Source organism: Clostridium senegalense JC122 (assembly GCF_000285575.1).
Classification (GTDB): Bacteria; Bacillota; Clostridia; order Clostridiales; family Clostridiaceae; genus Clostridium_J; species Clostridium_J senegalense.
This window is the reverse complement of sequence record NZ_HE611050.1, coordinates 842,230-957,572: the sequence shown is the minus strand read 5'-3', so window position 1 is coordinate 957,572 and position 115,343 is coordinate 842,230. Positions and strand designations below refer to the sequence as shown.

Annotated in this window: 97 protein-coding genes, 11 tRNA genes, 3 pseudogenes, 1 riboswitch and 4 other annotated features (1 of these 116 running past the window's edge); of the genes and pseudogenes, 88 read left to right on the top strand and 23 right to left on the bottom strand. The window is 26.9% G+C overall.

The window, feature by feature from the left end; all coding sequences use genetic code 11:
- The 17 genes and pseudogenes from CSGHG_RS22515 to CSGHG_RS19925 form a co-directional block, all read left to right on the top strand.
- Positions 1–22, top strand: a pseudogene (locus CSGHG_RS22515) (GTP pyrophosphokinase); its annotated part reaches 168 nt to the left of the window's first position; the annotation flags it as partial.
- Complete coding sequence (locus CSGHG_RS05105) at positions 19–783, top strand: hypothetical protein (RefSeq protein WP_026022235.1); 765 nt, start codon at positions 19–21, stop codon at positions 781–783. The pseudogene CSGHG_RS22515 and the gene CSGHG_RS05105, both read left to right, overlap by 4 nt.
- Before the next feature lie 220 nt (positions 784–1,003).
- Positions 1,004–1,744, top strand: coding sequence for a Bax inhibitor-1/YccA family protein (locus CSGHG_RS05100; RefSeq protein WP_010293214.1), 741 nt, complete (start codon positions 1,004–1,006; stop codon positions 1,742–1,744).
- A gap of 468 nt (positions 1,745–2,212) precedes the next feature.
- A complete protein-coding gene (locus CSGHG_RS21760; RefSeq protein WP_010293212.1) occupies positions 2,213–2,449 on the top strand; it encodes a MarR family winged helix-turn-helix transcriptional regulator in 237 nt (78 codons plus the stop codon).
- Between the two features lie 888 nt (positions 2,450–3,337).
- Positions 3,338–3,904, top strand: coding sequence for a TetR/AcrR family transcriptional regulator (locus tag CSGHG_RS21755; RefSeq protein WP_010293209.1), 567 nt, complete (start codon positions 3,338–3,340; stop codon positions 3,902–3,904).
- 222 nt (positions 3,905–4,126) lie between these two features.
- Positions 4,127–4,279: a hypothetical protein gene (locus tag CSGHG_RS23050; protein ID WP_010293208.1), complete on the top strand. Its 153-nt coding sequence runs from the start codon at positions 4,127–4,129 to the stop codon at positions 4,277–4,279.
- A 250-nt stretch (positions 4,280–4,529) separates the two neighbouring features.
- Positions 4,530–5,003 carry an FUSC family protein gene (locus tag CSGHG_RS05080; RefSeq protein WP_010293206.1) on the top strand — a complete coding sequence of 158 codons (474 nt, stop codon included), beginning with the start codon at positions 4,530–4,532 and terminating at the stop codon, positions 5,001–5,003.
- 509 nt (positions 5,004–5,512) lie between these two features.
- A complete protein-coding gene (locus CSGHG_RS05075) occupies positions 5,513–6,079 on the top strand; it encodes a helix-turn-helix domain-containing protein (protein WP_010293205.1) in 567 nt (188 codons plus the stop codon).
- A 323-nt stretch (positions 6,080–6,402) separates the two neighbouring features.
- The gene (proC, locus tag CSGHG_RS05070) at positions 6,403–7,212 is read left to right on the top strand and encodes a pyrroline-5-carboxylate reductase (RefSeq protein ID WP_010293204.1); all 810 of its coding nucleotides are present in this window, start codon (positions 6,403–6,405) and stop codon (positions 7,210–7,212) included.
- Between the two features lie 305 nt (positions 7,213–7,517).
- A tRNA-Arg gene (locus CSGHG_RS05065) sits at positions 7,518–7,594 on the top strand.
- A gap of 6 nt (positions 7,595–7,600) precedes the next feature.
- Positions 7,601–7,676 (top strand) — tRNA-His (locus CSGHG_RS05060).
- A 5-nt stretch (positions 7,677–7,681) separates the two neighbouring features.
- Positions 7,682–7,756: transfer RNA gene (locus tag CSGHG_RS05055), tRNA-Gly, on the top strand.
- A gap of 4 nt (positions 7,757–7,760) precedes the next feature.
- Positions 7,761–7,834, top strand: a tRNA-Gly gene (locus CSGHG_RS05050).
- Between the two features lie 65 nt (positions 7,835–7,899).
- A tRNA-Pro gene (locus CSGHG_RS05045) sits at positions 7,900–7,975 on the top strand.
- 16 nt (positions 7,976–7,991) lie between these two features.
- Positions 7,992–8,065: transfer RNA gene (locus tag CSGHG_RS05040), tRNA-Gly, on the top strand.
- Positions 8,066–8,229: 164 nt separating this feature from the next.
- Complete coding sequence (locus CSGHG_RS21750) at positions 8,230–8,562, top strand: YhgE/Pip domain-containing protein (RefSeq protein WP_052314782.1); 333 nt, start codon at positions 8,230–8,232, stop codon at positions 8,560–8,562.
- Between the two features lie 35 nt (positions 8,563–8,597).
- Positions 8,598–10,382, top strand: coding sequence for a YhgE/Pip family protein (locus CSGHG_RS19925; protein WP_052314781.1), 1,785 nt, complete (start codon positions 8,598–8,600; stop codon positions 10,380–10,382).
- Between the two features lie 40 nt (positions 10,383–10,422).
- On the opposite strand, the gene CSGHG_RS05030 is transcribed toward CSGHG_RS19925, so the two are convergent.
- The 4 genes from CSGHG_RS05030 to cysK all read right to left on the bottom strand — a co-directional run bounded on the left by CSGHG_RS05030 (position 10,423) and on the right by cysK (position 14,912).
- A complete protein-coding gene (locus tag CSGHG_RS05030) occupies positions 10,423–12,174 on the bottom strand; it encodes an ATP-dependent metallopeptidase FtsH/Yme1/Tma family protein (protein ID WP_010293203.1) in 1,752 nt (583 codons plus the stop codon).
- A 333-nt stretch (positions 12,175–12,507) separates the two neighbouring features.
- On the bottom strand, positions 12,508–13,080 hold the full coding sequence (locus CSGHG_RS05025; RefSeq protein ID WP_010293202.1) for a xanthine phosphoribosyltransferase: 573 nt from the start codon (positions 13,078–13,080) through the stop codon (positions 12,508–12,510).
- Between the two features lie 127 nt (positions 13,081–13,207).
- A riboswitch (purine riboswitch) is annotated at positions 13,208–13,321 on the bottom strand.
- 111 nt (positions 13,322–13,432) lie between these two features.
- The gene (gene epsC, locus CSGHG_RS05020) at positions 13,433–13,975 is read right to left on the bottom strand and encodes a serine O-acetyltransferase EpsC (RefSeq protein ID WP_010293201.1); all 543 of its coding nucleotides are present in this window, start codon (positions 13,973–13,975) and stop codon (positions 13,433–13,435) included.
- A gap of 25 nt (positions 13,976–14,000) precedes the next feature.
- Positions 14,001–14,912 carry a cysteine synthase A gene (gene cysK / locus CSGHG_RS05015; RefSeq protein WP_010293200.1) on the bottom strand — a complete coding sequence of 304 codons (912 nt, stop codon included), beginning with the start codon at positions 14,910–14,912 and terminating at the stop codon, positions 14,001–14,003.
- Positions 14,913–15,807: 895 nt separating this feature from the next.
- On the opposite strand from cysK, the gene fliS reads away from it, so the two are divergent.
- Positions 15,808–17,496, top strand: a complete 1,689-nt coding sequence (fliS, locus tag CSGHG_RS05010) for a flagellar export chaperone FliS (protein WP_010293199.1) — start codon at positions 15,808–15,810, stop codon at positions 17,494–17,496.
- Positions 17,472–18,584 carry a hypothetical protein gene (locus CSGHG_RS05005; RefSeq protein ID WP_010293195.1) on the top strand — a complete coding sequence of 371 codons (1,113 nt, stop codon included), beginning with the start codon at positions 17,472–17,474 and terminating at the stop codon, positions 18,582–18,584. Before fliS ends, CSGHG_RS05005 begins: the two co-directional genes overlap by 25 nt.
- 51 nt (positions 18,585–18,635) lie before the next feature.
- On the opposite strand, the gene CSGHG_RS23045 is transcribed toward CSGHG_RS05005, so the two are convergent.
- A complete protein-coding gene (locus CSGHG_RS23045; protein WP_010293194.1) occupies positions 18,636–18,905 on the bottom strand; it encodes a hypothetical protein in 270 nt (89 codons plus the stop codon).
- Positions 18,906–18,961: 56 nt separating this feature from the next.
- Complete coding sequence (locus CSGHG_RS05000) at positions 18,962–19,183, bottom strand: TetR/AcrR family transcriptional regulator (RefSeq protein WP_010293193.1); 222 nt, start codon at positions 19,181–19,183, stop codon at positions 18,962–18,964.
- A 190-nt stretch (positions 19,184–19,373) separates the two neighbouring features.
- Here CSGHG_RS05000 and CSGHG_RS04995 point away from each other — a divergent pair, with 190 nt between their 5' ends.
- Positions 19,374–19,622, top strand: a complete 249-nt coding sequence (locus CSGHG_RS04995; protein ID WP_010293192.1) for a DUF3892 domain-containing protein — start codon at positions 19,374–19,376, stop codon at positions 19,620–19,622.
- Between the two features lie 105 nt (positions 19,623–19,727).
- On the opposite strand, the gene CSGHG_RS04990 is transcribed toward CSGHG_RS04995, so the two are convergent.
- Positions 19,728–20,756 carry an FAD:protein FMN transferase gene (locus tag CSGHG_RS04990; RefSeq protein ID WP_010293191.1) on the bottom strand — a complete coding sequence of 343 codons (1,029 nt, stop codon included), beginning with the start codon at positions 20,754–20,756 and terminating at the stop codon, positions 19,728–19,730.
- Positions 20,757–20,868: 112 nt separating this feature from the next.
- On the bottom strand, positions 20,869–21,324 hold the full coding sequence (locus CSGHG_RS04985; protein ID WP_010293190.1) for an FMN-binding protein: 456 nt from the start codon (positions 21,322–21,324) through the stop codon (positions 20,869–20,871).
- Between the two features lie 564 nt (positions 21,325–21,888).
- On the opposite strand from CSGHG_RS04985, the gene CSGHG_RS19920 reads away from it, so the two are divergent.
- The 9 genes from CSGHG_RS19920 to CSGHG_RS04930 all read left to right on the top strand — a co-directional run bounded on the left by CSGHG_RS19920 (position 21,889) and on the right by CSGHG_RS04930 (position 32,972).
- Positions 21,889–22,218 (top strand): NusG domain II-containing protein, encoded by a 330-nt coding sequence (locus CSGHG_RS19920; protein WP_010293187.1) that lies wholly within the window; start codon positions 21,889–21,891, stop codon positions 22,216–22,218.
- A 9-nt stretch (positions 22,219–22,227) separates the two neighbouring features.
- Positions 22,228–22,752 carry a Gx transporter family protein gene (locus tag CSGHG_RS04975; RefSeq protein WP_010293186.1) on the top strand — a complete coding sequence of 175 codons (525 nt, stop codon included), beginning with the start codon at positions 22,228–22,230 and terminating at the stop codon, positions 22,750–22,752.
- Positions 22,753–23,871: 1,119 nt separating this feature from the next.
- Positions 23,872–25,050 carry an acetyl-CoA C-acetyltransferase gene (locus CSGHG_RS04970; protein ID WP_010293185.1) on the top strand — a complete coding sequence of 393 codons (1,179 nt, stop codon included), beginning with the start codon at positions 23,872–23,874 and terminating at the stop codon, positions 25,048–25,050.
- 408 nt (positions 25,051–25,458) lie between these two features.
- Positions 25,459–25,944 carry an RNA polymerase sigma factor SigX gene (locus CSGHG_RS04965; RefSeq protein WP_010293183.1) on the top strand — a complete coding sequence of 162 codons (486 nt, stop codon included), beginning with the start codon at positions 25,459–25,461 and terminating at the stop codon, positions 25,942–25,944.
- A gap of 4 nt (positions 25,945–25,948) precedes the next feature.
- Complete coding sequence (locus tag CSGHG_RS04960) at positions 25,949–26,869, top strand: zf-HC2 domain-containing protein (protein WP_010293182.1); 921 nt, start codon at positions 25,949–25,951, stop codon at positions 26,867–26,869.
- Between the two features lie 264 nt (positions 26,870–27,133).
- Positions 27,134–28,462, top strand: coding sequence for a VanW family protein (locus CSGHG_RS04955; protein ID WP_010293181.1), 1,329 nt, complete (start codon positions 27,134–27,136; stop codon positions 28,460–28,462).
- Positions 28,463–29,018: 556 nt separating this feature from the next.
- A complete protein-coding gene (locus CSGHG_RS19915; RefSeq protein ID WP_010293180.1) occupies positions 29,019–30,491 on the top strand; it encodes a VanW family protein in 1,473 nt (490 codons plus the stop codon).
- A 785-nt stretch (positions 30,492–31,276) separates the two neighbouring features.
- Positions 31,277–31,915, top strand: a complete 639-nt coding sequence (locus CSGHG_RS04935) for an HD domain-containing protein (RefSeq protein WP_010293177.1) — start codon at positions 31,277–31,279, stop codon at positions 31,913–31,915.
- Between the two features lie 70 nt (positions 31,916–31,985).
- On the top strand, positions 31,986–32,972 hold the full coding sequence (locus CSGHG_RS04930; RefSeq protein WP_010293175.1) for a biotin--[acetyl-CoA-carboxylase] ligase: 987 nt from the start codon (positions 31,986–31,988) through the stop codon (positions 32,970–32,972).
- Between the two features lie 91 nt (positions 32,973–33,063).
- On the opposite strand, the gene CSGHG_RS04925 is transcribed toward CSGHG_RS04930, so the two are convergent.
- Positions 33,064–33,558, bottom strand: a complete 495-nt coding sequence (locus CSGHG_RS04925) for a metallophosphoesterase family protein (protein ID WP_010293174.1) — start codon at positions 33,556–33,558, stop codon at positions 33,064–33,066.
- A gap of 313 nt (positions 33,559–33,871) precedes the next feature.
- Here CSGHG_RS04925 and CSGHG_RS04920 point away from each other — a divergent pair, with 313 nt between their 5' ends.
- From CSGHG_RS04920 to CSGHG_RS04880, 9 genes and pseudogenes are all read left to right on the top strand, one after another.
- The gene (locus CSGHG_RS04920; RefSeq protein WP_010293172.1) at positions 33,872–34,129 is read left to right on the top strand and encodes a hypothetical protein; all 258 of its coding nucleotides are present in this window, start codon (positions 33,872–33,874) and stop codon (positions 34,127–34,129) included.
- Positions 34,130–34,204: 75 nt separating this feature from the next.
- Complete coding sequence (locus tag CSGHG_RS04915; protein ID WP_010293171.1) at positions 34,205–34,882, top strand: helix-turn-helix domain-containing protein; 678 nt, start codon at positions 34,205–34,207, stop codon at positions 34,880–34,882.
- Between the two features lie 334 nt (positions 34,883–35,216).
- Positions 35,217–36,719: a YjjI family glycine radical enzyme gene (locus tag CSGHG_RS04910; protein WP_010293170.1), complete on the top strand. Its 1,503-nt coding sequence runs from the start codon at positions 35,217–35,219 to the stop codon at positions 36,717–36,719.
- Positions 36,709–37,551, top strand: a complete 843-nt coding sequence (locus CSGHG_RS04905; RefSeq protein ID WP_010293169.1) for a YjjW family glycine radical enzyme activase — start codon at positions 36,709–36,711, stop codon at positions 37,549–37,551. Before CSGHG_RS04910 ends, CSGHG_RS04905 begins: the two co-directional genes overlap by 11 nt.
- A gap of 187 nt (positions 37,552–37,738) precedes the next feature.
- Positions 37,739–37,988, top strand: a binding site (T-box leader).
- Positions 37,989–38,111: 123 nt separating this feature from the next.
- Positions 38,112–39,503, top strand: a complete 1,392-nt coding sequence (gene asnS / locus CSGHG_RS04900; RefSeq protein WP_010293167.1) for an asparagine--tRNA ligase — start codon at positions 38,112–38,114, stop codon at positions 39,501–39,503.
- Positions 39,504–39,722: 219 nt separating this feature from the next.
- A pseudogene (locus CSGHG_RS19910) lies at positions 39,723–40,885 on the top strand (class I SAM-dependent methyltransferase).
- Between the two features lie 247 nt (positions 40,886–41,132).
- Complete coding sequence (locus tag CSGHG_RS19905) at positions 41,133–41,537, top strand: YtxH domain-containing protein (protein WP_010293165.1); 405 nt, start codon at positions 41,133–41,135, stop codon at positions 41,535–41,537.
- A gap of 193 nt (positions 41,538–41,730) precedes the next feature.
- Positions 41,731–42,078 carry a hypothetical protein gene (locus CSGHG_RS04885; protein WP_010293163.1) on the top strand — a complete coding sequence of 116 codons (348 nt, stop codon included), beginning with the start codon at positions 41,731–41,733 and terminating at the stop codon, positions 42,076–42,078.
- Between the two features lie 248 nt (positions 42,079–42,326).
- Positions 42,327–43,178, top strand: coding sequence for a YitT family protein (locus CSGHG_RS04880; protein WP_042315848.1), 852 nt, complete (start codon positions 42,327–42,329; stop codon positions 43,176–43,178).
- 112 nt (positions 43,179–43,290) lie between these two features.
- Here CSGHG_RS04880 and CSGHG_RS04875 read toward each other — a convergent pair whose 3' ends face one another.
- On the bottom strand, positions 43,291–43,461 hold the full coding sequence (locus CSGHG_RS04875) for a DUF362 domain-containing protein (protein WP_010293161.1): 171 nt from the start codon (positions 43,459–43,461) through the stop codon (positions 43,291–43,293).
- Between the two features lie 396 nt (positions 43,462–43,857).
- Here CSGHG_RS04875 and ymfI point away from each other — a divergent pair, with 396 nt between their 5' ends.
- From ymfI to CSGHG_RS04850, 5 genes are all read left to right on the top strand, one after another.
- The gene (ymfI, locus tag CSGHG_RS04870) at positions 43,858–44,598 is read left to right on the top strand and encodes an elongation factor P 5-aminopentanone reductase (protein ID WP_010293160.1); all 741 of its coding nucleotides are present in this window, start codon (positions 43,858–43,860) and stop codon (positions 44,596–44,598) included.
- 117 nt (positions 44,599–44,715) lie between these two features.
- Positions 44,716–45,033 (top strand): hypothetical protein, encoded by a 318-nt coding sequence (locus tag CSGHG_RS04865; RefSeq protein ID WP_010293159.1) that lies wholly within the window; start codon positions 44,716–44,718, stop codon positions 45,031–45,033.
- A gap of 158 nt (positions 45,034–45,191) precedes the next feature.
- Positions 45,192–45,881: a response regulator transcription factor gene (locus tag CSGHG_RS04860; protein ID WP_010293156.1), complete on the top strand. Its 690-nt coding sequence runs from the start codon at positions 45,192–45,194 to the stop codon at positions 45,879–45,881.
- A gap of 4 nt (positions 45,882–45,885) precedes the next feature.
- A complete protein-coding gene (locus CSGHG_RS04855) occupies positions 45,886–47,274 on the top strand; it encodes a sensor histidine kinase (protein WP_010293155.1) in 1,389 nt (462 codons plus the stop codon).
- Between the two features lie 40 nt (positions 47,275–47,314).
- Positions 47,315–48,841, top strand: a complete 1,527-nt coding sequence (locus CSGHG_RS04850; protein ID WP_010293153.1) for a hypothetical protein — start codon at positions 47,315–47,317, stop codon at positions 48,839–48,841.
- 56 nt (positions 48,842–48,897) lie between these two features.
- Here the strand turns inward: CSGHG_RS04850 and CSGHG_RS19900 are convergent, their stop codons facing one another.
- Positions 48,898–51,792: a vitamin B12-dependent ribonucleotide reductase gene (locus CSGHG_RS19900; protein WP_412766361.1), complete on the bottom strand. Its 2,895-nt coding sequence runs from the start codon at positions 51,790–51,792 to the stop codon at positions 48,898–48,900.
- A 639-nt stretch (positions 51,793–52,431) separates the two neighbouring features.
- Here CSGHG_RS19900 and CSGHG_RS04840 point away from each other — a divergent pair.
- Positions 52,432–52,938, top strand: a complete 507-nt coding sequence (locus CSGHG_RS04840; RefSeq protein WP_010293151.1) for a gamma carbonic anhydrase family protein — start codon at positions 52,432–52,434, stop codon at positions 52,936–52,938.
- A gap of 135 nt (positions 52,939–53,073) precedes the next feature.
- Positions 53,074–53,913 carry a CvfB family protein gene (locus tag CSGHG_RS04835; RefSeq protein ID WP_010293150.1) on the top strand — a complete coding sequence of 280 codons (840 nt, stop codon included), beginning with the start codon at positions 53,074–53,076 and terminating at the stop codon, positions 53,911–53,913.
- Between the two features lie 30 nt (positions 53,914–53,943).
- Here CSGHG_RS04835 and CSGHG_RS04830 read toward each other — a convergent pair whose 3' ends face one another.
- A complete protein-coding gene (locus CSGHG_RS04830) occupies positions 53,944–56,607 on the bottom strand; it encodes a cation-translocating P-type ATPase (RefSeq protein ID WP_010293149.1) in 2,664 nt (887 codons plus the stop codon).
- Positions 56,608–57,381: 774 nt separating this feature from the next.
- Between CSGHG_RS04830 and CSGHG_RS04825 the strand changes: the two genes are divergently transcribed.
- Positions 57,382–58,719, top strand: coding sequence for an MFS transporter (locus tag CSGHG_RS04825; protein ID WP_010293148.1), 1,338 nt, complete (start codon positions 57,382–57,384; stop codon positions 58,717–58,719).
- Between the two features lie 58 nt (positions 58,720–58,777).
- On the opposite strand, the gene CSGHG_RS04820 is transcribed toward CSGHG_RS04825, so the two are convergent.
- Complete coding sequence (locus CSGHG_RS04820) at positions 58,778–59,200, bottom strand: YaaR family protein (protein ID WP_010293147.1); 423 nt, start codon at positions 59,198–59,200, stop codon at positions 58,778–58,780.
- A gap of 118 nt (positions 59,201–59,318) precedes the next feature.
- Between CSGHG_RS04820 and CSGHG_RS04815 the strand changes: the two genes are divergently transcribed.
- Both CSGHG_RS04815 and CSGHG_RS04810 read left to right on the top strand, forming a co-directional pair.
- On the top strand, positions 59,319–59,855 hold the full coding sequence (locus CSGHG_RS04815; protein WP_010293146.1) for a chromate transporter: 537 nt from the start codon (positions 59,319–59,321) through the stop codon (positions 59,853–59,855).
- A 3-nt stretch (positions 59,856–59,858) separates the two neighbouring features.
- Positions 59,859–60,377, top strand: a complete 519-nt coding sequence (locus CSGHG_RS04810) for a chromate transporter (RefSeq protein ID WP_010293144.1) — start codon at positions 59,859–59,861, stop codon at positions 60,375–60,377.
- A gap of 72 nt (positions 60,378–60,449) precedes the next feature.
- Here CSGHG_RS04810 and CSGHG_RS04805 read toward each other — a convergent pair whose 3' ends face one another.
- Positions 60,450–62,357 (bottom strand): NAD(+) synthase, encoded by a 1,908-nt coding sequence (locus CSGHG_RS04805; RefSeq protein ID WP_026022232.1) that lies wholly within the window; start codon positions 62,355–62,357, stop codon positions 60,450–60,452.
- Between the two features lie 392 nt (positions 62,358–62,749).
- Positions 62,750–63,367 carry a flavin reductase family protein gene (locus CSGHG_RS04800; RefSeq protein ID WP_010293138.1) on the bottom strand — a complete coding sequence of 206 codons (618 nt, stop codon included), beginning with the start codon at positions 63,365–63,367 and terminating at the stop codon, positions 62,750–62,752.
- Positions 63,368–63,664: 297 nt separating this feature from the next.
- Between CSGHG_RS04800 and CSGHG_RS04795 the strand changes: the two genes are divergently transcribed.
- Complete coding sequence (locus tag CSGHG_RS04795; protein ID WP_010293137.1) at positions 63,665–64,402, top strand: AIR synthase related protein; 738 nt, start codon at positions 63,665–63,667, stop codon at positions 64,400–64,402.
- 273 nt (positions 64,403–64,675) lie between these two features.
- Here the strand turns inward: CSGHG_RS04795 and CSGHG_RS04785 are convergent, their stop codons facing one another.
- A complete protein-coding gene (locus CSGHG_RS04785; RefSeq protein WP_010293136.1) occupies positions 64,676–66,316 on the bottom strand; it encodes a DEAD/DEAH box helicase in 1,641 nt (546 codons plus the stop codon).
- A 511-nt stretch (positions 66,317–66,827) separates the two neighbouring features.
- Between CSGHG_RS04785 and CSGHG_RS04780 the strand changes: the two genes are divergently transcribed.
- The 3 genes from CSGHG_RS04780 to CSGHG_RS04770 all read left to right on the top strand — a co-directional run bounded on the left by CSGHG_RS04780 (position 66,828) and on the right by CSGHG_RS04770 (position 70,437).
- Positions 66,828–68,060, top strand: a complete 1,233-nt coding sequence (locus CSGHG_RS04780) for a M16 family metallopeptidase (protein WP_026022231.1) — start codon at positions 66,828–66,830, stop codon at positions 68,058–68,060.
- A gap of 184 nt (positions 68,061–68,244) precedes the next feature.
- A complete protein-coding gene (gene recX, locus CSGHG_RS04775) occupies positions 68,245–69,066 on the top strand; it encodes a recombination regulator RecX (protein ID WP_026022230.1) in 822 nt (273 codons plus the stop codon).
- Between the two features lie 198 nt (positions 69,067–69,264).
- Positions 69,265–70,437 carry a transglutaminase domain-containing protein gene (locus tag CSGHG_RS04770; protein WP_010293132.1) on the top strand — a complete coding sequence of 391 codons (1,173 nt, stop codon included), beginning with the start codon at positions 69,265–69,267 and terminating at the stop codon, positions 70,435–70,437.
- Positions 70,438–70,605: 168 nt separating this feature from the next.
- Here the strand turns inward: CSGHG_RS04770 and CSGHG_RS04765 are convergent, their stop codons facing one another.
- Positions 70,606–70,968: a tetratricopeptide repeat protein gene (locus CSGHG_RS04765; RefSeq protein WP_010293130.1), complete on the bottom strand. Its 363-nt coding sequence runs from the start codon at positions 70,966–70,968 to the stop codon at positions 70,606–70,608.
- Between the two features lie 275 nt (positions 70,969–71,243).
- Positions 71,244–71,455: a binding site (T-box leader), on the top strand.
- Between the two features lie 100 nt (positions 71,456–71,555).
- Here CSGHG_RS04765 and CSGHG_RS04760 point away from each other — a divergent pair.
- From CSGHG_RS04760 to CSGHG_RS21740, 6 genes are all read left to right on the top strand, one after another.
- Entirely contained in the window at positions 71,556–74,201 is a 2,646-nt protein-coding gene (locus tag CSGHG_RS04760) for a valine--tRNA ligase (RefSeq protein WP_010293127.1), read from the top strand.
- A 274-nt stretch (positions 74,202–74,475) separates the two neighbouring features.
- On the top strand, positions 74,476–74,904 hold the full coding sequence (locus CSGHG_RS19895; protein ID WP_010293124.1) for an integrase core domain-containing protein: 429 nt from the start codon (positions 74,476–74,478) through the stop codon (positions 74,902–74,904).
- A gap of 28 nt (positions 74,905–74,932) precedes the next feature.
- Positions 74,933–75,064, top strand: coding sequence for a hypothetical protein (locus tag CSGHG_RS24565; RefSeq protein WP_268869836.1), 132 nt, complete (start codon positions 74,933–74,935; stop codon positions 75,062–75,064).
- Between the two features lie 913 nt (positions 75,065–75,977).
- Positions 75,978–77,282, top strand: a complete 1,305-nt coding sequence (locus CSGHG_RS04745) for a bifunctional folylpolyglutamate synthase/dihydrofolate synthase (RefSeq protein WP_010293122.1) — start codon at positions 75,978–75,980, stop codon at positions 77,280–77,282.
- 194 nt (positions 77,283–77,476) lie between these two features.
- The gene (locus tag CSGHG_RS21745) at positions 77,477–77,923 is read left to right on the top strand and encodes a YncE family protein (protein WP_026022228.1); all 447 of its coding nucleotides are present in this window, start codon (positions 77,477–77,479) and stop codon (positions 77,921–77,923) included.
- Between the two features lie 5 nt (positions 77,924–77,928).
- Positions 77,929–78,345: a YncE family protein gene (locus CSGHG_RS21740; protein WP_026022227.1), complete on the top strand. Its 417-nt coding sequence runs from the start codon at positions 77,929–77,931 to the stop codon at positions 78,343–78,345.
- Positions 78,346–78,347: 2 nt separating this feature from the next.
- Here CSGHG_RS21740 and CSGHG_RS04730 read toward each other — a convergent pair whose 3' ends face one another.
- Positions 78,348–78,878, bottom strand: a complete 531-nt coding sequence (locus tag CSGHG_RS04730) for a DUF4364 family protein (protein WP_010293119.1) — start codon at positions 78,876–78,878, stop codon at positions 78,348–78,350.
- A gap of 540 nt (positions 78,879–79,418) precedes the next feature.
- Between CSGHG_RS04730 and CSGHG_RS04725 the strand changes: the two genes are divergently transcribed.
- Together CSGHG_RS04725 and CSGHG_RS04720 are read left to right on the top strand one after the other, a co-directional pair.
- Positions 79,419–80,186 carry a polysaccharide deacetylase family protein gene (locus CSGHG_RS04725; RefSeq protein WP_010293116.1) on the top strand — a complete coding sequence of 256 codons (768 nt, stop codon included), beginning with the start codon at positions 79,419–79,421 and terminating at the stop codon, positions 80,184–80,186.
- A 161-nt stretch (positions 80,187–80,347) separates the two neighbouring features.
- Positions 80,348–81,073, top strand: a complete 726-nt coding sequence (locus CSGHG_RS04720; protein ID WP_010293114.1) for a single-stranded DNA-binding protein — start codon at positions 80,348–80,350, stop codon at positions 81,071–81,073.
- 29 nt (positions 81,074–81,102) lie between these two features.
- On the opposite strand, the gene dapD is transcribed toward CSGHG_RS04720, so the two are convergent.
- Complete coding sequence (gene dapD / locus CSGHG_RS04715; protein ID WP_010293113.1) at positions 81,103–81,813, bottom strand: 2,3,4,5-tetrahydropyridine-2,6-dicarboxylate N-acetyltransferase; 711 nt, start codon at positions 81,811–81,813, stop codon at positions 81,103–81,105.
- A 294-nt stretch (positions 81,814–82,107) separates the two neighbouring features.
- Here dapD and CSGHG_RS04710 point away from each other — a divergent pair, with 294 nt between their 5' ends.
- Both CSGHG_RS04710 and CSGHG_RS04705 read left to right on the top strand, forming a co-directional pair.
- Positions 82,108–82,647, top strand: coding sequence for a cob(I)yrinic acid a,c-diamide adenosyltransferase (locus CSGHG_RS04710; protein WP_010293111.1), 540 nt, complete (start codon positions 82,108–82,110; stop codon positions 82,645–82,647).
- Positions 82,648–82,669: 22 nt separating this feature from the next.
- Positions 82,670–83,815, top strand: coding sequence for a pyridoxal phosphate-dependent aminotransferase (locus CSGHG_RS04705; protein ID WP_010293110.1), 1,146 nt, complete (start codon positions 82,670–82,672; stop codon positions 83,813–83,815).
- Between the two features lie 26 nt (positions 83,816–83,841).
- Here the strand turns inward: CSGHG_RS04705 and dapB are convergent, their stop codons facing one another.
- From dapB to CSGHG_RS04690, 3 genes are all read right to left on the bottom strand, one after another.
- Positions 83,842–84,600 carry a 4-hydroxy-tetrahydrodipicolinate reductase gene (gene dapB, locus CSGHG_RS04700; protein WP_010293109.1) on the bottom strand — a complete coding sequence of 253 codons (759 nt, stop codon included), beginning with the start codon at positions 84,598–84,600 and terminating at the stop codon, positions 83,842–83,844.
- Between the two features lie 73 nt (positions 84,601–84,673).
- Entirely contained in the window at positions 84,674–85,552 is an 879-nt protein-coding gene (gene dapA, locus CSGHG_RS04695; protein ID WP_010293108.1) for a 4-hydroxy-tetrahydrodipicolinate synthase, read from the bottom strand.
- Between the two features lie 46 nt (positions 85,553–85,598).
- Positions 85,599–86,597 carry an aspartate-semialdehyde dehydrogenase gene (locus tag CSGHG_RS04690; RefSeq protein ID WP_010293107.1) on the bottom strand — a complete coding sequence of 333 codons (999 nt, stop codon included), beginning with the start codon at positions 86,595–86,597 and terminating at the stop codon, positions 85,599–85,601.
- 1,327 nt (positions 86,598–87,924) lie between these two features.
- On the opposite strand from CSGHG_RS04690, the gene CSGHG_RS04685 reads away from it, so the two are divergent.
- The 17 genes and pseudogenes from CSGHG_RS04685 (at position 87,925) to CSGHG_RS04605 (ending at position 104,809) form a co-directional block, all read left to right on the top strand.
- Positions 87,925–89,607: a peptide ABC transporter substrate-binding protein gene (locus CSGHG_RS04685; protein ID WP_010293104.1), complete on the top strand. Its 1,683-nt coding sequence runs from the start codon at positions 87,925–87,927 to the stop codon at positions 89,605–89,607.
- Between the two features lie 79 nt (positions 89,608–89,686).
- A complete protein-coding gene (locus CSGHG_RS04680) occupies positions 89,687–90,634 on the top strand; it encodes an ABC transporter permease (RefSeq protein WP_010293103.1) in 948 nt (315 codons plus the stop codon).
- A 12-nt stretch (positions 90,635–90,646) separates the two neighbouring features.
- Positions 90,647–91,576: an ABC transporter permease gene (locus CSGHG_RS04675; RefSeq protein WP_010293102.1), complete on the top strand. Its 930-nt coding sequence runs from the start codon at positions 90,647–90,649 to the stop codon at positions 91,574–91,576.
- 15 nt (positions 91,577–91,591) lie between these two features.
- The gene (locus CSGHG_RS04670; RefSeq protein WP_010293100.1) at positions 91,592–92,617 is read left to right on the top strand and encodes an ABC transporter ATP-binding protein; all 1,026 of its coding nucleotides are present in this window, start codon (positions 91,592–91,594) and stop codon (positions 92,615–92,617) included.
- Positions 92,617–93,597 carry an ABC transporter ATP-binding protein gene (locus tag CSGHG_RS04665; RefSeq protein ID WP_010293098.1) on the top strand — a complete coding sequence of 327 codons (981 nt, stop codon included), beginning with the start codon at positions 92,617–92,619 and terminating at the stop codon, positions 93,595–93,597. Before CSGHG_RS04670 ends, CSGHG_RS04665 begins: the two co-directional genes overlap by 1 nt.
- A gap of 561 nt (positions 93,598–94,158) precedes the next feature.
- On the top strand, positions 94,159–95,862 hold the full coding sequence (locus tag CSGHG_RS04660; RefSeq protein WP_010293096.1) for a peptide ABC transporter substrate-binding protein: 1,704 nt from the start codon (positions 94,159–94,161) through the stop codon (positions 95,860–95,862).
- Between the two features lie 228 nt (positions 95,863–96,090).
- Positions 96,091–97,788, top strand: coding sequence for a peptide ABC transporter substrate-binding protein (locus tag CSGHG_RS04655; protein ID WP_010293093.1), 1,698 nt, complete (start codon positions 96,091–96,093; stop codon positions 97,786–97,788).
- A gap of 415 nt (positions 97,789–98,203) precedes the next feature.
- A pseudogene (locus tag CSGHG_RS19885) lies at positions 98,204–99,894 on the top strand (peptide ABC transporter substrate-binding protein).
- A gap of 387 nt (positions 99,895–100,281) precedes the next feature.
- Complete coding sequence (locus tag CSGHG_RS04645) at positions 100,282–101,946, top strand: peptide ABC transporter substrate-binding protein (RefSeq protein ID WP_010293091.1); 1,665 nt, start codon at positions 100,282–100,284, stop codon at positions 101,944–101,946.
- Between the two features lie 81 nt (positions 101,947–102,027).
- Positions 102,028–102,273 (top strand): small, acid-soluble spore protein, alpha/beta type, encoded by a 246-nt coding sequence (locus CSGHG_RS04640; protein ID WP_010293088.1) that lies wholly within the window; start codon positions 102,028–102,030, stop codon positions 102,271–102,273.
- A gap of 167 nt (positions 102,274–102,440) precedes the next feature.
- Positions 102,441–103,178 carry a class I SAM-dependent DNA methyltransferase gene (locus CSGHG_RS04635; RefSeq protein ID WP_010293085.1) on the top strand — a complete coding sequence of 246 codons (738 nt, stop codon included), beginning with the start codon at positions 102,441–102,443 and terminating at the stop codon, positions 103,176–103,178.
- Between the two features lie 38 nt (positions 103,179–103,216).
- Positions 103,217–104,098, top strand: a complete 882-nt coding sequence (hslO, locus tag CSGHG_RS04630) for an Hsp33 family molecular chaperone HslO (RefSeq protein WP_010293083.1) — start codon at positions 103,217–103,219, stop codon at positions 104,096–104,098.
- A 301-nt stretch (positions 104,099–104,399) separates the two neighbouring features.
- A tRNA-Val gene (locus CSGHG_RS04625) sits at positions 104,400–104,475 on the top strand.
- 4 nt (positions 104,476–104,479) lie between these two features.
- A tRNA-Asp gene (locus CSGHG_RS04620) sits at positions 104,480–104,556 on the top strand.
- A gap of 19 nt (positions 104,557–104,575) precedes the next feature.
- Positions 104,576–104,651 (top strand) — tRNA-Phe (locus CSGHG_RS04615).
- Positions 104,652–104,656: 5 nt separating this feature from the next.
- Positions 104,657–104,731, top strand: a tRNA-Gly gene (locus CSGHG_RS04610).
- 4 nt (positions 104,732–104,735) lie between these two features.
- Positions 104,736–104,809, top strand: a tRNA-Cys gene (locus tag CSGHG_RS04605).
- 253 nt (positions 104,810–105,062) lie between these two features.
- Here CSGHG_RS04605 and CSGHG_RS04600 read toward each other — a convergent pair.
- Complete coding sequence (locus CSGHG_RS04600; protein WP_010293080.1) at positions 105,063–105,770, bottom strand: DUF6873 family GME fold protein; 708 nt, start codon at positions 105,768–105,770, stop codon at positions 105,063–105,065.
- A 352-nt stretch (positions 105,771–106,122) separates the two neighbouring features.
- Here CSGHG_RS04600 and ytxC point away from each other — a divergent pair, with 352 nt between their 5' ends.
- From ytxC to pheT, 9 genes are all read left to right on the top strand, one after another.
- Positions 106,123–107,022: a putative sporulation protein YtxC gene (gene ytxC / locus CSGHG_RS04595; protein WP_010293078.1), complete on the top strand. Its 900-nt coding sequence runs from the start codon at positions 106,123–106,125 to the stop codon at positions 107,020–107,022.
- 62 nt (positions 107,023–107,084) lie between these two features.
- Positions 107,085–107,198 (top strand) — a sequence feature (ribosomal protein L20 leader region).
- 90 nt (positions 107,199–107,288) lie between these two features.
- Positions 107,289–107,786 carry a translation initiation factor IF-3 gene (gene infC, locus CSGHG_RS04590; RefSeq protein ID WP_010293077.1) on the top strand — a complete coding sequence of 166 codons (498 nt, stop codon included), beginning with the start codon at positions 107,289–107,291 and terminating at the stop codon, positions 107,784–107,786.
- Between the two features lie 22 nt (positions 107,787–107,808).
- Positions 107,809–108,006 carry a 50S ribosomal protein L35 gene (rpmI, locus tag CSGHG_RS04585; RefSeq protein WP_010293075.1) on the top strand — a complete coding sequence of 66 codons (198 nt, stop codon included), beginning with the start codon at positions 107,809–107,811 and terminating at the stop codon, positions 108,004–108,006.
- A gap of 17 nt (positions 108,007–108,023) precedes the next feature.
- Positions 108,024–108,383 carry a 50S ribosomal protein L20 gene (rplT, locus tag CSGHG_RS04580; protein ID WP_010293074.1) on the top strand — a complete coding sequence of 120 codons (360 nt, stop codon included), beginning with the start codon at positions 108,024–108,026 and terminating at the stop codon, positions 108,381–108,383.
- Positions 108,384–108,560: 177 nt separating this feature from the next.
- Positions 108,561–109,898: a TrkH family potassium uptake protein gene (locus CSGHG_RS04575; protein ID WP_026022225.1), complete on the top strand. Its 1,338-nt coding sequence runs from the start codon at positions 108,561–108,563 to the stop codon at positions 109,896–109,898.
- A gap of 11 nt (positions 109,899–109,909) precedes the next feature.
- Positions 109,910–110,569: a potassium channel family protein gene (locus CSGHG_RS04570; RefSeq protein WP_010293070.1), complete on the top strand. Its 660-nt coding sequence runs from the start codon at positions 109,910–109,912 to the stop codon at positions 110,567–110,569.
- A gap of 11 nt (positions 110,570–110,580) precedes the next feature.
- Entirely contained in the window at positions 110,581–111,354 is a 774-nt protein-coding gene (locus tag CSGHG_RS04565) for a TrmH family RNA methyltransferase (protein WP_010293067.1), read from the top strand.
- Positions 111,355–111,467: 113 nt separating this feature from the next.
- Positions 111,468–111,693, top strand: a binding site (T-box leader).
- A 207-nt stretch (positions 111,694–111,900) separates the two neighbouring features.
- Entirely contained in the window at positions 111,901–112,917 is a 1,017-nt protein-coding gene (gene pheS / locus CSGHG_RS04560) for a phenylalanine--tRNA ligase subunit alpha (RefSeq protein WP_010293064.1), read from the top strand.
- A gap of 28 nt (positions 112,918–112,945) precedes the next feature.
- On the top strand, positions 112,946–115,324 hold the full coding sequence (gene pheT / locus CSGHG_RS04555; RefSeq protein WP_010293063.1) for a phenylalanine--tRNA ligase subunit beta: 2,379 nt from the start codon (positions 112,946–112,948) through the stop codon (positions 115,322–115,324).
- Positions 115,325–115,343 lie beyond the last annotated feature (19 nt).

Here is a 115,343-nt window from a genome sequence, read left to right as displayed (position 1 = left end):
TATAAAAAACATTTATGCATGATTGATAATCAATTAGCAGTAGTATATAATCATTCAGCTAAATCCAACACTGCAGATTTAGATGTAAGAAAAAAACAAATAGAAACTATGTTGTCTAAAATTATATATGATTCTTTCTCTAATCAGATGAAAAATAGTATAGGATTTATAGTTGACTTTAAAACATCTTCCGATGTGATTGTAAATTATATATTTAGAAGCAGCAATGCAAAAGATTTTCAGGATTATAATCAAACCCTTATTAATATGTTATCTAGAGTAAATGAAATAAGTAAGAATAATATTGATTTTGGTAGAGAGTTAGAATTTGATAGAGATATAAATTTTGAAAGTAAATTTTGTGAGAAATTTGGAAACAAGTTATTAAATGTTATAAATATTGATTTTCATTGGAATATATTTTTTAAAATTCTTTTTGAAATAGAATTAGGAAGTAATGCAGAAGATTTTGAAAGATTTATACAATATATGGAGTATAGATTTTATAATAATGAAGGATTCTGTCAACTAAATGATAATTTTACTAAAGAAGAAAGTGAATACATAAAATGTGAGATGTTAAATATAATAGCAAATGCTTTTGGCAAGGCTACATCTATAAGTTTTATATATGAAAAAAATATATGTAAGATAAATAATGTAATAGAAGAAATGGTATTTATGCTATGTAAAAATATAATTAGTTTTGAAAAATGGGAAAAAGAAAAAGATGTATATGAACAAATGATATTAAATAAAATATTATTAGAAGTTGATGAATAGTATAAGTTGATTATAAAGAAAATTTTGCAAATAACATCGTAATTAATTATTATGGTGTTATTTGTTAAAATATCTTATGATATAAAACAAATATAGAATTTTAAATTTATGCTTCATAGCTTCATATTTAAAAGTTAAAAGAATAAGAATAATGAAAATGGATAGGGTTATTAATGATTATTACAAGTTAGTTTGATTAATCGTAGTAAGGAGTGATTGTATGAAAAGAGTAAACTCTAATCCTTTTATAACTAGTGGATTTGAAAAATCAAAAACAGGTTACAATAATAAAACTATGAGAGTTTCTTCAACTATAATTAAATCATTAATTTTAATAGGTATAACAGTAACTTCTTTTGGAACTACCTGGTCTGTATTAAAAGAGGGTACTTCAGATTTCAATAGTTTGCTTATTATATCATCTATAGCAGCAGTTATATTATCTATATTAACTAGTTTTATACCTAAAATTGCAAATGTAACATCAATTTTATATGCTATGTTTGAAGGGGTATTATTAGCGAGTTTTTCTATGGTGATGGAATCTAATTATCCAGGTATAGTATTTTCTGCTACTTGCTTAACCTTTGCAGTGGCGATAGCTACATTGCTTATATATAGAAGAACACCAACATTAGCTGGAAAAATTAGAAAAGGGGTAACTATAGGTATAACATCAGTTTTTTTATTATATATACTGTCATTTATATTATCTATATTTGGAATTTATTTACCTATATATGGAGGTGGAACTATAGGAATAGGATTTAGTGTACTAGTAGTGACACTGGCATCTTTTAGTTTAATATTAGATTATGATTTTATCTTAAAAAATGTTCAATACGGTGCACCTAAGTATATGGAATGGTATTCTGCTTTTGGGTTACTTGTAACACTTATATGGTTATATATAGAAATAGTTCAGTTAATTTCAAAATTACTTCAGAGTTCTAGAGATTAAAACACACATATAGAAGGAATTTTGAATTTAAATTTATACATAATTCTAAAAGGTTTATGAGCATATATTACTCTTTAAATATTTAAGGGTTGAAGTAAATAATTTTAAAAGCCAATTTAAAACTTTATATTATATTTTAAATTATAAATTAAGGTAATAAAAATGTTTTGGTTAAAATTACATTAAATTAAAGTATGATGAAGAAAAAATTAAAAAAGTTTAAAATATTTAAATTAAATTTAATATTGATAAAAAAAGTTTACAAAAAATATATTTGAATATTTGTTTGTTAAAAGATATCATATAATATAGGAATATAAAATTGTTTTTTATTTTATAGGCAGAAGATTTTAATTCCTAAAGAATGAAACTAGATTAGAATTTGTTTCAATATATGAAAGTTGTATTAAATTTATAAGTTATCTAAAGTACAATTTAGTTGACTAATTAAAGTGGAGGAATAAAATTATGGAAGAAAATTTAATATCGGAGTATTTAAGAGTTGCTAATAAAACTTTTAAAAAATTAGATGAAGAATTAATTAAATTAGGTTTATATAGAGGACAACCGTCTCTTATAATGGTTTTATATAAAAATGAAGGAGTAAGACAAAAAGAGTTATGTGAGAAGCTTTCAGTTACTCCGGCAACAATGACTAAAATGGTAAATAGAATGGAGAAGTCAGGCTTTATAGTTAAAAAATAGATAGTGAAGATTTAAGAGTTAGTAGAATATTTCTTACAGAGAAAGCTCACTCTATAAAGAATGAAATTTTTAATTTATTTGAAGAATTCGATAAGCAGTGTTTTTTAAATATAAAACAAGATGAAAAAGAAATATTTCAATCAGTATTATTTAAAATAGTTAAAAACTTAAGTTAGTAATCTGTAATGTATTAGAATAAAATTTAGTTTTATTTTGATGCATTTTTTTATTTAAATTTAAGCAAATAATTAATATATAACAATATTTTAAGTACATATTAATATATAACTTTTAAATGCAATAATTATTGTTTTTCTTAAGTTGACTATTATATATCTAAGCAATATACTTGTAGTGAAAATGGGAAAGTTATATTCATTTACTACTATTATAATCTTATGAAATCTTATATAGGGAAATAATATCATATTTAAATTTATTCATAAAAATTTTGTTATCAGTTAAGAAAAACAAGTATAACTATAGTTAGTTAAAAGTTAAGAGCTAAGAGTTAAAAGTAATGGATGAAACTTAGAATCAGTTTCTTTAAATATATAAAAATTAAACGTTGAATTTTGAATATAAAGTTAACTGAAGTTATATCCAAAGTTTACAACTGTAACAAGAATAGTAGGATCACTGAAATTTATTTTCCTCAAGTTATTTTAAAAATAAAATTGAAAAGATGTAAATAAAACCTAGAACAATCAAAGCTGGTCCTAAAAAGTATGTTTATTATTATTAAGAACATAGTGAGTAACAATCACCACAACTATTAACTTTTAACTAAAATAATCTGCTGATTATTAAAAAAATATTAATTTTAATTAGTTGTCCAAATACATATTATTTTTAAAAAGCGTATTTTAAAGTAAAAGAGGAGATACTATGCCAAAAATTATTAAAAATTTAGATGAAATTATACGAAAAAAGACTTTTAAACTATTTTCAGAAAAAGGGTATGATGGGGTAGATATAAAGCTTATTGCAAAAGAATGTGGTATGGCAGTAGGAACATTTTATAATTATTATAGTAGTAAAATGGAATTGTTTATGGATATATTAGATAAGTCATGGAAAGAAACTTTTAAGAAGATAGAAGAAAGTAAAATGGAGAATTTAACTGATAAAGAAAGATTAGAAGTACAAATTGAAATATTATATGATGATATTGAAAATAGAAAAGGCTTAGGTTTTTATATACAACAAAAATATATATTTAATAGCAATAAGGCAAAAGAGATGATGAATATAAATGATACAATTGTTTGCAATATTAAACAAATATTTGAGCCTTTAACTAAAAAAGCTTGTTTTAACAACATTGAAGATGTAAATGAAAGATTAGGATATACATTAATACTGCAAATTACTAAATGCCTTGCTATGTATCCAGAAAAAAAATGTGAAAATCTTAAATTTATAAAATCTTTAATATTATCCTTAGTAGTATAATATTATATAATAAGTTAATTAAATTATAAGTTTCCTTTTATAGATAAAAGATGTTGTTTTTATGAATAAGTTTAATGGCTATAGGATATAATAAAAATGTAGTGTTAATTGGTAGATGATTAAGTTCATAATCTAGATTAGTTCTTAATGATTTTAGATTTGTCTAAAATTTATATATATATAATAGACAATTAAACATATTTAGAAGGGAGTTTGTAATTTATGGGTAAAAAAATGCATAAAGGAGAACAACAAAAACTACTAAAGAAAGCTAGAAATCTTTTAGAACAAGATATGGGCATTACAGAGGTAATGGAGGCTACAGGATTATCACAACAAGATATTCAAAGAGAACAACAAAAAATGAGAAAATAACATAAAAAAAGAACTGCTTTTTAATTAAGGCAGTTTTTTATTTTGCTAAAATTTAGAGTGTTAAATTTCGTAGAAATTTATAGAAAAACTAAATGTAAAGGAATAACAAGTGTATTAAATTATATTTAATAAGCTATAAATAAAAAAGGTATTTTGAAAAGTATATATAATTAAGTTATTATATATACTATAAAAAATTATACATAAATTTTTTATTTAAATTTTATAGGTCATTTAAAGGAGTACATTTATGAAGAAAATAGGCATGAGAAATATAAAAACAGCAGTATCTGTTTTTATTTGCATAGTAATAAGTAGGATTTTTAAATTTTCTTCACCTTTTTATGCGTGTATAGCAGCGGTTATATGCATGCAATCTACTGTAGAAACTTCTTTTGAAGTAGGAAAAAATAGGCTTATAGGGACCACATTTGGAGCTGTATTAGGGGTAGCATTTTCTTATATAATGCCTAATAGTGTAATTCTTACAGCAGTGGGCATTAGTTTGCTTATATACTTATGTGATGTAATTAATAAAAATAAGTCAACAACTATATCATGTATAGTTTTTGTAGCTATTATGACTAATTTAAAAGATAAGTCTCCATTTGAATATGGAGTAAATAGATTTTTAGAAACCGCATTAGGAATAATTATTGCTGTATTAGTTAATAAGTATATTTGTCCGTATTATAAGCTAAAAAAAGAGAAGAAGGATAAGTAAAGAACAAATCATTATTATGTGATTTGTTCTTTATTTTTTATAGATATATAAATTTAAGGCTATATGTAGATTCTTTTTATTAATTAATAAAAAATATAGTTAGTAATATAGAGAAACAAGCTCGAATTTAAATTTATCCAATAACTTTAAAATGTTTTCATACAAGATGCAGTGTTAAATTCTAGTGATTTGGAGCATGTATCACTATTTTAGGTATCCAAGTTTTGGAATGGATAATTTTAAAAGTTAACTTGGAACCCTATATAAATGAATAAGTTCAAAATTAAATTTGAAACTCAATACTGTGGTGCAAAATTATTTTACTATAAACTGAAAAGTTGATATTTTATTTAAAGGTCTAGAAAATATACCAAATTTTCACTATAATGAAAATATTTAATTAAAATTTAACGGAAATTATAGACAATAATACTAGTTTCGAGTATTATTAATATTAAGAAAAATGTTAAAAAATAGATAATTTCTATGTTGATGAAGAGGTGTAAATTTTGAAAAAAGATATTGGAAATAAAATAAAAGAACTAAGGTCAGATAAAAAGATGACATTAAGAGAATTAAGTGAGGCTACAGGACTTTCAATAGGTTTTTTGTCACAATTAGAAAGAGGTCTTACTAGTATAGCTACAGATTCGCTTATGAGAATAGCTGAAGCTTTAGATGTGGATTTAAATTATTTTTTTACTAATCCAAAAAGAAAACATAGAGTAGTTTTGAAGAGTTATGAAAAAGAAGTAGCTAAAATAGACAGTTCCATGTTTATAAATTATAACTTGACTACTAATCCTAATGATAAGGCTTTATTACCAAGATTAATAGAAATATTGCCTAATAACATAGAAGACAATTTAACTCAATATAAACATGAAGGTGAAGAGTTTATATACGTGTTAGAGGGAGTTTTGACATTGTATGTAGATAATGAACAGTATGAGTTATATCCAGGAGATACTGCACATTATAGTTCACAAATAATGCATAACTTTGCTAATCATACAAGTAAGATAGTTAAAATTTTGGAGGTTCTTACGCCAAATCCTTTTAAAGATAAAGAGTAATACTTTAATAAGATATTTATAAATTAGATAAATGTAATGTATATATTTTTTAAGGGAAAATTGTACAAGCAATTCTACAGTGGAGTAGGAAAAATTTTTAGTAAATTTGGAAAATTTCAAAATGTGTAGTGAATAGTGTGTATTTGTATAAGTCTGTTTATAAAACTAGAAAAAATATTTTAAAGTTTTATATTTAAATATACTTAAAATATTAGAGTCAATTGTGTATAATAGATTTAATAAAATTTAAAGATAATAATGATAATATAATTAAAAAATACAACAACAATTTTGAAATAGCAATATAAAAGGATGGTAAGATAATGAATAAAATAATTGGATTTATTGGCTCAGGAAATATGGGTAAAGCTATGATTGGTGGAATAATCAAATCTAATCTAGTTAAACCAAATCAAGTTATTGTTTCTGATTTAAATGAAAGTAAGTTAGATGAGATAAATAGAGAATTTGGTGTGATTACTACAACAAATTCTAATGAAGTAGCAAAGAAAGCAGATATATTATTTTTAGCTATTAAACCTAATGTTTATGATATAGTTATGAAAGAAATTAAACAGAATTTGTCCAAAGATACAGTTATAGTAACAATAGCAGCTGGAAAAACTATACAAGATATTGAAACTGTATTAGGAGAAGACAAGAAAATAGTAAGGACGATGCCTAATACTCCAGCATTAGTAAATGAAGGAATGTCAGCACTTTGTAGAAATAAAAATATATCAGAAGAAGAATTAAATAATATAAAAGATATATTTAAAAGTTTTGGAAAAGCTGAGGTTGTTGATGAGTACTTAATAGATTCTGTAATAGGTGTTAGTGGTTCATCTCCAGCTTATGTATTTATGTTTATAGAAGCATTAGCAGATGGTGCAGTAATAGGTGGAATGCCGAGGGATAAGGCATATAAATTTGCAGCACAAGCAGTGTTAGGATCTGCTAAAATGGTGTTAGAAACAGGTATGCATCCAGGAATATTAAAGGATATGGTTTGTTCGCCAGGAGGAACTACAATTGAAGCTGTTAGAAGTCTAGAGAGAAGTGGCTTCAGAGCTTCAGTTATAGAGGCAGTAGTTGATTGCATGAGAAAATCAGAAGAAATGACTAAAAAATAATTATGTAGTTAAAAGCTGTATTAGACTAGAAATATATTTTAATACAGTTTTAATTTTATATTTTATTTATATTAAGTTTTATAATATTATTTTATTTGTGTTATAAGGTTAAAAAATAATAATACGATTAAATTTATAGTAAATTAAAGTAAAATTTAAGCTTTTTTATAGTAAATATACTATATTATTTTAAAAAATATAAAAAAATATAAAAAAAACAAAAAAATGCTTGCATAACAAAAAAAACTATGATAATATTATTTTTGTCGTCAGGAGCAAAAGTTAAATGATGGACAAGTAAATGTGCGTTTTTAGCTCAGCTGGATAGAGCAACGCCCTTCTAAGGCGTGGGCCAGGGGTTCGAATCCCTTAAAACGCACCATGTATGGTGACCGTAGTTCAGTTGGTAGAGCACCAGGTTGTGGCTCTGGGTGTCGTGGGTTCGAGTCCCATCGGTCACCCCATATATGCGGGAGTGGCTCAGTGGTAGAGCGTCACCTTGCCAAGGTGAACGTCGCGAGTTCGAATCTCGTCTTCCGCTCCAATTTGCGGGTGTAACTCAATGGTAGAGTGCTAGCCTTCCAAGCTAGTTACGAGGGTTCGATTCCCTTCACCCGCTCCAATTATTTTTTGAAGTTACTTGAAAAAATAAGTTAAATATGGTAATATATATATATAAATTCATATCGGGGTGTGGCGCAGATGGGAGCGCGCGTGGTTTGGGACCATGAGGTCGCAGGTTCAATCCCTGTCACCCCGACCACTTTTAACACAATCATGCGGGTGTAACTCAATGGTAGAGTGCTAGCCTTCCAAGCTAGTTACGAGGGTTCGATTCCCTTCACCCGCTCCAGAAAAAGATAGCTTAATAGCTATCTTTTTTTGTTGTATAAAATATTTATTATGGTAATTAAATTAAAAAGCAATAATATAAGTTTTTGCATAAGTTTTTATTAAAGTGTAAATCTATAACTATATATCTAATTAAAATATTGTTAATAGAGAGGTGTGAATTAATTGAAAAATATATTTCAGATATATAGAAGAGATTTGAAGATGCTTTTTACAAACTATGTTGCAATTATAATTATTTTAGGATTATGTATTTTACCATCTTTGTATGCATGGTTTAATATTAAAGCTTGCTGGGATCCATATGGAAATACTAAGGGGATTAAAGTAGCTGTTGTAAATAAGGATTCTGGATATAAATTTGATAACATGGATTTAAAATTAGGAGAGGAAATTGTTTCAGAATTAAAAAAAATCATGATATTGGATGGGTTTTTACAGATCAAAAGGATGCAGATTATGGGGTTAATCATGGCAAATACTATGCAAGTATTATAATTACAGAAACATTTTCAAAAGATATTACTTCATTTTTGGGAAAAAGCCCTAAAAAACCTCAGCTTATATATAATGTTAATGAAAAAATTAATGCAGTAGCACCTAAAATAACAGAAAAGGGTGCATCTAGCTTACAAGAGACAGTATCTAAAAATTTTATTGAGATGGTTAACGGTGTTATATTTGAAAATTTTAATAAAATAGGTGTTGAAATCGAAGGACAAAGACCTACTTTAAAAAAAATAATTAATGTAATTTCTGACTTAAATAATAACATGGATGAAATTGAAACAGTAATAAATGAACTTTATGAGGGGTCAATAACTGCCAAGGAATTTATAGATAAAATTACAAGTAATATTCCAATTTTAAAAGAAACTTTGAATTCAGCAATAGAAGTGGGAAATCAGAGTGAAAAGTTTATTCAAAGAGGTAAAGAAGATATAGATACTATAGCTCCATTCGTAAAAGAAAGCTTAATATTTATAAGAGATAAAGCCAAAGAAATTAATATAATAATAGAAGGAATAGTAGATTCTACAAATGGAGTTGAAGTAACAGATGGACTTAAAAGGATTCGAACATTATTTTATAACATGGATGCAAGGATAACAAACTTAGTAGATACTATAGACAGAATTAACAATGTAGCTAACAATGAAGTTTTAGAACAATTATCGGCACAGTTAAAAAGTTTTTCTCAAAGAATTAATGAAAAAATACAAGTAGTGGATCAATTGATTAAAGCTGCAAGCGAAGGGCAAACTATTGGTAAGGATGCTTTAGAAGGATTAAAAGATATAAATAATGATATAATTAACTTTTTAGATAAAAAGATAAATTCTTTTGATTCAGAGCTTAAACCAGCATTAGATAATGTTATAAATAAATTAAATACAATAGTAGATAATTCATTGAATTTATTAAATGAAGCAAAGGGAGATATTCCTAAAGTAGAACAAATATTAGAAATAGGAGAAAAAGGTAGTGAATTAGGCATAGAGGGAATAGAAGAGCTTAAGAAAAATTTACCTTATATAAGAGAAACTTTATCTAAGATTAATGATAAAACTACTATTTTTCAAGATGAAAAAATTGTAGATAAAATATTAGAATTATTAAAAATAGATCCTAATGTTGCAAAAACATTTATATCTACACCAGTGGAACTAGTAGAAAATGATTTATATAAGATTCCTAACTATGGTTCTGCCATGTCACCATTCTATACAGTTTTAGCAATATGGGTAGGTACATTAATTCTATCTTCTATATTAACTGTGGATGTATATGAATTTGATGATAAGAGAATTTTAAAAAATTATGAGAAATTTTTTGGGAAATATTTATTTTTCCTAACAATAGCACTTATTCAGGGATTAATTGTTGCTATAGGAGATAAGTATTTACTTGGATGTTATATTGTAAATATGAAATTATTTATAATATCTACAATAATATCCTCTGTAGTATTTTCTATGATAGTCTATACTTTAGTTTCTGTTTTTGGTAACGTAGGTAAAGCCATTGGAGTTATATTATTAGTACTTCAGGTTGCAGGCTCTGGAGGGACTTTTCCAATAGAAGTAACACCACCATTTTTCCAAGCTATTAATCCATTTCTACCATTTACATATGCAATAGGAGTTATGAGGGAAGCAGTAGCTGGGCCGATAAGGGATAATGTGATTTATGATATAAAAATGTTAATAATATACTTTATAGGTGCAGTATTTATTGGTGTTATTTTGAAAAAACCTTTAGATAATATAACTGAAAAATTTAATAAGAAATTTAAGGAAAGTGGATTGTCTGAATAAAAATAAAGCTGTAAGGTATCTTACAGCTTTATTTTTAAAATTAATTATTTTGTTCAATCAATTTTAGTATACAATCATAAGAAAGGGTTTCCTTATCCATTAGTTCGTTAGCTAAAATATTAAGATTATCTATATTGTCTAATAAAAGTGTTTTCGTTTTAAAATATAAAGTATCTATTGTGTCTTTACATTCATCTAACACCATTTTAGCACTAGCATTTTGAATTGATGTTGGCATCTCTGAAAGTCTTAAAAGTCCGAGAGATTTCCCCATACCATACTCAGCTATCATATTGTAAATCATATTACTACTTTGTTTTAAATCACTATAAGCACCGGTAGTAATATGATTTTCACCAAAAATAAGTTCTTCTGCAGCTCTACCACCTAAAAAAACCATAATTTTTTTTGATAAATACTCTAAATTTTGATAACTTTTATCAGTAGGTAAAGTTAAAGTATATCCACCAGCACCTTTGGTAGTTGGAATAATACTTACTTTTGATACTTTTTCTTCAGGAAGTTCTAACAATGAAATTAAACAATGCCCAGCTTCATGATATGCTGTTATCTTTTTATCTTCATATTTAAAAGATGAAGTATTAATTTTTTCATGTCCAGCAATTATTGTTGAAAAAGCTGTGTCTATATGTGCGTTAGTAATAAAATCACTAGATTCCTTACAAGCAAGTATCGCAGCTTCATTTATTAAATTTTCAATTTTAGCACCGGAAAAATAAGCAGTTTTAATTGCTATATCTTTTATATTTAAATCATTAAAAGGTTTATTTTTAAGATGCAATGAAATAATTTTTTCTCTTGCTGATACATCAGGGAGACCTATCTCAATATGTCTATCAAATCTGCCAGGTCTTAAAAGGGCAGGATCTAGTATATCTAATCTATTAGTAGCCGCAATAACAATTATACCTTCATCATCATTGAATCCAGACATTTCAGTCAATAGAGCATTTAGTGTTTGATCTTTTTCTTCAGAACTACCATTAGTGCTATTGCTACGTTTTTTACCAATAGCATCAATTTCATCAATAAAAATAACAGCTTTTTTATGTGCCTTAGCTTTTTTAAATAGGTTACGAACTCTACTAGCACCAACACCTACATAAACTTGAATAAAGTCTGAACCGGATACTGCATAAAATGGAACATTGGCTTCACCAGCTATAGCCTTAGCAAGCAAAGTTTTACCAGTTCCAGGATCTCCATATAAAATTACTCCTTTAGGAACACGAGCACCATATTTTTTATATTTTTCAGGGAATTTAAGGTAATCAACAATATCTTTAACACTTTCTTTAGCTTCTTCATTACCAGCTAAAGAATTAAAATTAAATTTTTCTTTTGCAGTTGAAGATACATCTTCTGTATTTAAAGAAGATATGCCACCTTTTGATTTCTTTTTAGAAATTGTAGAAATAGTTAAATAGCCTATAGAAATTATTAAAAATATAGAAGATATTGTTTGTAACATATATGTATTTGATTTATCTTTTACGGAAACATTTTTGCTAAGTAATGTTTCTCTTAATGTATTGCTATCTGGATTATCTGTTAAATAGCTTGTCCCATTGTTTAAAAGAACTTCTATCTTAGGAGATGGAACTAAATAAACAGTAGATACGGAATGGTTATTTAAATCATTTAAAAACTCATTATAGGGTTTAAAATCTATTTTTGAACTTTTAAAGCTTATTGCTACCATTATAGAAAAAGATATAAGTATGGTGGCAATTGCTGTAATAAAGTAAATTTTATTTTCATTTTTTTTCACTTATAAAAACCCTCCTTAAAAGTTATTATATTAATCAATAAAAAAAGGCAATCAAGAATTAAAGGAGCTTGATTGCCTAGGTGAATTATAGTAATTAAAGTTTAAAAATATAAATTTTAAAGATGGCTAATATATTTTAAAAAATTATATTATTATATTCACCAATAACTACAAGCTATAATATAATTATATTTGTTTTGAAAACTATGTCTAATTAAAATCATATAAATTGGTAATGTAAGTTATGGAAATATAGTTAATTAATAAATAGTTAAAAATAAGAACCACGAAATATGAAATTCATGGTTCTTATTTTATGTTATGTATTTTATATTATTTAAAATAGATTTTTCCAGCATCCATTTTTTCGATTATTGCTAAAGATTCTACTTTTATATCTTTTTCTTCAAGAACTTTTCTTCCTGGTTGGAATCCTTTTTCTATAACAATACCTACTCCTACAACATTAGCTTCCCCTTGCTTTATAATGTCTATTAAACCTAGTGCTGCACACCCGTTAGCTAAAAAATCATCTATTATTAGGATGTTTTCACCTTTTTTAATGAAATTTTTTGATGCCATAACAGTATAATCTTTTTTCTTTGTAAATGAATGTACCTTACTTGTATATAGTTCGCTATCTATATTCAATGAATCTGTTTTTTTAGCAAAAACTACTGGAACATAGTCAAAATATTGAGCAGCTATTCCTGCTATAGCAATTCCAGATGCTTCTATAGTCAATATCTTATCTATTTTATGATCTTTAAATCTTTCTTTAAATTCTTTTCCAATCTCATTGAAAAATTTTATATCCATTTGATGATTTAAAAATTTATCTACTTTCAAAATATTTCCTTCTCTAACAACACCTTCAGTTAAGATTTTATTTTTTAAAATTTCCATATTATACCTCCAATAGTAACTTTATAACATTTAAATTAATATATTAAAAAATCCTAGACCAATTGTCTGTCTAGGAATATATTAAATAATAACTTGTAGTTAATTATTTAAATAAAGATATATACTCATATCTTTACTTTATATTCGTAGTCAGGAATTTCAGGCATCCTGGTAGAAACGCTCAAACCTCAATATATATTGATATAATTAAGCATATACGAAACTTATATTTAATTTTAATATGTAAATATATTAAATAAAATTATAACACATATGGATATGGAATTTCAAAAATAACTTTATTTAAATTAAAGAAGGCGCCTTTTAAGGTCATATAAAAGACGCCTTTTTCTTAAATAACTTCTATTGTTTTGAATTGTGGATCATAAGTTCTTATAACTGTTGCTGGAATTCCAACAGCGGTACTATTGCTTGGAATTGGCTTTACTACTACAGAGTTAGCTCCAATCTTAGAATTATCACCAATAGTTATAGGACCTAAAATTTTAGCACCACAACCTATAATTACATTATTGCCTATAGTTGGATGACGTTTACCACTATGATGACCTGTACCTCCTAAAGTTACGCCGTGATATATTACTACATCTTCACCAACTATAGCTGTTTCTCCGATTACAACACCCATACCATGGTCAATAAAAAGTCTTCTACCAATTTTAGCGCCAGGATGAATTTCTATGCCTGTTAAAGACCTGCTAAATTGAGAAATCAGTCTAGCTAGAAAATAAAAGTTATGATTGTATAATTTATTTGAAATCCTATAGAAAAGCAAGGCATATATACATGGATATAAAAATCCTTCTGGAGTGCTTTTGATAGCAGGGTCTTGCTTTTTTATAGTTTTTAAGTCTTCTCTAAGATATTTAAACATTAAAGTCACATCCTTATATTAGTATCTATGAAAAAACATTCATAGAAATATACTTTTCGCCACCATCTGGAGAAATTGCTAAGACTTTGTGATTAGGACCTAATTTTTTTGCTATTTGAATTGCAGCGAAAACATTTGCTCCAGATGAAATTCCAAGGAACAATCCTTCTAATTTAGCTAAATCATTAGCTGTTTTAAAAGCATCTTCATCACTTACAGTTATTATTGAATCTACAATTGATGGATCGAAAAGTTTAGGAATAAAACCAGCACCAATACCCTGTATTTTATGAGGTGATGGTTTTTTACCAGATATTACTGCTGAATTGAAAGGTTCTACTGCAATTATTTCAACAGAGGAATTATATTCTTTTAATTTTTTACCTATACCTGTAATTGTTCCAGAAGTACCTACACCAGCAACAAAGGCAGATAAGTTTGGTAAATCCTCTATTATTTCTAGTGCAGTGCTTTCATAATGCTTTTTAGGATTATTAATATTTTCAAATTGTTGAGGTATAAAATAATTAGGATTTTTACTAGAAAGCTCTAAAGCCTTTTCTATAGCACCATTCATTCCTTTGCTGCCATCAGTAAGAATTAATTCAGCACCATAAGCTTTAATTAAGTTTCTTCTTTCTAAACTCATAGTCTCCGGCATAACTAGAGCAACTTTGTATCCTTTAAGACGACCAATCATGGCTAAAGCTATACCAGTATTTCCGCTTGTAGGCTCTAAAATTATAGAGTTAGGATTTAAAAGTCCTTCCTTTTCAGCAGCTTCTATCATTCCAAGAGCAGCTCTATCTTTAATACTTCCTGCAGGGTTATATTTTTCAAGCTTTACATAAACCTCAGCCATATCCTTTGAAGTTAATGAATTTAATTTTATTATAGGTGTTTTACCTATCATATCTAAAATGTTTTCGTATAACATAATTTACCTCCTAAATTTTTAATAATACATTAAGTTAATAGATTAAAGCTTTAAATCGTTTTACTATAAGTTTTTATTTAATTTATGAATTGCAATTCTATATAAAAAGGGTATAAAAAAACTCCGTCTCTATAAATAAGAGACGAAGATTATATACTCCGTGGTTCCACTCTAATTGGGTAAAAAAACCCCACTTGAAAATCGAATACAAATTTATATTCTATCGCTATAACAGGCGAACCTGGAAATCCATACTAGAAGGCATATTTCTATTTGAATAATACCTACTTTCAGAACTCAGCTCAGAAGGGCACTTCTCATAAACCTATATTAGGAGTATTATATTAAATAATAAACCTTAAAGGATTCTCACCAACACCTTTTCTCTGTGAATTAGTATTTATGATACTTTTCTTCTTCAACGCATTTTAAAATTAATGTTATTATAAAACAATTATAAGTATATAGCAAGTAAGAAAAATGAAAAATTTATTTTAATATTAAATAATACATGAGATATCTATTTTTATATCAAATAATAAACCGGTTAGCTATTGGAAAATTCAATACTATAAAAAATAATAAAATTTTTTGAAATTAACTAGAAGTTTTTATTAAATTTAAGTATATTGTATAAGTAGAGAAAGGTATAATGCTTTTTATAATATACTTGTCAATACAGTGACATATAGACGATGTATTGTAAGTAAGTATTATATAAAAAATAAGTTCAAATTTAAAACATTAGGAACATATTTAGCTCGTTATTAATAAAATTTTTTTATATATGAATTTGATAAATGATTATATATTCCTAATAATAATTAAAATAGTTGATAATTAAAATTTATAATAAAATATTATATTATATATAGTATTTAAGGAGTGAAAAATTGTGATACTAAAAAATCAAATAAAATTCTTACAAAGGTCTTATGAGAATGTTGAAAAATTCAATTTTTACTTAAGTATATCTAATCCTAAGGAAAGTTGTGAAGTAGCCTTAGTATTGAAAAGACATTATCAGTGGGTTTTAAAAAATTCATTTTGTAAAGAGGTTGAAGATAATCAATTAATAAAATTTTTTAATGATTTAGTTAAAGATTTAAGCTATATACCTGCAGCAAAGTTAGAATATGATGATCTTAAAAAACTTGTAACATGTCACTTTTCTTTAGGAGAATTATACATACAAAAAAATAATAGAAGTTTTGCACAAGAGCATTTTGAAAAAGTTATAGAAGTACTTTCAGTTATCACTAAAGAACAAAGTAGACTTTTTAATATGGTTCAAGATAATAGTGATATTACTATATTTGAATTATCTATGTGGGCAAGAAAAAACTTGGGGGATATATGTAGCGATGTAGAAAAATCTTTGGAGCTTTATGAACAAATTGTAAGTGATAGAGAATTTTTATTCCTAGAAAAAAATAAATGTATATATTATGCAGCTAAGACAATAAGTGATGTGGATAGAGCTTATGAGGCAGCAATAAATGTATTAAAAGTTATACCATATTATGAGAACGTAGATAAAGATGTAGTAGTATTTTTAAAAGATAAAGAAAGCTATATAAAATCTTTAGAGATTTGTTATAATCAATATTTAAAAACTAAGGATAAATATTTTATAGATATTGCATCACAATGTTGTAAAGAAACTAAAAATTTTACAATGGAATATCTTCAAAAGGTAATAGAAATTTTAAATGAAACATTATATTCATTAGATTTTAAACAATGGAAATTACTTTCTAAAACATTATATGATGGAATAAAAAATGATGATATTTTATTTGAGGGATTTGTAAAATACTTAAATAACATGCTAATAAAAATAAGTTATAAAAATGGGGACTATAAGTATTTTGATGTTTGTATAGATATTTTAAGAGAAGTTTATGATGATATAGATAGTAAAAAGTACAATAATAAATTAGTTAGAGATTTAGAAGAAAATATAATATTTTATTTCATGGTTGCTGCTTTTAATAATGGATTTTATGATGAAAGTATTGAGTGTTCAACAAAATTATTATCAATAAATGAAATACGCAAGATAGATTTTGATGTGAATATAATAAATGAAGTACTTAGAATTAGTGTAAATAAACTAACAGGAACTAAAAATACACTGGAAAGTTATCCGTGGAGTGATTTAGTTGGTAAGTTAAAGGATATTAGTAAAAAGTGTGATAGGGACACTGATATAGAATATAATGAACAATGTAGAATTATGGGAAGAGGAATAAAGGTATTAGAAATATTACCTAAATATATAGATGAAGAAAGTATTTTAGATAAATTAATTGAAGAGAATGGTGAATTTAAAGAAAAAGTAGATAAAGAAGAGTATGTAATTTTAGAAAGTAGTCAAAGAAATTTAGATTTAGCGGATATATCTGTTGTAATGTTAAAAACTAGCAGTGGAGATTTAAAACAAGATATATTAAACTCAGTAGAAATATATAAAAAGAAAAATTTAAATAAAGTTTTATTTGTTATAAAAGGGGTAGAATATTTTACTAAAAAGATATTGAAGAGTTTAATAATTGGTTGGAAAAAACAGGATTTAATATAAATATTTCATTCTATAATGGTAAAAATTACAATGATGTACTTGAAAAAATACAAGTATTACATCCTAATAATATAACTATGTATAGATATAATGAATTTTATAATAACCTTTCTAAAGAATTGAATTATATAAATCAAGAGTGTGAAGATGAATTCTTGAAAAAAGGTTTAGAAGTTCAACTTATGGAAGAAGCTAGCTTTAAGTATAAAGAGTTTGATGATGAAGTGAAATCTAATATAGAAAACTTTAAAGATAGGGTAACTCAAGATACTAATTTATTGCAGGAATATATTAATACAAAAATAAATACTATTGTTCCAGCAGTAATAGAAGAAAATGTTAAAGTGGTTGACGAATTAAAAGAAAGTAAAAATATTAGAGAAGAAGCTAGAAACAAAGTTTCAGAAGAGATTTTAATATGGTATAAAGAGAATATGAATAAGCTTATGAAAAGTCAATTTGATATATTCTTAAGTAAATATGAAAAGATATATTTTAATGAGTTAGAAGTTATAAGAAATATAAATAATAATACTAACAAGGTTATACCAATATCAGGAGAATTTGCTAAGGAATTTAAAGAAATTAAATTTATAGAAAATCATAAATTAAAAGAAAAAATTTCTATGTGTTATGAGGATTATATAAATAGTTTAGATGATGAAATAAGTTTATTCCCTAAAAAGAATGTTTTGAAGAATTTAACATCTGGTTTATCTACTATATTTTCAAAGCAGAATGAAAAAGATGGTGGTAAATATGAAACTATAAAAAGAGAAATTATAGAAGATTCTATAATAGTGTGTGATAATTTATACTCTGCTATATTTAGTTCAGTAGAAGAATTAACTTTAAAATTACATTTGGAAATAGAAAATGTATATAAAGAATTATTAGAGGGACTAGCTCAATATAAATTATTATCAAATAAAATTTTAGAAATCAAAAAAATAGAAAGAACAGAATTAAAAAATAGAAATAATGAAATAAGCAAAAATATAGAGTTTGTTAATGTTCAACTTGAAAAATATAAGAAACAAATTCTTCAGGGATTAGTTTATAATAAGGGATTTGTTTATAAAGCATAATAAAAGTAGTAGAAGGTGTAAAAAATAAACACCTTCTATTACTTTTATTAATTAGAATTTATTAGACATTAATTTATTTACAAATCTAGCTAAGAGATTAAGATTTTCTTTTCTTGAACTATGTGAATTTGTTATAAGCTCGTTAATATAATCTAAAATATCCTTAACAAAGGTAGTGCTATAAAGATAGTTAACAATATCCTTTGGGTTGTGTTCAAAAGAGTTGATTATGTGAGCAATAGAATTTATTACATAGTCATTCTGCCTTTCTAATAAATCTAAATTTATAGATTCAGTATTAAAAATTTTTCTAGAACACATATCATCGTACAGTATTTCTATAAGATTATCTATTCTTAAGTTAGCCTCAAGTGAATTTAATTTTTTATTCTATTAAAAGTATAATTCCAACTATCTTCTAGTAATTTCATGTAAATTCTACTTTTGTTAGGAAAGTAATTAAAAACTGTACCAATTGGAAGATTGCATTTTTTTGCAATAAGTTTCATATCAACTTTTTCATAACCTCTTTGAATAAACAAATCTTTTGCACAATTAATTATACTACTTTCAACATCTTTATTATTGATATTGGGCACTGTCAAACCACCTCATAAATTATTATTTACTTGTACAAAATGTACAATTTAAAAAGTATATAATAATGATTATAGGTTTGGACAAAAGAGTTTGTCAACCTAAATAAAATACACAATAAATAATGAGTTATATTTAAAATTGAATAAATTTTGAATATATAAAACATAATATTCACAAGAGGTGATATTTATGAATAAAAATCAATCAAAAAATGAAAATTTAACTGTTCAAAAAGTAAGAAAAAATTCTGAAGGTGATATAACTGATGTTATGCTATCTAATGGAGAGGCTTATCCTATAAAACAAGCAATAGACATGACCAAAAATGGAATGATAAATGGCGTTAATGTGGGAAAAGCTAAGAATGGAAGAGAGTTCATAAAAAGTAATCCTAATGGAACAGAAGAAGATAATTTAAGCAATAAACCAATATTTTAAATATATATATATTTGTTAATATAAAAAAAGAAAAGGTGTACTATAGATTCACTCCCATATTATCTGTTTGACAGATAGGGATTTAATTTATAGCACACCTTTTTATTAATTTTTCAATTTATAGTTAGCGTTAGTAACATTAAAATTGTCTTTAAGCCCATCACTTAAATATATTTCATTATCTTTAGTTATAAAAATAGCATCTATATTTTCTAAAGAATTTATGAATTTTAATCCTTCATCACAGCCAAGGGCAAATGTAGTGGTAGATAATGCATCACCATCAACAGATTTATCACTAATTATAGTTACACCTAAAAGATCATTTTCATAAGGGTAACCAGTTTTAGGGTTAAGTATATGATGATATTTTTTACCGTTTTCCTCAAAAAAGCGTTCATATACACCAGAAGTAACTATGGATTTATCATTAACTAATAAATTTCCTACAGTACTATTTGAGTCATTAGGATCTTGTATACCTATTCGCCACTTAGTACCATCTTCTTTATTTCCTAAGATATATAAATTTCCACCAAGGTTAATCATAGCACTATTAACATTGTGCTTTTTTAATATATCAGTAAGTACATCTGCAGCATAGCCTTTGGCAATACCACCTAAATCAATAATCATATTAGGGTTTTTAAGGAAAACAGTTTTATTGCTATCATCCAAAATAACATCTTTATAGTTTATAAAAGATTTTTTTTCATTAATTTCTGTATCGCTAGGAAGACGAGCAGAATCAGTTCCTATGCCCCAAAGTTTAACAATAGGACCAATAGTTATATCAAAGTTTCCATTAGATAAAGAACTATAGCTTATTCCACTTTTTATAATATTATATGTATCATTGCTTACTGAAACTGCTGATTTCCCAGACATGTTATTAACCTTATCAAGTTCTGTATTTTCTTTATTTATACTAACTAAATTTTCTAAATCAGTAAGTTTATTAAAACATTCATCTAATATAGAACTATCTTTTGAATCAAAAATTTGAACTGTACATACAGTACCCATAATAAGTTCAGTTCTTGAAAGTGGTTCTGATGGTGTTTTTGAACAACCAACTAAAAATAGTATAGATAAAATAACAAAAGTAAAAGAATATTTTTTAAGTTTATTCATATTTTATCCTCCGTTTAATATATAGAATATAAGTAAATAAAATTACATTTTTTTATATTATATCATAAAAAAGCTTTAGGATTTTAACCTAAAGCTTTTAGAAAACTATAAATTATTTTGAAGGCTTAACTTTAATAGTGTCAGTATTACCTTTATTAGCTGCATTTAAAGCTTCTTTAGCTAATAATTTAAAATCATTAGATGAAGTAGTTGCACCAGAAATGTTATCTATTTCATCTACATTTCCTTTTTCAACTAATGCAGTGCTAAATTCTTTTGAGAACTTAGCAGGATAAGAATCAGAAGCTTTTTTCATGTTTTCTTCATATTCTTTATCTTCACTTTTAAGTTTTCCTTCAGCATTTACATAATCAGATTTAGCTTCTGTTATTTTTCCATCTGCAACTTTTATTTCAACAAAGCCTACCCAACCATGGTCATCAGCTTCAGAATATTCAGCTTTATAACTTCCGTCTTGTGGACCTTTAGCAGTTGAAGAACCACATCCAACTAATAGTGTTCCTGCTACTAATGTTGCACCTATAATACTAACTAATTTTTTGTTCATAAAAAAACCCCCTGTTAAAACTAAAATAAATTTTATTTTATATTGACTAAAAAAAACAATAAATTTAATAAATTCAATTTCAAGAATTCTCTATTTATTATTAATTTTATATAAAAAATAAGAAAAAGTAAAGATTATTATAGAAAAATTAAAATAAATTTAAAAAAAAGCTCTATTTAGCCAAATTTCATATGTAACAGTTAAATAGTAGGTTAAAACAGGGAATTATAAAAATTTAAATTTTAAATTATACAAAAATAGCAGTTATTTATTTATCAATTTTAAAAAAGTGAAGGAATATAATTTCACTTTGAAAAATTTAAAAATTAAGTTACTTTCTATAAGGTAGTTTCATTAAATATTTACTTGAAAATAATAAAAAACTAGAAAGCTACAAGTTATTTTAGTAAAATAACTATAATAAGGCATATTCATTGTATTAAGATTTATTATTTTATATGCCTAAAACAAATTGATAGGATGGAAAGGTGATATGAAAGTTATAAAAAAATTAGATATTATAATTATAGTTATTCTTTTTTTATATCCTTTATACCGTATTTGGTGTTTTATGTAAATAATTCAGGTGTAATATCAGAACAAATTTATGCAGTAGTAACTAGTGATGGAAAAGTTTTTAAAGAAATAAGACTTGATAATCATGTAGGAGAAGAGGAATTTAAATTAGAAACTAAAAACGGATATAATATTATAAAAGTGATGGATAATAAAATAGGTATAATTGACTCTGATTGTAAAGATAAAGTTTGTAAACAAGTTGGATATATACATAGGGTAGGTGAAACTGTAGTTTGCTTACCCCATAAAGTTGTAATTGAAATAAAAGGAAACATAAAAAATAATAATACTGAAGAAGATTTTATATCTGGATAGGAGAATATTGTGAAGAAAACTAGCAAATTAGTATATATATCATTGTTGATATCTCAAGCATTAGTTTTACATATAGTAGAGGGTATGCTTCCTATACCATTTATAACTCCAGGTGCAAGACTTGGATTATCCAATATCATAACGGTTATAGCATTATATACTTTAAATTATAAAGAAACATTTTTAGTATTGGCAATTAGAATAGTACTATCAGTTATGTTTGGTGGAAGTGTGTCAAGACTAATGTATAGTTTAGGTGGAGCAATTTTTAGCTTTATATCAATGGCTGTAATTAAAAAATTATTAAAGAATAAAGTAAGTATAATAGGTGTAAGTGTTATAGGTGCTGTATTTCATAATATAGGTCAATTAATAGTAGCATCATTAATTGTTGAAACATGGGGTGTTTTATTATATCTACCTATACTTACTATAGCAGGAATTGGAACAGGAATTTTTGTAGGGTTTACTTCATATTATGCTTTAAGTCATTTAAAAACAATTAATAAAAAAATGAACAATGGTTTTATGTAAAGTAAATGAATTATTTTAAAATTTAATAGATTTGATTAAAAAGTAAACTGAATTTTATTTTTTGTGAATAATTAATATAAAACAAAGAATAAAAATTCAGTTTTTTATAATTTATATATTCTATTTTAAATTTATTAATTTTATATTTTAAAATAGTTAAATTGAATTTTATTTAAAATACAAATAAAATATATTATAAACAAAAAATTGTTATATTCTTTAAAAGAATAACAGATTAATTAATACATTTTAGTTTGAAAAATTATATAGATTATAAAAAATAATTAAAAGATATAGAATATTTCATAAATAGAGTGTATAATAAAATTGAGTTTACAGAAAATTCTTTGAGAAATATAGATTTTATAAAAATTAATGATAATATATTTATTAAAGTTATTTAAAAATATATTACAAAATTTTAATGATTTTAAAGTCATTGATACTTGAATAGATAAATATATATAGATTAAGTTGCGATAAAAATTTTTAGACTATTCATATATTTATAAATTTTTATCTATAAATATACGAGTATAAAATTATGGGGTATAATAGAATGATTTGTTAATAAAAAACAAATATATAGGCTAGACACTATATAGTTAATTAAATGTCAAAAATGTAATCATTTACCATTGAATACAAAGAATCTATTTAAAATTCAAATAGTATAAAATATAATATTAGATTAAGTTATATTAAGGTGTTAAAGTTTTATATAATAAATAACTTATAGTTTATTAATAGTTAAATTTTTATGTTTAAATTTATACAATCATTAATAAAAGTTAACAATATATCATATTCTATTAATGATATAGGGAAACAAGCTAAAATTTAAGATTATTCAAATAGATTTAAAATATTTTCATTTTAAATGTAGGTTGAATTTAGATGGTTCAAAGCTTGCATCACTCTTTTGGGTATTCAAATTTCAAAATAAATTTTGATGGTAATTTGAAACCTTATAAAAAGAAAAACATAAAATTTATACTTAACTAAAATTAATAAAAAATTTTAGAAAAATCTTATTTTGCTTTTATTTTAAATGTATAGATTTAAATATTAATTTAAATACAAATTATTAAAATATTTTTATTTAGGGGGATTTTAATCATGAGAGAAGTAGTAATTGCTAGTGCAGTAAGAACACCTATAGGTTCATTTGGAGGTGGCTTATCTAAATTTTCAGCTGTAGACTTAGGAGTTTTAACAGCTAAAGAGGCAATAAAAAGAGCTGGAATAAGTGCAGATGTTATAGATGAAGCTATAATCGGTTGTGTTTTATCAGGTGGATTAGGACAAAACGTTGCTCGTCAAATTGCTGTAAAAGCTGGATTAAAAGAAGAATCAACAGCTATGTCAATAAATAAAGTTTGTGGATCAGGTCTTAGAGCAGTTAGTTTAGCAGCACAAATAATTAAAGCTGGCGATGCTGATGTTATGTTAGTAGGTGGAGCAGAAAGCATGAGTACTGCACCATATGTTTTACCAAATAACAGATGGGGACAAAGAATGGGTGACGGAACAGTTGTAGATACAATGATAAAAGATGGTTTATGGGAAGCATTTAACAACTATCATATGGGAATAACAGCTGAAAACGTTGCTGAAAAATACGGCATAACTAGAGAAATGCAAGATGAATTTGCTTTAAATAGTCAATTAAAAGCAGAGAGAGCAATAAAAGAAGGAAGATTCAAAGATGAAATAGTTCCAGTTGAAGTTCCTCAAAGAAAAAAAGATCCAATAATATTTGATACTGATGAGTTCCCAAAATTTAATATGACAATAGAAAAGTTAGCTAAGTTAAAGCCAGCATTTAAAAAAGATGGTACAGTAACAGCAGGAAATGCATCAGGAATAAATGATGGATCAGCAATGTTAATTGTGATGTCTAAAGAAAAAGCTGATGAATTAGGAGTAAAACCTTTAGCAACTATTAAATCTTACGGATCAGCAGGTTTAGATCCAAAAATAATGGGTTGTGGACCAATTCCAGCTACAAAAAAAGCATTAGAAAAAGCTAATTTAAAAATTGAAGATATAGATTTAATTGAAGCTAATGAAGCTTTTGCATCTCAATCTATAGCAGTTGCAAAAGATTTAAATTTAAATACAGAAATAGTAAATGTTAATGGAGGAGCTATAGCATTAGGTCATCCAATCGGTGCATCAGGTGCTAGAATTTTAGTTTCTTTAATTCATGAAATGGCTAAAAGAGATTGTAAAACAGGTCTTGCTACACTATGCATAGGTGGTGGACAAGGAACTGCTTTAATAGTAGAAAGATAATAATTTAAAAGTTATACTATATTTACAAGGGAGATTAATTAATTTTAATTTCCCTTTTTTAAGTGAATAAAATATTAAATAGAATGATTACATAAATAGTTATTTTTATTATAAAATTATAATTTATTTATTAATAAAAGCTTTGCATTACTTATTTTAAAGTATTGCAAAGCTTTTAATTTTTTATAGAGTGTTATAAATATGTCAATTAGTATGTGATGTAAAATAAGAAAATAGAAAAATAAAATAAAATAAAAAATATGTTATAAAAATTATAAATCTGGGTTCTATATATATGAGTGTACAAAATTATAAAAGTAAAATAAATATTTATAAGAATTTAAAATTAATTTACATATTAAATAAAGATAAACTTTACAAATAGAACTAGGAGAGGATTTAACATTTATGGAATTTGAAGAATTATTTAAAGAATATTATGTGTATGTTGTTAAGCAAGTTATGAGAATTGTTAAAGATCAGGCTATAGCTGAAGATTTATCACAAGAAGTGTTTATGCAATTATACAAAATAAATTGGAGAGAAATTGAAAATGTTACAGGATGGTTTAATAAATCAGCTATATATGTTTCATACAATTATTTAAGATCAGAAAAAAGACATAAAGCTCGTATAGAAAAAGTAGGTAGTTTTATAGAAGAAGATATGGAGATGGTTGATGAACAATATATTCGAAAGGAGGAAATTGAAAATGTACGGAATGTTATGGAAAAATTAAAAGAACAAGATAAAAAACTTTTATTATTGAGATACTCAGGACTTAAATATAAAGAAATAGCAGAGATACTACAAATAGAAACGTCTAATGTAGGAACAATGTTAGTTAGAGCTCAGAAAAAATTTAGAGATGTTTATAGAGAAAACTGGAGGTAAAAATATGAAGTGTTATGATTCAGGAATATTACAATCATATATTGATGGAGAACTTTCATTAGAAATGATGAAAAAAGTATCTAAGCATTTAGATAGTTGTAAGGTTTGTCAGAGTGAATTTAATAAACTATTAGAAATTAATGAATGGGAAATTGAACTAAGAAATCAGGATATACAAAGAGAAACAATTGATGTTGAAAAAGCATGGAATAGATTAGAAGATAATTTAAATAATCAAAACATAATTAGTAAAATTAGAGGAGTGTTTATAAATATGAATAAAAGAAATTTAAAAAAAATTACTACAGTTACAATGGCAGCCTTAATGATAATGGCTTTACCTATGGCAGCAAAAGGAGTGCAGAGTTTATTTTCAACTTATGTGCTAGAAGATTCTATTGTTAATGAAACACTAGTTAGGGAAGATGGAACAGTTGTAGATGGAACTAAAAATGGTCAGTTTCAAACTTTAGATAAAAAGATTATAGATAAGGATATTACTATTCATTTAACAGATTTATATGTTTCAGAATCTAGAGTATCTATTAATTATAGAATAGAGGATAAAGATGGAAATCGTATTCCTGTTGAGTATGATACTAAAGGCTTAGATTTAAAATATGATGGTATTAAAGATGGAAAACAAGTAGATGATCCTGAATATTATTTAGATAAAAAAGAGGGTACATTCTCAACACTTACATTTTTACAAAGTGAAGAAGGTCGTTCACCTTTCGAATTGTTTAAAGATGGAAATAAACTAGAAATAGGTATTCGTGAGCTTGGAGAGAAAACAGAAGGAACTGTAACATTTGTTGGTTTTAATCCTTTAGAATATCCTGTGAATTTGGATATAAACGTTAATAGAATAGGAAAAGTTGTAGGTTCATGGAAGGGGCAAATTGAAATTAATCCCAATAAATAAGTTTTAGGTAAAGAATATTAATTGGTTATAAAATAAAAAGCATTATTCAAAAGAATGATGCTTTTCCATTTTGAGAATTAAAGATGCTTGAAAATATTGTTTTAAAATTAAATATTATAAATAAATCAATGGTTATTTATAACTTATTCTATTGGGAAAATTTTTCACTGTATATTATAAGTAGATATACTAAAAATATTTATATTAGATTAATAAATATTTTTAGTGAGGTGAACTGTTAATGAAAAATAATAAAAGGAATATATGTGTGGTAGTAGTAGGCGTTATAATATTTTTTTAATAACATTTATATCATATTATATTTATGTTAAATCTAACACAGATAAATATGAATCTATAATATATCCTAATGTAAAAATTCAAGGATATAATGTAGGTGGACTCACTAAAGATGATGCAAAAAGATTATTAAATGCCAAATTTGAAACTCCTTTAGAAAAAAGTGGTATAATTATGGACTTTAAAGGGGAGAAAATTACTATTCCTTACAAAGATATAAAAGCTAATTATGATATTGATAAAGTTGTAGATAAGGCATTTAATTATGGAAAAGATAAAAATATTTATGAGAAATATAAGCTTATAAAAAAGCCACAAGAAGTAAACTTAAGTTTAAGTTTTACTCATGATAAAAATATAGTTATAGATATATTAAATAAACTAGAACAAAACTTAAATAAAGAAAGTGTAGATGCAAAAATTGATTTGATTGATGGAAAATTTATAATAACTCCACATAAAAATAAAGAAGAAATAGATAAAGATAAAATTTTAATGGACATAGAATCACTGATAATATCTAATAGAAATTTAAATGCAAAGTATAATATTAAAGTTACAGAAAAAACTCCGAATATAACTACAGAGAATTTAAAAAATATAAATAGGCTTATAGGAAGTGCAAGAACCAAAATATCTCCAGGTGATGACGGCAGATCTAAAAATATAGAACTTTGTACTAATAGTAATAATGGTATATTAATAATGAATGGAAGTACATATAGTTTTAATGAATTAATTGGAGATACTACTGCAGCAAAAGGATATGTACCATCAAAGATAATAATAGATGGAAAACTTGAAGATGGAATTGGTGGAGGAATATGCCAAGTATCTACAACACTTCATAATGCTATATTAAATTCTGGAATAATACCTACAGAACGAAAAAATCATGATATGCCTGTAAGATACACAAATTTAGGCATGGATGCAACAATAGCTTATGATTATATAGATTATAAATTTTCTAATACATTAGGATATCCTTTATATATACAAAGTTACATAGAGAATAATGAAGTGGTTTTTAATATATATTCTAATAATTCTTTAAAGAGTAGAAATTATGAGTTTTTACAAGAAGTTTATTGGGAAAAGCCAATAGAAACAGAGTATATAATTGATAATACAATTGCTAGTGGTGATATGAAAATTAAAAATCCAGGTAGTATAGGTTATAAAGTAAAAACTTATAGAAATGTATATGAAAATAGTGAATTAATAGAATCTAAACTTTTATATGATGATTATTATAAACCTGTTAATAAAGTTATTCTAAAGCATAAGTAGCTCTAAAAGTTATATAGATAAGAAAAGTAAAATTTAAGCCTACATATAAATTTAAAAGTTTGTATTAATTTATAGAGTTTAAATCTACATAAGATAAAACTTTTGACAAATATTTTCAAAAGTTTTGTTTTTATTTAAATATAAATTTAAATAAGAAAATCGAAGATAATTTATAAAATTATTTAAAATCAGTTAAATTTGTAATAATTATGACACTGGAAAAGTACTATCTATATGGTATACTTATAGATGAAATTATGATAAATTTATTTAATAGTTGTTATAGAAATTTAAAATCATGATTAAATTATACTTGAAGGGTTTTAATTTCTAAAAGGGTTATGATAAGATTATAGTTCTTTAATAAAGCTAACTTTAAAATGATAACAAATATTAAAATTCAACAGATAAATTAAAGTTTTGGCTTGTTTCACTATAATACTTTAAGTTTTTTAAAAAATATGAAAGGAATTTTATTATATGGGCGAGGACTTAAAAAAAGATAAAAAATCAAAAACTTCAAAAATTAAAAAATAATAAAAAACTAAAAATTGGAATGGCAATTTCTGCATTAGTAGTAGTTATTGCTATAGGTGGTGGAACTGCATACGTTAAAAGTACAGTTTCTAAATATGAAAATGCTATATATCCAGGTATGAGGATACAAGGTATCGACCTTTCAGGAAAAACAAAAGAAGAAGCTGTAAAAATTATAGACCAAAATTATAAAAATAATATGGAAAAAAAGAAGATTGTAGTAAAAGCAGGTGGAAAAAACTATGATATAAATTATAAAGATTTATCTTTAAAATTTGACTACGAAAAAACAGTAGATGATGTTCTAAAAGAAGGTAAAAATAATTCTACATTTGAAAAATTCAAGATGATAAAAAATGGCGAAGTTAAAGACCATGAAATCAAATTTACTTATGATGTAAAACCAATAGATGAAAAAGTAAATGCTATTGCAAATGAACTTAATAAACCTAAAACAGAAGCTACTATATCAGGTTATGGCGGTAATTTTAACATAACACCAGAACAAGTAGGATCTAAGTTAGATATGGAAAGCTTAAAAGCAGAAATAATTAATAAAATGACTAAATCTAGTGCTTCTGAAAAGGAAGTTGTTATAGAAGGTAAAATGGTAGAGGACAAGCCTACTATTACTAAAGATGAGTTGGCTAAAATAGATACTTTAATATCAACTTATAGTACAAACTATGATCCTTCAAATTATAATAAAAGTGTAAATATTGAACTAGGCGCTAGTACTGTAAATGGAACATTGTTAATGCCTGGAGAAAAATTTAGTTTTAATACAATAGTAGGAGATACTACACCGGATAAAGGATATATGTCTGGAATAGAAATAGTAGGTGATAAATTAGAGACTGGATATGGTGGAGGAATATGCCAAGTTTCAAGTACTCTACATAATGCAGTTTTGAGAATGGGAATTTTACCAGACTCTAGATTAAATCATAATTTGCCAGTATCTTATGTTCCTTTAGGATTAGATGCAACTATATCTTATGGTGGGGTGGATTATATATTTACTAATTCTACAAATTATCCAATATATATAGAAGGTGTTGCCGGTGGAGGAACAGTTACTTTTAATATGTACTCTAACTCAGCTGTAAAAACATCTAAAAGTTATGAATTTACTAGTGAAGAATATGAAACTATACCAACAACTACAGAATATAAAGATGATTCTACATTGGCAGCAGGCAAAGAAGAAGTAACACAAAATGGATCTATTGGACATAAAGTTAAGGCCTATAGATTAACATATGAGAATGGGGTATTAATAAATACTGAATTAATAAATACTGACACATATCAGCCATTACCTACGATAATTAGAAGAGGTACAGGAAAGGCCGAAACAAAAAAAGACGAAACTAAAAAAGACGAGTCTAAAAAAGATGAACCTAAAAAGGAAGAATCTAAGCCACAAGATTCAAAGCCAGACGATTCTAAACCAGAAGATTCAAAACCGAATGAATCAAAACCGAATTAATAATTATATAGATTAAATTAAAAGAGCGTCCAGTTATAAGGAGGCTCTTTTAATTTAAAATAATATATATTAATGTTTGATATTGCTAATAATATTTATAAAAAAGAATATTATTATGAAAGCAACAAAAATATCTATAATACCTTTTGTAAAAGATGAGGCTATGTTAAATACCAATAAAAGACTTTGTCTTAAAGAATATATTCCATATTGAAAGATAGATATTGTTGAAAGTATTAAAGTTACTATGCTTCCACCTATACATAAAAGTAAAGCTATTTTCTTTAAAAAAATAGTATTTTCTTTATTAAGTTCAAGTATTTTAAGCATTATAAGAATGGTAACTCCTATTATTAAAGCTTCTAAACTATTGATAAGGATTAAAGATATTGATAAAAAATAACATAATAAAACCAATGATTCTGTTTTAAGTTTTGTTATTTTTTTATGGGAAGGTAAAAATATTTTCCTTGTGGAAAAAGTTACTCTTAAAAATAAATCAAAAATAAATAAAATTAATAATATATTATTTATAAATAATGCAATGTTACGCAATAGATATCACCTCAATATTAATGAAATTTAAATTGGAGCTTATTCCTCTATATGATAAAATAAAAGTCAATTTTAATTCAATTATAGTTTATGCACATAATAAAAAAATAGGTATATATATATTTAGAAATTTTTAGAAATAATTAATAAGTTAAATTAAATTATTAACTATAATACAATATTTTAACTACAATGTAAAATATATATTTATAAAGGAAGAAGGTAATTTTATGAGTTTAAAAAGAATTTTTGATGAATTTGAAAAAGTATTACTTTCTATGGAAAAACCATCTATTTACTTTAATGAATTAATTGATAATGATGAATTTCCCAAGAAATATCCTTTTAATATGATTAGTGATTTAAAAAATGTCCCTCAATCTAAAGAACATCATCCGGAAGGCACTGTATGGAATCATACTATGCTAGTTATAGATAAAGCTGCTGTTTTAAAAGAGAAAAGTAAAAATATAAGAGCTTTTATGTGGTCAGCATTACTTCATGATATAGGTAAAAAACCTACAACAGTATTAAGAAAAGGAAGATATACTGCTTATGAACATGACATAGTTGGGGCTAAAATGGCAGAAGAATTTTTAAAATCGTTTATAAATGATGAAAAATTCATAAATACAGTAAAAAATTTGATTAGATATCATATGCATATACTATTTATAGTTAAAGACATGCCATTTAAAGATGAAAAAGGAATGATCAATAATGTTGATTTAGATGAATTGGCTCTATTAGGTCTTAGTGATAGATTAGGTCGAGGGTTTATAAGTAAAGAAGCAATTGAAAAAGAATATAAAAATGTTAAAATATTCTTAGAAAAGAGCAATAAAATAAAAAATAATAAAAATGAGTAGTTTAATATAACCCATTTAAAAACTAATATTTAATAGTATTTTGAGAAAAAAATGGAAAGGGCGTTATTGTGTGAAAGAAAAAATATTAAAAGCTTTAAAAGAAAATCCAGACAAGTTTTTATCAGGAGAGATGTTAAGTAAGGAATTGGGAATAACTAGAGCAGCTATTTGGAAACATATAAATTCCTTAAAAGCAGAAGGATATGAAATAGATTCTGTTTCTAAAAAAGGATATAAGCTAATAGATGTTCCAGACTTACTTACTAAAGATGAAATTTTACCACGTTTAAATACAAAATATATAGGGAAAACATATGTGTATTATTCTAAAATAGATTCTACAAATAAAAAAGCAAAAGAATTAGCTACAGATGGGTTTGAGGAAGGAACTATTGTTATTAGTGAAGAACAAAGTTTAGGACGAGGTAGACTTGGCAGGGTATGGTATTCACCAAAAGGAAAAGGAATTTGGGTTAGCATTATATTAAAGCCCGATATACCAACTATGATGGCACCAAGAATTACACTTATTGGTGCAGCGGCAGTACATAGTGCATTAGAAGAGTTTGGAATAAAAAGTGAAATAAAGTGGCCTAATGATATAATATTAAATAATAAAAAAGTCTGTGGAATATTAACAGAGATGAGTGGAGAAATGGAAAAACTTAATTATATTGTTATGGGAATAGGTATAAATGTAAACACAGAAGAAAATGAACTTGAAAATGAATTAAATAAAATTGCCACATCATTAAAAATAGAATGCAAAAAAGAAATATGTAGAAAGCAATTACTTTGCAGTTTATTAAATCACTTTGAAGGTTTTTATGATGATTTTAAAGAATATGGAACCTTAGAAAATGTAATAAACATATGTAAGAAGAATTCAATTTTAATTGGAAAAGAAGTGAAAATAATTTCTTATGGAAAAGAAGTTGCAGCTAAAGTAATAGATATAGAAGATGATGGAGAATTAATTGTTAAGTATGATGATGGTACTGTTGGAAAAGTTCTTTCAGGAGAAGTTAGTGTTAGAGGTTTATATGGATATGTTTAAAAATGTTTTATAATAATTTAAAGAAAATTATATAAAATAAAAAGGGCGAATTCTAAAAATGTTAATATTATTTTAGACGCCCACTTTTATTTTATTCAGAGAAAAGTTTTAAATTAACCTCTATTCCAGAAGGAAGTAAATCTAAAATTATATATGAATAAAATCTTTCCTTCCTTTTACTAGAAGGAGAACCAGGGTTTATAATTAAGGTTTTGTCTTTTGTTGTAATGAAAGGTTTATGGCTATGACCAAAAATAATTATATCTAAATTTTCATTTTCAAAAATTGCAGATACATTATCTAAGGTTGTTTTACTATCTCCATGACCGTGATAAATACCTATTTTGTAATTTTCTAAGGTAATAATTTCTTTTTCATTTAATATTTGTCTTGTTTCTTCTTTATCATTATTGCCGTAAACTGCAATAACATTAAAATACTTTTTTATATAAGGAAGAGTTTTAGCATTAGTAAAATCACCGGCATGGATTATTAAATCAACATCTTTTAATTTTGATTCTATTAAATTTTCTATTTTACTCAAATGTTTTCTAACATGAGTATCAGATATTACTGCTACTCTCAATTTATATCACCACCTTATTATAGTGTGTATAGTGAAATAATCATAAATTAAAATTTATTCATTAGATGTATATCAACTTGTAGATTTTACAAAATAAATCTATTAATTTTATCTTATTAAAGTATACTATTATATGTTACTTTACATATAATGTAATAAAAGGTGATGAAGATGTTTTTTTACATAATATATGTTATTATATACTAGTATATATAGGTTGTGTATATTGGAATATATTAACTTATTCTTAGGGTATATAGTATGTTTATTTTAAATTATAAAATATTAGTATACTCTAATGGAGGTTTATAAAATGCTAATACTTAACTTTTATTTAGTTACTGTTATATTTAGTATGTTAACAATAATGCTTATATTTTATGCACTTAATAATAATGAACAATTTCAATCAAAAATGTTCGATATGATGCTAAATAGTGAAAATAATGAAGATGATGATTCAAATAATTTTATTGATTTCATTATATCTATATATGTATTAATACCTATTATAAATATTATAGCGTCTATAGCATTATTGACAACTTTATATAGCAAGAAGAAAAATTAAATGCTACAAATAGAAAAAATTTGTAGTATTTTTGTTGTATAAAGAATTAAAATTTATTTTTTAGGATGGGGTAAAATGAAAACAATTGGACAGATGAAAGAAAAAACAATACATAGGCAGTTAAAAGAAATGTATTCTGAAGGTACTGGGGAAATGGAAGTTACATGCCTAGGTTATATTGTTGATGTAGTAAAAGAAAATATCGTATATGAAATTCAAAGTAAAAATTTTTATAATATAAAAGAAAAAATAAAAAAACTTTGTACTGAGAATAAAGTAGTACTGGTGCATCCTATAGCAGTTGAAAATATTATAATAACTTTAAATAAAAAAGGGGAAATTATAAGGAGTAGAAAATCACCTAAAAAGGGTCAGGTAGAGAATATCTTTGATGAACTAGTTTCTGCTCCAGAGTTCATTAATGAAAAGAATTTAACAATACAAATATTACTTATATCAAAAGAAGAACTTAGAATTGATGATGGAAAAGGGTCTTGGAGAAGGAAAGGTGTATCTAAATTAGATAATAACTTAGTTGGAATTTTTCAAACTATAAATTTAAATGAACCCTATGATTATTTGAGATTTTTATCTAAAAAAAGTATGAGTTTTACCAATAGACAATTAGCTAGTGAATTAAATATTTCCATAGGCATTGCTAGAAAAATTACATATACACTTAAAAAAGCAGGTATTTTAGATGGAACTGAGAAGATAGGTAGAGAAATTTTATACAAAATAAACAAATTTTAATATTATAAACAGTTGTTTAAAAAACTCGATATTTGTAGTATAATGAAGAAAATAGTGTATCACAAAAATGAAATTATACTACACAGGAAGCTTTAAGATGTATTAATGATGTGCATTTTAACAAAAATGTATTTAAATGTATAAAATATTTAAAATAGTGAATTATCTTATAGACTAATTAATAAAATGTACTAATTAATAAAAATTATTGAAAAGTGTCAAAAAAGAAATTATACTTAGTTTAAAGAATAACTAAATATAAAAATAATACTAATTTATTATTTTTGAAGATGCATTAAACTAAAATTTTGAATGTGATATGGAGTGATTAAGTATGGATATGGAAAAAGAAGTACTTTCAATTATTAAAAATAATACATTAACTTATCAAATGAAAGTTATATCTTTAGCAAAGTTAGCTGAAAATAGTATTAATATATTGGATATTAATAACGATATAAAAAATTACATGGATGAAGGTGTAATTTGTGACTTATGGGAAGGTAATGCACCATACAGACCTAGATATATAGTTCCAGATTATGAGAAATTTATGAGAGAAGGTAGCAAGTTTTTAGGTATAAATCCACCAACAAATATATGGGAAGCAACTCACAGTTTATTAATGCTTTATAAACATGTTCCATCAGTAACTACATTCCCAGTTTATGTTGGAAATCTAGATACACTTTTAGAGCCTTTTGTTAAGGATGAAGAGGAAGCATACAATGCAATAAAATTATTTTTAATGCATATTGATAGAACAATAACAGATTCTTTCTGTCATGCAAATATCGGACCTATGGATACTAAAGCAGGAAGGTTAATTTTAAAAGCAGAAAGAGAACTGCAAAATTCCACACCTAATATAACATTGAAAGTTGCTGAAAATACACCGGATGAACTTATGGTGGAAGCTGTGAATACTGCACTTAGTTGTGCAAAACCAAGCTTTGCTAATCATGAAATGTTCACTAATGATTTAGGAAATTACGCAATAGCAAGTTGTTATAATGGACTAAATATTGGTGGAGGAAGTTATACTTTAGTAAGGTTAAATCTTGCAAAGCTTGCACCAAAGGCAAAAAATATAGATGAATTTATGAACGAACTATTACCAAAATCAATTCAATCTATGTTAGAGCTTATGGATGTTAGAGTGAACTTTATTGTGGAGGAAAGTGGATTTTTTGAATCTAATTTCTTAGTAAAAGAAGGATTTTTAAATAAAGATAACTTTACTGCAATGTTCGGAATGGTTGGACTTGCAGATGCTGTAAACTATTTTGTAGGCTCAGAAAAGCAAGAAGATAGATTTGGATATTCAAAAGAAGCTAATGATTTAGGAATAGAAATTATAGAGAAAATGCAACAAGTAGTAAACTTACATACAAATGAGCATTGCAAAGCAACAGATGGAAAGTATGTATTACATGCTCAAGTAGGGCTTGATAGTGACAAAGGAGTAGCTCCAGGTTGTAGAATTCCAATAGGAGAAGAACCTCCAATACATGAGCACCTGATTCAAAGTGCTCCTTACCATAAGTATTTTCCATCAGGAATAGGTGATATATTTAAATTTGATGAAACAGCTAAGAGAAATCCTAAAGCTATAGTTGATATTGTTAGAGGAGCATTTAAGTTAAATTTAAGATATATTTCAGTATACTGTGCTGATTGTGATGTAATAAGAATAACTGGATATCTTGTAAAAAGATCTGATATAGAAAAATTAGAAAAAAATGAGCAAGTTCTAAATGATACAGTTGTTTTAGGATATGGAGCAGCTAAAAATGCTAAGATATTAGAGAGAAGATTAAGGAAAAATGAAGAATAGTAAAGCTTTAGTAAATAAAATAATTCCATTTAGTTCTGTAGATGGAGAAGGAAATAGAATGGCAATATTTTTACAAGGGTGTAATTACAATTGTTTGTATTGTCACAATCCAGAAACTATAAATTTATGTATAAACTGTGGTAAGTGTATTGAAAGTTGTAACTATGGTGCACTTACCATGGTTGATGATAAAGTTAATTATAACAGGGCTAAGTGTAAGAATTGCGATTGTTGTATAGCTGCTTGCGATAGAAATAGTAGTCCAAAAGTTTTGGAAATGACTGTAGATGATATTGTTAAAGAAATAGAAAAAGTTAAATTCTTTATATCAGGAATAACAGTATCCGGTGGGGAGTGTACTCTTCAAAGTGAATTTCTTTTAGAATTATTTAAAGTGGTTAAAAAAATGGGTTTAACTACATTCATAGATACAAATGGATCAACAAGATTATATGAGAATCAACAGTTGTTAGAAGTAACAGATAAAACTATGATAGATTTAAAAGCCTTTAATTCGAAAGAAAACAAAGAACTTGTAGGCCTTGGAAATGAAATGGTTTTAAAAAATATAGAAGAACTTGCGAAAAAAGATAAAGTCTATGAAATAAGAACAGTAGTAGTTCCAGAACTATTAGATAATGAATACACTATAGATATGGGAAGTAAACTTATATCAAAAATAGATAAAAATATAATTTATAAATTAATAAAATTTCGTAGTTTAGGGGTAAGAGAAGAACTTTTAAAAGCATATACACCTAGTCAAGACTATATGAATAAATTAAAAGAAATAGCATTGAAAAATGGAGTTAAAAATGTTCTAATTGTGTAAAAATAATTTTTGAATTTAAATAGAATTAAATTTTAAAATATATAAAAATACATGAGTTTGACAATAATAATTAAAAAATAGTGCATAATATTATGTCAAAATAGAAAAAATAAATTTAAAATAAAAGATTTTCCACTTGACATTTCAATTGTGTCAATATAAAATCATATATAAATAAAGCAAATAAATAAAAACTATGAAGAGAAGAGTATATATAAGAGGTAATCTTAGCGAATTGGTGGTGGTGAGAGACCAATATGAAACTTATATAGAAGAACATCTCAGAGTTTCTAACCGAAATTGTTATGAAAGTAGGCTTAGACGGAGTCAAACCGTTATAGATTGAACAGTATCGATTAATATCTGTACTGATGATAAGTTGGTCATTTTATGACAATTTGGGTGGTACCGCGGAATTATAACCTTTCGTCCCTTTTATTAGAGGATGGAAGGTTTTTTTATATTTAAATTTATATTAAAACTAAAAAATAAAGTTAATTAGATTAAAAATAGATATATAAGTTAAAATTTTTAATCGCAATTTAAAGGAGGATATAGATATGGAAAAAATACTTGTAAAACAACTTTACAGAGAATCTGAAAAATACGCAGAACAAATGATTTCAATAAGTGGATGGATTAGAACTTTAAGGGCATCTAAAAACTTTGGTTTTATAGAAATCAATGACGGAACTTTCTTCAAGAACCTTCAAGTTATATTTGAAGAAGGATTAGAAAATTTTAAAGAAGTATCAAAGTTAAGCATTAGTTCATCAATAACAGTAGAGGGAAAATTAGTTTTAACTCCAGGAGCTAAACAACCTTTTGAGTTAAAAGCTGAAAAAATAGAGATAGAAGGAGAATCAGATAACGATTATCCGCTTCAAAAGAAAAGACATAGTTTTGAATTCTTAAGAACAATAGCTCATTTAAGACCAAGAAGTAATACTTTCTCAGCTGTATTTAGAGTACGTTCATTAGTAGCTTTTGCTATACACAAATTTTTCCAAGAAAGAGGATTTGTTTACACTCATACTCCAATAATTACAGGAAGTGACTGTGAAGGCGCAGGAGAAATGTTTAGAATTACAACTATGGATCTAAACGATATTCCTAAAACAGAAGGTGGAGAAATAGATTATAAAGAAGATTTCTTTGGAAAAGAAACAAACTTAACAGTTAGTGGTCAACTTGCAGCAGAAGCTTATGCATTAGCATTTAGAAATGTTTATACTTTTGGACCAACATTTAGAGCTGAAAATTCAAATACAGCAAGACATGCTGCTGAATTCTGGATGGTAGAGCCTGAAATAGCATTTGCAGAGTTACAAGATGATATGGAACTTGCAGAAGATATGATTAAATATATTATAAGCTATGTATTAGAAAATGCTCCAGAGGAAATAGAATTCTTCAACAGCTTTATCGATAAAGGATTAAAAGAAAGATTAGTACACGTTGCTACATCTGATTTTGGAAAAGTAACTTATACAGAAGCAGTTGACATACTAAAGAAAGCAGATAAAGAATTCCAATATCCAGTAGAATGGGGTATAGATTTACAAACAGAGCATGAAAGATACTTAACAGAAGAAGTATTTAAAAAACCTTTATTTGTAACTGACTATCCAAAAGAGATAAAAGCATTCTACATGAGATTAAATGAAGACCAAAAAACTGTTGCAGCTATGGACTTATTAGTACCAGGAATAGGAGAAATAGTTGGAGGAAGCCAAAGGGAAGAAAGATTAGATGTACTAGAAGCTAGAATAGAAGAATTAGGACTTAAAAAAGAAGATTACTGGTGGTACCTAGAATTAAGAAAATACGGCGGAACTAAACATGCTGGATTTGGGCTAGGATTTGAGAGAATGATAATGTACGTAACAGGAATAAGCAATATTAGAGACGTAATACCATTCCCAAGAACTACAGGAACTGCTGAATTCTAATATAAAAATATTAATAACAAAAGCTTTGAAGTGAAACTAAAGTTTCATTTTGAAGCTTTTTTACTATATTTTGTACAGGAAATCTGAATTTTTTATTTTAAAATGAATAAGTTTAAAATTCAATACTACATTTTGTATGAAAATATTTTAATTATAATGTAAATAAGTTATGTTATAATAAGTAAGTTAAATTAAAAATAAGTAATAAGGTGTGTTGATATGGAAGATTTAAGAAATACAATTGAAGAAATTTTAAATGAAGAAATTATAAAAATAGTTATTAGCAATAGGAGCAATAAAGAGGTTAAATATAATAAGATAAATTTTATATTAAAAGAAAATAGTAAAGGTGAATATTATCAAATAGAGCAGTATACAGATAAACAAGTATTTCATGAAAATATTGAAAAAAATATGCTAAAAGAAAAATTATTGGAATGCATGAATTCTAATTATAAGCAAATGTCAGTATGGTCTAAAGGAAGTAATTTTGAAGTGAAAATATCTAAAAAGGGAAAGATATTTTTAGGAAAAAAGAAAAGTGATAACTCAAAGCTTATTAATAAAAGCCATAATAAAGAAAAAATTACATACTTAAAGAGGGTATGATTATTGAACCACTTATTGATTTAGGTGTTTTTACTAAGGAAGGTAAGGTTATTAATTCTAAGTATGATAAGTATAAACAAATAAATAGATTTATAGAGATTATTGATGATGAAATAAAGAAAAATAATTTTGAAGAACTTACAGTTTTAGATTTTGGGTGTGGTAAATCATATTTAACATTTGTATTATATTATTATCTTGTAGAAATTAGAAAAATTAAAGTTAAAATGATAGGATTAGACCTTAAAGAAGATGTTATAAAAAAATGTAACGATATAGCAACAAGGTATGGTTATGATGATTTGCATTTTGAACTTGGTGATATAAATGGATTTAAATATAATAATAAAGTTGATATGGTAATTACATTACACGCTTGCAATACTGCAACAGATTATGCACTTTATAATGCAATAAAATGGAATAGTAAAATGATTTTTTCAGTTCCTTGCTGTCAACATGAGTTCAATGATCAAATGAAAAGTGAAGATTTAAATATATTAACTAAATATGGGATAATACAAGAAAGAGTTGCTGCACTTATGACAGATGCAGTTAGATCTAATCTATTAGAAGCAGCAGGATATAAAACTCAGCTTCTAGAATTTATTGATATAGCACATTCACCTAAAAATATATTAATTAGAGCATCAAAGGCAAATATAACTAATAATAAAAAAGAAAAAGCTTTAAATGAAGTTAAGGCATTAATTAAAGAATTTAATTTCAATCCAACTTTACTTAATTTACTTAAAAAAGATAATTTGATTTAAATTGAATGTAAGATTTCTTAATTATTTTGAAATTTTAGGAAATATTATTTTTCTTAATTTAAAATAGAATTTTAATGAATAAGTTAAAAGTAAATATATTAGCAAAATATTCCTAAAAATATTCACTTGTGATAAAATATAAATAATACATATTTTAAAGTACTTATTATTTATATTCCTTTTAATTAGTAATATGAAGTATATTTAAATGTAGAATTAAGCAAGTGGCAAAGGGAGGAGATTGAAAATGGGGATGATATCTAAGATGCAAAAGAGAAAAAAAGAAGAGAAAAAAAAGGCCAAAAGAAAACAAAGAGGAATAGCGGCTACTACTGCATTAATTGGATCTGTTATAGGTGTAGTAGGTGGAATTTTATTTGCACCTAAACCAGGAAAAGAAACTAGAAAGCAAATTAAAGATAAAGCGAAAAGTGCTAATGAAACTTTAAGAGGCAATTCAATTAAAATAAAGGATAATGTTTCAGAAGCAAAAGAAAAAATTAATGCTTATTTAGAGGAAAAGAAAAAACCCAATTTTTATGTTGAGAAAATAGAGAAGTATGAAGATATAGACTGTGAAAATGAAAATTGTGAAGAAAATATTTGTGAAGAAGAAGCTTGTAAAGATAAAATTTGTGAATCAGATATATAGGGAAACAAGCTCCCATTTAAATTTATTCAGCAATCTTAAAATATTTTTTGCAAAATTTAGTGTTGAATTCTAAGTGATTCGAAGCGTGTCTCACTATTTTAGATATCCAAGTTTTGGAATGAATAATTCTAAGAGTCAACTTGGAAACCTATAGAGGATTAAAAAAATAAATAATAGAAATTAGGTGATTTAATTGTATATTTCTATAGAAAATTTATTTTTTATAATATTAAGTATTTTAGGAGGAACAGCTTTAATTTTTGTAATAATTTTCTTAAGTAAAGCTATAAAATTCCTGCAAAATTTAAATAATGTTATAGAAAAAAATGAAAAGAATTTAGAAAAAACTATAAGTAATTTACCAGAAGCCACAGAAAATATTGTAACAATAACTGATAATTTTAAAGATGTAAGTGAGGTAGTTACAACTGTTACTGCAGATGTAATTGAAACAAAGGATAGTGTTTCTGAATATTTAAGAATAGTAAAAGATATAGTTGCTATAGTGAGAGATGTATTTATAAAAATAAAAAAATCATGAGATTTTTCTCATGATTTTTTTATTTTTATTCATGTTAATTTTATGTTAACAAAACGTAAAAAAACTATGTACTAGTTTTGAAGAAAGTGTATAATTAAATTATATAGCAAATTAAAAAGATTTAAAAAATTATAGGTGGAAAATAGGATTAATATTAATTTCTCGCTTTAGTGATTTAGTGTAGTGAATTACATTTATATAAAAACAATTTAAAAATAAAATAGAAATGGGGAGGAGTTTTATATGGGATTAAACAAAAAACATTTAAAGAATTCTTTTTTATAACAATAGGATTAGTATTTTTAGCTGTAGCATTGTCAGTATTCTTAGTACCAAATAATTTAGCTGCAGGTGGAATATCTGGTTTAGCAATAATAATTAATAGCTATATACCTACAATTGCAGTACCTATTATAATGTTAGGATTAGATGTTATATTATATATAATAGGTTTTATATTTATAGGAGCAAGTTTTGGATTTAAATCTATATATTGTAGCTTGATGTTACCAATGTTAATGTCTATATTAACTAAAATTTTTAATATTAATGGTCCAATTGTAGATGATTTATTTATAAATTTAATATTTGGAATAGTAATTGGTGCAATAGGAATGGGAATTATATTTAATCAAGATGCTTCAACAGGAGGTACTGATATAATAGCAAAAATATTTAATAAATATTTTAAGTTAGATATAGGAAAGGGGCTGTTAATTACAGATTTTGTAGTAACATTAATGGCTATAGCAACTTTTGGACCGATGATAGGTATGTATTCCTTATTTGGTGTTATTATAAATGGATTCATGGTAGATTATATTATAGATGGATTGAATGTAATAACTAAAGTTGAAATTGTAAGTAACAGTGGTGAAGAAATAAAGAAATTTATTATGGATGAGTTAGGTAGAGGTGCTACTGTTTATGAGGCACATGGTGCATATACAAAGGAAAAAAAAGAGGTAATAACTACAGTAGTTGAAAAGAAAGAATTTATAAAACTTAGAAAATATATAAAAGATATAGATGAGAATGCTTTTATAATAATTTATAATGTTCATGAAACACTAGGAGAAGGCTTTGGAAGTTTAAAATAAAAAATTGTTAGATAATTGTTTAACGCATTTTATGTAAAAGCTTGTCCAATAAAAAAGACTGATATATATCAGTCTTTTTAACTATTAAGAAATAGTTTATAATATGTTAAAATTATTCTTGAGCTGGAGCTCCAACTGGACAAACGTTAGCACAAGCACCACAATCGATACAAGTGTTAGCATCTATAACATATAAACCATCTCCAGCACTTATAGCACTAACTGGGCATTCAGCTTCACAAGCTCCACAGCTTATGCAAGTATCAGCAATTTTATAAGCCATAATCAAAAACCTCCCTTATTAATAATTCAACATTATAATACCATAAATTATATTAATAATAAAGTGTTTATTTAAATATTTTGAAATAAAATAATCATAACATTTAAATAATAATAGTATTCAAATAACAATTATTTGTTGGAAATTTTAAAATATAATTTGATTTTTTGATAAAGTGATAAATTTATAGGATTTTTCATGTTAAAATAAAAGAAAGTTTTAAAATTTTAATTATAAGTTTTTAGTTATATATTTATCAAATGGAAAAATTTCAAGTTAGATAAATATATATTAATTTTAAACCTGCTATTTTTATAACATATAAATATTTTAGTAGTTAAAGCAAATTTTATATGTACATATTAAAGAGAAGTATTAATAAAAGGAAGTGATTTTATGAGTTTAAAAGGTAAAGTAGCAATTGTTACAGGTGGAAGTAGAGGTATTGGTAAAGCTATTGTCTTGGAGTTAACTAGATTAGGTGCTAGTGTGGTTATAAATTATAATAATGATGATGAAAGTGCTATTAATACATTAGAAGAAGTTAAATCTTTAGGTGGATATGGAATATTAGTAAAAGGAAATGTTTCTGAGTATAATTTTTGTAATGAATTAGTAACAAAATGTTTAAGTAAGTTTGGTAAAATTGATATATTAGTAAATAATGCAGCTATATCTAAAGTAGGATTATTTATTGATATGAAAGAAGAAGAATTTAATCAATTAATAAATGTAAATGTAAAGTCTTTATTTAATATGAGCAAAAATGTAATACCTCATATGATTGAACGAGGATGTGGAAATATAGTAAACATATCTTCAATGTGGGGAAATGTTGGTGCGTCATGTGAAGTTGCCTATTCAGCATCAAAGGGTGCAGTAAATATGTTTACTAGAGCATTAGCTAAAGAAGTTGCACCTATGAATATAAGGGTTAATGCAGTTGCACCAGGAGTAATAAAAACTAAAATGAATTCATGGCTTAGTGAAGATGAACTAAAAGATTTACAAGAAGAAATTCCTATGGGAAGACTAGGAGAACCGAAAGAGGTTGCTAAGGCTGTAGCTTTTTTAGTATCTCAAAACTCATCTTACATAACTGGACAAATATTAAATGTAGATGGGGCTATAATATAAATATAATAAAATATAATTGAAATTTCACATTGAAAATAAATTGAAACAAAGTTATAGTATAATGATATTAAAATATAAAAATTTAATACAAATACTAAAAGAGGTGAATACATAGATATGAGCGGTAAAGAGTTAGTATATACAATAATAGGCATTGTACTTATTATATTATTAGGACCAACTATACTATCTATCTTTGGAACAGTTATAAGTTTTATATTTACTATAGTAGGGATAATAATATTATTAACAGTATTAGGTGTTTTGTATTTAAAACATAAAGCTAAAAAACAATTTAAAAGTTATGATCAGTCTTATAGTCAATACAATAAGGAATATAAAAATAAAACTAATAGTGAAAATTTATACACAGCAGAAGATGAAGAATCTGTGATTATAGATGTTGATTATGAAGATATTGATGATTCAAAATAAAAAATCACAGAAATCTGTGATTTTTTATTTTCTTTTATAAAGATTAATAAAGAAAACATCCTTTAAAAAGTTTGTATATTACAATAAGGTTTTATTTTACAAAATTATAATTAAGAAAAATTAATATAGGTTATTTATGTATAATAGGGAGTGGTAATATGGCTAAAATTTTAGTGGTTGAGGATGAGATGTCTATAAGAAAATTTCTAAAGATAAGTCTTAAAAGGGAAAGTTTTAATGTATTAGAAGCTGAAAATGGAGAGGATGGAGTTCAAAAAGCAAGGGAAGAAAATCCAGATATAGTTATATTAGATATTATGCTTGGAAAAGGTATAGATGGATTTAAGGTTTGTGAAATATTAAAAAAAGATTATCCGGAGATAGGAGTTATAATGTTAACTGCTAGGGGGCAAGATTCTGATAAAATTAATGGGTTAGAGTTTGGTGCAGATCATTATTTAGTCAAACCATTTAATCCATTAGAGTTAGTTGCAATAATAAAATCCTTATTAAGAAGAATGCAATATTCTAAAAAAGAAAAAGAAGATAATTATTTATATTCTGGAGAATTTAAGCTAGATATATATAGTAAAAAGGTATATAAAAATAATATAGAGTTAGATTTAACACCAAAAGAATATATGATAATTAAAATATTTATAGAAAATAGAGGGAAAGCTTTTAGTAGAGATGAGCTCTTAGATATGGTATGGGGATATAACTATGTTGGCGATAATAAAATAGTTGATGTAAATATAAGAAGATTACGAAGTAAAATAGAAGAAGTTCCATCAGAACCAGTTTATATTGAAACTGTTTGGGGAACTGGATATAGATGGAGGGCATAGTAAAGTGACATCTATAAAAACAAGAATTTCCGGTGGATATTTAGTGAGTATAATAATAACAGTAATACTAGTTGAAGTTATAAGCATATTTGCTATTAGAAGTTTCTATTATGGAGGTTTAGAAGAAAGTTTAGTGAATCAAATTGGTATATCTACTAATTTTTATAATACGTATTTTTATAATGATACTGTAAAAAGTAATATTTCTAATGATATAGATCTTTATTGGGAAAATGCTGATGCTAAGGCTGAAATAATAGATAAAAAAGGAGATATTTTAATGGATTCCCAAGGTCAAAATAGGGGTAAAATAACAGTAACCAATGAATTTAAAGAATTGGTTAATGGTAAAATAAAGTTTTTTAAAGAAAAAAGCAGCTTAAATAATGAACCTATTTTGAGTGTATATATGCCACTATATTATAATGGAGAAGTCGATGGGGTTCTTAGATTCACATCTTCTACTGTGGATGTGGATAGAAATATATTAAAAGTATCACAATATGCAATAATGGCGGGATTTATTATTATAATACTATCTAGTTTTGTTAGCTTAGTAATTTCTAATAGTGTGGCAAAACCGCTTAAAATAATAAGCCAAGGTGCAGAAAAAATGGCAGAAGGAAACTTTAATGATAAAATACCTAAGTATTCTGATGATGAAATTGGAAAACTAGCAGACACCTTGAATTATATGTCAGAAGAGATATTAAAAAATGAAAAATTAAAAAATGAATTTATTGCATCTGTGTCTCACGAACTTAGAACACCACTTACATCAATAAAGGGATGGTCTATTGTGTTAAAGTCATCTGAATTTGAGGATGAAGAAGAGATAAAAGAAGGGTTAGATATAATAGAACAAGAAGTTGATAGGTTAACATATTTAGTGGAGGATTTATTAGATTTTTCAAAATTATTATCAGGAAATATGACATTGAAAAAAGAAAATGTAAATATTGATGATTTGCTTAAAGGTATATGTAAACAACTTACACCAAGAGCAAATAATGAAGGTTTAACTTTAACTTTAAAAGTAGATGGAGAGTTGCCAAGTATAAGTGTAGATATAAATAAAGCAAAACAAGTTTTTATAAATATAATCGATAATGCTATAAAATTTACTAATGATGGTGGTAGAATTTTAATATGTGTTAACGCTGATGAGAAGTATATAAACATAAGTGTTAAAGATAATGGCGGAGGCATAGCCTCAGAAGATTTAGAAAAAGTAAAAGAAAAGTTTTTTAAAGGAAAAGATTCAAAGTCAAGCAATGGAATTGGACTATCAGTATGTGATGAAATAGTGAAGTTACATGATGGAGAATTATTAATATTAAGTGAGGTTAATGTAGGTACAGAAGTTATAGTAAGATTACCATTATTATTATAAAAATACGGTAGAAATTTATATTAAAGCAGAGGAGTAGTATATGAAGAAAATTTTCGGGTTAATATCTATGTTTATTATGATAATTCTATTGGTAGGTTGTAAATATGATAATATTGATTTAGCTGTGAAGGCAAAAGAACCAACTACAACACCTATTATTAATGGACAATGGATAGTTAATGGATATAAACCTTTAGAAAAAAGTGATAATTTAAATGAATCATATAATGTTTGGAATAAGTCTATAATTACTATAAATACGCAAGTAGCTATATTTCCTAATAATACATATAAAAATCCAAAATATAAATTAAAAGTAGTAGAAGCAGAAAACTATATTCTAAAAAAATACGGAATAGAACCAAAAGAGATAGGAATTAATGATGAAAGAATAAGTATAATATCTATATCTTCAGATGAACACTATTATGAAGATGTGTTATTAATAGATAATGATAATGCTATTGTGGAAAGTAATAATATAATATATTACATTTCTAGGATTGATTCAAATGATATAGATGAGTTGAAAGAAAAACAAAATCAAAAAGGTGTTGCTATAGGAAATAGTAAATACTCTGATGAAAGTGATTTAACCAAAGAAAAAAGTGGCGTTTTTATAGGCTTAAAGGAAACTACTAAAATGGATACATATCCACTTATATTTAAAAATTATATAGATAAAATGAATGAATTTTCTTATAGAACTTTATGGGTTAATTTTGATGGGGAGAATGTGGAAATTAAAGAGATACCATATATATTTTTAGTTAGAAAAAATGGATTTTGGAAAGTAGAAAGTGAAAGGGTCTCAGGAAATGATTATATACAGGATAATATTACGGCAATTCCTTTAAATAAAAAGGATGAAGAGAACAATGCACTTAAAAAGGAAATTAGAAATGGATGGACCTATGGAACTATTGAAATAAATTTTATAGCTAATGATTATATGTGTGTAGAAACTCATGGAAATAATGTAGATTATGAAAATGAAAAATTTGATTATGAAAATTTAGAAACAATTCCTATTGATACAGTATACTCAGGAGAAATGAAATCAATAAGTATATCAAAAATTTTAGGCAAAGAGCAGCTAGAAGTTGTTAATGAAGAAATAATGAGGATAAATAATAAAACAGGATCTATAAATAAAGAGGATTATACTAAAGATTTTTGGGGATTTGGTGTAGAAAGAGTACCTGGAAAATGGGGGATGAAAGGTAGAGTTAATCAAGATTTAACCAATAATGATTATGCAGATTTCCAAATTCCTATAGATGTCCCACAAACTCTTTTGAAATATGATTCAGTATATTTACCATTAGCAAAGGTAAAAGAACAGGTGCCAAGGGCAAAAGATGTAATTTGTTCTCCAAATAAAGACATGGCAGTAGTATTTACAGATGAAAAAATACTTGTATATAAAATTGTTGGAACTAACTTAAGTGATTCACCATTAGGGGAATTTGATTTGAAAGAAAATGAAAAGCTTATAATGGCTGAATGGGCTACTGGTGATTATGTTGATCAATGGGATAAAGAAGTAAATGAGAATTTAGAATAAAAAAGTATAGTTCAAAATAATCTTTATTTTGAACTATACTTTTTAACTATATATACTTAACTACATCCTGTTGTTGTGCCACAGTCTTGGCAAACCTTACAAGTACCATTCCTCACAAGTCTAGTACTAGAACAATTTGAACAAACTTCAGAATAAATTCGTTCGCCATCAATAGAACTACTAGAAATTTCAGTTTCTGCTACATTGTTAGTAATATTATTTTGAACATTAAATTCAGTGCTAGTAGTTTGTGGCTTAACTTGACACCTAGAAAAATCTCCAAGTTCTATATCAATAACTTTACTAATTAAATCAGATATAGAAGAAACTTGTTTTATATATGGATGTTTTTGAACAAATCCATAAGGCTCATATTTTTGACCTCTAAGCATTTTGGCTATATCCTGAGGCGGAACATTATACTGTAACATTACAGATATAGATTTGGATAAGGAATTTAAAAGTCCCATTATGATTGTACCTTCTCTATCTGTAGTTATATAAATTTCGCAAATTTCATCTTTTTCATTTCTATTAACTGTTGTATATATTTTTACTTCATCTATTTGAGCTGGATGGGTTGTTCCATAGCGAATTCCTTCAGGTTTTTCGCGAGTAGAAATACAACGGTTACCTTCTAATTCTCTAGCTTTTTTTAATAACTCATCATAAGTTAAATCTTCAAGGTCAGATTTTTTTCCATCGTCAAGAGTAGTATTAAGTGGTTGGCTAGCTTTGCAACCATCCCTGTAAAGAGAAATACCTTTAATTCCAAGCTTCCATGAATTTATTACAACAGATTTAAAATCTTCTACAGTTGCATTAGATGGAAGATTAACAGTTTTAGAAACAGCTCCAGAAATCATAGGAGTTATACTGGCCATCATAAGTACATGTCCCATGGCATCAATAAATCTATCGCCGCTACCACATTTGTTGGCAGTATCAAATATTGGTAGATGTTCATCTTTTAAATGTGGTGCATCTTCTATTTTTCCATCAATTATTTTTTCATATTCAAATCCATCTTCAGAGACAATTTCTTTTCTAAGTATATAATCTAAAATATCTTTAATTTCATTGGAAGAATAGCCTAAATTTTTAAGTGTTTCTTCTATAACAGGATTTACTATAGTCATAAATCCACCACCAGATAATTTTTTATATACAAAATGAGAAAAATATGGTTCTATTGAAGTAGCACCACAATCCATTGCAAATGATATAGTTCCAGTAGGTGCAATAACCGAAACTTGAGCGTTTCTATATCCATGCTTTTCACCTAAATTAAGAGCATCTTTCCATGTGGATTTTAGCAATTTGCTTAATTTTTCCCAGTGAATTTTATTTAAAATATTATGATTAATTTCAAGTGGTTTATAATTTAAGTTTTCATAGTCAGAGTCTAAAACTTTAGCAACTCTACAATGGTTTCTTATAACCTTTAACATATATTCTTTATTAATAGAATATTTTTCAAATGAACCTAACTTTTCTGCCATTATAGCAGAAGTTTTATATGAAGTAGCCGTAAGTAATCCTATTAAAGATGCAGAAATTGCTCTGGCTTCATCAGAGTCATAAGGATATCCCATAACCATAAGTAAGGATGACAAATTAGAAACTCCAAGACCAGTAGTTCTAAATAAATAAGTTTTTCTAGCTATATCTTCAGTTGGAAACTGACCCCAATGTATAGAAGCTTCTAAAGCTAATTGTAAAATAGAAACTAAGTGAATATAACCTTCTAAATCAAAAGAATTATCTTCATTATTATAAAATTTATAAAGGTTTATGGATGCTAAATTGCAAGATGTATCATCTAAAAAAGCATACTCACCACAGGGGTTTGTAGAATTTATTCTATTATATTTAGCATTAAATAAACCATCTTCTCCACATGGACAAGTGTGCCAACTATTAAAAGTATCATCGAATTGAGGTGCAGGGTCTGCGCATTTCCATGCAGATGTATTAAACCTATCCCATAATAAACTTACTTTTACCTTTTTATTTATAAAGTTATCTACTCTTCCTTTTAACTCTATAGTTTCTTCAGGATTAACAGAAAGATTTTCAACCTTTTGCATAAAATCATCACTTAATCTTATAGAGTTATTACCATTTTGACCAGAAACTGTTTCATAAGCTTCTCCTTCAAAGTTGGCATCATATCCCATCTTACCTAAAGCTCTAACCTTATCTTCTTCTCTTGCTTTCCACTGGATAAATTCTAATATTTCAGGATGATTTATATCTAAAGCTACCATTTTAGCGGCTCTTCTAGTAGTTCCACCAGATTTTATGGCTCCAGCATTTCTATCTAAACCTTTTAAAAAGCTCATAACTCCAGAAGATATGCCACCGCCAGAAAGCTTTTCGCCTTTAGCTCTTATATTGGAGTAGTTTGTACCAGTACCAGAGCCACCTTTAAATAATTTAGTTTCCGTTACAAATTGTTCAGATATAGAATGTTTTCCTAAAAGCTTATCTTCTATAGATAGTATAAAACATGCTGAAGCTTGAGTTCTTGTATAAGCATCTTTACTTTTTACTACCTTTCCCTCCTTAGGGTCAAAATAATAATTATTTAAGCTTTCACTCTTTATTCCATAGGAGTGCATTAAACCTGTATTAAACCATTGTGGGGAATTTGGTGCATACATTTGATTTAAAAAACAGTATGCTAATTCGTCATAAAGGATTTCTTTTTCTTTTTCAGAATCAATTAGACCTTCATCAACTAATGCTTCACACCAAAAGTTAACAATTCTATGGACTACCATTTTTAATGAATTTTCATAACCACATTCATTAGGTACCATTGCTTTTTTAAAATACTTTGAAGCAATTATATCACAAGCATTTTGTGAGTAGTGAATAGGAAATTCTAAATCTTTCATATCAACTAAAACATTATCACTTTTATAGTCCTTTATAAAAACATTAATCTTTTTCCATTTGAATAAATCATATACATTAAGATTTTTATTTTCATCAAGTTTTTTGTATAATATCTTTTAAATAAATTTTTATATTACTCATTATCATCACTAGATTAGTTAACTTTTAAAACTAACTAGCATTGCACCTCCTAAGCGTAGAAAATTAACGAAACAAAAATACTACATATTGCTATATGTAGTATAATATGCACTATATGTTGTATTATATAACAAGGATTAAATTTAATCAACAATTATTATTTTATAACAATAATGAAAAACAATTCGAAAATAATAGAATTATTTGTACTATTGTAGAAAAAAATAAGTATATAAAATAATATATACTAAATTAGAAAAATAAATTTAATGATTAATATATTAGAATAAGATTAAATTTAGATGATTATAAGATTCTATTGCCATTTTAATAATAAAGTCTTAACTCTTAATTTTAAACTAATACTAAGAAATTATATAATTTTGAATAAGATATTATTTTTCTATATTATAAAGTTAGCATTATAGTATTTAAATATACCTTTACTTAATGGTTGAATATACATAACGCAAAAGGATATAATGAAGAGTAGTATATAGTTAAAGGTAGATATGAATATATTTTTATGATAAGGAGTGATTTTTGTGATAAAATCATTTAAAGGAAAGAGTCCAGTTATAGATGAAAGTTGTTTTATAGCAGAAAATGCAACTATAGTAGGAGAAGCTACCATAGGTAAGAATACAAATATATGGTATGGAACAGTTTTAAGAAGTGATATGAGTTATTTAAAAATAGGAGAAAATACCAATATTCAAGAAAACACAACTGTTCATAATGATTTTGGTGTACCAACAGAAATTGGGGATAATGTTACAATAGGACATAATGCAATAATCCATGGATGTAAAATAAATAATAATGTGTTAGTTGGAATGGGTTCGATTATTTTAAACAATGCGGAAATAGGAGAAAACACAATTATAGGTGCAGGGAGTTTAGTAACTCAAGGTAAAAAAATACCATCTGGTGTACTTTGTATGGGATCACCAGCAAAAGTTATTAGAGAACTTACATCAGAAGAAATAGAAAATATAAAAAAATCAGCAATAGAATATGTAAAAATGGCAAATGAACATAAGAGCATTTAATGAAAACTTATGTTGAAAATATGTTTATAAAAAAAGTAATATTAAAAAATGTAGAGAAATTAAATAGCTGTATTTAATAGTATGAGTACAGGTTTATTACTTTAAAACACAAAAGGAAAACTTTAGGAGGAAATTATGATAAAAATTGGTGAAATAAATAGTTTAAAAGTTGTTAGAAGGTCAGAGTTTGGATATTATTTAGATGGAACTACAGGGAATTCATCAGATGATATATTATTACCTAATAAAAGTGCGTTAAGAAATGATATAAGAATTGGTGATGAACTTGAAGTATTTATATATAGGGATTCTTTAGATAGAATTATAGGTACTATGAAAGAACCATTAGCAACAGTTGGAGAAGTAGCTTATCTAGAAGTAGTTGATGAAAGTCGTATTGGCTCGTTTGTTAATATAGGATTAGAAAGGGATGTTTTAGTTCCATTTAAGGAAACAAATTATAAATTGAAAGTTGGTAAAAAATATTTATTTGTATTATATGTAGACAAAACAAATAGACTTGCAGCAACAACTAAAATAGATAATTATTTACATGATACAAATTCTTATGAGGTTGGCCAAGAAGTAGAAGGAACTATATATGGGTTCCAAACTAATAACTCTGCAGAAATAGCTTTAGAAAATACATATAGAGGTGTAATATTAAAAAATGAATATTACAATGATTTAAAAATAGGCGATATAGTTAAAGGTAGAGTTAAAAAATATTATGAAGATGGTAAAGTAGGTATTTCATTAAGAAAAGTGAGATTAGAAGAAAAGTCAGATTTAGAAACAGAAATACATGAGTACTTAAAAGAGAACGATGGATTTATGAAATTGAATGATAAATCTTCACCAGAGGATATAGAAAAAACTTTTAAAACTAGTAAAAATGCATTTAAGAGAGCTTTAGGTGGGCTTATGAAGAAAAAATTGATAACTCAAGATAAAGAGGGAACTAGACTATTATAAAATTAATAGAAATAAGAAAAAAGTTAGAGATTAATCTCTAACTTTTTTTTCACTACTTCTTTTGAAAAACTTTAAAATTTCATTTATTATAATTGGCACTAAACTAATTAATAGTACAAAAATCCAATCATTTAAAGTAAGTTTATAAACTCCAAATAATGTAGCTATCGGTGGTATTGTTATAACTAAAAATTGTAGCAATAGTCCTAGTATTATAGAACTAATTAAATATTTATTGGAAAACACACCAATAGAAAATATGGATTTACTTTCATTTCTCATATTTAATGAGTGAGCAAGCTGAGTACTACTTAATACAGTAAAAGCTAACGTTTGAGCATGAATAAGAATTTTATCAGGTATGTTTGATAAAGCTATGTCAGAACCACCATAAACTTTAGCTCCATAAACAAAGGCTATTAATGTTAAAAGTCCAATTAAAAAACCGTTAAATATTAGTGTGAATATTGATCCTTTAAATAAACTGTCTTTAGCATTTCTAGGATGCTTATTCATAACATCCTTATCACCAGGATCTACACCTAATGCTAATGCTGGAAAAGTATCAGTTATTAAATTTACCCACAATATATGTGTTGCACTAAGTGGAGCAGCCCAACCTAGTAAAATTGCAAGAAATAGACTGACTATCTCACCAGCATTGCAAGAAATTAAGAAAATAACAGATTTTTTAATATTATTAAAAATATTTCGTCCTTCTTTAATTGCTGAAACGATAGTAGAAAAATTATCATCTGTAAGAACCATATCAGCTGCACCTTTTGCAACGTCTGTACCGGTTATTCCCATAGCAACGCCTATGTCAGCAGCTTTCAATGAAGGTGCATCATTAACTCCATCACCAGTCATGGAAACTATATTGTCTTTTGATTTAATAGCTTTAACAATTTTTACTTTGTGTTCTGGTGAAACTCTTGCAAAAACTCTAAGATTATCTATAGAGTTTGCAAGTTCCTCATCTGATATTTTATCTAATTCAGCTCCGGATATAACTTGTGATGAATCTGTAGCTATATTTAAATCTTTAGCTATGGCAAAAGCAGTATTTTTATGATCACCAGTTATCATTATTGTTTTTATTCCAGAGTTTTTGCAAATTTCTATTGAATCTTTAACTTCTAGTCTAGGAGGATCTATCATTCCTACTAATCCTATAAATATAAGATCTTTTTCCACATCATTTTCTTTTAAGTTGGAAGAATCTTCAACTGTTTTATATGCAGCTCCTAAAACTCTTAGAGCATCATCAGACATTTTATATGAGGCTTTTAAGATTGAATCTTTAAGTTCTGTAGTTAAATCTTTTATTTCATTGTTTAAATATATTTTAGTACACAAATTTAAAAGGTTATCAATTGCACCTTTAGTTAATACAAAAGACTCATTAGAGAATTTATTTATAGTGCTCATAAGTTTCCTATCAGAGTCAAATGGAATTTCACCAACTCTTGGATGATTCTTGTTAGCGTCTAGTTTAGTTAAATTATATTTGTTTCCGATATCTAGTAATGCTATTTCAGTAGGGTCTCCTGTTTTAGAATCTTCACTAGAAGTGGCATCATTACAAAGAACTAAATTTTCTATTAGTAATTTTTCTACAGGATCATTCATATTTAGGTTTTCGATATCATTTAGGTTATTATTACAATAAAATTTTGTTACTGTCATCTTGTTTTGAGTCAATGTACCAGTTTTATCAGAACAAATAACATTCACAGAACCAAGAGTTTCAACAGCAGGTAGTTTTCTTATTATGGCATTTTGTTTTATCATTTTTTGAACGCCAATTGCAAGTACAATAGTAACAATTGCAGGCAATCCTTCAGGGATAGCAGCAACGGCTAAACTTATAGAAGTTATAAACATATCTAAAATGTCTCTATTTTGTAAAATACCGACTACAAACATTATTATACTTATAGCTATAGCAGCAAAACCAAGGTATTTACCAAGTTGTTCAAGTTTTTTTTGTAGTGGTGTTTGTTCTGATTCATCTGTATCAAGCATCTTAGCAATTTTACCAATTTCAGTATCCATACCTGTTGCAACAGCAATACCTATACCACGTCCGTAAGTGGCTAAAGTCGACATGAAGACCATGTTTTTTTGATCACCAAGAGCAATTTCTTCATTTTCAATCGTAATATTAGCATCTTTATCCACAGGGACAGATTCACCTGTTAAAGCTGATTCTTCAATTTTTAAATTGGCACTTTCTATTAAACGTATATCACAAGGTATATATCTGCCAGCATCTATTATAACTATATCGCCAGGAACTACATCTTCAGAAGGAATTTCAACAATTACTCCATCTCTTTTTACAAGAGCTTTAGGCGTAGAAAGTTCCTTTAATGCATCTAAGGCTTTTTCTGCTTTAGCTTCTTGAATCATACCAACTATAGCATTAATAAGAATTACTATTAAAATAATTATTGAATCACTTGTTTCTCCAACTACAGCAGATAAAACGGCTGCAACTAATAATATATAAATCATCATATCGTTTAATTGTGAAAAGAACATTTGGAGCTTAGTCTTAGGTTTTTTAGTAGTAAATTTATTGAGTCCATATTTAGATTTATGTTCTAATACTTGATCTGAAGAAAGTCCATTATCTAAATTGGAATTTAGGAGATTAAGAACATCTTCCGTTGTTTTGTTAAACCACATTAATATATCACCTCTATTAATTGTATTCATTATATTTTATGATTGAAAGAATAATATTAGCCTAATAATTAGTATCAACATAATTAAAAAAAATATGATTAACTTTAAAAGATTTAAATATATCATGTTTAAAAATTGATATTATATTTAATATGTTTATATATAAGAGAAATATTATTGTTTCAATAACAATAAATTTTACTGAAAAATAAAAATTATTAAAATTACTAGTGTAAGATTTTATAATATTAGTTTTATTTTATGAAAAAAATTTATGAAATTTAAAAACATACTTAAAATTTAAATGTAAATTATAAATGATATTTTATATTGTATAGTAATAGAAATGTGAAATATGTATTAAAATTTTATTTATATAAATTAAAATAAAATTTAACAGAAAACAAATCCATTATTTGTAACAAAAAATAAAATAAATAAAAAATAAAATAAATGAAACAATATTCACAAAATTGTTACAAAAATGAAAATAAATATATATAAAATAAATAAAAAATTCATAAATATTTATTAAAAACTATAAAATTTAAAGAATATTCTAAACTTTCTTAATTTTAAATAATATCTTGATTTTCAAAAAAATGTGTATTATAGTACTAGTTGAGAAACAAATGTAAATAAATTATGAATTGCTTAACAATATATATTGTCTCTGGCCAGAGGGTTATAAAATATTGTTACATAAAAGTGTTCTCTCGTATGAAATTATATAAAGGGTTAATTAAAGTATGTATATTATAGGGGGATGATTGTATGAATGAAGAGATATTAAAACGTTACAAACATAATAGTAGAATGTTTTTCATTAGTTATTTATTTATGGGCATATTAAGTGGTATTGTAAATGATACACTTATAACATTTTTAAAGCAAGCTCAGCCTACAATAGTAAATAGTTACACAATATATACAGGTATAGCTACATTATTAACTGCAGGATTAGTAGCAGCTATAGTTAAAATGGGATATAAAAAAATACTTGTAGCTGGCGGAGTTGTTAGTATAGCTGGATTGATATTAATAAGTTTTACAAGAAGCTGGTTTTCAGTAAGTTGTATAACTCTTGTATTAATTTTAGGATTATACTTATTTGATGCAGTATTACCACCATTTTTAACACAGTATACTACTGAAGATGAAAGAGATAAAGTTTTCTCAAGAACAATGTATTCTAATGTTGCAGGAATGGCATTAGCAAGTTTTACAGGTGGTGCATTAATAGTTTGGAGATTTGCCTCAAGACTTGGAATTGCTTATGACCAAGCACAGGCATTATCAACTAAAACAGCAGAATTTACTACAGCTCAAAACGCAGCATACATATCTGCACATACTGATGTGTTCTTAATATTTGTGGTAATTGCAGTTCTTGCTACGATACCATTATTATTATTAAAAGAAGTTAAAGAAGATTATGCAGGACACCAAGATGAAAAAGGTAAAACTAAAATTGATTGGAGAGTACTTTGTAATAAATATGCGCTATTATACTTAGTGTATAATGGATTAATAAGATTTGGTGCATCATTAATAGTTCCTTACTTTACAATATTCTTAGGAACTTTAGGAATAGATAGAGCAACAGTATCATTTCTTATATCACTTCAAACAATAGCAATGGTTATATTTATGATGTTCTCACCATGGTTCTCGAAGAAATTTGGTAGAGTTGGTGCTATATCATTATTATCAGCAATTTCAGTTCCTTTCATGCTAATTATAGGAAATGGTGATAAATTTGGGGGAATGATGGTACTTGCAGTAGGGGCAGGATTATTCTTTAGGGCAGGATTTATGAATGCAGCAAATCCAATAGTTCAATCATTGCCAATGGAATTTGTTACTAAAGAATTAAGACCAGCTTATAGTTCAGTAATATTCGTATCACAAGCAATTGTAACAATATTAGCAGGTCTATTTACAGCAGGATTCCTTTTCAACGAAAACTTCTTAGGTGATTCAGGATATAGAATAGCATATTATGTAACAGCAGTTATCTATTCAATAGCAATAGTAATATTACTTACACAATTTACTAAGAAATTTAATAGACCTCAAAGTGAAAATGAAGAAGAAGAAGTAGCTTCTTAGTTTTAATGAGAACAGCCATATTATGGCTGTTTTTTTATGTTATAAATAGGTAATTAACTTATTTATAAATATCAACTATAAGACCTGTTATTTCATCAACAGTACTTCCTACATCTAAATTTTCTTTCTGTTCATTTAATAAATCTTGTGTTAGTTCTTCTAATTTTTTATCTATTATATCAACTGTAATGAAATATTGAGTTTGCCAGAAACTTGTATCTTTTTTTACTGAATACATAAAAGCAAGCACTGATTCTAAATAGGCCTTAATCTCTCTCTTATAAGCTTTAACATCAGCATAATTTTTACTTGCTACTAATTTTGTTCCTTTGTTTTTTATATTTTTTAACATTTGTTTTAATTGTTCTTCAGATTTTTTTTGTTGAGCAAAGTTAAAGTTCTTAGAAAAGTCTGATTGCTTATTTATTTTAGAACCACTTCTTTGGATTTGTGGACTATTTCTTAATTTTGATATTTCCATATTAAACACCTCTTATAGATACTCTATATTTATTATCGGAATGTAGTATAATTTTATTAAGATATCTTCAAAAATAAATTATAAGTTCATATATTATTATATAAAGAGAGGTAATTATATGCAAAAGCTTCTAAAAATGTTTTTCACGTTTCTTAAAATAGGTAGTTTTACTTTTGGTGGAGGGTATGCAATGATTCCACTTATAGAAAAGGAAGTTGTTGAAGTAAATCAATGGTTATCTAAAGATGAGTTTCTTGAAATATTAGTTATAGCTCAAAGTTTCCCAGGGGCATTAGCAGTAAATTCATCTACATTTATTGGATATAAAATTGGAAAATTTCCAGGTGCCATTCTAGGGCTATTGGGAGTAACTCTACCATCCTTTGGTATAATACTTATTATAGCTATGTTTTTTTCAAGATTTAGAAACTTAGCTATTGTAGAAAGAATGTTTAGTGGAATAAATGCAGCAGTTCCATTGCTTGTCTTAGTAGCAGTAGTTAGTCTTAGTAAATCGGTAAAAAAATCTACTAATAATATAATTATTGTTATAGTTACTGTGTTACTTACTGCTTTTTTAAATGTAAATCCTGTTATAATAATTATTTTAGCTGCTTTATATGGGATAATTTCCAATAGAAAGAAGGTGTCATAGAATATGGTACTTTTAAAACTTTATTTAGCTTTTTTAAAGGTTGGCACTTTTGGCTTTGGTGGAGGATATGCCATTTTATCCCTTATAGAAAATGAAGTGGTTAACAGTAATAAATGGATTAGTGCTACAGAATTTGTAGATATAATTGGTATATCTCAAATGACTCCAGGACCAGTTGCAATAAATTGTGCTACTTTTACTGGATATAAGGTAAGTGGAGTATTAGGAAGTATTGTGGCAACTCTTGGAGTTGTGACTACGTCTTTTATATTAGTTACACTTGCATATTTCTTTTTTACAAAATTTAAGGAATCTACATTACTAAATTCAGCATTATCAGGAATGAAGCCAGCACTTATTGGTCTTATAATTGGTGTGTTTATATCTTTAAGTAAAACAGCATATGTAGATTTAAAAAGTTTAATAATAGGAGCAATAATAGGGGTTATGCTCTTTAAAACTAAAATACATCCTATATTAATAATAGTAATTTCAGCGGTTTTAGGAATTGTGTTTTATTAAAAATGAGCATCGTCTATGATTTAAAATTAATCATAAACGATGCATTTTTTATTTTAATAATGTTCTAAACTCCTATATAAAACTATTATAGCTCGCGTCTGATGGCATTCTTAAATCACCTCTAGGTGAAAGACTTATAGAACCTACTTTTGGACCATCAGGCATACAAGAACGTTTAAATTGCTGAGTAAAAAATCTTTTAAGAAACATATTTCTCCATTTTAAAATTTCATCTTTAGTATATTCATCGCCAAAGGCATTTTCACTTAAAAATAGAAGTTTTTCAGGAGTAGCACCTTGCTTTATAAAGTGGAATAAGAAAAAGTCATGTAGTTCATAAGGGCCTACAATATCTTCAGTTTTTTGAGCTATTTTACCTTCTTTGTTTTTTGGCAGTAATTCAGGACTTACAGGAGTATCTAATATATCCATAAGAACTTCTGAAGCAGTACCATCTAATTCCTTTTCTGCAACGTATTCAACTAAATATCTCACCAATGTCTTAGGAATAGAGCAGTTAACAGAATACATAGACATATGATCACCGTTATAAGTACACCAACCTAATGCAAGTTCTGATAAATCACCAGTTCCAATTAGAAGTCCCGCATTTTTGTTTGCAATATCCATTAATATTTGAGTTCTTTCTCTTGCTTGAACATTTTCATAAGTAACATCATGTATAGATGGATCATGACCGATGTCTTTAAAATGTTGTATACAAGCATCTACAATATTTATTTCTTTAAGCTCGGTACCTAAATTTTCACAAAGTTTTAATGCATTTATATAGGTTCTATCAGTAGTACCAAATCCTGGCATAGTAATTGTTTTTATGTTTTTTCTGTTTAATCCAAGCATATCAAAAGTTTTAACAACTACTAATAGTGCAAGAGTAGAGTCTAATCCACCAGAAATACCTATAACAGCATTTTTAAGTTTTGTGTGACAAAGACGTTTAGCTAATGCAGCTGTTTGAATGTTAAATATTTCTTTACATCTTGATTCTCGTTCAGATTCTGTTTTAGGTACAAAAGGAAGTTTATCTATAGTTCTATCAAAACTATTGATGGAAGTATTTTTTATATTTATGTCAATTATTTTTGGTGTGAAAGGACATAAACACATACTATCTCTAAAACTTATATTTTTTAATCTCTCGTTGTTGAGTTTATCTAGATCAATTATTCCAGTTATTATCTCATTTTCTCTTTGAAATCTTTCATTTTCTGCAAGGGTGCTACCATTTTCAGAAATTATTAAATGTCCACTAAATAATACATCGGTAGAAGATTCAAAGACACCAGATGATGAATATATATAACTACCAATGCATCTTGAACTTTGATTTTTAACCAGGTTCCTTCTAACCTCAGCTTTTCCAACTAATTCATTAGAAGATGATAAGTTACAAATTATATTAGCACCACATAAACTTAAATAACTACTAGGTGGTATAGTTACCCATAAATCTTCACATACTTCAAAACCTATTTTGGCATTTTCAGCAGAAAATATAATATTTGTTCCAAATGGAATATCTTCTTGAAAGCTAAGGCTTACAGTTTCATCAATAATATTAAGTCCACTAGTAAACCAACGTTTTTCATAGAATTCAGAGTAGTTAGGTAAATGGATTTTAGGAATAATACCAATAACTTTTCCATCAAATATAACTACAGCGCAATTAAATAAACAATTTTTATGTAAAATTGGTGCACCAACAGAGATAATTATATTTTTTTTCTTTGAATATTCACATAGTTCAGATATGCCTTTTTCACTTTCAATTAATAATTTGTTTTGAAAAAATAAATCACCACAACTATATGATGTTATGCTTAGTTCAGGAAAAACTATTAAATTACAATCTTGTTTTAATCCATTTAAAATGCATTTTTTAATTTCATTAATATTAAAGTTTACATCTGCCACATTCGTTATAGGACAAGCGGAAGCTACTTTAAAAAATTCATAAATTCACTACCTTTCTTAAATAAATAAGTTAATAAATATATTATTTAGTTCAAAGATTTTTTAATATATATTTATAGATTATAGTCAAAAAATTTTGTTTTTTATTATTATATAAAAGTTAAGTTTGATATAATTTTCTAATTTAATAAAAACTAATTAAAAAAATTATAGTTATGCAACCTTATATTTAAGTTTACTTATCAAATCTTTGCTATAAGTCAAGTATAGTTAGTTAAAAGTTAAGAATTAAGAGTTTAGGATGAAACTGAATAGTGAGTTTCATCCAATTACAAGCATTAAACCTTGAAATTAAGATATAAAATTGATTGAATCTATATTTAAATTGTACATCCATAATAAGAAGGATAGGCGTAACAAAACATATGCTCCATAAATCATTTTTTGAATTTTTGTTTATTTTTTTCATTAAGTTTTCGTTTAGCAGTCTTCTTTTTCATTATAGAATAGCCAAATTTACCTAAAGGCTTAGTATTTAAAGCAAAGTATTCACCATGACAATAACTAATTAAATTAGCTTTTTCAAAATGTATTTTACCATTATCGTCAATTAAATCCTCATTTACTTTAACATTTAGAACTTCTAACAAAAATAAGTCATGAGTTCCAAGTGGTGTGATAGACTTTAATTTACATTCTAAAGCAACTGGAGATTCTTCTAAAGATGGAGTATTTATTTTAACAGCATCATTTAATTTAATTCCTAGGTGTTTAATTTTATCAATTTTTTTACCACTAACGACTCCACAATAGTCTACCATTTTAACCATATCTTTAGTAGTAAGGTTAATTACACATTCTTTACTTTCTTTTATATAATCATAGCTTAATCTTTCTGGCCTAATTCCCATTGCTAAGATAGGTTCTTTTGTACACACAGTACTTATCCATCCAACAGTAAAGACATTTATATTATCTTCTCTATTTTTAGATGTAACTAATACTACAGGTGTAGGATTAAGCATTACACTACCTTTAAAATTTACTTTATTCATATTTTTCTCCTTTTGTACGGCATAATATTTATAATTATTTAATATTAAAATAAGTTCTTTAGTTGTATTAACTAAGTTAGTTCATATGTATAATTGTCTATACATTAATAAAAAATAAAAATGTCTTTAGTATTATTAGTATGATATTAATCTTAAATTTTATTATTTGATAGTTAAATAAGTTTATATAAAATTATAACATAAATTTGAAAAATTCATGGCATTTATAGATTACTTTGATATAATTTATTTGTAGAATTAACATATTTAAAAAATTAAAGAGTAGGTGTTTAACATATGATAGGAAATAAAGTGAGAGATTTAGTATGTGTAGATATAGATAAAGAAAAAATAATGGTTATAGCTTGTGATAGTAGTGGAGGCATAGGGGATAAGGAACATGATGCACTAAAAGTAGAACCTTTTATAACGGGTAAGTATAGTGTAAGGGTAGGATTATTAGAAATTCTATGTAGTGGAGCAAAGGTAATAAGTATTGTAGATAATGTTTGTGCAGAGATGGAACCGACAGGTAGAGAAATTATAAAGGGTATAAAAAGTGAAATGAAGTTAGCTTCAATAGATGGCATACCATTAACGGGAAGTACAGAAGAAAATTTTAAGGTCACATCTACAGGAGTAGGAATTACTGTTATAGGAATTTGTGAAAAGAAAAGTGCAAAAATTAACAATATAAGTGAAAAAGCAAAGGTGTATGCCATAGGTAAACCTAAAGTTGGAAGTGAAATAAATTTTTATGGTGATGATGAAATATTTTCTTATGAAGATTTAAATAACCTTATAAATTTAGAGGAGGTTTTAGAAATAGTTCCAGTAGGTTCAAAAGGAATATTGTATGAAGCAAAAGAACTAGCAGTTAGCAATAAAAGAAAGTTTGAATTAAAGGATAATGTAGATTTAAATCTGAAAAAAACTTGTGGGCCAGCAACAGTAGCTATAGTTGCAATAAAAGAACATAAAACTGACGTGATAAAAAAATTAAAAAACGCAGTTGAAATAGGAAAAATTATTTAATTTCATTTATTTATATATAGTAAATATATTATAATGTATTCCAATATAAGGCCTAAGGAAAGTATTAAAAATAATTTTTTGAAAAATTTCATTATACCCCTCCTAAAGAAAATAAAACTAAATGGAATAAAAAATTAAACACTTTTAACAAAATAGGTGTAGATATATAGTTTAAAATTGTTCATTATAATATAATATATGATACAAAGTTGAAAAAGTTACCAAATATATTTTTAAAGATAAAAAAATAAATGATAGGCTAAAGCCTAGCATTTATTTTCTTTTATGAGAAACTTCAATTCTTACTTTTCTAACATTATTTATTTTTTGACCTGAACTATTTTTTAAGATTACATCAACTAAGTTATTAGGAACATCTATAAAAGTAAACTTATCTAATATATCAATTCTTCCAAGTTCTTTAGATTTTACTCCAGCTGTATTATCTAAAAACTTAACTAAATCTATAGCAGAAACTTTATCAAGTCTACCTACAGATAAAAATAATCTAGCAGTATCTTTGTTGAAATCTCTATTGAAATCTCTTCTGTTTGAGTCTCTTCTATTTGAATCCCTGCTGAAAGATTCTTCACATTTAAGAGTGTCTTGAGTATACTCATAGTTTAACTCTTTATCAAATAATATTTTCATTAGTGAAGCAGTAACATCTTCAGCTCCAAATTCATCTATTAAATCTTTAGAAGTTTGTATAAAACTTTCATAAGAATTCTCTTCTAAAGTAGCTTTAACAGACTCTAATATGCTTTCTGATTTTGAAGCATATATATCATTTAAAGTTGGTAATTGTTTTTTCTCCATTTTACTCTTAGTTACATTTTCGATTTGTCTTATCATAGACATTTCTCTGCGACTTGCAAAGCTATAAGCCGTACCTTCTTTGTTAGCTCTACCAGTTCTTCCTATTCTATGAACATAAGATTCTGTATCTTGAGGTAAATCATAGTTTATAACATGAGTTATATCTTCTACATCAATTCCACGTGCAGCAACATCAGTAGCTATTAAATAATTTAAATTACCAGTTTTGAATTTTTTTAAAGTATTTAATCTTTGAAGTTGTTTCATGTCACCATGCATACCTTCAACTATGTATCCTTTGCTTTGTAAAGCAGAAACTAATTCATCAACACCTCTTTTAGTCTTACAAAATAGTATAGCGCTTTTTGGTGCATCAACATCTAAAATTCTGCAAAGAGCTTCAAGTTTATCTTTTTGACCTACTTCAAAGTAAAATTGCTTTATTTTAGATACAGTTAGAGATTGTTTTGCAATAGCAATATGTTTAGCGTCAGATTTCATATAGTTTTTAGCTAAGCTTTTAATAGCTTTTGGCATTGTAGCTGAAAACAATAATGTTTGTCTTTCTTTCTTTAAATTGCTTATAATAAGCTCTATATCTTCTATAAATCCCATGTTTAACATTTCGTCCGCTTCATCTAAAACTAGGAATTTAGCGTGGTCTAATTTAAGAGTTTTTCTGTTTATATGATAAAGAATTCTTCCAGGAGTTCCAACAACTATATCTACACCTTTTTTTAATGGTTTAAGTTGTTTATCAATTGATTGACCACCGAAAATTGGAAGTATTTTATATTGAGCATACTTATTTAGTTTGCTTAATTCTTCACTAACTTGTATTGCAAGTTCTCTTGTTGGGGCTAATATTATTGCTTGAACGTTTCCGTTAGAGGGTTCCATTAGACTAAGAAGTGGAGCACCAAATGCAACAGTTTTTCCAGTACCAGTTTGTGCTTGACCGATTAAGTCAAAACCTTCTAAGCTTACTGGTATGCTTTTAGCTTGAATATCAGACGGATATTCAAATTTTAAATCATTAATAGCCTCTAATACTGAAGGCTTAAGATTTAAATCTTCAAATTTAATTTTATTCATTAACATTCCTCTTTCTATTATGTTTTTATATAAAAATTTAAATAACCTATAAACTTAATAATGTTATTCTATAATGTAGTTAGTCATATAAATCTATAAACTTATTAAATAATTCATATTTTAAGTTTTTCTAAAGTTGAAATACAACTTATAGTAACATAGTATTAACATAATATCAATGGAATATATTGAAAAAATCTATATTATAACATCAATTGTGAAAATAATATAGTAGGAAAATGTAAAAAAATTATAAATTTATTGATAAAATTTAAAATTTGCTTTAGCAGGGGCAATATATTATAGTAATTTATAGGAATAAAAGAATTATTCTTGTTATGTGCAAATAAAATGATATAATAAAAATATTTAGTTTGAAATATTAGAAATAATAATTCAATATTCTTTTATATTTTGAAATAAAATATTATTTGAATTTTGAATATTATTTTTAAAAATATATGTAAAGTGATTATGAAAATTTTGGGAGGAGGGTATTACTATTAAGAATATATTTGATACCTGTGATATTATTTTAGAAAATGGAATAAGGCTTATAACAATAAAAAAAGAAACTCAGTTAGCTTCTGTTCATGTTGGGTTTAATATAGGGGCATTATATGAGATGAATGATAAAAAAGGAATAGCCCACTTTGTTGAACATATGCTCTTTAAAGGTACTAAAAACAGAGATAATGAGGTTTTAAATTACGAATTAGAATGTTTAGGGGGAGAGTATAATGCGTATACAGATTATAAGTGTACAGTATATAGTACTACAACTCTTAATGAGGAATTAAATAAATCTTTAGATTTATTAGCAGATTTAACGATTAACTCTATATTTCCTAGAAAACAGTTAGAAAAGGAAAGAGGAGTTATTATCTCTGAGGTTAAAAGTGGAAAAGATGATTTAGAAGAATTAAGCTTTAACAGAATAAATAATATGGCATTTTTAAAAAGCCCACTAAAGTGTGATGTAATAGGAAAAGAAAAACATATAAATGATATGTCAAAGGAAGATTTAGTTGAGTTTTATAATAAATATTATGTTCCGAATAATTGTTATATATCAATAGTTTCAAATTATGATCATGAATATATAAGGACTTTAATTGATAATTATTTCGGGAACTGGAAATCAAAGGAAGTAAAAAGACCTATTGTAGAATTTGAAAAAAATATATGTAAAAAGGAAGTAACTTATAAAAAGGAAATAGAACAAAGTACAGTATTATACTTGTATTCATTTAATAATCTTACAAAAGATGAAGAGTTAGCACTTAGGGTTTTAAATCATAAGTTTGGAGAAAGTTCTAACTCAATATTATTTAGAGAATTAAGAGAAGACAGGGGACTTGCTTATGATGTTTATACTACATTAGACTTAAGCGAAGGATTAAAAACATTATATATTTATACATCAATAGCAGAAGAAAATGTTGAAGAAACGTTAGAAACTATTGATAAATGTATAAAGGATATAACAGAAGAAAAAATAATATTTGATGATGAAACTATAGAGATTATGAAAAAAGTATTTAAAACTGCAGTAGCATCAACGATGGAAGATGTTACGGATTTGGGGAATTATGTATTACATCAGGCTATGGAAGGTGAACATATATATGAATTCATAGAAGAAATGGAAAAATTAAGTGATGTAACTAAAAAAGATTTATATAAAGTGGCAAGAAAAGTTTTAAAAGATCCTACAATTCATATATTACTTAGAGATGAATAAAAGTAAAGCTTAAACTAATGAAATTTTTATTGGTTTAAGCTTTTTTAAACAAAAACTCTTGAATATTCATTTTAAACTGAAGTAAATCGTTGATTAGAAGTGAAATATTTTAAACAGGGGATTGTCTGCTTATAAATATTAAGGAGATATAGATATTAAAGAAAGGATACTAATGAAATCTATTATGAAATACATTATAAGTAAAATTCAAGTTCAAAAAAATAATAAAGATAGAGTAAATGTATATGTTAATGACGAATTTTTATTTGCTTGTAGCAATGAATTGGTTTATTATCATAATTTGAAAAAAGGTTTAGAATTAGAAAAGGATAAGATTATAGAAGTTGTAGAGGAAGATAATTATATAAAGGCTAAAAATGCTGCATTAAAGATTTTAGAAAGATCTTATAAAACAGAAAAAGAGATGTATGATAAATTACTAAGTAAAGAATATGATGATAAAACTATACAAAGAGTGATAAAATTTTTAAAAGAATATTCATTTGTTGATGATATAAGGTATGCAGAACTTTATATAAAAGATAAAATTAAGGTTCACGGGAAATCAAAAATAAAATTTTCATTAGTAAATAAAGGTATAAGTGAAGAGATTATAGAAAGTAAATTAAATACCATTTCTAATGAACAAGAAGAGTTAACAGCATTAAAATTAGGGGAAAAGAAATATAAAACTTTAATTAAAAGTGAAAAAAATTATTTAAAATTGAAAAAGAAATTAAGTGATTATCTTTTAAGAAATGGATATAATTTTAGTATAATAAATAAAGTTGTAAATAGTATTGTAACTTGTGATGATTTTTTTGAAACTGTAGAACAAAAAGAAGTAAACTTTGAGGAATTACATGATTTAGCATTAAAAAGATTAAATGTTTTAAAAAAATCAGAAGCTAATAAAGAAAAATTATACAAAAAATTATATGATTATTTATTAAGACGTGGATACAAATATGATGAAATAAAGACTATGTTAAAAGAAATATTATAATGCATAGATTATAATATATGGGGAAATAAGCAAAGTTTAAATTACTTTTCAAATTTTTGTTATTAGCTAGCAAAAGATAAATATAACTATAATTAATTAATGGTTTAGGATGAAACTGAATTACTAGTTTATTTAAATTAGAGAAAATAAACTTAAAACTATATAAATAAAAGGTGGTGTTACATTCTGAAAAGTAATGTGGTAAATATAATATTAATAGCAGTGTTAATATATCCTATTATTATAGGATTTCTTAAAAAAAATTCAACAGAAGCGTTAAAAGAGGTAATAAATTCTATCTTTACTAGTTTAGCATTGATATTTTCTATAATAATAGGTAGTAAAAATGTATGGATTATTTTTCAAATGCATAATGAAGGTAAGTTTAATAATATTTATGAATACTTACCAAACTGGATAATGAATTTATGTACTAAAAATATTTTAATTACTAGAATTGCTGTTACAATATCTTTTATATTGATAATTCAAGGGATTATTGTATTTATTTTATGGGTTGTTAGTAATATAATATTAACTCCAATATTGGAGGCTATAGATAGTAGTTTAAAAAGAAAATCTAATTTATCCAGAAGGATATATGGTGCGCTATTTCAAAGTCCTAAGGCAATTTGCAACTTAGTTATATTATGTTTTTTATTGAGTTTTGGAGCTATGTTTAATAAAAATCCAAAGTATATGAATACATTAGAAGAATCACAAATATATACCTATATATCAAAAAATGTGGTAAATCCAGTGATAAATTCAAATGTAGTTAAAAATTTGCCTCAAGTAGTAAATGAATCTTTTAAGATAATTGTTGAAGATACAGACATTAGTAAAAATGATAAAAGTGTTTTTAATGAATACTTAGATAGAAAAGCTGTAATTTATTACAATGGAATTACTTTGGATGAAGGAGTTAAATCTAGTGCTGCTATAAATGAAACAGCTTTATCCATTGTAAAAGAAAATGAAAATACCTATGAAAAGGCAGAAGACATTTATAATTGGATAGGTAATAATATAAAATATGATGATGAAAAGGCAACAGAAGTTATATCAAATAATTTAAAAATAGTAAAATCAGGAGCTATAGAAGCTTTTAATACAGGAAAAGGTTTATGTTTCGATTATGCATGCTTATTTGTGGCGATGTGTAGGGCAAATGATATACAAGTTAGAATGGTTATAGGTGAAGGCTTTAACGGTGAGCAATGGGTAAATCATTCATGGAATGAGTTTTATGATGAATCAAGTGGTAGATGGATAAATGTAGATACAACATTTTATTCTGGTGGAAATTACTTTGATAATAATAATTTTAAAAATGACCATAGAAATTCTAAAGTTGTAGGAGAATGGTAAAAAAAACTAGTCAATACTATTGATGTTTTATAGAAAAAGTTTAATGCAAAATTAACTTTGTATGGAATAATGAACTGCCTTATAATTTATATAAGGAAAGTTTTGCTTCAATATAGTTTCTATAAAAATTCAAATATCAATAGATTTTGACTAGTTATTTTATGTTTTTTATGAAGATGCTTTGTGAAGGTACGATTTTAGAATTAAATTAATGGCTTTTTCACACTCAGCATCTTTAGGATTTAATGACCATGCAATATTAAAATAATTTAGTGCCTTATTTTTTTCATTAATCATTGCATAACAATAGCCAAGATTAAAGAAATAGGAGCTTTCCTTTTTGAAATTTAATGCATTATGTAAATTTATAATAGCTTTATCAAATTCTTTTAATTTAATAAAACATACTGCTGTATTATAAAGGGAAGCAGCTTCATTTTCTTTAGTTTCAATAGATTTTTTATAAAAATTTATTGCGTGTTCATATTGTTTTTTATTGTAAAGATCATTAGCTTTTTCAAAATATTTCATACGAGACCTCCCAAATAAAAATATAATTACATTTGTAATAATTGACAATAATACTTAATTTATACATACTTAAATATAATTAATAACAAATTTACAATTTAATTTAGTATTTTGGTAATACTATAAAATATAAACTCTAAATTTAAATAGTAAATATTGAAATCATTATTTGTAATGTTTTACTAAACTTGTATACATAACTATAGTGTAATTAGATTTACTCTGTTGACTTTTATAGCAAAACTAATATATAATTATTAAAAATAATATTTAAAATAAAAGCATTGAAAAAGAGGAGTAGGATTTGGAAGTATCAAAGAGAGGAAAACTCTAGGGTGAAAGGTTTTCTATATGGAATAATCTGAAGGTAGCTTTGGAGCTTCTTTATTGAACTTTAGTAGATAAAGACGGTTGTCAAATCGTTAATTTATATGAGCCTGTTTTTGCAGGGAAAAAAGGTGGTACCACGAGTTTTTTCGTCCTTTTGGATGAAAGAGCTCTTTTTTTGTTTTATAAATTATGAAATTTAAGTATATACATTGAAAATTTAGCTTTATAAAAACAGATTAAGAAGAGGAGGATTTATTATGGAAAATAATAAAGAATTAGCAAAAAATTATGATCCGAAAGAGTTTGAAGAAAGATTGTATAAATGGTGGGAAGAAAAGAAATTTTTCACACCTGAAGTTGATAAAAATAAAAAACCATATACAATAATAATGCCACCACCAAATATAACTGGACAATTACATTTAGGTCATGCTCTTGATAATACACTTCAAGACATATTAATAAGAACTAAGAGAATGCAAGGATATAGTACTTTATGGCTTCCAGGACAAGATCATGCAAGTATAGCAACAGAAGTTAAAGTAGAAAATGCTTTACTTGAAAAAGGTTTAAAGAAAAAAGAAATGGGTAGAGAAGCATTTTTGGAAAAAGTTTGGGAGTGGTCAGAAGAATATAGAGAGAGAATAAGAACACAACTTAAAAAAATGGGTTGTTCTGCAGACTTTACTCGTGAAACGTTCACAATGGATGAAGGGGTTAGTAAGGCAGTTAGAGAAGTTTTCGTAAAACTTTATAATGAAGGACTTATGTATCAAGGGAATAGAATAACAAATTGGTGTCCTAAATGTATGACAGCACTTTCAGATGCTGAAATAGAATATGAAGAGCAAGGTGGACATTTCTGGCATATCAATTACCCAGTAGTAGGTAGTGATGAAAAAATAGAAATAGCAACTACAAGACCAGAAACTTTACTTGGAGATACAGCAGTGGCAGTTAATCCAAAGGATGAAAGATATGCTCACTTAGTAGGAAAAATGCTTAAGTTACCACTAGTGGATAGAGAAATTCCAATAGTGGCAGATGATTATGTTGACGTTGAATTTGGTACAGGCGCAGTTAAAATAACTCCAGCACATGATCCTAATGATTATCAAGTTGGTAAAAGACATAAATTACCTGAGATAGTTGTTTTAGAGGAGAATGGTAAGATAAGTGAAGGTTATGGAAAATTTTCTGGCCTTGATAGATATGAAGCAAGAAAACTTATAGTAGAAGAATTAGAGAAAGAAGAATATCTTGTTAAGATTAAAGAGCATAGCCATAATGTAGGGATACATGATAGATGTAAAACAGTTGTAGAACCAATGTTATCAAAGCAATGGTACGTAAAAATGGATGTTTTAGCAGAGCCTGCAATAAAGGCTGTAAAAGAAAAAGAAACTAAGTTCATACCAGAAAGGTTTGATAAAATATACTTTAACTGGATGGAAAACATTCAAGATTGGTGTGTTTCAAGACAATTATGGTGGGGTCATAGAATTCCTGTTTGGTATTGTAAAGACTGTGGAGCGTTAACAGTATCTGTAGACGATGTTACAGCTTGTTCAAAATGTAACTCTTCAAATGTAGAACAAGATAAGGATGTACTTGATACTTGGTTCAGTTCTGCATTATGGCCGTTTTCAACATTAGGTTGGCCAGAAAAATCAGAGGATTTAAGTTATTTCTATCCAACAAACACATTAGTAACTGGATATGACATAATATTCTTCTGGGTAGCTAGAATGATATTCTCAGGACTTTATAATATGGATCAAGTACCATTTGAAAATGTTCTTATGCATGGAATTGTTAGGGATGATCAAGGAATAAAAATGTCTAAGTCTTTAGGAAATGGAGTAGATCCATTAGAAGTAATAGAAAATTATGGTGCTGATGCATTAAGATTCTCATTAGTAACAGGAAATGCTCCTGGAAGTGATATAAGATTCTATGAGTCAAGAGTTGAAGCTGCAAGAAATTTTGCAAATAAAATATGGAACGCTTCAAGATTTGTTATGATGAACTTTGATGAAGATTTAATGAAAAAATACAAAGATTGTACTAATTATTCAATAGCAGATAAATGGATATTATCAAGAATGAACTCTATTATCAAAGAAGTTACTGATAATATAGAGAAATTTGAACTTGGAGTTGCACTTCAAAAAGTATATGACTTTATGTGGACAGAATTCTGTGATTGGTATATTGAACTTGTAAAACCTGTATTATATAGTGATGATGATGAAGCTAAAGGTGTTACATTAAATGTATTAAATGATGTATTAGTAGCTGGATTAAAATTACTTCATCCAGTAATGCCATTTATAACAGAAGAAATATATACTCATTTAAAAGAGGATTCAGAATCAATAACAATTTCTAATTGGCCAGAATTTGAAGAAGAATTAAAAGATGAAAAAGCAGAAGAATATATGAATTATATTATAGATGCTATTAAAAATACAAGGAATGCTAGAAGTGAAATGAATGTTCCACCTTCAAGAAAAGCAAAAACTTATATTTATGCAACAGAAGTATCAGAGCCTTTTAAAGAGGGAGTTCCATACTTTGAAAAGTTGGCTTCAGCAAGTGAAGTTATATTAATAAACTCTAAGGATGATGCACCAGAAAATGTTGTAACAGTAGTATCTAAAGGTGCTGAAATATATATGCCGCTATTAGAACTTGTAGATTTAGAAAAAGAACTTGAAAGATTAAACAAAGAAAAAGTTAAGTTGAAATCAGAAATTGAAAGAGTAGAAAAAAAATTATCTAATGAGAGATTTGTATCAAAAGCACCAGTTGCTGTTGTAGAAGAAGAAAAGGCAAAAGGTGAAAAATATAAAGAAATGTATAATGCTGTACTTGAGAGTATAGAAAACTTAACTAAATAATATATAAAATAATTTAGAAATAGTCCTTATGATTAATTATAAGGGCTATTTCATTTTGTATAAAATAAAACTTACATTAAATTTTTGTTATCAGTTAAGAAAAATAATTACAATAACTGTTAACTATCCACTCTTAATTCTTAACTAAAAATATATAATATTTTTAAAATATACAGTCGTAACAATTATATAATTGACTCATAGGCCCCCGTGGAAAAGTAGACTCATAATTCGAATGGAACTATACTAGGATTAATGAATGGAGGGGTGCATTATGAGTGGAAATTTTATTAGAAAATATACTGAAGAAGAAAGAGTGAAAATTGTAGTAATAAAGGCACTTTATAATAGAGAAATTAAGGGTAAAACATCTGAATTAATAATTAGAACAGACAATGAATCACAATTTATAGCTAGTAAATTTGAAAAGTTGTGTATTAAAGAGAAGGTTACACATGAAAGGATACCTGTGCATAGCCCTAATTATAATGCACATATAGAGTCATATCATAGATACTTACAAGAAGAATGCCTTGACGGTAGGCTGTTTAAAGATTTAGAAGAAGCAACTAATACTATCGAAAAGTATGTAAGTAACTATAACTTTAAAAGAATACATTCTTCAATTGATTATAGGACTCCAAATGAGTTTTATAATTTAACAAATAGTAATTTTAAGAATAAGCTAGTAATTAGCATTTAGAGTCCACTTTGAGGGGGCCAATCCGACAATGTCAGATGAAACTGGATCACCAGTTTCTTTTGAATTGAATGGAGTAAAACTTGAGGTTGAAAGAAAAATTGAAGAAAGTTTAGCAGCTAAGTGTACCACCATAACAAGAAGGACAGGCGTACCAAAGTGAATTTTCCATAAGTTATTTTTACAGTAAAATCGAAAGATTATCAATAAAACCTAAAGCAATCAAAGCCGGTCCTAAAATAGCAGCTTTGCAGCGTAGTTGTTCGGGACCGACTTCGAGTACTATTGGAGAAAAACTAAAATCAACAAAAACATCTAGCCAAAGTATAGCAAAGTAGCCAATTACGCGTCTATCCCTCTTGTGAAGGCGTAAAAATTTTGGATAATTGCTTATTCAGGTGTTCGGGACTGGCTTCGATTTATTAGTAGAAAAATATAAAACTAGAAGAGCATCAAGTGTTAGCGGAGAAAATAGACCTTACCGTGCCTGTCCCATTTGTTATGGAGCCAATGTTTAGAGGTATTTCTTGTTTAAATTTTTAGATAAGACCAAATTAAAAATATACGTTGAGAATTACTTGGAACTAAGTGAGTAGTAATAACCATAACTGCTCACTATTTACTCTTAACTCTTAACTAAAATAATCTGTTAGTTATTGATAAAATATTAATTTGAGTTTTCTCATTTAATAAATAAATAAGTTTAAAATTTAACTTGGAATCTTATATAGGGTTCCAAGTTGATTTTAAAAATTATCCATTCCAAAACTTGGATACCCAAAATAGTGAGACATGCTCTGAATCGCTTAGAATTCAACACTACATTTTGTATGAAAATATTTTAAAGTTATTGAATAAATTTAATTCGAGCTTTTTTCTCTATATGAATACAGTTTTATAAATTAAGAAAATAAATTGGTGAAAAGTTCTTTTAAATAGGTTTTATATTGTTTCAGTTTAAGAATAAAAAGAGTTATACATACAAGGTTTTTTCTATATTAAATGGATTAAATATGATAAAATCATATATAGATAAATTAAGAATTTTACGTTACTTAAAGACGGGGGGCTTACAAATGAATTATGAAGAAGCTATTAGATATATAAAAGAAACAGCTAAATTTGGAAGTAAATATGGGCTTGAAAGAACAGAAAAATTATTAGAGTTTTTAGGGAATCCCCATAAAAAAATAAAAACAATTCATGTTGCAGGAACTAATGGTAAAGGATCTACAACAGCAATGCTAACTTCAATTCTTATGGATAGTGGTTATGCTGTGGGAACGTATATATCGCCTTATATAGAAGAATTCGAAGAAAGAATACAAATAAATAGAAAAAATATACCTAAAGATGACTTGTGTTATATAGTTTCTAAAGTTAAAGAAGCAGTAGAAAAAGTTTGTGAATGTGGATATGGAAATCCAACAGAGTTTGAAATAATAACCTGCTGTGGATTTTTATATTTCTATAATAAAAATGTTGATTTTGTAGTAGTGGAAGTAGGTCTGGGGGGAAGATTAGATTCTACAAATGTTATAAATCCAATTTTAAGTATAATAGGTTCTATAAGTTATGACCATACACAGATATTAGGTGATACAATTGAAAAAATAGCCTATGAAAAGGCAGGTATAATAAAAGAGAATACACCGATTGTATTATTTCCACAAAAAAAAGAAGTAGAACTAGTTGTTGAAAACGTTGCAAAAGATAAAAATGCTCCGCTTATAAAAGTACCAAAGGATATTGCAGAGTTTGACAAAGTAATTACTATAGATGAGGAAAAAAATTTAGTACAACATATATTAATTAAAGATGATATGTTGCAAGAGTATGATTTAGCATTATTAGGAACTCATCAGATATCTAATTCTACTGTAGCAATCTATGCAGCAAAAGAACTTATAAAATTAGGAGTTAATATATCTAAAAAAAATATAATAGAAGGATTAAAAGAAGTTAAATGGCCAGCAAGACTAGAAATTATGAATAGTAGTCCTATGGTAGTCATAGATGGTGCACATAACATAGATGGAATAAAAAAATTAGATGAAAGTATAAAAAAATATTTTCACTATAAAAAGATGGTATTAATATTAGGGATATTAGCAGATAAGCAAGTTAAGGATATGGTAGATGTTATAGCACCTAATGCATATAAAGTAATTTGTGTTACCCCTAATAGTGAAAGGGCAGAATTAGCAACAGAATTAAAAAAAGAGATAGATATGTTAGAAATTGATTGTGAAGCTATAAAAACTTATGAAGAGGCTTATAAAAAAGCTTTATCATACTGTGAAGATGAAGATTTATTATTAATAAGTGGATCTTTATATATGATTGGAGATATGAGAAAAATAATTAGAAATTTTAAGTAAGGCATAATCAAATAAATAATAGACCAATATGCTTTAAATCTTTGGTCTATTATTTATTTCCACATGCCTAATAAATCGAAAAATGACAAAAACTGTATCATAATAAATCACCTTAACATAAGATATATGTATAAAAGTAATAGACTTATATGTGTAAGTTTTAAAATATTTATGTCTTGTGAGGAGGTGATTTTTTGAGTTATCTTTATATTTGTAATTCTGCTAGTGATAGAATAGATAAAATAAATATTAATGATTTTACTTTAGAAGAACCTATAGAATTAAATTATCATGAAAAAATAAAACCATTTAATATATGTATTGATAACAAAGCATTTATAATATCTAGTTTTGAAAACAATAGAATATATTTGTTTAAAAATGATGGAGGTATAGAAGAATTTTATATAGGATCAGGATGTAGTCATATGGGATTAATAGGCGATAAGTTATATATAATTTGTGAAGAATCTAACACCATAGTATGTTTCGATATTTTATCTAAAGAACTAGTAGAAGTAATAAGCTGTGGTATATCACCTCATAGTTTAGACTTTTCACCAGAGAATAATAGCATTGTTGTAGCAAATACTTTAAGTAATGATATAAGTATAATAAATTTAAAAGAAAAAGAAAAATAAAAAATATGAAGGTAGGTAATTATCCTGTAAAAGCTTTATGGTATGAAAATGGTGAAAAAATATTAGTATGTGAAAGTAATATGGGCGAGGAAACAAAGGGTGAATTAAAAGTTATATCGCTAGAGGATAATAAAATAGCTAGTATAACTATAGGTAATATACCTATAGATATGTGTTGTTATAATAATTATTGTTATATATCAAATTTTGGCGATGGAACAATAACAATTGTTGATATTACAAAGTTAAAAAAAGTTGATGAAATAGAGATAGGAGGTATATTAAAAGATATTCTGGTGGATGAAAAAAATATATATGTTGAAGATATATATTATAATCAATTGGTAAAAATAGATAAAATAAGTAAAAGTAAAAAAATCATTCCTTTAAATTTTGAGCCCAAAGGAATGATTAAAATTTAAGCTTAATCTTCGTCAATTAATGCATTAATAATTTTTGTATATAAATCTGAAGAATTAGATTTCCATCTATAACAAAGTTCTCTAGCTTGCTTATTAGAAGCCACACTAACTTTTAAATCTATAAGTGTTGTATCATTTTCAGAAGCAATTAAATTAACTAAATAACTATTTTTATTTTCTATAGTATAATCAGCAGTTACAGTAAGCTCTTTTTTTATACTAGAGATTTTATGTTCCATATATTCTTCAAGCTGAGAAAGTTTTTCTTTAGAGATTCTGTTTTCAAATAATGAAAGAACTTCTTTTCCGTTATCAGCAATAACTAGCCTATCTTTCCCGTGGTCAGTAATATGTTTTAAAAGATTTGCAGAGGTCAATTCTACTATATATTGCTGTAGCGTGAAATAATTCATAAAGTTATTTTCTAAAATTATTTCTGTAATTTGCATATTGGAAATAGGAAGTTTGATTTTATTTAGAATATATAATAATAATAATTTATTCTCTGCTAAGTTCATAGAATCTTCAAACATTCAATTTCCTCCTTTGAATAAAAGTAAAGACTTATCAATAAAATATAAGTTTAATTATTTAATAGCTTATATTTATATTAATATTATAGTAAAATACTTACTCAATTAATTTATGAGTTATAAGAATATTTTAAACATTTTCTTATACTCAAGTTAATTAAAAGTAGTATTTACCTTATGGGTATCCAAAATTCATACTTTGCAATTTTGGAGCCCTATATATTTATATTATATAAAGTAACCTAGTTAATTATTTTTATTTAAATAAAATAATTAAATTCACATTAAATTAAAATTTTTTATGAACATTAAAGGTTGATTTTAAATGTTTTCTCTATTAATAAAGTAATTTTGAGCATGTATTCATTTTAAAAGTGTTCTTAAATATATTTTAAAATGTAATGTGAAAATTAAGTTCATATTACATTATATCAATGATTAAAAATTATTTCATTATATTTATATTAAAAATTAAAATAGTTTTAGTAATATAGTGAATCAGATTTGAATAATATTTAATTGAACTAGGTAGTTAATTTTATGGAGGGGATAGAGATATTTAAGGGGGAAAAAAGATTCATAATTACTTTATCAATACTTATGATTATTGGACTTACTATTATAGGAATAAGTAGTACAAGCACTCTTCAGGTGGTTTCGCAAAGCAATAAAAAGTTGCCTATTTATTCAGTTGAAACAAAAGAAAAAAAGATAGCTATAACATTTGATACTACCTGGGGAGAAAACAATATAGATGAAATTTTAGATGTTCTAGATAAGTACAATGCTAAAGCTACATTTTATGTGGTTGGTCTTTGGATAGATGATTTTCCAGAAGAAGTAAAAGAAATTGATAAAAGGGGGCATGAATTAGGAAATCATAGTAATAAACATCCAAATATGACTTCTATATCAAAAGAAAAAATAATAAAAGAACTGGATATAACTGACGCAAAATTATTAGATGTTACTAATAAAACCAGTAAAACTTTTAGATTTCCAGAAGGTGCGTTTAATGATATGGCATTAGACATTGTAGAGAAAACAGGTAGAAAGTGTATACAATGGAATGTAGATAGTATAGATTGGAAAGGTGAAGGTGCAGAAATTGAAACAGAAAGAGTTCTAAAAAAAGCTAAAGAAGGATCTATAATACTATTTCATAATGCAAGATATACACCACAATCCTTAGCAATGGTTTTAGAAAAATTATCAAAAGAAGGGTACGAATTTGTTACTATCACAGACTTAATCTATGATGATGGATACAAAATAGATGGTAATGGAAGGCAAATAAAAAACAAATAATACATTGCATAGAAATACTATTTGTATTATAATGGAAACAAATGATTAAAGGTATAAAATTAAGAATTATAAGAATTTTCATAAAATTGGTCATAGTTATCGAATAAGAAGAATATACTATGATATAAAACTAAACTGAACTAAGGGAAAGAGGGGTTACTATGGACAATACAATGTTGAATAACAAAATTTATTTAGAGGGTAAAATTATATCAGGATTAGAATTTAGTCATGAAATGTATGGAGAAGGGTTTTATAATTTTAGTTTAGAAGTTCCAAGATTAAGTGATACTACTGATATTTTAAATATAACAGTTTCAGAAAGACTTACAACTGGTATAGATATGAATTTAGGAACAGAATTAATAGTAGAAGGACAGTTAAGATCTTATAATAAATTTGTAGATGGATCTAATAGACTTATATTAACTGTTTTTGCTAGAGATATTAGAGAGTTAAAAGAAAAAAGTAAAAACCCAAATCAAATTTTCTTAGATGGATATATATGTAAAGAGCCTATATATAGGACAACTCCTTTTGGTAGAGAAATTGCAGATATGTTATTAGCAGTAAATAGATTATATAACAAGTCAGATTATATACCTACTATTGCATGGGGAAGAAATTCAAGGTTCTGTAAGAGTTTAGAAGTTGGCGATAACATAAGAATTTGGGGAAGAGTTCAAAGTAGAGAGTATCAAAAAAGAATATCTGATACTGAAGTAGTTAAAAAGATAGCATATGAAGTTTCTATATCAAAAATGGAAAGAGTTGAAGAAGACGAAAGTGATATAGCTATTTGTGATACAGAAAATAAGGAATTTGATATGGAAGATAATGAAAATAAAGATTGTAATGATAGTGAAAAAATTCAAGATGTAATATAGAAAATAAAAAAAGGTGCTGTGCACCTTTTTTATTTTCTAAGATCATCTAACAGTTCAGTTTTTCCTTTAGTTTTATTATCTACAGATTTAATAATTTTAGCAGGGCAACCTGCAACAACTACATTGTCAGGTACATCTTCAGTAACAACAGAACCTGCTGCTACAACAGAGTTTGCACCAATTTTTACACCTTCAAGTATAACGGCATTAGCACCAATTAGAGAATTATCTCCAATTTCACATGGAGATTTGCTAGGTGGTTCTAAAACCCCAGCAACTACAGCACCAGCTCCAAGATGAACTCTTTTACCTAGTTTTCCTCTAGCACCTATTACTGCATTCATATCAACCATGCTCTCTTCACCGATTTCAGCACCAATATTAATAACTGCACCCATCATTACAACCGCATTTTTACCAATACTAACTTTATCTCTAATTATAGCGCCTGGTTCTATTCTAGCATTTATATCTTTCATATCTAGCATAGGAATTGCAGAATTTCTTCTATCATTTTCTACTCTAAAATTATTAATTATACTATTATTTTTATCTAAGAAATCTTTAACCTCATCATAGTTTCCAAATAATATGTAAAAATTTCCATGGCCATAACATTCTATGTTATCAAATTTACAATTGCTTAAATCACCATTTACATATACTTTTACTGGAGTAGCTTTTTTTGATTCTTTTATAAATCTGGCTATCTCATATGGATCTGTTAAATTATAATTCATATATATAACTCCTTTCATTAGTTAATACTCACAACATAAATGATATAATAAAATAAAAATTATTTAAAGACATATATGTAATATTTATTTGTTTTTATAAAAAACTTTATACGTTAATATAAAACTATACAGTAACCATTATAAATTATCAACATAAATTCAATTTATATAAGATTTATAAATTTATGAAATAAAATTTTTAAAAACTATAAAATTAAAGGTTTTTATAAAAAATGAATAGTATTTTACAATTAGATTTAAAATACATATATAATGAAGTAGGAGGAAATAATTTTGGGAAATTTAAAAGAAGGATATATTCAAATATATACAGGAAATGGAAAAGGTAAAACTACTGCAGCTATGGGTTTAGCAACTAGAGCAGCAGGGAATAAATACACTGTATATGTTGTTCAGTTTTTGAAAACAGGAAATACAGGTGAGCTTGAAAGTGCTAAAAAAATGGCTCCATATTTTAATATATTTAGGTTTGAAAAGACTAAAGGATTTTTTTGGACTTTAAATGAAGAAGAAAAACAACAATTAAAACTAGAAATAAGAGAAGCATATAATTTTTGTTTAGATACTATAAAAAATAGAACATGTGATATTTTGATATTAGATGAAGTGATTGGTGCTGTAACCAATAAACTTTTAACAGAAGAACAGATAATATATATTATGGATAATAAGCCTAAAGATATGGAACTTATAATCACTGGAAGAAATCTTCCTGAAAAAATAGCAGAAAAGGCAAATCTTATAACAGAGATGAAAGAAGTTAAGCATTATTATAATGAAGGAGTTCCAGCTAGAAAAGGAATAGAATTTTAATATAGAATTGGGGTAATTGAAGATGGATAATATTTTTTGTAAAAATATAGAAAAAGTAGAGATATCAGGTATAAGAAAATTTTATAATAAGGTTTTAAAGGTTAATGATGCAATATCATTAACGCTAGGTCAACCAGATTTTCCAATGCCAGAATCAGTGAAAAATGGAGTTTTAAAAGCAGTTGAGGAAAATAAAACTACATATACACCAAATGCTGGGATATTAGAGCTTAGACAAGAAATAAGCACATACTTAAAAAATAATAGTATAGAGTATGAAGAAGATGAAATATGCATTACAGTAGGTGGTAGTGAAGGTCTTATGAGTACTTTTATGGCACTTATAAATAGTGGAGATAAAGTATTAATACCTAATATAGCATATCCTGCATATGAAAGTATAACTAAAATCGTAGGTGGTGAAATAGTAAATTACAATTTGAATGAAAATTTTACTATAAATATTAGTCATTTGAAGGAAATGATTAATACTCACAAACCTAAGATATTGGTATTATCATGTCCAAGTAATCCTTGTGGAAGTATACTTACATTAGAGGAAAGGGAAAGCTTACATAAGATAATAAAGGAAAATGATATTATAGTTATAAGTGATGAAATTTATGCATCTCTTTGTTATGGTGACTATTATTCTATAAGTCAGTGTTATGATATAAGAGAAAAGATAATAATGGTTAGTGGTTTTTCTAAGATGTTTTCTATGACTGGTTTAAGAATAGGATATATATGTACTACAAAAGATATTATGGAAAGTATACTAAAGGTACATCAATATAATGTATCTTGTGCTACATCTATAAGTCAGTATGGGGCTTTGGCAGGATTAAAATATGGTCTTAAAGATGTTGAAAGTATGAAATTAGAATTTAAAAAGAGAAGAGATTATGTATATACGCGATTGAAAGATATGGGATTTAAGGTATGCAGACCAGAAGGGGCTTTTTATATATTCCCATCAATAAGAAAATTTAATATGACTAGTGAAGAATTTTGTCATAGACTTTTAAATGAAGAAAAAGTAGCAATAGTTCCAGGAACTGCTTTTGGAGAAGGTGGCGAAGGATATATTAGAATATCTTATTGTTATAGTAATGAGGAATTAAAAACTGCTTTAAAAAAATTAGAAAATTTCATAAAAAAAATATAGCTCTAGATTTTCTAGAGCTATATTTTTTATAAATTAGTATTTACGATATTATCCATAGAGTATAAACCTTTGGATTTATTAAACATAAATTCACAGGCTCTTAATGCACCTATTGCAAAAACTTCTCTAGAGATAGCAGAATGTTTTATTGAAATAACTTCACCGGCACCAGCAAATATAACTTCATGTTCTCCAACTATATTTCCACCACGAACTGTGTGTATACCTATCTCTTTATCATCTCTTTTGGAGATTCCTTCTCTTCCATATATGAAATTAGTATCTGAATCTATAGAATCTTTAATAGTGTTAGCAAGAAGTAATGCGGTACCACTAGGTGCATCTACTTTTTGATTATGATGTTTTTCTATTATTTCTATATCAAAATCTTTAAAAAGCAAATTACTTATATTTTTTAACACAGCATTCACTATATTTATACCAATAGACATATTTGCAGAATAGAAAATAGGAATAGTATTAGATAACTCTAGTATTTGTGATTTTTCTTCTTTAGAATATCCTGTAGTACAAAATATCACAGGCTTATTATTTTTAAGTGCAAAAGTTGAAATATCTTTTAAAGAATCCGGTCTAGAAAAATCTAAAATTACATCTATATCTATATTACAATCAGATATAGTACTAAATATTGGATAACTTAAAGTGTTATCATTAAATTTATCAATACCAGCTACTATTTCTAAATTTTTAAAGTTTTTAGATGTGGCAGAAATCATTTTTCCCATTTTTCCACTACACCCAACTAAAAGTACTTTTATCATAGTATCCTCCTAAATGCTTTAAAGATTGTATTCTATATGGTTTAAAATTAGGGTCATATAGAATCTTTTAATTTTATAATAAGTTATGAGCAGATAAAGAAGATTTTAAAGTTTCCTTATTTTTATCTTCCATATCAACAAGTGGTAATCTTAAATCACCTACATTTTTGTTCATTAAATTAAGGGCTGTTTTAACAGGAATAGGATTAGTTTCTATAAATAAATTGTTAGATAAATCCAATGTATCTAATTGTAGCTGTAATGCGTCATTAACATTACCCTCTTCAAATAATTTGCATATATTATGAACTTTATTAGGAATTACATTAGCAAGAACAGATATAACACCTATACCGCCCATAGCTAATATTGGAACTATTTGATCATCATTTCCAGAATAAATATCTAGTTTATCTTTACATAGAGCTTTTATTTTTATAATTTGGCTCATATCTCCACTAGCCTCTTTAACTGCAACTATATTTTTAAATTCACATATTTCTTTTAATACTTCAGGCGGTATATTCATGCCAGTTCTACCAGGTACATTATAAACTATTATTGGTGTATTTACATTATCATTAACAGCTTTAAAATGTGCAACAAGACCTTTTTTGCTAGTTTTATTATAATATGGATTTATAACTAATAATCCATCTACTCCCACTGATTCAGCATATTTACTCATTTCTATAGCAGAAGCTGTATTGTTACTTCCGGTACCAGCAATTACGGGAATTCTTTTGTTTATAGTATCAACAGTAAATTTTATTGTATCTTTTTTTTCTTTTTCAGTCATTGTAGAGGCTTCACCAGTAGTTCCACAAATTATAATTGCATCTGTATCATTAGAGATATGCCATTCCAATAATTCTTTTAATTTATTAAAGTCAACTCCTGTTTTAGTAAAAGGGGTAACTATGGCTACTCCAGAACCTTTAAAAATACTCATATTAACAATCCTTTCTAAAATAAATTTATATTTCTAAAATATACAATTAAATAAGATTTTTTTCAATAAATACTTCAGCAATTTGAATTGCATTTAGTGCGGCACCTTTTCTTATATTGTCAGCAACAACCCAAAGATTAATTCCATTGTCTGTGCTAAAATCTCGTCTAATTCTACCAACATAAACTTCATCTTTTCCAGCAACATCTATAGGCATAGGATAAATACAATTTTCAATATCATCTTTTAAAACTATACCTTTAGAAGAGGCATAAAGTTTAAATATATCTTCTATATTAAAAGAAGATTTTAGTTCAACATTAATACTTTCACTATGACCATGATATACAGGAACTCTAACAGTAGTTGCTGTTATTTTTAAAGAATCATCATGAAAGATTTTTCTTGTTTCATTTATCATTTTCATTTCTTCTTTAGTGTATCCATTCTCTAAGAATACGTCTATTTGTGGTATTAAATTAAAAGCTATAGGAGATGTGAATTTTTTAGGACTTTCTCCTTTTGAACCATTTTCAAGATCTTTAAATCCACCTAGACCAGCTCCAGAAACAGCTTGGTAAGTCGAATATATGATTCTATCTATTCCATATACATCATATAGTGGTTTTAAAGCTACCATTGCTTGTATTGTAGAACAATTAGGATTGGCAATTATACCTTTGTGATTTTTTATATCTTCCCAATTAACTTCTGGAACAACTAATGGAACGTCAGGGTCCATTCTAAAAGCACTACTATTATCTATAACTATAGCTCCATATTTTACGAAAGTTTTAGCAAATTTTAAACTAGTATCACCACCAGCTGAAAATAATGCAAAGGTAATTTTTTTATTTTTAATATTAGCTTCTGTTAATTCTTCTACAATTACTTTTTTATTTTTAAAAACTAAAGTACTACCTGCAGAACGTTTGGAAGAAAAGAAATAAATATTATCTATAGGAAAGTTTCTTTCTTCCAATATACTTATAAATTGTCGTCCTACCATACCAGTAGCACCTACAACAGCTACATTATAATTCAAAATAATCACTCCTCAAATATATATTATAATCCGTATTACATGAGAAAATATAATTGATATATTAGCTCTAAAATTAAGTTGTTAATATTAGAATTAAAATTCATTTCTCTATAATAGTATTATATATTTTTACATAATAAAGTTATATACCTTTGTAAAAATATGCATATTAAAATATATGAAACAATATAAAAAATATTAGCTTCTATATAGTATATTAAAATAATTATATAAAAAAGATATATATATATGAATAAAAATAAAAAATAGGTATGAAAACAATTGCACTATGAAAAAATGCAATTAATATCAAATTCGATTGCAAAATAAAAAGAAAAATTAAAATAAAACAAAAAAATCATGTAATAAATTTACAAAATAATAAACAATGTATGAATTGTTAAAAGTTGCTTTAAAAAATTGCAATTTTTATGAAAAACAAATAAATTTAAAAATAAAACGGAAAAATTTAAAATAAAGATATAAAACTTAACATAATAAATAAAATATACTAAATGTAAGTGAGAAAAAATTATTTTAAAATAGTAAACGGTATACAAATAAAATACATTTTAAATTAGTCATTGTTAAAAAAAATTAAAAAATAGTTTTAAATTTAAGCATAATAAATATAACTACTTACATAAATATATATATAAATAAAATATGATAAGTTAAGAAATAGAAGAAATATTAAAAAAATCAGGAGGATATTTATTATGACTTAAATTTAAATAAGAAATAGTGAAAAATAAATAATTAGTAGTTAATTTTAATACAGCTTAAAAATAATAGTTTCAAAGATAAACTTTAAACTAATTATTTGTAAAACAATTAGAGTATATTAAAAAATAAATAATTAATATTAAATTGTAAAAAGTATATTCTATATTAAATATAATAGTAGAAAAAAGAACAATGTTTACAAATTAGAAATAAGTTTTTCCCAAATAAAGAAAATTAATGGTTTTTAGCATTAGAAAACTAAAAAAATTTGAAAAAATCATTAAAAGTAATAAAATTTCATAAACAAATGAAAACTAAATTGTTTGACAATTGAAAAGTGATGTGATAGTATTATAAAAAATAAAAATTTCCAAATAATTCTGTTTGGATTTTGGTAAAAAGTTAAGTATAAAAGTTAAGTGGCAATGTTAAAAAATATATACAAAATATGAATATATTTAAAAATAAAATATTAATAAATTGAAAATTTAGATAAAAATACAATTTTATGATTTAGGGCGTAAAATTAATTGGAATTATCTAAAAATTCAAAATATAATACGCAATTAAATTCATTGTCACAAAATAAGGGGGACTAATAATGAAAAGCAAAAGAATGTTAGCAACAATATTAGCAGTTTCTTTAACTGCATCTATAGCTCTTACTGGTTGTGGAAGTGGTGGAAGTGAAAGTGCTAATGGAGAAAATGTAGGAGAGGGAACAAAGGATGCAGAGCAATATTTAAATGTATTGACATTGGAACCAAAAACCTTAGATGTTTCTAAAAGTTCTGATACTTATTCTTCAGAGGTTTTAGTTCAATGTATGGATGCATTAACAAGAACAGAAACTAAAGATGGAAAGGAACAAGTTGCTGGAGGAGTAGCAGAAAGTTGGACAACTTCTGAGGATGGATTAAAGTGGACATTTAACTTAAGAGACTCTAATTGGAGTGATGGAAAACCTGTTACTGCTAAAGATTTTGAATACTCAATAAAAAGAACAATGAAACCGGAAACTGGTTCACCTTACGCATTCTTATTATATCCGATAAAAAATGCGGAACAAGTGAATTCAAGTAAATTACCAATTGAAGAATTAGGAGTTAAAGCAGTTGACGACAAAACATTAGAAATCACACTAGAAAGTCCATGTGCTTACTTCTTAGGAATAACATCTTTTAAAGTGATGCAGCCACAAAGACAAGATATTGTAGAGCAAAATGAAGAAAAATATGGCTCTGAAGCGAATACATTAATATTTAATGGACCATTTAAGATTACAGAGTGGACACATAATAACCAATTTGTATTAGAAAAAAATGATCAATATTGGGATAAAGATAAAGTAAGTTTAGACAAACTAACAATGAAGATAATTAAAGAAGTACCTTCAAGGATGAGTGAACTTTTAAATGGGTCACTAGATACTTGTGGTGTATCTAAGCCAGAATGGATTAAAAAGTTTGATGAAACTGGAAACTTCAATGTTATAAATAACTATGATGGAGCTACAACATATACATTCTTTAATACTAAGGATAAATATATGTCAAATGCTAAGATAAGAAAGGCATTTATGATAGCTGCGGATAGAGAAGGATCAGTTCAAACTTTATTTAAGGGTTTAGCAGAACCGGCATATGCTTGGTGCCCACCAGCAGTAAAAAGTGGTGATGAAACATTTAGAAGTAAATCAGAAGATTTTGTTCAAAAGGTGAAGGATGAAAATTCAGATCCAAAGGCATTGTTAGTAGAAGGATTAAAGGAATTGGGGTTAGATACGGACCCATCTAAACATACATTTAAGTACTTACAGTCTGGCACTAATGCAGAGGCAAAGGAGTTTTCTGATTTTGCACAACAAAATTATAGTCAAGTATTAGGTGTAAATGTTCAAGTGGAACAGGTTGATTTTCCAATCTTCCAAAAAAGAACAAAAGAATTTGATTATCAAATGGCTGCAGCAGCATGGCAAGGTGATTACAATGATCCAATGACATTCTTTGATATGTTTATATCAGGAGCAGGGGTTGTGCCAACTGACTGGAAAAGTGAAGAATACGATGAACTGATTAAGAAAGCTCAAAATTCTACAGACCAAAATGAAAGAGCGGCACTATTTAAACAAGCAGAAGAACTATTAATATATAAAGAAGCAGTTATTTCACCAATGGTTTATAGAAAGAGAAACACTTACGTAGCTAAATATGTTCATGATGTAATGTATCCATTATTCGGAGTAAATGATTATAAATACGCTTATACTTCTGGAAGAAAGTAAGGGTGTTTTACAATAAAAGTGCAACGAACTTATAAAATAGTTCGTTGCAAGCACTTTATTTTAATGGAGGGATGATGTGATGTTAAAATTTACGTTAAAAAGACTGGGGTACATGTTTGTAACGCTATTTATAGCTATAACAATAACATTTATGTTAATACATGCTATACCAGGTGACCCGCTGGCTTCTATGGCTAGAAATTTGCCACCGCAAATTAAGGCAAACTATTATCAAAAGTATGGTTTGAATGAGCCAGTAATAGTGCAATATCAAAAATTTATAACAAATGCACTACATGGAGATTTAGGAGAGTCTATAACTTATGCAGGAAGAAGTGTTACAGAATCTATTGCAAGTTATGCACCGATTTCAGCTAAAATAGGAATACAAGCTATAGCAATAGGATTTACTTTAGGAATTTTATTAGGTATTATAGCGGCGTTTAATAGGGGGAAATGGCCTGATTATGTAGTTATGTTTATAGCGATTTTAGGTATTTCTGTACCTAGTTTCGTAATAGGGTCATTATTACAATTCTTCTTCACAGTTAAATGGATGCTATTACCATCAACTGGTTGGGCTGGATTTGGAATAAGTGGACTTAAATACACAGTACTTCCAACTATAGCATTAAGTTTTGGATCTATAGCGACTTATGCAAGATATATGAGAGCAAATTGCCTTGATGTAATAGGACAAGATTATATATTAACTGCAAAATCTAAAGGTGTTTCAAAGGTAAGCTTAATATGGAAGCATGTTATAAGAAATGCGATACTTCCAGCTATAACATTATTAGGACCTCAAATTGCAAATATATTCACAGGATCATTTGTTATTGAAAGTATATTTGCTATACCTGGACTAGGACAATATTTCGTTTCATCAATAAACGATAGAGATTATCCAATGGTTATGGGACAAACAATATTCATTTCTTTTTTATTTATTTTCTCACTATTTGTAGTAGATATAGTATATGGATTAGTTGACCCAAGAATCAGAGTTTCAGGTGGAAAAAAATAGGGGGTGTGTATTATGGCAGGATTATCAAAAGAAAAATTTGAAATTATAGGTTGTAAAGAATTAGATTCAGATTTAATTTTAAGACCTAGTATGACTTATTGGCAAGATGCTTGGAGAAGATTAAAGCAAAACAAAGTTGCAATAGTATCGCTTTGTATATTAATAGCTTTAACTATAATGGTTATTATAGGTCCTATGATAGCAAGAGCTATATCTGGGGTAAGTTTTGAAGTTACAAACAATGATTTAGTAAATCAACCACCAAATTCACAGTATTGGTTTGGTACAGATCAATTAGGAAGAGATACTTTCGGAAGAGTGTGGCAAGGTGGTAGGGTATCTATATTTATAGGTATTGTTGGAGCTATTATAGATACAGTTCTTGGTGCTATATATGGTGGCGTTTCAGGATTCTTTGGCGGAATAGTTGATGATATAATGATGAGAATATTAGAAATATTAGTAAGTATACCTTATTTAATAATAGTAATATTATTTTCTTTGATATTTGGAAAGGGAATTGGAGCGTTGATTTTAGCCATGACCGTTACAGGATGGTGTTATATGGCTAGACTTGTCAGAGGACAATTATTACAAATAAAAGAGCAAGAATATGTTCTTGCAGCAAAGGCATTAGGTGCAAGTTCATCAAGAATAATAGCAAGACACTTAATACCAAACACACTAGGTGTTATGATTGTTGCCATAACATTTGATATACCTGGATTTATATTTGGTGAAGCATTTTTAAGTTATATTGGACTTGGCGTACAATCACCAGACACAAGCTGGGGTGCATTGGCATCAGCTGCTCAACAGAACTTAATATTCTATCCAGAGCAATTGTTCTTCCCAGCATTAGCGATTTCTTTAACGATGCTATCATTCCAATTACTTGGAGATGGTCTGAGAGACGCATTAGATCCAAAATTACGTCAGTAGTAGGAGGGAATAGCTATGGAAAAAATATTAGATATAAAAGATTTGAGAGTTTCGTTTCATACTTATGCTGGTGAAGTTCAATCAGTAAGAGGTATAAGCTTTCATTTAAATAAAGGTGAAACATTGGCAGTAGTTGGAGAATCTGGTTGTGGTAAAACTGTTACAGCGAAAGCTATAATGAGATTGCTTCCAGAGCCGATGCCAGCAGAAATTAAAGAAGGAAGTAAAATTGAATTTGATGGAAATAGTGTTTTAGATATGGATGAAAAACAATTAAGAGAGCTTAGAGGTGCGGATATATCTATGATATTCCAAGACCCTATGACTTCTTTGAATCCAACTATGACAATTGGAAAACAAATATCAGAAAGTTTAATTATTCATAGAGGAATGAGTAAAGATGAGGCTATGAAAGAAGCTATAAAAATGCTTGATCTTGTTAATATTCCTAATGCAGATAAAAGAGCTTATCAATATCCACATGAATTTTCAGGTGGTATGAGACAAAGGGCTATGATAGCTATAGCACTTGCATGTAATCCTAAGATTCTTATAGCAGATGAGCCAACTACTGCTCTTGATGTTACTATTCAAGCGCAGATTATGGATCTTATAGGAGATTTACAAGAAAAGCTTGGAACAGCTGTTATTTTGGTAACTCATGATTTAGGTGTTGTTGCAGACGTTGCTGATAGAATTCAAGTTATGTATGCAGGACAAATAATAGAAAGAGGAAATTTAGATGAAATATTCTATGATCCACAGCATCCATATACTTGGGCGCTATTGCAATCAGTTCCTAGATTAGATACTAAGAATAAAGATGTATTATATGCATTAAATGGAACACCTCCAGATTTGATAAAGCCACCTGTTGGATGTCCTTTTGCAGCTAGATGCGAATATTGTATGGGAATTTGCAGAGAAGCAATGCCAGAGGTTACAGTTATTAGTGATACTCATGAAGTAGCTTGTTGGTTAAAACATTCAATGGCACCTAAGGTTGAAGTTCCTGAAGTTCTGAAAAGAGGTGAAGAGTAATGGCTGGTGATAGAAGAAAAAAAGATAATAATGAAATTTTAATAAATGTTAAAAATTTAAAAAAATATTTTAATGTAGGAAAAAATGCTACACTAAAAGCTGTTGATGATGTTAGTTTTCATATCTATAAAGGTGAAACTTTAGGACTTGTTGGTGAGTCAGGTTGTGGTAAAACAACTTGTGGTAGAACAGTTATGGGACTTTATGAAGCCACAGATGGAGAAATATTATTTGATGGTCATGATATAAGTAAGTTAAATAAAAAAGAAAAAAAGCAATTTGCAAGAAGAGCTCAGGTAATATTCCAAGACCCATATGCATCATTAAATCCTAGAATGACTGTTGGTGATATAATTGGTGAAGGTATAGACATACATGGATTATATAGTGGTCAAGAGAGAACTGATAAAATATATCACCTTTTACAATTGGTTGGATTAAATAAGGAGCACGCGTCAAGATTTCCACATGAGTTCTCAGGTGGACAAAGACAAAGAATAGGTATAGCCAGAGCTCTTGCTATAGAACCAGATTTTATAGTTTGTGATGAGCCTATATCTGCACTAGATGTGTCAATACAGGCTCAGGTAGTAAATCTACTTATAAAATTACAAAAGGAACTGGGATTAACTTATCTATTTATTGCCCATGATTTATCTATGGTTAAGCATATATCAGATAGAGTTGGTGTTATGTATCTTGGTACTATGGTTGAACTTGCATCAAGTCATGATTTATACGAAAAGCCATTGCATCCATATACTCAAGCGCTACTTTCAGCAATTCCTATACCAGACCCGGAAATTGGAAGGAATAAGAATAGAATAGCTCTTGAGGGAGAAGTTCCAAGTCCTATAAATCCAAAACCAGGATGTAGATTTGCGGCTAGATGTAGATATGCTAAACCTATTTGTAGTGAAAAAAATCCAGAATTCAAAGAAGTTGAACCAAACCACTTTGTAGCATGTCATTTATTATAAAATATGATATGAAGTTTTTATAAAAAAGAATGGTTTAAAATGAATTTATTCATTTTAAGCCATTCTTCTTTTAATGTAATAAAAGTTTAAAAGGAAAATATTTTATTGCAATAAAGTTGCTAGAATTATACATATGTTTAAAATTGTATATAAATATTCATATTTGCATAGAAAAGTTTAAAAATGTTATATTTTCTTATAAGAAAATATCAAAACATTTTCTTTTTTAAATAAATAATAAAGATTGTTAACTAAAATAAGATGCAACGAAGCGAAAAAAAAATGTCATAAAATAAAGAAAAGAGGTGTAAAAACCTTTTCAACAGTATAAATAGCTTTGATATATTCAGAAATATGAATTTGTATTATTAAATTATTTCAAAGTTCATAAAAAAGTAACTTGATTTGAGTAGAGCTTTAATATACGCTATATGTATAATTAAAAATTACAATTAAGTAAAAAAAAGTAATTTTTTAAATTCTTTTCAAATATATATAAGTATATAATATTGCCAAGTGAATTATTCATTTGCTTAGGTTAATAAAAGGGAGGCTATTTTTATGAAAGGTAAAAGATTATTAGCAGCTTTATTAACACTTTCCTTAACTGCATCTTTAGCTTTAACTGGTTGTGGGGAAAGTAAAAAAAATGATAACAATGCAGCAGGTGGGGATAATAAAGAAGAATCAAAAATTGATGATGAGCAGTATATAAATACGTGGTTAACTCAAGAACCTAAAACACTAGATCAATCAAAATCAAGTGACTTATATTCATCTATTGTTTTAACTAATATAAATGAAGCGCTAACAAGAGTAGAAACTGATGAAAATGGCAAGGAAGTAATTAAAGAAGCTGGAGCAGAAAGTTGGGAAAAGTCAGAAGATGGACTAAAATGGACATTTAAATTAAGAGATATGAAGTGGTCTGATGGACAGCCAGTAACAGCTGAACAATATGTTTATGGTATAACTAGAACGTTAAACCCAGATGTTGGTTCACCATATGGATTCTTATTGTTCCCAATTAAAAATGCACAAGCATATAATGGTGGAAAAGGTAAATTGGAAGATGTAGGGGTAAAGGCTATAGATGATAAAACTATAGAATTTACTTTAGAAAATCCATGCTCTTACTTTTTAAATTTAACATATTTTAAAGTAATGCAACCACAAAGAGAAGATGTAATAGAAAAGTATGGAGATAAATATGGAACAGAAGCAGAGACTATGATGTCATGTGGACCTTTTAAAATGAAAGAGTGGGTACACAATAATAAGATTGAATTAGAAAAAAATCCTGAATACTGGGATGCAGAAAATGTTAAATTAGAAAAAGCTACAATGAAGATTATAAAAGAAACAAGTTCTGCTATGAATGAGCTTTATAATGGTTCTTTAGATATGGCTGGAGTTAATAAACCAGAATGGATAAAGAAATTTGATGATAGTGGCAACTTCGAAGTCTTAAAAAGTTATGATGGTTCATCAGCATATATGTTCTTTAATCACAAGGATAAATATTTCCAAAATGCAAAAATAAGAAAGGCATTTATGCTAGCAACAGATAGAGAAGGTATGTGCGAAACTTTATATAAAGGGTTAGCAGAACCGGCATTAGCTTGGTGTCCTCCAGCAGTTTTCATTGGTGATGAAGAGTATAGAAAGAAAATTGAGTTCAATCCTGTTGAGGAGCTTAAAAAGGAAAACCCAGATGCAAAAGCTTTATTTATAGAAGGATTAAAAGAATTAGGGTTAGATCCAGATCCATCTAAGCATACAATAACCTTTTTACAAGCAGGAACAGATGCAACCTCTAAAGAATTTGCTGATTTTGAACAACAAAATTTCCAAAGTGTATTAGGTGTTAATATAAAATCAGAATTTTGTGAATGGGCTGTTTTCCAAAGTAGAGAAGAGCAACTAGATTATCAAATAGCTTCAATGGGATGGACAGGAGATTATAATGATCCTATGACATTCTTTGATATGTGGATGTCCACAGCTGGGGTTGTGCACAGTGGATGGAAAAATGAAAAATATGATGAATTAATACAAAAAACAACTAAAACTATAGATCCAGAAGAAAGAGCTAAGTTATTTGCAGAGGCAGAAAAAATGTTAGTTTATGATGAAGCAGTGTTTAGTCCAACAGTTTATAGATTTAAGAATTCATATGTTCGTAAGTATGTAAAAAATGCAACAACAAAAACATTTGGCGTTGGAATTATGGATCTTAAATATTTATATACTTCAGGACGTTAATAAAAAAGTTAAGGGCTATTCCAGCTGTGGAATGGCCCTTTTAAAAACATTTAAAATACAAATTTAGAATAATACATAATGGTGAAATTTTTATTGGCTATGAATAAAATGGTTTAACTATTAATATATGGTTTAAACTGTATTAATAAAACTTAAAAAATAGAATTACTTACGGTGTTTAAGAATATATATTAAGAGAGTAATAAAAAATCTAAGGGGGTATAAAATATGAAAGGGAAAAGGTTATTAGCAGCTTTATTAACAATTTCTTTAGGAATGTCTGTTTTTTTGGCAGGTTGCGGAAATGTAAAAAAAGGTGAGAATAGTAAAAATGACAATAAAGAAGAAGCAAAAATGGATAAAGATCAATATTTAAATATGATTTTAGGTGCAGAACCTAAAACATTAGATCCATCTAAAGCAACAGATACAGTGTCGTCTCAAGTTTTAGGAAATGCAATGGAAGCTATAACTCGTTTAGAAGTAGATAAGGATGGAAAAGATACAATTGTACCAGCTGGTGCAGAATCTTGGGAAATGTCTAAAGATGGAATGAAATGGACTTTTAAAATGAGAGATATGAATTGGAGCGACGGACAAAAGGTTACTGTAGATGATTATATATATGGTATAACTAGAACTTTAAATAAAGAGACCGGTTCTCCATACGCGTATTTGTTGTATCCTATAAAAAATGCACAGGCATTTAATACAGGAAAAGCTAAAGCAGAAGACTTAGGACTTAAAAAAGTTGATGAATCTACCTTAGAATTTACGCTAGAAGCACCATGTACCTATTTCTTAGAGCTTACTTATTTTAAAGTTATGGAACCACAAAGAAAGGATTTAATAGAAAAACATGGAGACAAATATGGAACAGAGGCAAATACGTTCTTGTTTACAGGTCCTTATATGATAACTGATTGGGTTCATCAAAGCAAAGTTGAATTAGTTAAGAATCCTAACTATTGGGATAAAGATGCAGTAAAGTTAGAAAAAGTTACTATGAAGATTATAAAAGAAGAGAGTTCAAGAATGAATGAATTATATAATGGATCTATAGATTTAGCTGGTGTTTCTAAACCGGAATGGATAGAAAAATTAGATAAAACTAATAATTTTGAAGTTAAAAAAGGTTACGATGGTACTGCATGGTATATAGCATATAATTTTACAGATCCATATTTTAAAAATGCAAAGATAAGAAAGGCATTTACTTATGCTATGGATAGAGAAGGAATGAGTAAAACTTTATTTAGAAATTTAGCAGAACCGGCAACGGCATGGTGTCCTCCAGGAATACAAATTGGTGGAGAAGAGTATAGAAAGAAAGTTGATTTTAATTTCTTAGATGAATTAAAGAAAGAAGGAACTACAGATCCAAAGGCATTATTAGTAGAAGGTCTTAAAGAAGAAAATATGGACCCAGATCCAGCAAAGCATACATTTAAATACTTAGAATCTGGAACTGATGCTAGATCCAAAGAATTTGGTGATTTTATGCAACAAAATTTCAAAAGTGTTTTAGGTGTAAATGTAGATATAGATTATGTTGAATGGCCGATATTCCAAGAAAGGACTAATAAATTAGATTACCAAATGGCTCATAAAGGTTGGCTTGGTGATTATAATGATCCAAACACATTCTTTGATATGTGGATATCAACTGCTAAAATGGCTCCTAACGGATGGGAAAGTGAAAAATATGATGAGTTAATAAAGAAAGCAGGTCAAACTACAGATCAGAATGAAAGAGCTAAAATATTTGAAGAAGCGGAAAGGTTGTTACTAGTAGATGAGGCTGTTATAGGACCAACAGTGTTTAGATTTAAAAATACCTATGTTCGAAATTATATTAAAAACTATATGTCTCCAATGTGGGGTGAAGTAGAATTAAAACATACCTATATATCAGGTAGAGAATAGATAAATAAAACAAGCGATTTCAAAATAAAAGATTATTTTGAGATCGCTTTTAAATTTAAGAATTAAAAATTAAAAAATATAAAAAACGGCAATTTTATATGTAAAAAAATAATATTAAAGCAAGAAATCTGTAGAAATATTTTAAAAAAATTAATAAAGTTATTAAAAAGTTAATAAAATAGTTTAAAAATGAACTTCTCTTATTAAATGTTATGCAAATGTATATATTTTTAAAATATTGTAAAAAATGTGACAATGTTATTGATTTATTTAAATGTATATATATAATCATAAGTATAAGGTAATTTTAAATTAAAAAAATAAACTTTACAATATACGCTAGTTAGCAATAAGTAAATTGTTGATTTACTTTTACCTGTAATGGTGCGTAATGGTAATAAAAGGGGGAAATCTTATGAAGAGCAAGAAAATATTAGCGGCTTTACTTACACTTTCATTGACTATGTCAATGGTATTTACTGGATGTGGAAGTGCTGGAAAAGGTACTGGGGATGCTGCAGAAGATGGTAAAGAAAAAATAGATAAGGATCAGTATGTTAATATAACATTACAGGACGAGCCTAAAACAATTGACCAATCTAAGTCAACGGATTTATATTCGTCTCAAGTTTTAGCAAATGTAAATGAAGCATTAACAAGACTAACTGTAGATGAAAATGGACAAGATAAGGTAATTGAAGCTGGAGCAGAATCTTGGGAAAAATCAGAAGATGGATTAAAGTGGACTTTTAAATTAAGAGATATGAAGTGGAGCGATGGACAGCCTGTAACAGCAGAGCAGTATGTTTATGGTATAACAAGAACTTTAAATCCAGAGGTAGCTTCACCATATGCATTCTTATTATATCCAATTAAAAATGCACAAGCTTATAACGGAGGAAAAGCAAAAGTAGAAGATGTTGGAATTAAAAAGATAGATGATAAAACTCTAGAATTTACTCTTGAAAATCCATGTTCATACTTTTTGGATTTAACATACTTTAAAGTAATGCAGCCTCAAAGACAAGATATAGTTGAAAAATTTGGTGACAAATATGGTACAGATGCAAATACAATGGTATTTTGTGGACCATTTGTTATAAAAGAATGGGTTCATAACAATAAAGTAGAATTAGAAAAAAATCCAGAGTATTGGGATGCAGAAAATGTTAAGCTACAAAAAGCTACAATGAAAATTATAAAAGATGAAAGTGCAAGAATGAATGAAGTATATAATGGGTCTTTAGATTTAGCTAGTGTTTCTAAACCGGAGTGGATAGAAAAACTTGATAAAATGGATGCCTTTGAAGTTAAGAAAAGCTATGATGGCTCAACAACTTACACAATGTTTAACACAAATGATAAGTATTTTAAAAATAAAAAATAAGGAAGGCATATGCTATTGCTAAGGATAGAGAAGGTTCTTGTTCTACTTTATATAGAAATTTAGCAGAACCAGCAACAGCTTGGTGTCCTCCAGCTGTTAAAATTGGCGATGTTGAATTTAGAGAGAAAATTAAATTTAATGCTTTAGATGAAATTAAAAAAGAAAATTCTGATCCAAAGGCTTTATTGATAGAAGGATTGAAAGAAGAAGGTCTTGATCCAGATCCATCAAAACACACATTTAAATATTTAGAATCTGGAACAAGTGCTACAAATAAACAATTTGCTGAATTTGAACAACAAAATGTTAAACAAGCCTTAGGCGTGAACTTAACAGTTGAGTATGTTGATTGGCCGATATTCCAAGATAGGACTAAACAATTAGATTTCCAAATAGCTTCTCAAGCTTGGGGTGGAGATTATAATGATCCTATGACATTCTTTGATATGTGGATGTCTACTGCTGGAATAGTTCCAACAGGCTGGACAAGTGAAAAATATGATGAGTTAATAAAGAAAACAACTGAAACAATGGATAGTGAAGAAAGAGCTAAACTTTTTGCAGAAGCAGAAAAATTACTATTAGTTGATGATGCAGTTATAACTCAAGGGGTATGGAGATTTAAAAACACATATATTCGTAAGTTTGTTAAAGGATATGTATCTCCTACATTTGGAACTCCTGATTTAAAAAATGTTTACACTTCAGGAAGAGAATAATATAACTATAAAAATAAGAAAAGTGGCGTTGTGTGCGTCACTTTTTCTTATTTTAAATTGTAAATGCTCACCTATTAAATTGTTTTGTTTAAACTAAAAATCTTCACTTGATAAAAGTATAAGTTGAAATTTCAAGCTCTATATAATTTTAAAGGGATGTATTAAAAAATTAAGATTATTTCCCTTATAAGATTTATATGATAATATATTAATATAATTGAATATTTACATATAATTAATATATAATTAATATATAGATATTTTTATGAAGTGATGAATTAAGGAATTTTTAAAGAGATATCACATTAATTATGAGAAAATTATCTATTTTGCTAAAAGTGTAAAAAGATTTAACAGAGTCTTAATATAAGTTAAGGAGTAGTAGAGATGAAGTTTAAAAATATATTTAAAATATCTATTGCAGTTATTCTTTGTATGATTGCTTTAGTGGGATGTAATAAAGGAAAAGAAAATAAGGATAAAATAGTAGAAGAGGATAAAAATCATCTCCAAGTGCTTTTAGATTCAGATCCAAAAACTTTAGATCAATCAAAAACAGTAGATACTTATTCATCTCAAGTTTTAACTAATGTTATGGAAGGGCTTACTAGAATAGAAGTTGATGCAAATGGTGAAGATATTATAAAACCGGCAGGGGCTGAAAAATGGTCTGTATCTGATGATGGGTTAGTTTGGACTTTTAAGTTAAGAGATATGAAGTGGAGTGATGGTCAGCCGGTAAATGTAGAGGATTATATATATGGGATAACACGAACACTATCTCCAAAAGTTAACTCTCCATATGCATTCCTATTATATCCAATAAAAAATGCGGAAGATTTTAATTTAGGACAAGTTTCTGAAAGAGAATTAGGAGTAAAAAAAATAGATGAATCTACATTACAAATAACTTTAGAAGTACCAACGGCATATTTTTTAAACTTAACTTATTTTAAAGTTATGGAACCTCAAAGACAGGATATAGTAGAAAAATATGGGGAACTATATGGATCAGATTCACAATATATGGTTTACACAGGACCTTTTATTATATCTAGTTGGACTCATGATGATGAGATTCAACTTGTGAAAAATAAAAAATATTGGGATGAAAAATCCGTTAAATTAGAAAAAATTACAATGAAAGTTGTAAAAGATGAAGAGAGAAAAATGAATGAACTTTTAAACGGCGATTTAGACATAGCAAATGTTTATGACAAAATAACTATTGAAAAGTTAAATGATAGTAATAGCTTTAATATAAAAAAAGGTTATGATGGTTCAGTAAATTATACTATATTTAATCAACAGGATGAATATTTTAAAAATAATAAAATAAGAAAAGCATTTATAATTGCAGCTGCAAGAGAAGAAGCCTGTGAAGATGATTTCGAAAATTTAGCAGAACCAGCATTAGGTTGGTGTCCACCAGGTGTTCAATTAGGGAATGAAGAATATAGAACAAATGTGAATTATTTCCCAGTGAATAACTTGAAGGAAAAATATGATAATCCTAAACAATTGCTAATAGAAGGACTTAAGGAGCTTGGTTTAGATCCAGATCCTAAAAATCATACATTTAAATATTTACAATCAGAAATAAATGAGAAATCTAAATATTATAGTGAGTTAGAAAAGAGTATTTTTGAAAAAAAATTAGGTGTAAATATAGATATAGAATATGTTGGTTGGGTTGAGTTTCAACAGAAAACTAGGGCTATGGATTATCAAATGGCAGCTCAAAGTTGGATTGGTGATTATAATGATCCAAGCACGTTTTTTGATATATGGTCATCTACAGCTGGGATAATACAAACAGGTTGGTCTAATGAAAAGTATGATAGATTAATAAGAGAAGCTTCTAGAACTAATAATCAAAAGAGTAGAATGGAATTATTTAATGAGGCGGAAAAAATATTGGTAGAAGAAGATAGTGTTATTAGTCCATGCTTATGGAAGATAAGGAATATATATGTTAGAAAAGAAATTAAAAACTTTACTAGACCTATGTGGGGAACTATAGATTTTAAATATACCTATATTGAACAATAAAAGGACTTGCGTTTTGCAAGTCTTTTTATGTATAAAAATCCTTTTATCGTAAAGAATATTAATACGATAGGAGGGGTTTTTATGGGAAAAACACCATTAAAAAAAGTTATAAAAGCAAAGTTGAAAAGTAATAGAGAACTAACTCCTTATGAAAAATTAAGAGAAAAAATGAAATATGAAATAGCAGAAGAGTTAGGTCTTAAAGATAAAGTTGAAAAACATGGTTGGAGCAGTTTGACTACAGAAGAAAGTGGTAGAATAGGTGGTTTAATGACTAAAAAGAAAAAGCAACTTAAAATACCCAAAAATAATGAAATAAATGATTAACAAAAAACCTTCTTGTGCGTATTTTAACAATTTAGTATTATATATTAAGAAAAGCTATAAACATTAAATCTTATAAATTGTATAGAATAAGAAGTTTTTAATATATAATTGCAATAGATTTTAAAACGAAGATATATTTATAATATATAAAGAATGGAGGGTCAATAGTGAGTTGTTATAAAGATTTTGCTACTATTTATGATGAACTTATATATGGAGACGTTGATTATAAAAAATGGGCAACTAAAATATTAAGCATATGTGACGAACTTAATATAGAAAGAAAAAATTATTTGGATTTGGCTTGTGGAACTGGAAATTTAACTGTCGAGGTTGGTGAAAAATTTCAGAATGTATATGCTGTAGACTTATCTCAAGAAATGCTTACTGTGGCAGAGGAAAAATTAAGAGAAAAGTCTATAAGAGCAAAGGTGCTTTGTCAAAATATATGTAATTTGAAAATAAAAAATAAATTTGATCTTATTACATGTTGTTTAGATTCTACTAATTATATAATAGAAGAAGAAGCATTAGAAGATTACTTCAAAGGTGTTTATGAAGTGTTAAATATAGGTGGAACTTTCATTTTTGATATGAATTCTAGTAATAAATTATTAAATATATTAGGCAATAATGTATTTAATTATGATAGTGAAGATGTTGTCTATATTTGGGAAAATTATCTTGAAGATGACATAGTAAATATGTATCTAACATTTTTTGTTAAAGAAGGACAAGTTTATAAAAGGTTTGATGAAGAACATGTAGAAAGAGCATATGAAAGTAAATTTATATTAAATGTTCTAAATAAAATAGGATTTAAAGTAAATTGCATATTAGATTGTTATGAAGATAAAGAAATAACAAAAGATAGTGAAAGAATAACTTATGTAGTAAGAAAATAATGTTTTAATATTAATTGCAAATAGGAGGTTGGATATTTATGGATAAGATAATAAGAGCAACAGCTAAAGATGGAGAGGTTAGAATAATAGCAGCTATAACAACAGATATGGTACAAAAGGCTACTAAAATACATAATTGCACACCGACAGCATCTGCGGCACTAGGAAGAATGCTTACATCAGCAGGTCTTATGAGTGCTATGTTAAAATCAGAAAATGATAGTTTAACGTTGCAAATAAATGGAGGGGGAGAGGCAAAAGGTGTTGTTGTAACAGCTCATACCGATGGAAAAGTTAAAGGATACATAGGAAATCCTAGTGTAGATCTTCCTTTAAATAGTAAAGGAAAAGTAGATGTAGGTGGAGCTATAGGAACAGATGGATATCTACAAATTATAAGAGATATGGGACTAAAAGAGCCATATGTAGGTCAAGTGCCAATATGTACTGGTGAAATAGGTGATGATTTAGCATATTACTTTACTGTTTCAGAGCAAACTCCTTCAGCAGTAGCAGTTGGCGTTTTGGTTGATAGAGATTTAAGTATAAAAGCTGCTGGTGGATTTATAATACAAATGATGCCAGGTGCATCTGATTTTGTAGCAGATATTATAAGTTATAGACTTCAAGAAATACCTTCAGTTACAACAATGATAAGTGATGGAAAAACAGTACAGGATATTATAAATTCTTTATTTGATGATATGGATGTAAAGTTTTATGATGAGGGTGTTTTAGAGTTTGAGTGTGATTGTTCAAGAGAAAAAGTTGAAAATGCATTAATAAGTATAGGAAAAAAAGATTTACAAGAAATATATGATGATGGAAAAACAGAAGAACTTAAGTGCCATTTTTGTAATAAAAGCTATGATTTTACTCAAGAAGATATAGGTAAATTATTAAAAGAAATTGAGAAATAATAACATAAAAACCTAAAATTTAAGATATAGGATTCCAAAATAAATATTTAACTTATGATAAGTATATTGTTTAAAGTATTGAAGTTAAATTAAAAAATTGGAATCTTATACTTTTAAATCATAGAATATAAAAAGAAAAATTAAGCATTATATATAAAAAATAGATTATAAAGAAAAATAAAGAAACAACAATAAAATAAAAGAAAAATAAAAATAAATTAATATAATTAATAACTGAAGTGTTGACATATGGTTAAAGATTTTGTATTATGTAAATGTGCTCGGTGAGAGCACAAGAGATGGTCGCATAGCTCAGCTGGGAGAGCATCTGCCTTACAAGCAGAGGGTCACAGGTTCGAACCCTGTTGTGACCACCATTTTGGCCTAGTGGCTCAGTTGGTTAGAGTACCGGCCTGTCACGCCGGGGGTCGAGGGTTCGAGTCCCTTCTAGGTCGCCATTTAATTAAATAAATTTTAGGCTCGATAGCTCAGTCGGTAGAGCAGAGGACTGAAAATCCTCGTGTCGCTGGTTCGATTCCTGCTCGAGCCACCAAAAATGCGGGAGTGGCTCAGTGGTAGAGCGTCACCTTGCCAAGGTGAACGTCGCGGGTTCGAATCCCGTCTTCCGCTCCAATTTGGCGCCATGGCCAAGTGGTAAGGCAGAGGCCTGCAAAGCCTTTATCCCCAGTTCAAATCTGGGTGGCGCCTCCAAAAACTCATTACATTTGTGTAATGAGTTTTTTTGTGTTTAAAAAATTATTTTAATACATATTTACAAAAATTAGAGTAAAAGCTACATTAAAAATTAATTAGTCTTAAATAAACTATTAAATTTCAAATGTAACTTTCAAAGAGGTTTAATTAAGTTTAAAATTTGTAAATTTACAAATTTAAAAGTCGAAGTTAATTTTTAACAAAAAACTATAAACCAAAATATAATAAATTAAGAGTCTAATCTAAAAGCCTAAATATCTAAAAAGAAAATACTTCCTCTATCTATTAGTTTGGTATCAGATAGATAAACAGGTGTGACATTATGTTTATTTAAAAATCTTAGAATATTATCTTTAAATTTATATTGATTTAAAGAACCATAAAAGACTAAATGCTTAGAATCTAGTAGACCACAGGTTCCACCAATAAATCCATAATCTAGACCAGGAAGAATTATATCTCCTGATGGAAGTAACAAAACATCTAAATCATAATGTGATAAGGCATTATAAATAGATTTATCAGTAGTTATCAATGCTTTTTCATTTATTATTGCAGTAGAACATTTAGCATATCCTTGTTTAACATTTATTAAATTTTTGTGAGAAACTAAATTCAAAAGTTTTTTATCTGTATGTTTTAAAGTGTGTATAAAATAGTTATCTAAATTTACTGCATTTAAAAATATATCATGAGGATAATTATCTGTAAGTCTATTATTTGAATACATAAAAGATATATTATATTTGTTTTTTAAAATGTTAATAAAATCTGTATTCATATCAGGATGTACCATTAATTTTTTATTAGAAATTACATTTATGAGCATATCGGGATGTCCACAAACTGCATCATAAAGTTTATTACAAGGAGGACATTTCATTACTATACAATTCAAATTTTCAAGAGCTCTAATTTCTTCTTGAGAAATTCTAAAATCAACTAATGCTAATTTCAATGATGAACACTTCTTTCTTTGATTATTTTTATTGAGAGGTTTTAAATTTAATTTATACATTAAATTTTTACTATCAATTGAGAAGAGTAACTATACACTAATATAGAATTAAGTATATAAAGATTTCTCATTTGATAAATGGATAAATTATAAATTCAAGTTGAAGTATTTTAATTTTAAAATTTATAATTTAGCTGTCGATAATTGTTAAAAATATTAATGTATATGAATTGTTATAAAACACATAATAATTACGAAATATAATTTTTTATATATTATCATTTAAATAATATGTTTACAAGTTATAGCTTTTATAGTTAGGTAGTTACCATACTAAAAAGGAGTGAGCTATATGTTGATGCTAACACTTATAAAAGAGAATTCTAGAGATTATTTAATAGATGCTATAAGAAATGCAAGAGAGTATTTCAAAATTAAAGGCGTAAGAATAGGAGTTTCTGAAAGTATAGAAAATAAACACCATATTATAAAGATTTATTGTGATGACGAAAATTATGATGTAAAATTTCAAAAAATGTTTAATTTGTATATAGGAAATATTTTGTTTAAAGAGCTTGTAGATGACTTTTGTGAAAAAAATCTTTCTAAGTATTTAGTTGATAATTTTTACTTTTTAAAATGTGAAGATATTATAGAAATAAAGAAGGAAGTTTTAAATATTTTACAAAAGGAAAATAGTCCAATAAATGAACATATGATTTACTATATGAATAGAAAAAATGATATTGTAGATAAAATAGTTTTATTTTTAGAAGAAAACAGTGATATAAATATAGATGGATTTATAAAATTTAGGATGAAACAATTTTCATGCGAAATACAAGATATTATTGAAAAAATAGTGGAAAAATTTATGGTTGAAAAAGAGTATGATGAGTTTATAAAATTATTAAAATATTTTATAGATGTCCAAGAAAGTAAAATAGATGAACTTCATATAATCATAAATAATGATGGTAATTATGCACTTGTGGATAAATTAGGTGAAGATGTTCTTCGAAGTATAATGGATGAACTTTCTGTAGATAATTTAAATTTGAATGTAACAATTGAAGATTTAATAATAAGTGGATTGATTACAACAGCACCGCAAAAGGTTATAATACATTGTGTTCAAAATTGTAAAAGTAAGGAACTTATAGAAACTATAAAAAAAGTATTTGGTGATAGAGTTTCCTTTTGTGATGAGTGTATAAAATGTAAGCAAATAAAAAGCTATTTAAAAGTTTAAAAAAAGTATTGACATTAAAAGAAAATTAGGTTACAATACATGATGTTGAAATAAATAAGAGATTAAACAAGAAGAAACAGCCGTTTCTCACCTTGCAGTTATGCTAGTAAGGTTACACTGTAGTAAATTTATTCTATGAATGCAGTAGGACGGCTTTGCCGTCCTTTTATTATTATATAAGTATAATCAGTGTTAGAAATATATTTAAGATATATTCTATATATTACACCAGGAGGTGAATTGCTATTAGTAAAAATAAAGACTTCATGATGAATGAAGACATAAGGGAAAAAGAAATTAGGGTTATTACTGATGAGGGTGAGCAATTAGGAGTTCTAACATCTAAGGAAGCATTAAGAATTGCTGAGGAAAAAGAATTAGATTTAGTTATGATTTCTCCAAATGCAAAACCACCAGTTTGTAAGATTATGGACTTTGGTAAGTTTATCTATGAACAACAGAAAAAAGACAAAGAAGCTAAGAAGAAGCAAAAAACAATAAGCATAAAAGAAATCAGATTGAGTGCTACTATTGAAGAAAATGATATAACTATAAAAGCTAATAGAGCGAAAAAATTCTTATTAGACGAAGATAAGGTAAAAGTTACTGTGAGATTTAGAGGTAGAGAAATTGAAAACTCACAAGTAGGACATAAGATATTGAACTCTTTTGTTGAAAAGTTAGGTGATGTTTACACTATAGAAAAGCCAGCTAAACAAGAGGGAAGAAATATGATATTAATATTAGCTCCAAAAAGAGCATAAACACTGAGAGGAGGAATTTATTATGCCAAAAATGAAAACTCATAGAGGTGCAGCTAAAAGATTCAAGAAAACAGGAACAGGAAAGTTAAAAAGAGCAAAAGCTTTCAAAAGCCATATATTAACTAAGAAAAGTTCAAAAACAAAAAGAAATCTTAGAAAAACTGGATACGTTTCAGTTACTCAAGAGAAAGCAATGAAAAAATTACTACCATATTTATAATTTAGGAGGTATTTTAAATGGCAAGAGTAAAGAGAGCTATCAATGCTCGTAAAAAACATAAAAAAGTATTAAAACTTGCAAAAGGATACTACGGTGGAAAGAGCAAGTTATTTAAGACTGCTAATGAGTCAGTTATAAGAGCATTAAGAAATGCATATGTTGGAAGAAAGTTAAAGAAAAGAGACTTCAGAAAACTTTGGATAGCTAGAATAAACGCAGCTGCAAGAATGAATGGTCTTTCATATTCAAGATTCATGAACGGAATGAAACTTGCAGAAATAGATATAAACAGAAAAATGCTTTCTGAGATAGCTATAAATGATCCAAAAGCATTTGCTGAATTAGTTGAAGTTGCTAAAAAACAATTAGGAGCTTAATTAAATACAATACATAAAAATGTAGCCTTGTGCTACATTTTTGTATTATATAATTATTTAAAGAAAATAAGTAAAAGTAGTATAATATTTTAGAAAAAGAGTATATAATTACATTCAAGAGAAAATATATGATTAGAGGTGTTATTGGTGAAATCAAAGCTAGGTAATTTTTTTAAAATGAAAAATTTTACAGCTATGCAGATATTAGCTATTGGTTATGCCGGAATTATATTCTTGGGAGGAGTATTATTAAGTTTACCTATATCAAGTAATGATGGTACTGTTACTCCATTTATAGATTCAGTATTTACATCTACATCAGCAGTATGTGTAACAGGTTTAATTACGGTAGATACTGGTACCCATTGGAATTATTTTGGCAAAACAGTAATAATATGTCTTATACAAATAGGTGGATTAGGGTTTATGGCTTTTGCAACAATGTTATCATTACTTATAGGTAAAAAAATAACATTGCAGCAAAGGCTAATAATGCAGGAGTCCATGAATTCAACCTCGCTACAAGGAATAGTTAAACTTGCAAAGTATATACTTATATTTACTTTTTCCATAGAAGGACTTGGAGCATTATTATTAAGCACACAGTTCATACCTGAGTTTGGATTGATAAAAGGTATATACTATAGTATATTCCATGCCATATCCGCATTTTGTAATGCTGGATTTGATCTTATGGGTAACTTCAATAGTTTAGTTAATTATGGAGGCAATGTCGTTATAATATGTACAATAGGAGCACTAATTGTAATAGGTGGATTGGGCTTTTTTGTATGGGATGAAATATATAATTATAGAAATAGAAAAAAATTGTCACTACATAGTAAAGTGGTAATAGCTATGACTTCTACTTTATTAATTGGAGGAACAATATTATTTTTCATATTTGAATATAATAATCCTGAAACTATGAAAAATATGGGGATAAAAGAAAGACTTTTAGCATCTATGTTTGCATCAGTAAGTCCTAGAACGGCAGGATTTAACTCTATATCTGTAGCTGGAATGACTATTCCATCAATATTTTTAACAATAATATTGATGTTTATAGGTGGTTCACCAGGATCTACAGCAGGAGGATTAAAAACATCTACAGCTGGTATACTTTACATGACAGTTAAATCAGTTATAGCTGGTAGAGATGAAACTGTTATATTTAAAAAAAGAATTAATCAAGATATAGTATATAAATCTTTTGCTATTATGATTATAGCTATAGGATTAGTAATTACAGTTTCTGTCTTATTAGCTATAACACAGTCTGCCAGTGGAGAACCTTTTGAGTCTTATATTTTTGAAGCTACATCAGCATTTGGTACAGTTGGAGTAACTATGGGGTTAACTCAAAAGTTAAACACTATTGGAAAGATAATAGTAGCGCTTACAATGTATGCTGGAAGAGTTGGTCCATTAACATTGGTTTTAGCTATTGCTAAGAAAAGAAAAAATAAAAAAGTTTGTATAAAATATCCAGAAGATAAAATTTTAGTTGGGTAGAGGTGATTATTATGGTTAAAAAGCAATTTATTATAATTGGATTAGGTAGATTTGGAACATCTGTTGCAGAAACGTTGTATGCACTAGGAAATGATGTTTTAGCAGTAGATAAAGATGAAGAAGTAATACAAAACATATCTGATAAAGTTACTCATGCAGTACAAGTTGATGCTAATGATGAGCATAGCTTAAGAGCATTAGGAATTAGTAATTTTGATGTTGCAATAATAAGTATAGGATCTGATGTCCAAGCAAGTATATTATCAACATTATTAGTTAAAGAATTAGGTGTTAAACATATAATAACAAAAGCTAATAATGCTTTACATGCAAAAGTTTTATATAAAATAGGAGCTAATAGAGTAATATTCCCAGAAAAAGATATGGGAGTAAGAGTAGCTCATAACTTATGTTCTTCTAATATTTTAGATTATATAGAACTTTCTCCAGATTTTAGTATTGCAGAGATTGTAAGTTCACCAGTTTGGTATGGTAAGACTTTAAGAGAACTTAACTTAAGGGCAGAATACGGAATAAATATTATGGCTATAAAAACTCATAATGAAATAAACGTTGCTCCGTCACCAGATGAAAGAATACAAGAAGAAGATATAGTAGTAGCTATAGGTGAAACTAAGCAATTAAATAATCTTGAAAAATTAATTAGATAGGGGATTAAATGTTGCAGTACATTAGTAGTAAAGAAAATGCATTAATAAAAAATGTAAGAAAACTAAAAGAAAAAAAACATAGAAATTCTCAAGGGTTATTTTTAGTTGAAGGCTTTAGATTTATAGAAGAAGCAATAAAATCTGAATTTAATATAAAATATATATTTATAAGTGAAAATTGTACTAGTGAAAATTATGATAGATATATAAATTTTTCAGGAGACGTTTATACAGTAAGTAGTAGTATTTTTAAAATCATAAGTAGTACAGATACTCCTCAAGGTGCTATTGCTGTAGTGGAAAACAAAGCATTAAATTTATCAAACAGGGACGGAGTATACATTTTAGTGGATAGAATTCAAGACCCTGGCAATCTTGGAACTATAATAAGAACTGCTCATGCATCTGACTGCTTAGGAATTATAATTACCAAAGGAACAGTTGATATATATAATGAAAAAACATTAAGATCAACAATGGGGTCAATATTTAATATTCCAATAATTGAAGATAAAGATTTATCTTTTCTAAAAGAGTTACAAGAACGTGGATATAAATTAGTTACTAGCTCTTTAGATACTGAGAATAATTTCTATGACATTAATCTTACGGGAAAAGTTATTATAGCTGTAGGCAATGAAGGAAATGGAATTAGTGATGAAATTTATGAACTTTCCAATGAAAAGGTAAAAATTCCAATGCCAGGTGGAGCAGAATCATTAAATGCTTCAGTTGCAGCATCTATAATGATGTATGAGGCAGTAAGACAAAAAAATATTAAATAAAATGTTGAATTTAAAATGAAACATGAGTATAATAGAAACTATATTTAAAAATTAATATTTCAGGCATATTGTATTAAATGATAAACTAAGCATTATTATATTAATTTATGTGTCTCTAAACTGTGAAGGAGAAAAGTAGGTATAAAAAGCATACAGGGAATAAGAATCATAGATTGAGAGTTCTTATATGAAATGTTTTATAGTGAAGTTCACTCTGGAGTTCTAATTGTGAAGTTGTAAAAATGGTAGTAATTAGCGGGTTAAACCGATATCTTTTAACTAAGAGAAACTTATTTTAAGTTTAATTAGGGTGGTACCGCGGATATATCCGTCCCTTTGTAGGGGCGGATTTTTTATATGCAAAAATAAGTATAAAATATTAGTATTTGATAAATGCATAAACTTAAAGTTAATCTTAAAAATCTATGTAATTTATAAGATTAAATTAAAATTTTTAGTCTAGGATTAAGATAGTAAATGTTATATAACTTATAACAGTTTTACATAAAGGTTTAATTTATTTTAAAGAAGGGAGTTTATTTAATTATGAAGGAAAAATTAGAAGCAATTAAGTCTTCAGCATTAGAAGAAATAAAAGCTGTTGTAGAAAAATCTAACCTTGAAGATATAAGAGTTAAGTACTTAGGAAAAAAAGGTGAACTTACTCAGATACTAAGAGGAATGGGAGGTTTATCTAAAGAAGAAAGACCTGTGATTGGAAAGCTTGCCAATGAGGTTAGAAGTGCTTTAGAAACGTCTATAGAGAAAGTAGCTACTGACATTGCTAAAAAAGAAAAAGATAATAAACTTAAAAATGAAGTTATAGATATTTCTATGCCAGGCAAAAAACAAACAATAGGTAATAGACATCCTTTAGATTTAACACTTGAGCATATAAAAGAAATATTCCTATCAATGGGATTTTCTATAGAAGAAGGACCAGAAGTAGAGAAGGATTACTATAATTTTGAAGCTTTAAATATACCAAAAGATCATCCTGCAAGAGGTGAACAAGATACTTTTTATATAAATGATAATGTAGTGTTAAGAACACAGACATCTCCTATACAAATAAGAACAATGGAAAACCAAAAACCACCTATAAAAATGATAGCTCCAGGTAAGGTTTATCGTTCTGATGCAGTTGATGCCACTCATTCACCTATATTCTATCAAGTTGAAGGACTTGTTATAGATAAAGGAGTAACATTTGCAGATCTTAAAGGTACATTGGAATCATTTACTAAAAAAATGTTTGGTGATGTTAAAACTAAATTTAGACCACATCATTTCCCATTCACAGAACCTTCAGCAGAAATGGATGCAACTTGCTTTGTATGCAATGGAGAAGGTTGTAGAGTATGTAAAGGTAGTGGTTGGATAGAAATATTAGGATGTGGAATGGTACATCCAGAAGTTTTAAGAAAATGTGGAATAGACCCAGAAGTTTATAGTGGATTTGCATTTGGTTTTGGACTAGATAGAATGGTTATGCAAAAATATGCAATTGATGATATAAGATTACTTTATGAAAGTGATATGAGATTCTTAAATCAATTTTAGTAGATTATAATTTAAAGGAGGAATAACAATGAAAGTTCCAGTAAATTGGCTTAAAGATTACGTTGATATAAACATTTCACCAAAGGAATTAGCAGATGCGTTAACATTATCAGGATCAAAGGTAGAAGAACTTGTAATTACAGGAGATGATATTACAAATGTAGTTACAGGAAAAATAACAAAAATAGAGAAGCATCCTGATGCAGAAAAGTTAGTTATTTGTGAGGTGAATATTAATAAAGAAGAACCAATACAAATAGTTACAGCTGCAACTAATATGAAGGAAGAAGATATAGTTCCAGTAGCATTACATGGAGCTACATTACATGGAGGACTTAAAATAAAAAAAGGCAAATTAAGAGGTGTAGTATCTCAAGGTATGTTCTGTTCTGAAGAAGAGCTAGGAACAGCTGGAGATGAGCCAGTACAAGGTCTTTTAATATTACCAGAAGATACTCCAATTGGTGTAGATATAAAAGAAGTTGTTAAAATGGGTAGTGCAGTTATTGAGTTTGAAATAACATCTAATAGGCAAGATTGTTTAAGTGTTGTTGGTATAGCAAGAGAAACTGCTGCTACTTTAAGAACTACTTATAAGATGCCTAAAATAGAATATAAAGCAAAGTGCAGTGAAAATATTTGTGATAGCTATAAAGTAGATATAAAAGATGAGCTATGCAGAAGATTTATGCTTAAAGGTATAAAAAATGTTAAGATAGAACAATCTCCAGGTTGGATGCAAGAAAGACTTTTAGAAGTAGGTGTTAGACCGATAAATAACATTGTAGATATTACAAACTTTGTTATGATAGAGCTTGGTCAACCATTACATGCTTATGACGCAAGAGAAATAAAAACTAATAATTTTGTTGTGGAAAGAGCTGCAAGTGGTGAGAAGTTTACTACTTTAGATGAAGTTGAAAGAGATTTAGATGAAAATGTATTATGCATAAAAGACGGAGAAAAAACAATTGGTCTTGCAGGTATAATGGGTGGATTAAATTCAGAAGTTAAAGATGATACAACTATGGTTCTTTTAGAATGTGCAAATTTTGAAGGTGTAAACATAAGAAATGTATCTAAAAAATTAAATTTAAGAACAGAAGCATCATCAAAATTTGAAAAAGACTTAGATCCAAATCAAACAGAAATAGCAATCTCTAGAGTTTGTGCTTTAATCGAAGAATTAAATGCAGGAGAGATAATGGAAGGTACCATAGATATTTATAACGAGAAAAAAGAAGATAAATATTTAGAAGTTGATAGTAATTGGATAAATAAATTTTTAGGAACTGCATTAACAAAAGAAGATATGAAGAAATACCTTGATAGTTTAGATTTAACTACTGAGATAGATAGAGAAATTTTAAAAGTTAAATCTCCAACTTTTAGAAGTGATATAAATATTAAAGAAGACATTGCAGAAGAAATAGTAAGAATATATGGTTACAATAATGTTCCATATACAATGCCTTTATGTGAAGCGGAGAAAAGTGGAAAAAGTGAAAAACAAAATTTAGAAGAAAAAACTATAAATACTTTAATTAACAGTGGATTGAACCAATCAATAAGTTATTCTTTTGTAAGTCCTAAAATATTTGATAAGCTTTTAATAAATGAAGACAGTGAATTGAGAAAAACAGTTAAAATTAAAAATCCATTAGGTGAAGATTTTAGTATAATGAGAACAACAACATTAGCATCTGCTATGGAATCTTTAGCAAGAAACAATGCTAGAGGTAATAATATTGTAAGATTGTTTGAAATAGGGAAAGTTTATATACCAACTGAAGATTCATATGAGTTGCCAGAAGAAAGAAATATAGTTACTTTAGCAATGTATGGAGAAATGGATTATTTAGATTTAAAAGGTGTAGTAGAAAATATTACTGATGAATTAGGAATTGAAAAAGTTTCATTTAAAAGAGAAAGTGAAAATTCATCATTTCATCCAGGAAAGACTGCTGCATTATATATAGGTAAAGAGTATGCAGGAGTTTTAGGTGAAGTTCATCCAGATGTAGCTGAAAACTATGATGTAGAGGAAAGATGTTACATTGCTGAATTAAATTTAGATGTATTATTTAAAAATGCTAAACTTGATAAAAAATATAAGCCTCTTCCAAAGTTCCCAGCTGTAACTAGAGATATAGCAATACTTGTAGATGAGGAAATTTTAGTTCAAGAAATTGAAGAGACTATTAAAAAGCAAGGTGGAGCAATACTTGAAAGTTGTAATTTATTTGATGTTTACCAAGGAAAGCAAATTCCAAAGGGAAAGAAAAGTGTTGCATATGCTATAATTTATAGACATAAGGATAAAACATTAACAGACAATGATGTAAATAAAGTTCATGATAAAATATTAAGATCTCTTCAACATAAACTAGGAGCAGAATTAAGATAGAATAAGAAAAAAGCAAAAC

Coding starts and splice junctions, on each gene's coding strand:
- CSGHG_RS05105 (WP_026022235.1), top strand. CDS start 19: ATGATTGATAATCAATTAGCAGTAGTATATAATCATTCAGCTAAATCC.
- CSGHG_RS05100 (WP_010293214.1), top strand. CDS start 1,004: ATGAAAAGAGTAAACTCTAATCCTTTTATAACTAGTGGATTTGAAAAA.
- CSGHG_RS21760 (WP_010293212.1), top strand. CDS start 2,213: ATGGAAGAAAATTTAATATCGGAGTATTTAAGAGTTGCTAATAAAACT.
- CSGHG_RS21755 (WP_010293209.1), top strand. CDS start 3,338: ATGCCAAAAATTATTAAAAATTTAGATGAAATTATACGAAAAAAGACT.
- CSGHG_RS23050 (WP_010293208.1), top strand. CDS start 4,127: ATGGGTAAAAAAATGCATAAAGGAGAACAACAAAAACTACTAAAGAAA.
- CSGHG_RS05080 (WP_010293206.1), top strand. CDS start 4,530: ATGAAGAAAATAGGCATGAGAAATATAAAAACAGCAGTATCTGTTTTT.
- proC (WP_010293204.1), top strand. CDS start 6,403: ATGAATAAAATAATTGGATTTATTGGCTCAGGAAATATGGGTAAAGCT.
- CSGHG_RS05025 (WP_010293202.1), bottom strand. CDS start 13,080: ATGGAAATTTTAAAAAATAAAATCTTAACTGAAGGTGTTGTTAGAGAA.
- epsC (WP_010293201.1), bottom strand. CDS start 13,975: ATGTTTAAATATCTTAGAGAAGACTTAAAAACTATAAAAAAGCAAGAC.
- cysK (WP_010293200.1), bottom strand. CDS start 14,912: ATGTTATACGAAAACATTTTAGATATGATAGGTAAAACACCTATAATA.
- CSGHG_RS23045 (WP_010293194.1), bottom strand. CDS start 18,905: ATGTGTTCTAGAAAAATTTTTAATACTGAATCTATAAATTTAGATTTA.
- CSGHG_RS04995 (WP_010293192.1), top strand. CDS start 19,374: ATGAATAAAAATCAATCAAAAAATGAAAATTTAACTGTTCAAAAAGTA.
- CSGHG_RS04990 (WP_010293191.1), bottom strand. CDS start 20,756: ATGAATAAACTTAAAAAATATTCTTTTACTTTTGTTATTTTATCTATA.
- CSGHG_RS04985 (WP_010293190.1), bottom strand. CDS start 21,324: ATGAACAAAAAATTAGTTAGTATTATAGGTGCAACATTAGTAGCAGGA.
- CSGHG_RS04970 (WP_010293185.1), top strand. CDS start 23,872: ATGAGAGAAGTAGTAATTGCTAGTGCAGTAAGAACACCTATAGGTTCA.
- CSGHG_RS04965 (WP_010293183.1), top strand. CDS start 25,459: ATGGAATTTGAAGAATTATTTAAAGAATATTATGTGTATGTTGTTAAG.
- CSGHG_RS04960 (WP_010293182.1), top strand. CDS start 25,949: ATGAAGTGTTATGATTCAGGAATATTACAATCATATATTGATGGAGAA.
- CSGHG_RS04955 (WP_010293181.1), top strand. CDS start 27,134: ATGTGTGGTAGTAGTAGGCGTTATAATATTTTTTTAATAACATTTATA.
- CSGHG_RS19915 (WP_010293180.1), top strand. CDS start 29,019: ATGGCAATTTCTGCATTAGTAGTAGTTATTGCTATAGGTGGTGGAACT.
- CSGHG_RS04935 (WP_010293177.1), top strand. CDS start 31,277: ATGAGTTTAAAAAGAATTTTTGATGAATTTGAAAAAGTATTACTTTCT.
- CSGHG_RS04920 (WP_010293172.1), top strand. CDS start 33,872: ATGCTAATACTTAACTTTTATTTAGTTACTGTTATATTTAGTATGTTA.
- CSGHG_RS04915 (WP_010293171.1), top strand. CDS start 34,205: ATGAAAACAATTGGACAGATGAAAGAAAAAACAATACATAGGCAGTTA.
- CSGHG_RS04910 (WP_010293170.1), top strand. CDS start 35,217: ATGGATATGGAAAAAGAAGTACTTTCAATTATTAAAAATAATACATTA.
- CSGHG_RS04905 (WP_010293169.1), top strand. CDS start 36,709: ATGAAGAATAGTAAAGCTTTAGTAAATAAAATAATTCCATTTAGTTCT.
- asnS (WP_010293167.1), top strand. CDS start 38,112: ATGGAAAAAATACTTGTAAAACAACTTTACAGAGAATCTGAAAAATAC.
- CSGHG_RS19905 (WP_010293165.1), top strand. CDS start 41,133: ATGGGGATGATATCTAAGATGCAAAAGAGAAAAAAAGAAGAGAAAAAA.
- CSGHG_RS04875 (WP_010293161.1), bottom strand. CDS start 43,461: ATGGCTTATAAAATTGCTGATACTTGCATAAGCTGTGGAGCTTGTGAA.
- ymfI (WP_010293160.1), top strand. CDS start 43,858: ATGAGTTTAAAAGGTAAAGTAGCAATTGTTACAGGTGGAAGTAGAGGT.
- CSGHG_RS04865 (WP_010293159.1), top strand. CDS start 44,716: ATGAGCGGTAAAGAGTTAGTATATACAATAATAGGCATTGTACTTATT.
- CSGHG_RS04860 (WP_010293156.1), top strand. CDS start 45,192: ATGGCTAAAATTTTAGTGGTTGAGGATGAGATGTCTATAAGAAAATTT.
- CSGHG_RS04850 (WP_010293153.1), top strand. CDS start 47,315: ATGAAGAAAATTTTCGGGTTAATATCTATGTTTATTATGATAATTCTA.
- CSGHG_RS04835 (WP_010293150.1), top strand. CDS start 53,074: ATGATAAAAATTGGTGAAATAAATAGTTTAAAAGTTGTTAGAAGGTCA.
- CSGHG_RS04830 (WP_010293149.1), bottom strand. CDS start 56,607: ATGTGGTTTAACAAAACAACGGAAGATGTTCTTAATCTCCTAAATTCC.
- CSGHG_RS04825 (WP_010293148.1), top strand. CDS start 57,382: ATGAATGAAGAGATATTAAAACGTTACAAACATAATAGTAGAATGTTT.
- CSGHG_RS04820 (WP_010293147.1), bottom strand. CDS start 59,200: ATGGAAATATCAAAATTAAGAAATAGTCCACAAATCCAAAGAAGTGGT.
- CSGHG_RS04815 (WP_010293146.1), top strand. CDS start 59,319: ATGCAAAAGCTTCTAAAAATGTTTTTCACGTTTCTTAAAATAGGTAGT.
- CSGHG_RS04810 (WP_010293144.1), top strand. CDS start 59,859: ATGGTACTTTTAAAACTTTATTTAGCTTTTTTAAAGGTTGGCACTTTT.
- CSGHG_RS04800 (WP_010293138.1), bottom strand. CDS start 63,367: ATGAATAAAGTAAATTTTAAAGGTAGTGTAATGCTTAATCCTACACCT.
- CSGHG_RS04795 (WP_010293137.1), top strand. CDS start 63,665: ATGATAGGAAATAAAGTGAGAGATTTAGTATGTGTAGATATAGATAAA.
- CSGHG_RS04785 (WP_010293136.1), bottom strand. CDS start 66,316: ATGAATAAAATTAAATTTGAAGATTTAAATCTTAAGCCTTCAGTATTA.
- recX (WP_026022230.1), top strand. CDS start 68,245: ATGAAATACATTATAAGTAAAATTCAAGTTCAAAAAAATAATAAAGAT.
- CSGHG_RS04765 (WP_010293130.1), bottom strand. CDS start 70,968: ATGAAATATTTTGAAAAAGCTAATGATCTTTACAATAAAAAACAATAT.
- CSGHG_RS04760 (WP_010293127.1), top strand. CDS start 71,556: ATGGAAAATAATAAAGAATTAGCAAAAAATTATGATCCGAAAGAGTTT.
- CSGHG_RS19895 (WP_010293124.1), top strand. CDS start 74,476: ATGAGTGGAAATTTTATTAGAAAATATACTGAAGAAGAAAGAGTGAAA.
- CSGHG_RS24565 (WP_268869836.1), top strand. CDS start 74,933: ATGTCAGATGAAACTGGATCACCAGTTTCTTTTGAATTGAATGGAGTA.
- CSGHG_RS04745 (WP_010293122.1), top strand. CDS start 75,978: ATGAATTATGAAGAAGCTATTAGATATATAAAAGAAACAGCTAAATTT.
- CSGHG_RS21740 (WP_026022227.1), top strand. CDS start 77,929: ATGAAGGTAGGTAATTATCCTGTAAAAGCTTTATGGTATGAAAATGGT.
- CSGHG_RS04730 (WP_010293119.1), bottom strand. CDS start 78,878: ATGTTTGAAGATTCTATGAACTTAGCAGAGAATAAATTATTATTATTA.
- CSGHG_RS04725 (WP_010293116.1), top strand. CDS start 79,419: ATGGAGGGGATAGAGATATTTAAGGGGGAAAAAAGATTCATAATTACT.
- CSGHG_RS04720 (WP_010293114.1), top strand. CDS start 80,348: ATGGACAATACAATGTTGAATAACAAAATTTATTTAGAGGGTAAAATT.
- dapD (WP_010293113.1), bottom strand. CDS start 81,813: ATGAATTATAATTTAACAGATCCATATGAGATAGCCAGATTTATAAAA.
- CSGHG_RS04705 (WP_010293110.1), top strand. CDS start 82,670: ATGGATAATATTTTTTGTAAAAATATAGAAAAAGTAGAGATATCAGGT.
- dapB (WP_010293109.1), bottom strand. CDS start 84,600: ATGATAAAAGTACTTTTAGTTGGGTGTAGTGGAAAAATGGGAAAAATG.
- dapA (WP_010293108.1), bottom strand. CDS start 85,552: ATGAGTATTTTTAAAGGTTCTGGAGTAGCCATAGTTACCCCTTTTACT.
- CSGHG_RS04685 (WP_010293104.1), top strand. CDS start 87,925: ATGAAAAGCAAAAGAATGTTAGCAACAATATTAGCAGTTTCTTTAACT.
- CSGHG_RS04680 (WP_010293103.1), top strand. CDS start 89,687: ATGTTAAAATTTACGTTAAAAAGACTGGGGTACATGTTTGTAACGCTA.
- CSGHG_RS04675 (WP_010293102.1), top strand. CDS start 90,647: ATGGCAGGATTATCAAAAGAAAAATTTGAAATTATAGGTTGTAAAGAA.
- CSGHG_RS04670 (WP_010293100.1), top strand. CDS start 91,592: ATGGAAAAAATATTAGATATAAAAGATTTGAGAGTTTCGTTTCATACT.
- CSGHG_RS04665 (WP_010293098.1), top strand. CDS start 92,617: ATGGCTGGTGATAGAAGAAAAAAAGATAATAATGAAATTTTAATAAAT.
- CSGHG_RS04660 (WP_010293096.1), top strand. CDS start 94,159: ATGAAAGGTAAAAGATTATTAGCAGCTTTATTAACACTTTCCTTAACT.
- CSGHG_RS04655 (WP_010293093.1), top strand. CDS start 96,091: ATGAAAGGGAAAAGGTTATTAGCAGCTTTATTAACAATTTCTTTAGGA.
- CSGHG_RS04645 (WP_010293091.1), top strand. CDS start 100,282: ATGAAGTTTAAAAATATATTTAAAATATCTATTGCAGTTATTCTTTGT.
- CSGHG_RS04640 (WP_010293088.1), top strand. CDS start 102,028: ATGGGAAAAACACCATTAAAAAAAGTTATAAAAGCAAAGTTGAAAAGT.
- hslO (WP_010293083.1), top strand. CDS start 103,217: ATGGATAAGATAATAAGAGCAACAGCTAAAGATGGAGAGGTTAGAATA.
- ytxC (WP_010293078.1), top strand. CDS start 106,123: ATGTTGATGCTAACACTTATAAAAGAGAATTCTAGAGATTATTTAATA.
- infC (WP_010293077.1), top strand. CDS start 107,289: ATGATGAATGAAGACATAAGGGAAAAAGAAATTAGGGTTATTACTGAT.
- rpmI (WP_010293075.1), top strand. CDS start 107,809: ATGCCAAAAATGAAAACTCATAGAGGTGCAGCTAAAAGATTCAAGAAA.
- rplT (WP_010293074.1), top strand. CDS start 108,024: ATGGCAAGAGTAAAGAGAGCTATCAATGCTCGTAAAAAACATAAAAAA.
- CSGHG_RS04575 (WP_026022225.1), top strand. CDS start 108,561: ATGAAAAATTTTACAGCTATGCAGATATTAGCTATTGGTTATGCCGGA.
- CSGHG_RS04570 (WP_010293070.1), top strand. CDS start 109,910: ATGGTTAAAAAGCAATTTATTATAATTGGATTAGGTAGATTTGGAACA.
- pheS (WP_010293064.1), top strand. CDS start 111,901: ATGAAGGAAAAATTAGAAGCAATTAAGTCTTCAGCATTAGAAGAAATA.
- pheT (WP_010293063.1), top strand. CDS start 112,946: ATGAAAGTTCCAGTAAATTGGCTTAAAGATTACGTTGATATAAACATT.